Consider the following 115,343-nt stretch of genomic DNA (forward strand, 5'->3'; position numbering starts at 1 on the left):
GGCAAAATGATTCACAAACACAATATGGTTTGTATGCGAGCACGAATATGAGTCTGCCAACGCTATCTCAATATGATACGAATTTATCATTATCGGCGACTCGTACTGAACGTGATAATGGCGTCGCAGATGATGCTATCAACGTGTATTTTTCGGTGCCACTTTATACAGGCCATAGTGTAACTTTCTCTGAACTTTATTCTCGAGCATCTGGTCACCATCAATATAACCATAACATTGGTTATAGCGGTTATAACGCCACTGATAATTACAGTTTAAATATGGGATATAACCATGGTCAGAATATTGATAATCAAACCAGCCTGAGCGGTTTCTATTCACGAGACCTGTCACAAGCCAATATTTCTGCAAACGCGAGCTATGTACCTCATCAATATCGCAGTATTGGTGGCTCAATAAATAGTGGCGTGACAGTAACGGCGAAAGGCGCTGCATTACATCGGTCTGCTCACGGTGATACTCGATTAATGATCGACACGGCGGGAGCCAGTGGCGTGCCATTAGATAATGGCGTGATAAAAACGAATGGCTTTGGTCTGGCAGTTATCCCAAATGTGAATAGCTACCGTAAATCTACCGCATCAATTAATACCAGTAAGCTACCTGATAATTTAGAAACGATGGTATCGACGACAGATATTACGCTGACTAAAGGGGCCATTGGTTATCGTCATTTACCCGTGATGAAGGGAGAGAAATTATTTGCCATTTTATCGTTAGAAAATGGCCAAAGCCTCCCCTTTGGTGCCAGTGTGCGTAATGCGGATAACCAAGAATTAGGAATTGTTGGGGAAGACGGAGTCACTTGGCTAGTCGGTGTTTCTGCACAAGAAACACTGTTTGCTTACTGGAATAACCACAAACAGTGTGAGCTAAGGTTACCAGACAATTTCACGCAATCGTCCAACATGTTGCTGCTGCCGTGTATTCAGAGCGCCACTTCTTTACCAACCGCGTATTCAAAAGGTCATTAAATTAGGTTAATGGGGTCATTTATGTTGAATTTAAAGTTACATCATGGGCTATTATGGGGCTGTTTTTTGCTAACAATGTCAGTTGCGATGAGTGCATATAGCGCCATTACATTAGACCGAACAAGAATTATTTTTCCCGGAAGCGAACGTTCTATCAATATCCGGATCACGAATGATAATCCTGAAGAAGCTTATTTAGCACAAAGCTGGATTGAGGATTTACAGGGAAATAAATTAACCAAAGGGGCAATTTTATCAACGCCACCTTTGCAGAGAGTCGAAGCAAACAGTGATAGCTTAGTGAGATTGAGTGTAACGCCTTTGCTTGCGCAGTTACCTCAAGATAGAGAGTCGGTATTTTATTTCAATCTGCGGGAAGTTCCCCCAAAATCCACGGAAGGGAATACATTACAAATTGCGTTGCAGTCTCGTGTTAAGTTGTTTTATCGGCCTACCCGTATTTTAGCGGAATCAGAAACGCGATGGGCTCATAAGGTCACACTAACTCGAACGACAAAAGGCTATAAACTGCACAATCGGACCCCTTTTCATTTAACGGTGATTGGTTTAGGCGATAGCAAAACGCAATCAGAGAAAAGCCATTTTGATGTCGTGATGGTGCCACCAAGATCTACGCACGATATGGCATCCTCCAAATTAGCAACCCCCTATCTTACCTATATCAATGATTATGGTGGCAAACCTACACTGGCTTTTCAGTGTGTCAGTGATGTTTGCACAGTGACAAAAGAGCTGTAGTCACGCTTCTCAAACAAGATAGTCGAGGGGGAAGGCAATAATGAAACATCAAAGAAGATGGTTATTGTTGGTTATTCTGAGTTGTGTCGTGAGCAATTGGACTCAAGCTGCAACGCCTGTCGCTAATACACCCGCGGAAGAAACCTATTATGAACAGCCACGACAAGGGTGGATTAAGGTTAATGCAGCATTATTTAGTGCCCCTTGTAATTTAGCCATGAATACTGACGTTATTTTAACGGAATGTGGGGCTGGTGTTATTTTTCATAAAAATGATATTCCTGATAGTTCGGTTAAAACACCCGTTAAATTGCAATTTTATGATGTTTTGCAGGGGCAAAAATTTAAACGTTCAGCAGCGCAACTAACACATGGAAATAATAAAATACCACTGCCTATTCTCAATGAAAATCAGCATATATTGAGATTGGAGGTTAGCTATGAATAACGTGTTTATTGTTGTCATCATGTTAGTGCTAATGCCAAAAAACGCATTTTGTTATCCACAATTAGACGTGCAATTTCGCGGTGAACTGGTGCACAGCAAATGCCAAATTGCTACTGAATCCGTTAATAAGCAAATTAAGCTAGATAATTTACGTTGGCAATATATTAATGAGCATGGCGCCAGCGAAATACAACCTTTCTTTATTGCGATTAATAAATGCAGTCAATCTGATTTGAATAAAACGATTCGATTTACCTGGCAAAGCCAGCAACTAACCAATATTGGCGGTCATCATTATTTAATGACACAAGGTCAAAGTGGTGCGTTGCTTGGAATTACTGAAGCCAATAAAAATAATCAGCTTATTGTTTGGAATCAACCTATTGATATTGGTGTTGTTTCAGTGGTGAATGACCAGCAACAATTAACGTTTGGTGTCTTTGTACGCAAGCCTGCGACTGAAAAAATAAAGGTTGGTGATTTTAAGGGGACAGCGACATTTTCGGTGGAGTATGAGTAATGAAAAGAGACAGTACCATAATCGCCGTTTGCTTTTTAATGAGCACATTAGCTCAATCTGATGTGTTAGTTGAAGTTAATGCAACTATGGTGGCGCCTAGCTGTAATATTCATAGTGAACATAATGACTCACAACTGACGATAGATTTTGGAAGTATGAAGCCTGAAGCATTAGATAACACGCATATTAATAAAGATTTTCCGATTCATCTTTCAGGCTGTGATTTTAATAAAAACCTAGCGATTATTTTAAATCCTAAAGGTACTCATACATTACAACATCATGGACAGACATTGTTAGCGACCACAACGGCAGGGTTAGGGATCCTGTTTAATGAAATAACAGAGGGAGCAGTACATGTACTGGATATTAATAAGCTGCAACGAATTCATCCTAAAAAAATCAGCGCTACCGAATATAGAGCTGATTTACAAGCACGTTTAATCAGCACTATCCCTTCGGAGCGATTAGCTGTAGGTAAGTTTACCTCTGCTATGACTATTTTGGTGACCTATGACTAATGGGAATCGCGGTTATGTTTAAGTTTAAATCTTATGGCGGTATTCGTGTCAGAATTCGGCATGGTAAAGGAATAATCGCTTTATTATTCATCGCGATTAGCTTTGAGGCTATAGCTGACTATGCAGCACAAATCGTCGACCCGAATACAGGCTATGTGATCAAATTAGAACGTGATAGTGAATTAATACCGAAACCGATAGTCGGTTCTAATGGTAAAAATTATTACCGCATCGGTAATACCATGCTTATTGATAGCGCGAGTAAGGATGTCAGCGTTTCTGGGCAGGTTAGGTGCCACGGAAGGCAATGGGGGAAAAAAGAGACCAATATTCCGTCTGATAACGCATTCCACCGTTTATTTATGTATGCACCTATGGCGGGCACTCATATTGAAGGCAAACCGGCTTATCAAATCAATAGCAACTTAATTATGACCGTTGAAACAAACCTAATGAACTGGGTGAATATTGATGCGGCAGTGTGCTCCAATGGTTTTGGTGGTGATGTCTTTCCATCTGGCCAATTTTATAGCCAATTTCCTATTAAGCTAACATTCTATATTGGTGAAAGAATTATTGATGGGCAGTTAGTTATCAATGCAATGGATTTAGGGGGCTATGTGAGAGCGTTTACTGCTAATAGAACGGTACCTCCATATGATAGCTGGCCAATCAATGAAACGACGGTGCCTTTACGATTAGCAGCTTCCCAAATTCATATTGATTCTCTTTGCACGACGACGACAAGCACCGGTCAGGCAGAAACGGTGAGCCTACGCCATGGTAAATTAAATAGTGTGAATTACGATAGCACGGTGACAGAAAAAATTTTTTATAGCTGTAAGTTTAAGTCATCAACCAATATTCGCTTGCGTCTAGATTATACGAAAGACAGTGATCCGCAAAAACGCTTGCCATTGAAAAGCCATTTAAATAGCAATGATGTTATCTATAGCGAATTAACGTTAACGGATGAAGCAACAGGGCAGACAGGACAAAGTTTAACATTAGAAATTCATCAATTAGATACGATAAGAGTGACCAGCCGTATTCAAGGAAAAAATGCGGTAGCTGGGGATTATCAAGGTTCGGCATGGTTGATTGCGACCTATGATTGATGTTGGTTCAGAAATACAAGTATTTGGTTGAGCCGTAAGTATTGTGTGTCTTGAATCTAGACTGAGGTGATGTGACGGAGTCTATTCGATGATAAACAATCGTTTCGCTTATCATCCCCAAATTAGCGTTAACCTACGGCTCAACCAACCCGCGTGGATTTGCCTATATGTTGAATAAAATCTGAGGGCGTTTGCCCTAGCCATTTTTTAAACATGGCTGAAAAAGCCCCCGCACTGTTATAACCTAAGCCAAAAGCAACCTCGGTAATTGATTTACCGGCTGAAATATCAGTCATGGCTCTAAGCAAGCAAGCCTGTTGACGCCATTCAGAGAAAGAGAGACCCGTTTGAGCCACAAAAAAGCGACTAAATGAACGCTCACTTTTGTGTAATTGTTTTGCCCATTCATGAGGTAATGAGGTGATTTTCGGATCTTGTAGGAATGCTAGGCACAACTTTGCTAAATGGGGATCTTGAGGAACGGGTGCAAAAAAAGGTAAAGGCTCTGCACGTGAAATCTCATGTAAGATCAACTGGATCAAAATACCATCACGGCCATGGAGATCGTACTCAAGCGGGATGTCGACGGCTTCGAGTAATAGCTGACGTAATAAAGGAGAAACACGTAGTACTTCACATTTATGCGGTTGTCGTGGTGCCGCATGTGGTTCGATATAGAGACTGCGCGTACTCACATTTAGCATTCTCGTTTCATGTGGTGTGTTTTCAGGGATCCATACACCGCAGTCAGGAGGGATGACCCACTCACCATCACGGGTGCTAACCTCGATGAGACCTGTTGCACCGTATAAAAACTGCGCACGTCTATGAACATGTGAATTTAGCAGTACATTAGGTTGATAATCGGTACCAATAGCTAAAACATCACGCTGTATATGATCAATTCGATTAAGAAGAATATTTCGCATAATAGCTCGGGTTCGCCTGAGATTTAAATATCATTATCTATTTTTCACGCATTAGCTACTTTTGTTTGAACAGTCGTGAACGGAGAAAATAATAGCCTGTTTTAAGGTATAGAGAATAGTGATAAGAATGGGGAAATACCGACCATATAGTGATGGCCGGTATTTTAGATGAGGCAATGCGCATTTTTGAGAGAACTCGCGCGCTCAAAAGGGAGAAAAGTTAAAATGTGCGTGCTAATTAGAAAATCGTAAATGGCGCCATTACAATAAACTTAATATCCCTTTCATCTTGGAAGATGTTATTAAATCCACCTCCCCAGCTTGGAATATCACTATGATTATCAAAGCGGGTGTAATGTAATTTGAATGAGGTATCTTTCGCTTTCCCTGACTGAATGGTATAGCCTATATCAACATTCCATGCACTTTCTCTGATACGTTGGCTTTGATCATAAATTGGATTGCTACTTGGTTTTGCATCCCAAGCATGGATATAAGAGGTTCCAATTTTCCAACCTGCCAGATCCCAATTGGATAAATCATAGGTGACCCCCGCAAATAATGCTTTTTCATTATCAGCGTTAAAGTCTGAGCGGCCATCCCACCATATATCTAAACGACCATTCGATGAGCTATAGGCAGATGTCATGCGTGATAAAAAGTATCCTTGTCGGCCTGGTGAATGGACCATCGTTCCTTCTACCTTAAAGTCTAGAGAATCATAGGTATAGCCTAAGGTAAATGCCTGTAGCCATGCTAAACCGTCATAGACATCGTTAACCCCGCCACTATTATCTTTATCTTGTGCACCATAAAACTGATACGAAACTCTTAAATCACGTTCCGCAAGTGGGAATGCATAGGAGATTTTAGCGAAGTATTGATCCATATAGCCTTCTGACTGACCGAAAGCGCCCTCTAATACCAATTTATTTTTGGCATCATATTTGACGCCTAAGGAGTGTAAATAATCAATTGTCGTGGTTGCATCTGCTTCACGATAATCCGCCATCTCTCGATACCATGGCGCTTTATACTCATCTGTCCACATGTATGAAATATTAAATTTACCGCTAGCGTCAGTATCGAATTCAGCCCCAACTTCTAAGCCGCGATATGTTCCTGGTAAGAAACTCCAGTTCGGTGTTAATAAAGTTTGTCCACTCGGTTGTATATAACCTGCTTTAGCCCAAAACGGGCCCATTTTTAATTTAGTTGCTGCGGTTGTAAACGTAAACCCACTACGATCACCGGTCCATTTTTCATCCCAAACATTTTTAGCATCACTAAAACCAATTTCGTTAGGAGCGGCAGGGCCACCATCCGATAATTCAATAGCAGTAAATCCAGCAAAATCGAAACCAATAAAGTCGTTAAGATAACCAGAGGAAAAGTCCAATGCCGCATTTAATGAGGAGTGTCTTAGGTTATCAGTATACTCACCATATTTATCACTACTTGGATTTAACTCTTTTCTTGTTCTATCCCTTTGCCAATAATAGATTCCACCTTTTAATGTTGCATCGTCAAAAAGGGGAGACGCATTGATGGTAGGAATGTAACAGCTTGCAGTTAATATCGAAAATATCTCTAATGCCAACAGCTTTTTAGTATGTTTAATAATTGAATTAGCCATTCTTTATACCTCAATATTGATTGAGTAAATTAATTGATTTTTATTTTTTATAAATAATAAAAGGGCAAAAACGTAGTTCAGGACTAAGCCCATAATAGTTATATTTTGTGATAAATATTAAGCAATCTGAAAGTGGTGTATTTACGTATTTAAAGTGAGGTTATTTAAAATTAAACGGTTAAATAGTTATTGAGTTTGCTTTGATATTATTAATGTGGTTTTTTATATCGTCATTTTTTTAGTGCCTAGATAATATGGTTGTGAATTGTCATTGTATTTTGTTTTTTAAGCGAAAAAATATTTTTGGTGCGTTTTTTATTTTTAGTTAAACGCAGGGGTTAATATTTATGAAGTTTAATCTTATATAATTCATGGGGATATTAAAAGAGTGGCGTAATAAAACAAAAAGTTGTCATGTTTAGCTATTAAAAAAATTATTTATTTATATTTATATGATTGAAAATGGAAAATAAGAGAGGGTGATATGAGTGAATCTGTCGGTTCTATAAAGTCTCAAAAAATGCCATTATCAACATGGAAAATCTATCTTGCACCTATTATCGGCGGAATTTTTATTCCAATGATGTTTTTATGGGCTCCGTTAATTACGTTACAAATGGATAAGGAACTTGGTTTCTCCCCAGAAAAAGTTGGTTTTATCTATATGATAGAAATTTTAACTGGGATGTTAGCCAATGTGCTAGCCTTTTTTTGGTTAAAAACAAAGATAAATTGGTACCATATCTATATCGTCATGATTTTATTAGTTTCAGTATTGAATATTGCTTCAGGTTTTTTCATTAAAGATAATTTTAATCTCTATATCGGGATCAGAATTCTAGTCGCCATCTTTGGGTCGACAATATTTATCATTACTAACTCCTGTATGGCATTGTTACCAAACGCATATCGTGCATTCAGTATCTCTTTATTCAGCCAAATCGTCTTAGGCAGTTTAGGTCTTTTTATTCTTCCCATTTTTCTTGATACTTACGGAATAATATCGGCATATATTTTTATATCAATATTACTCGTCTGTGTGTTACCCCTGACAAAGGGGATAGATTCTATTTGGCGGATGAAAGAAGAAAAGATTTTTAAAGAGAAAACACAAGGTGTTGCCAGTAAAAGTGTTTTTAAAAGTGAAATGTATTTTTGTTTGTTTGCTATCTTTTTATTCAATGTTGTGATTGCAGGTGTTTGGACATTTATTGGTGGATATCTTAAAGCAATCAATGTGGAGCTATCAACAATCTACAATATCTTAGGTTCAGCTAGCATGATAGGGATATTAGGTGCAGGAACATCGATTCTATTCAGTAAAAAAGTCAATTTAGTTTTTGTCACCAGCTTTATTTTTCTCATCGCCGCAGTACTTGCAATGTATTTAAATGTTAATACGCTATTTGTCATTGTTAGTTGCTATGTTTTTAAATATATATGGGCGTTGATATTACCGTTCACGATGAGTATTGCCGCTGAATATGAAGTGGATGGTAATGTGATGAATCTTACGTCATTAACGTTAGGGTTAGGTATCGCTTTAGGTCCTATGATGAGTGGTATGCTTATTGAAAGGGTCAGCTTTTCTAGCATGTTCTTACTGAATTTAATATTACTGGTTATATCGATGGTAATTATTGTGAAGATAATTTTTAAAAATAATAAATATAAGGGATAACGATGGTAAATAGCTTAAATAATTATCATGTATATACGACATGGAGTGAAGTATTAAATGGCGTGTCACTTAAGGGTAAAAAATATTTAATTACAGGAGCAAACTCAGGTTTAGGTAAGGAGTCGGCTAAAGCAATATTAAGTCATGAAGGATATGTGGTTCTGACGGTAAGAACAGAAGAAAAAAGACAACAACTTATTGAAGAGCTTTCTTTGCAGTTTGATAAGACATTATTTGATATTAAGTTACTCGATTTATCATCTCTGAATGATGTTAGGCGTTTTACAAAAGCGTTTCTCTTAGAAGCATTAAAACTAGATGGGGTACTGGCTAATGCGGGCATAATGGCAACAGATTTTCAAACAACAGTTGATGGGTTTGAACAACAATTCGCGATTAATCATCTCGGGCATTTTTTGCTCATAAATAAACTAACACCATGTTTATTAAAGGGTGCAAGAGTTGTTGTCATGACATCGGGAGCTCACCGGTTAAGTAATGTGGATCTAAAGGATCCGAATTTTACTTATCGAGCTTATAGTCGTTGGACTGCATATGGCCAATCTAAATCAGCTAATGTGTTATTCGCACTCGAATTTGATAGGCGTTGGAAAAATTATAATGTTCGTGCTTTTGCGGTTGCTCCCGGTATTATTCTGGATACTCATCTTCATATGCATTTACAGCATGATGATTTTAATGAATTAGCCGAGAAGCAAGATACGAATAAAGTGCCTGTAAAATCACTCCAAGCGGGAGTTGCAACACAGATTATGGCGTTGTGTCATCCCGAATTTGCTAATAAAGGCGGGGTGTTTTTAGAACATTGCAACTATTCTCAAATCAATGACGATACTCGGCAGGGAACGGGTGTTATTCCATGGGTATTGGATGAGGAGTTTGCACAAAAATTATGGCAGCTTTCTGAAGAAATGGTGAATGAAACGTTCACCGAAGATGCCAAATTAAAATCAGAAGTTGTCTATAGTGAACTTGCCCATAATCGCTTGCCTCAAAGTCAAAAACTTGATTTGACTGGTATTGAATTCAAAACTGAGAATTCGATTATTGAGCTCTTTTTTGACCATAAAACATGCACTGTTGAAGGTTTTAAACATCAAGGCATTTTTATTCCTAGTGTCGCTAATTATGAAGTGGTTGAGGTTAGGAATGACCTGTACTTTATTGATTTATTATTCCCTGAAAACACTGAAATTACGTTATCTATTACGGTAGATTTTAAATCTAATAAAGCTTTATTTATTCTGACTCAGTATCAACCAACGAGTTTGCCTGATAAAAATAAGCCCATCGCCTTGAAATTAGCTTCTCACTACCATCAATATTTTACACCAGCAGTCGTGTTAACAGGAAATAATCAAATTGATCGTTGTGAGTATCCATTTGTCACTAGTGATTTGATTGGCACACGTGCGTTATATTGCTACTCGAACTCCTCACCGACGGTGTATGAGCATATTTATATTAACTCACATTGGTATTGTTATAATGTGATTAATGGAATAAGAAAGGGGGATGGTGGATGTGACCAAGCGAGCTATTATAAGTTTGATGACTCGACTTATATCGTGACTTGGCGAGAATTATTAATCGACCTATCATTTGTCTTTGTTTATGACTTGGATAATAAAACAACAACTGGGAAAGGTTGGGGAAATATATCTGATACAAATGTCATGATTAATATTCCGGCGGGAGCGAATATTATTTCCTTAAATGCATTAAATTATCCACTAAACTATATCCCTAGCTAAGGTGTTTATAATGAATCAAGAAGCAGATTTAGTCATTATTAACGCTAAAGTGGCTACGGTTGATAGCTTATTTTCATTTGCAGAAGCCATTGCTGTTTCACAAGGACGTATTATTGATGTTGGCAGCAACGATGATATTAGTCAGAAAATCGGTGTACAAACTCAGGTTATTGATGCAAACAAGAAACTTGTTTTACCTGCTGCAAATGATGCTCATATTCATGCCACACATACAGGCATGTTAATTTCAGGTGATTTTTTGGATTTATTTGAAAGCAAAGGGAAAAATGAATTTGATAGCAAACTAGATGCGCATGTGCTCATGAATAACAATAAGGAATGGATATACGGCATTGGATGCCCCTTTGAATTAATCGATGATAATCAAGACAACGTTATTGTGGATAGTCACTATTTAACAAAAAAAACGGAGGGGAAACTTGCTACGTTCAGTGACTTCAGTTTACATAACCTAATTGTCAATAAAAATGTTATCGACTTAGTGGGATTAGGGAAAGAGTTAATCGATTTACCTAAAGAGGTCGGTCGTATTGGTGTAGATAAAAAAGGTGAGCCGACAGGGATTATCTCCGAGTGGGGGGCGATGAATCTTGTTGGAAAATACTTACCTCAGCTATCGGATGAGGCTCTGAAAAACTACATTTTACTCATCCAGAGTCATTTATTAAAAAATGGAATAACCAGTTATACAGATATTCTAGGACCCGGTGGTGATAATTTATTTCATGGTGCATGGAGCTCGAGGATTATTCGGCTCTATAAAGAGCTTTATGATGAAAATAAATTATTGACACGCGTTAGTGTAAACCTATTTGCAGCTAAGGATGGGATTCACAGTTTTAAACATATTATCGCGGGTATCGAAGAGTTTGAATTACCAACGAATATTAATAAATCTTGGCTAAAAATAAATACTATAAAATTATTTGGTGATAGCTCTCCTTGTATTCGGAAAAGCCATAACCATTATCACGGTGAATTAACTTTTCAGGGTGATACCGTTGAAGAACAAATTACTGAGCTAAAAAGAACGATTGTTGAGTTACATCGTTTAGGTTGGCAGGTTGGTATTCATGCTATAGGTGGAAAAACTATTGATGCTGCAATAGAGGCCTTTGCTTATGCTGAAGAGATAATGCCGAATAGAGATTTACGGCACTTTATTATTCACGGTGATGATCTCACTATCGATAATGCGAAAACAATGGCAAAAAATAATATTTTATTATCTTGTCAACCTATTGCTGGGTATAGCATTATCGATAATATTAAGCAAATTATGCCTGATACATATAATTCTAATTTATTTAACTGGCAAGCTTACATTAATGAAGGCGTCGTCGTTGCAGCGGGTTCAGATGCATGTTGTTTTCCTTTCAATTGGTTAAAAGGTCTTGAATTTACACTTACAAGAAAAGCGAAAAATAACCAAATTTATCAGCCCGAATTAGCTTGTCATATTGAAGATGCTATTCGTATGTACACTATAAATGGTGCTAAACAGGAACACCTTGAACATGAACGAGGCTCTATAGAAATCGGAAAATGGGCAGATCTACAAATATTGAGTCACGATATATTTACTATTCCGAGTCATCAAATCGGAGAAACGAGTGTTATAGCAACTATTTGTCATGGAAAAATGGTCTATAAGCAATAAATAGAAATAAATCAGTTTGTTGCTATCACTGGCAATATCGAGTAATTAATTAAGGGGATAGTATGCATTGTAATATTAAAGACTCCACGATTAAAACAGGCTTTTTTTATCATGAATATTGTTTATGGGGGAAAAACCATAAAGCTCCCCCGTTAGCTTATAATCAGATGAATTGGATGCAACCTTTTGCGGTTAATGAATTTGGTGCCAGTTCTGCAAGTTGTATTCGTCGTTTTAAATCATTAATTGACGTTAGCGGAATAAATGAATTTTTATTTTCTTATAGCGCGCCCCCAATTACTTATCACGATGCTGCGCTTGTTCATACTAAGGAGTATTTAAATAACTTTATTGAGCTTAGTGAGAATGAAGGCGGGGAACTGGGATTACAAGCTCCATTTGGTCCCGGTAGTTACCAAATCGCACTACTGTCCGCAGGTCAAGCCAAGGCCGCTGTACATCATGTTATGGAGGGGTCTTTAAATAGGGCTTATGCAGCATGTGTACCCGCAGGGCATCATGCATTAGCGGATAGCGCGATGGGGGCGACTTATCTTGCAAACAGTAGTATTGCCGCTAAGTATGCACTAGAACATTGTTCAGCTAAAAAGGTGGCGATATTAGATTGGGATGTTCATCATGGAAACGGTACGCAGGCTATTTTTTATAACGATAATAGAGTCCTTACTATATCTCTGCATCAAGATAACTGCTTTCCTATTCACTCTGGTACGATAGAGGAGCAAGGAAGCCGCGAAGGGCTTGGCTTTAATATTAATATTCCATTATTACCGGGATGTGGGCATGATGAATATTTGTATGCATTAAGAACAATTGTGATCCCATCACTATTGATGTATAAGCCCGATGTCATTATTGTTGGCAGCGGATATGACGCGAATACCTTTGATCCTCTTGGACATATGCAGCTTCATAGTCAAAGTTATCGAGAAATGATGGAGTGTGTTGTTGCTTTAGCACAAGATATTTGTCATGGCAGAGTCGTGGCTATACATGAAGGTGGATATTCGGAACATTATGTCCCTTTTTGTGCGTTAGCAGCACTTGAAGGATTAAGTGGTATCACTACACAAGTGATAGATCCTTTTATTTCATTTATTCAGCAGCAAACCATTCCTAAAGAATTAAAAGAATTGCAAGAAAATTTGATAAATCATCAAGCCATTAAACTTGGTTTATAGTGTCAGCCGTTAAATAAGCCTTTTTTAATATTTCAATGATATTTTTAGCCCTAACTTAATTTATTAATCAGGTGGTCAAGAATGAATATATTAAAAACGAATGACTGCGTTATTATTGGGTGGCACTCATCCTGTTCTCAAGGTGACTTTGATACACAATTAAAAGAAATTATCATCGATGTGAATAATCAGCTATTTAAAATGGCTATTCATTATTCTGATATGTTAAAACATACTATTGCTATAAAAAGTGGTCAAGTGGACCCTATTTATGCAATTAATCAATTTCATAAAGTCAGTAAGGAAATATCTAAAGGATATGGGGATAAAAAGCCAGTCGGGACAATTATTAAATTACCTCACTTTAATCTTGATGATGTCTTAGTTTCAATTGAATTTGTTTTTTCATGCAAAAAAACACAGGTACGGTGTTTACCATTCTATAATATGGATATGGATGTGAGTCGTTCTTTAATTCATGAAGAACTACTTTATATTACTGGTACTGAAGCATTAGTTGTTTCTGACAATACGGTAACACCTTATTATATCTGTGATACCTTAGAGGAGCAGGTTAGTGTTATTATTAATAAAATTTATAATTCGATAGTTGAACTAGATTATTCAATAGATGATATTTTTTTATTAAATGTTTATCTCCGTAGTGATATTGCTTATCAGGATGCAATATCACTCATCAAAGATGAGTTAGCGAAGTATACTAACAGCCCATCTTCTATTAATTGCAATATTAATATCACATATTGTGATGGTATGGCAGTTGATAGCTTTTTAATTGAAATCGATGGCTTTGTGAAAAACCATCAATTAAACATTGACAATCCAATTGATTATCAATGCTTTCAATTCAATTTAGATTTATATGATAGTTTTACGAGTGCCAAAAAATACATTGATACAATATTAAAAGATAACAGTTCGCCAAGGATCAGAGTCACAACAAAATATGTCAAAAGTAAGAATAGTAGTGGGGTTTATATCGATATCATACATGATGAGCTAATGATGAAATTAGCGAGTGCGAATGTAAGTGATTATATTATAGAAACTTTACCGGTTAGAAAGCTGATGAATAACAAATCTTTTCTTGAAATAAACATTCATTCATTTTAATTCATACAATAGGTGATAATATGGCTGATCAGATAGTTTCAGATACATCATTTGATGCTTTCGCTAAAGAATTAAAAATAAATAGAATAAAGAGGAGTTATAAAATCATTAATGTTGAATTTAACTTGTGTTTAAATAATGAAAACTTCTATTTCCGTATTGATGAGCGTGATAGGATCATAACGAATAGTGTTTTTTTGAGTGATTATATCGATAGCAAAAACCAAAAGATTAGCGATTTGACTGAAGTCGCAGAGAACGTATTTTTAATTGAACTATCAAAAGGAAATATCGATTTTGCACATTCCATTTTAGTTTTAGACCTTAACAATAGTAATGTGATTTTATTGAGTTCTCAATATCAGCCAAGTAAAAAAATAACGCCTAGGTTTGAGCAAAACTATCATCTCGGAAAGATCATTGGCGATAATTTATATACTGCTGCACCGACAGAAACTCGTGATCTACTTGGTTTGCATATTCTTAATGAGTATAGTGATAGCACGGCAGTTGAGCATATTTATATTAATAGCCAATGGTACGCTTATCATATTTATGGGGGAGTCAGGCATGGTGAGTGTGATTGTGACCAAGCAACATATCTGAAAATTAAAGATGATGTTTATTTGCTTGGATTTAGAGAATTGGCTGTCGATGTTGCGATTATTTTAGTGTTAGATTTTAAATTAATGAGAAACACAGGGTTCGCCATTGGCTATACAGATGAACAATGGTTTAGCATCCCAATTGGTGCGCATATGAAAAAGATCAATAAAAGGCTTGATGACTATAATCATCATGCTTTGTGATTGTTATTCTTCTTAATGTATTGGAGTGGCGGGTAACCTGTCCATCGCTTGAATGCTTTTGAAAATGCAGCGCTATCGGTATAGCCTAGTAATTCTGCTAGGCTATCGATTCTAATATTTTCTTCAGTAAGTTTATCAATAGAGATATCACAGCGGATTTTGTCTAGGATATCAGAGTAATTGATACTTTCTTTAGCGAGTTTACGTTGTAATGTCCTAGGGGAGATATACAATTTTGAGGCCACCCATGACAATGAAAGATCTTTCTCCACCAAAATATATTGATAAATAATATTTTGAACTTTGATACTCATTGAATCAGGCATGCAACTTGAGTGTTTAAGTTTATCTAAGTGATTTTTCATGAAAAATATGAAAGTTTCATCTGGCGTTTTTTGGTTTAAATTATCATTTAGCCAATGTTCATCAAATGATATACCATTAAACCTAGCATTATCTTCATAACGAGTTGGGATAATTTTCTTTAGATTTTCCTTGTCTTTTTTACTTAAGCTATATTGAAAGTGGAACGAATCGGGTATCCAATTTTTTCCAAGTCGTTCCCTTAATTGGCTAACTAATCTAAATAAAGTATATTCGATGTCAAACTTATAGTAATCAGGTTTAAATATACTGACTTCATAGTTAACAAATACTTTTTTATTTTCAATAACAATACTGGTATGAGTCTTCCCTTGGAACAAATCAGTGTATTTATTAAGCTCAATTAAGGCTTCATGCAAAGTTTTAGCAGACATGAAAAGTTCACTTATTGGCGAATAGCAATCATGATTTCTTGAAATACCTGCCTTTGCACACCATTGCGGATCTTTAGTTTCATGGGCAATTAAGTGTAAAAATTCATTATAAACTTGAATAGGTGCAACTTCTGTTATTTTTAATAGCTTAAATTTATTAAATATTACTTTTGACCTATATGAAAAAGGGATGTTAATGGATTGCAAGTAACTCATAATTTTAGATAATTTTAATTGGTGTATATATGAATGAGAGAAGTGAGATGCATTATTTTTCATATTTATGCCTCGTATAAATGAGATGCGACCTTGATGATGGTTAATTAACATGCATATCCCTATTTAGATAATAAAATTACATGTTAATAATCAAATAGCAATAAAATTATATCACTGTAATATCTTATTGATAAATTAAATCATTCTGCTTTATATTGATAGAAAACGTAAATATAAATATTTATTAATAATAATAATCAGCCATGTTTAATAAAGGCATATTTTAGTATTAATAATAGGATGAGCTATCTCTTATTTTGACAATCCAAATAGGTCGTTCAAGTTTTAATTTAATAATAACGAGTAAAAACTATCACCTTGAATTTGTTTTAGTTATATCTAAATTAGTGGGAAATCTCCTTTCTTATACCCCGAAAGTATTAGTAACAATTTTGAATAAACACGATACTAATATAACAATTAAATATACAAGTCTTTTTTAATATTCGTTTTAAGTCGGTCATAGTCAGTCGTTATGATAAATATTATTACTTGAGGACGTGCAGATGATGGGGTTTATTAATCGCTTACTGGCACATGATGATGCTGGAAAATTATTATTGCGTATGACGATTGGTGGATTAATGCTATTTCACGGCATGAGTAAATTATTAACAGGGGCCAGTGGCATTAAGGTTATGCTTGCCTCATATGGCTTACCTGAGTACATTGCCTATGGCACTATTTTAGGTGAAGTTGTCGCACCTATTTTTATTATTTTAGGGATATTAACTCGTCCGTCAGCATTACTTGTTGCCTTTACAATGTTTATTGCTTGGTTAATGGTCGGTCTAGATAAGACATTCTTGCTGGATAGAACAGGTGCATGGGCAATTGAAAGTATTGTGTATTTCTTTGTGGGTTCGATTGCGCTTGCATTGATGGGAGCAGGAAAGTTTTCTATTATGAAAAATGCGAATTGGCGTTAAGTTTAATCGCCTATAAATATATGGCCATCTGTCAGGATGGCCAATGGTAGGTCATTTTATTGTGTCATTCTTTCGGCAAATTCTTGGTGAGATTTTAGCGTTTTTAAATAGTGCTCCATACTGTCAGTTAGCTCAATAATGCTCTGTTTTTGTAAGAATAATAGGAAAGACCCCACATATACATCGATGGCAGTTAATTGTTCTCCACAAATATAAGGGGACGCATCTGCAATTCCTGTAGCTAAACAGTCCATAACGCGTTTGAGTGAACCAAAACCTGACATTTTTTGCTGTTCTTCATCGAGTACTAATCCTGTCATATGGGCTGTAAATGCAGCTTCAATTGGCCCTGCTGTAAAAAAGAACCAGCGGTAATAAATGGCACGTTGTGGGGAATTCAATGCGGGAGCTAACCCTTTTTCGATAAACTTATCTGCCAAATAAACACAAATGGCCGCGGTTTCTGTAATAACATTGTCACCATCAACCAACGTAGGTACCTTTCCCATCGGATTAAGTGCAAGATATTCAGCCGTATGCATTTGTTCGCCATAATTAAGCTCAACTCGCTTATAAGGCACTGCTAATAATTTAAATAAAAGGTCGACAGTATTTCCGCGTGACATGGAGTTTGTGTACAGAGTTAGTGAGCTCATGAATTGTTCCTTATGATTAAGTAGAGATGCCATCATAAGGTAGGTTACTGTCAGATTTTGTCAGTAGTCATGCACAGCACTTCTTTTTTCCATTGTTCAAATAAATAATGTTTCGGGTAGGGATATTTATCATCAAGTGCGGTATAGGATTGGATCCTATCTAAACGAAAATGGCGATAGCTTTGCCTTAGTTCACACCAAGCAGCAAGCACTTGGGTTTCTTTCATATAGCCAATCGCGATCGGCCAGATAACCCTGTGACTTAACTGTCCACTTCCGTCTTGATATTCAATTTGCGCTTTTATTTCTTTTCGTAAGCTACGCCTTAGATTTTTTGCCATCACATTATCAATAGCCGTCACTTGGGTTGTTGGCGCAAATAAGGTTGTTTGATTGAGAATGCTTTTTGAATTCGGTTTAACTATTGAATTGATTTTATCAAGTGTGCGTATTGCCGATAATTTCAGTTCGTCATCGGCATTATTTTGTACCCAACGTAAACCGAGTGTCAGTGCTTCGAGTTCATTTTCATCGAACATTAAAGGAGGCAGTAATAACCCTGATTTTAATTGATAACCAATCCCTGTTTCGCCTGTTATTTCTGCACCTTGGCTGCGTAATTCATCAATATCACGGTATATCGACCTAATGCTAATTTGTAATTGGCAAGCCAGAGACTCCGCCGTAATTGGGTAGCGGCTTTCTTTTAATATTTGCAATAAAGTCAATAAGCGTTGTGTGCGGGTCATCTGTTACTCGATTTACTCATTGGGTGGGGAGATTATAACATTGATGGGCAGAGTGATAGGGGAAAAATAGCGGCAAGTTGATTTTGCCGCTATTTAAAAGGTTACCGCCATTTTATATCATTTGCTAAGATGGTTTTTTGTAAAAAATCATCCAATAAATGACTATCACGGTAATAAGGCTCAGGAAGATTGAGTTTTTCTGATTTTTCAATCGTTTCAGTTATCAATCTATCGATAGCTGGTCGATGTGGACCATATCGGCTTTCATCAGCATGTTGTTTCATTACCAATAACTGCTCAATTTCAGCTAGCACCGCATGGTCTGTCACCGTCGCTTGCACTAACTGTGAAAATGCCATGGGCGGCATCATTTTTGAGTGCTCAATCCAACGTAATGCCAGCACCGCTCTTAATATATAAAAGTATTTCTTTAGTCGTATTGTTTCCTCTTTAAAGTCTTCTCGCCAGTTACGTTTTGCGATAGATAAATAGTGGTAACGCGCTTTCAATGGCGAATAGAATTTTGAGGCTAATTGTTCACATTGCTGCATAAATAGCGCGTCTTTTTGGTAAACAATAGGCGAATGTAGCCATTCAATTAACGCAGGGTTAGAATTACGCATTAGTTTTAAGGCTTTTGATAATTCCCAACCGGCCACATCCAGTTCATCATCGATAGGTCTTTCAATCACGTCACGCTTTCTATCAAGTGTTAAATACCAATCTAATTGATGAACATAGATAAATCTGACATCATAATCGCTGTCGCGTGAGGCAAAGCCCCATCCGCGACTTCCTGATTCACAAGCGTAAAGTATTTTTATTCGTTGCGTTTTCTCTATCTGTGTTAATGTTTGTCGTATTCGATCCTGCATTAATGGCGTTATGCTGTCATGTTCCATTAAGCCTCCTATCCTTTAACACACACAACTTGGCGTAGTGTATGTACGATTTCTACTAATGAGGATTGCGCTGCCATCACAGCATCAATATCCTTGTATGCCATAGGAATTTCATCAATCACATCACTATCTTTTCGACATTCAACATGGGCAGTTGCTATTTTTTGGTCAGTCACGGAGTAACGCTTTTTGGCTTCAGTGCGGCTCATCACTCGGCCAGCACCGTGGCTACAAGAACAGAAACTTTCTTCATTACCTAATCCACGTACAATGAAGCTTTTCGCTCCCATTGATCCAGGAATAATCCCCATTTGCCCCTTTTGTGCGGACACTGCACCTTTACGTGTAACCAGAATTTCTTCACCAAAATGTTGTTCTTTCTGCACATAGTTATGGTGGCAGTTAACGGCTTCTTGTTGTGTCGTAAAAGGCTTCGTAATTTCTTTTGAAAGAGCTTCTAATACGCGGTGCATCATCACTTCGCGGTTATGACGAGCGAAATCTTGTGCCCAACCCACAGCGTTCATGTAATCATTAAAGTGTTGACTGCCTTCCTTAAAATAAGCCAAGTCACGATCTGGTAGATTGGCAATATGTTGCTGCATATCTTTTTGCGCTAACGAGATAAACAGGTTACCAATCGCATTACCCACTCCACGCGATCCGCTATGTAACATCACCCACACGCGATCTTGTTCATCCAAACACAGCTCAATAAAGTGATTACCCGTTCCCAATGTTCCTAAATGCTTGTAATGGTTAGTCGCACGTAGTTTGGGGTACTTATCACATAAATGTTTAAATTCTTCATCCAGATGCGCCCAATGTTGATCAACAATCTGAGGAACTTGATGCCATGCACCTTTATCACGACCGTGCCGCTGGGTGGTTCGCCCATGTGGTACCGCAGCTTCAATGGCAAAACGAATATTCTGTAAGTTATCGGGAAGGTCAGCAGCCGTTAGTGATGTACGTACCGCTATCATTCCGCAGCCAATATCGACACCCACGGCAGCAGGGATAATGGCCCCTTTCGTTGGGATAACACTACCGATAGTTGAACCTTTTCCAACATGTACATCCGGCATTACAGCTAAATGTTTAAAGATAAATGGCATTTTCGCCGTGTTTTGTAATTGTGTGATTGCTTTTGGGTCAACGGGGACTCCGTGAGTCCACATTTTGACAGGGGCACTGTTTTCCAAAATGATGTTGTTTACATGATTACTAACCATTATTTATTCCTTAATTTTTACCAGTCCGTTTAATACCTGATCTAATCCACCATAAACGGAAATCTGGTCGATACGGTGCGCGATGCTTTCTAATGTTTCGAGTTCTTTTAAACGCAATGCGATAGGATTATTTTCCATCACTTTTGCCGTATTAAGTAGTGAACGTGTTGCGGCCGTTTCTTCGCGGCGGCGGATCACGTTCGCTTGAGCCGCTTTTTCTGCTTCGACGACTTGCGATAAAATTGTTCGCATATCGCCCGGTAAAATGATGTCTTTTACCCCGATACTCTCGACGGTTAAGCCGAATTCCGTCACACAGTGTGTGATCTGCTGTAGCATCAATTCATCGATGAGTTGTTTGTTTTCCAGTAACTCATCTAATGAACGTGTACCAACGATTTCTCGTAGTGCAAATTGCAGTTCACGATATAAATAATCAACAGGCTGACTTAATTTTGCGTATGCGAGTAAAATATCGCTATAGCGCCAGTTGGCAGACAAATTGATACGCAACGTGACCTTATCTTTGGTCAGAATTTCTTGTCCGCTAACATCCAGTGCAAGTAAACGCGTATCAATCACTTCCACTTCTGGCGTGTGTTCAATACACCAATAGCCATATTTGCCAGGCGGTAAAAGTGTCTCCACGACACCATCAATTTTTAATACGCCTACATGCCATGCAGGAATCTGCACAAGTAAAGTAAGCTCTCTGCCTTGAATACGTTTTTTGGTATTTAAACGGTTCATTAGCATTTGTGGGATGACAATTTCTCCCGTTTGTTGAGTCTCGACACGCAAGGTGTCCGAGACTTTCCAATATAAACGGCGTGTTGCTGGCGCTAAAATTTCGCTCAGATTATTATGCAGATATAAAAAAGCGATTTCGTTGTCTAATAAATTAATATCTATGCAATATTCGGCAACCCATTCAGGGTGATACTGGCGTAAATGCTCCGCTAATTTTTCATCAATAGGCTCATGATTGAGTGTGTATAAGGTGACTGCCACTTTATTAAACCAGTCATGAATTTTATGTTCACCTGCCATCAAAATATGCTGAAAATTACCGTTTTTTTCGGTTAATGCGATTTGTCCTTGTGCCACTGTTATTTTTTTCATTATGTGTCCTTTTATGATTCAAATTAACCATCATCGGAGAGAGAGATGAAGTCACGGGGGGAAAGGTAGAGCACCACCAAAGGGTTGTCTAAATTTCTGCCCGTTACCCGATAAAACGCTCGGATGCTGGTGCTTGCTTAATTACAAAGATAACGTATGTCAGTATGTGTTCTTGGAAGGAACAGGTTTAACTATCATGAAGTTATTATCTTACTGGCGGCAGCATACAGACCATGTAGTGACATCATTGAGTCACCATGTCTGCACGGGTAGAACCGTAGTTCTGACAATTTCCGGCAGCGGATAGGGTTAATATTGCGATAAGCGTGCCAACTTTTTATTTTGATTGAAAAATATTTATATCATCATGATATATAAATGTTTTTATATTAAGTGTGAGGTTTGGATATTTTTTTAACACAAAATGACCTATGCTATTTATTATCTTTTTTTATCGTCTTTTATAAAATTATATAAATTATATGAGTGGAAAACGTAAAGTAGTTATTGGCGTGTTGGGTACCGTTCTTGACCGACGAGGCAAAAGAGCGAATCGCTGGACGAAGTGGCGACCAACAGTTGGGTTATGTCAGCAAGCGGATTTGAATATTCATCGTTTTGAGTTAATTCATCAGGTGAATGACTATACGATGGCACATCGTGTTAAAGAGGATATTGAGCAAGCATCGCCACAGACTGAAGTGATTTTGCGCGAAATTGATATTGCGGATCCGTGGGATTTCGAAGAAGTGTATACCTCACTCTTAGATTTTTCTGCAAACTACCATTTTAACACAGAGAAAGAAGAGTATTTGGTTCATATCACGACAGGTACTCACGTGGTACAGATTTGTTGGTTTCTGCTAACAGAAGCTCATTACCTACCCGCTAAATTATTACAAACCTCACCATCACAGGCGGGAGGAGAGAAAAATCCAGCGGGTATTTATACGATTATTGACCTTGACCTAAGCCGCTATACGGATATCACTAATCGATTTCAGAAAGAACAGCAAGCTCAGGTTTCTTTTTTGAAATCGGGTATCGCGACGCGTAATGCAAAATTTAATGCCATGATTGCACAAATCGAACGGGTGGCATTACGCTCTAAAGCCCCCATCTTATTGAATGGTCCAACGGGAGCAGGAAAGTCTTTTTTGGCTCGGCGTATTTACCAATTACGTGAAAGTCGTCATCACGTAAAAGGGCGTTTCGTTGAGGTCAACTGTGCGACTTTGCGTGGTGATAATGCGATGTCAACGTTATTTGGACATATCAAAGGCGCATTTACCGGTGCTATCAATCCCCGTCGCGGCTTACTCAAGGAAGCGGATGGCGGTATTTTGTTTTTAGATGAAATCGCCGAATTAGGGCTTGATGAACAAGCGATGTTATTGAAAGCGATCGAAGAGAAAAGTTTTTTTCCGTACGGTTCTGATGAGGAAGTTGAGAGTGATTTTCAGCTTATTGCGGGAACCCACCGCAACCTTGCACAATGGGTGGAAGAGGGGAAGTTTCGCGAAGATTTATTTGCGCGTATTAATATGTGGACTTTCACGTTACCAGGTTTAGCGGATCGTCGTGAAGATATTGAACCAAACATAGATTATGAATTGATAAAATTCAGTCGGGAAGCACAAAGCCAAATTCGTTTTGATCGTGAAGCTCGACAGTTGTATTTGAAATTTGCCAATTCCCCCTCGGCATTATGGCGAGGGAATTTCCGAGAATTGGGCGCCTCCATTAACCGTATGGCGACTTTCGCAGAGCGTGGGCGTATCACAAAAGAGGTTGTCGATGAAGAAATTATACGCTTGAAATCGCTATGGGGAACGAAAACAACGCATGCTCTCCCGCCGGAAATAGGTGAAATCGATCTGTTCGAGCAGCCGCAGTTAGCTACCGTGTTGGAGGTATGCTATCGCTCATCGAGTTTATCGGAGGCTGGCCGAATGTTGTTTTCTGTCTCGAGACTACAGAAAAAGCAACCAAATGATGCAGATAGGCTGCGTAAATATTTGGCTCGCTTCGGATTGGATTGGGATAAAGTGAAAAATCATTAAGAGAATCTGTTAACTTAATGAAATCGTTAGCGATATGTTTAGATATCATTTTTATAAAAATAATAAAGTCATTAAGTATAAGGAATTAAATTATGGAGTTAACTTTTCTTGGCACCAGTGCTGGAGTGCCGACAAAAGAGCGCAATGTCACCAGTATGCTATTAAATTTAACGGGTATTCGTAAGACATATTGGCTGTTTGATTGTGGTGAGGGTACCCAACACCGTATTCTTAATAGCGTATTTAAGGCGCCAAGAATTGAGAAAATTTTTATTACTCATCTGCATGGGGATCATATTTTCGGTTTGCCAGGGTTGTTATGCAGCCGTTCAATGGGAGGATCGACAGACTTGTTAACCTTATACGGTCCGAAAGGGTTAAAACAGTATGTTGAAACGGCGCTCACCATAAGTGGCTCGTATTTAACTTATCCGTTAGACATTGTTGAGATAGAGGCTGGACAACTGTTTGATGATGGCGAGTTGATTGTGACTGCATACGCGTTAAATCATCGTGTTGAATGTTATGGCTATCGTATTGAAGAACATGCGAAAAAAGGCGCATTGAATACAGAAAAACTCGCTCAAGATAACATTCCCCGCGGACCATGGATGCAAGCTTTGAAAGCTGGTGAAACGGTCCAATTAGAAGATGGGCGTACAATAAAGGGGGCTGACTATTTGGGGGAACCTAAACCCGGTAAGGTGATAGCGCTTTTTGGTGATACGGCGCCAACAGAGCAGGCGGTATTACTTGCAAAAGATGCCGATGTGATGGTGCATGAAACGACGTTAGAAAATGCGTACCAAGAAAAAGCCAATGAGCGCGGCCATTGTACGACAGGGCAAGCGGCATTGGTTGCGCAAGCGGCCAACGTAAAACGTTTTATTGCAACTCACATTAGTGGACGTTATAGCGCTGAAGATGTGCCGATGTTGTTGGCAGAATGTCAGGCTATTTTCCCTAATACAGAGATGGCATCGGATTATTTAACGATTAAAATTTAATGAGTAAGTCATCTACAAAATATCGATGATGTCGACTCGCGAAAATGGCGGGTCGACGACAGTCGCTAAAAGCGACATAAGCAATAGAGAGTCGCAAAGTTAGTAAATAACCTTCACAAATCCATTGCGGCAATAGGTTTCATACTCGTCAGAGAGTGGGCGATTCGTGATAATCACATCAAATTGCGAGAGATCGCCCATATTCGCCGTCGCTACCTCATCAAACAAGTTGTATGTTGCTAGTAAGATTTTACGGATCGATTTTTCCATCGCTTTTTTCTTCATGGGCAAATCATCTAAGTTATAGCACGTGACACCATAGGTACTGTGTATACCCGCCGCTGAGATAAACGCTTTTTTGGGGTTTATGGAATCAAGGATGGATGGCTGAGTAGGATTATAAAAGGAATCACTTTTTGGACGATATTCTCCGCCACATAGCAGAGCAGTCGCATTTTTTTTCTGACTTAATGCCAGAAAAACGTTATGAGAATAACAAATGCCTGTAAAGCTGATATCTTCAGGAATTAAGGAGATTAGTGTCGCCATTTCGATACCATTATCGAAAAAGATCACATCGTCTTCTGACACCATGCTAGCCGCTAAGTTAGGAATATACAGCTCTTCAGTTTGGTCGGGGGTAAAGATATCGGCTTGTGGATCTTTTGAGGTCAGTGAGGATGGCTGAGTAACAGAAACGATATAGCCGCCAAGTAACGACATCGGGATAGGGCCTTCGGTATCGGCATTAAGGTCACGGCGAATCGTCATTTCAGAGACTTCAAGTATTCTGGCCGCTTCTTTAAGGTGAATTCTACCTGAGCGTTTGATGCATTCACTCAAACGGCGGAGGCGTTCTTTTTGTTTTGTTTCTATCACCGAGCAATCCTTTTTTAATCGGCGCGGGCTTGCCGCGCCCCATCGTTTAGTACCCACTTGAGGTTACATTATCTCCCGAAACAATCGCGACACTGGCACTTGCGCCAACACGATTGGCTCCGGCTTTGATCATTTTTTCTGCGGTTTCTCGATCACGTACACCGCCAGATGCTTTTACACCAATTTCATCACCAACGACTTTACGCATTAATGCGACATGGTGTTCTGTGGCTCCCATTGTACTGAAACCTGTTGAGGTTTTCACAAAACCAACTTTCAATGTGCGGCAAATTTCACAAACTTGGATAATTTCTTCATCGGTTAACAAGCAAGTCTCTAAAATGACTTTCAATGTCGCATCACCACAAGCGGCTAACACAGCAGCAATATCTTGACGAACGAACTCAAGATCACCACTCTTTAGCATACCAACGTTGATCACCATATCAACTTCATTTGCTCCACGACGAACGGCTTCAGCCGCTTCGAAGGCTTTCGCTTCGGTTAAGCATGCACCCAGCGGAAAGCCTACCACACAACAAACCATAACATCGCTATTTTTTAGGCATTCGCTGGCTAAAGGCACATAGCCTGTATTCACACAAACAGAAGCAAAGTGATGTTCAGCAGCTTCAGCACAGAGCTGTTTGATATCACTAACAGTAGCGTTAGCCGCTAACAGTGTATGATCGATATATTGTGCTAAGTTTTTCATTTAAATGTTTCCTATTAAGAATAAATATGGAGTCAATAACAATGAATGAAAAAATGTGGCGGATATAACACTTGGTCATTCGTTATTCGAGATCTTAATCACAAATGATATTTATGCAACATGATAATGTTATTATCATATCATTATGTGATTTATTTAACACGAGGGACATTATGGATATAGCAGTTATAGGTTCAAATATGGTCGATCTGATCACTTACACTGATCAGATGCCAAAAGAGGGCGAAACCTTGGAAGCGCCTGCATTTAAAATTGGCTGTGGTGGTAAAGGTGCCAATCAGGCGGTTGCTGCTGCGAAACTTAATTCAAAAGTCATAATGTTAACAAAAGTAGGCGATGATATTTTTGCAGATAATACCATTCGCAATCTTGAGTCTTATGGCATAAATACACGCTATGTTGAAAAAGTGCCTTGCACTTCGAGTGGTGTGGCACCTATTTTCGTGAATCCAAATTCTGCGAATAGCATTCTTATTGTAAAAGGAGCAAATAAGTTTTTATCTCCAGAGGATATTGAGCGCGCCGCAGAAGATCTGAAAAAATGTAAGTTAATCGTATTGCAGCTTGAAGTGCAATTAGAAACGGTTTATCACGCGATCGCATTTGGTAATAAACATAATATACCGGTATTGCTAAATCCTGCACCAGCACAACGCACGTTAGATCTTGATTTTGCTTGTCGTTGTGACTTCTTTGTACCTAATGAAACTGAACTGGAAATTTTGACAAATATGCCTGTTGATACGATGGAAAATATTCGTCGTGCAGCGCAGTCTTTATTAGATAAAGGATTAAAAAATCTGATTGTCACATTGGGCGATAAAGGGGCGCTATGGATGACGCGTGACAATGAGTTATTGATCCCCGCGATTAAAGTCAATGCGGTGGATACCAGCGGAGCCGGTGATGCCTTTATTGGTTGTTTCTCTCACTACTATGTGCACACAGGTAATGTCGCCGAAGCATTAAAAAAAGCGGTGATGTTTTCTGCATTTAGTGTAACAGGTAAAGGTACCCAATCTTCTTACCCTAGCATTGAGCAATTTACAGAGTTTGTTCAACTTAATAGTTAATAGAAAACAATATCCCTCGATGTTAAATGCGGCCGTAGAGCCGCAATTCAGCGGATATTAATAATAAAAATAAGGGTTACTATGAACATCAAAAATATCACTCAGTTGCCTGATGGCTACCTGAGTCGGACTCCTATATTCCAATTTATCCTACTGTCCTGCCTTTTCCCGTTATGGGGGTGTGCAGCGGCACTTAATGATATTCTGATTACACAGTTTAAAAGCGTTTTTGAATTAAGTAACTTTGCCTCTGCCTTGGTACAAAGTGCTTTCTATGGTGGTTATTTTTTAATTGCCATTCCTGCTTCATTAGTAATTAAAAAAACCAGTTATAAATATGCCATTATGGTTGGTTTGATCTTATATATCGCTGGTTGCTCGATGTTCTTTCCTGCTTCACATATGGCAACTTATACCATGTTTTTAGCTGCAATCTTTGCAATAGCAATTGGTTTGAGTTTCTTAGAAACCGCAGCGAATACTTATAGTTCAATGATTGGTCCAAAACAGTATGCAACATTACGTTTAAATATCAGCCAAACTTTCTATCCGATTGGGGCTGCTGGCGGTATTTTATTAGGTAAGTATTTGGTGTTCTCTGAAGGGGAAAGCCTACAAAGCCAAATGGCCAATATGAATCCTGAACAAGTACATCAATTCCGTTTGGAAATGCTAGAAAATACACTAGAACCTTATCGTTATATGATTATGGTGCTAGTGATTGTGATGATTTTATTCCTGCTAACGAAATTCCCAAAATGTAAAGTGGCTGAGACTAAAGATCACAAACGACCTTCCGCATTAGAGACGTTGAAATATCTCGCTAAAAATAGCCGTTTCAGAAAAGGGATTATCGCACAGTTTTTATATGTTGGTATGCAAGTCGCTGTCTGGTCATTCACCATTCGTCTTGCGCTGGAAATGGGCGATATTAATGAACGTGATGCGTCTAACTTCATGGTTTACAGTTTTGCCTGCTTCTTTATCGGTAAATTTGTAGCAAATATCTTAATGACTCGGTTTAACGCTGAAAAAGTGTTGATTATTTATTCAGTCATTGGGGCTCTATTCCTAGCGTATGTGGCCTTTGTCCCAAGTTTCACCGCCGTGTACGCAGCGGTATTGGTGAGTATTCTCTTTGGACCTTGTTGGGCAACCATTTATGCGGGAACGTTAGATACCGTTGATAACGAGCATACTGAAATGGCGGGTGCTGTCATTGTTATGGCAATAGTCGGTGCTGCATTTGTACCTGCGGTTCAAGGCTATGTGGCGGATGTATTGCACTCATTACAACTCTCCTTCTTAGTTTCTATGTTGTGCTTTATCTATGTCGGTATCTATTTTGTGGGTGAACGCCGCTTTAAAGCAAAACAAGCTGAATAAGTTATTTTGAGGCAGGTTAAGCCTGCCTCATTCCTTTAATTTAACCGTGAGTATGAAAATGAACACAATTATTCCGCTTCACAAAAGCTTATTTACGGATAGAGCAAGTCTTATCATAAAAAATAATCAATTTACGGTCAGTGCATTTCGTTATGCATCGGGTGTTGAAGGGCTTCGAGTCGAGAATTCACAAGGATATCTAACAATTTTACCTTTCCTAGGTCAGATGATCTGGGATGCCGAATTTTGTGGACATAATCTGAAAATGGATAATATGTTTTCAGAGCCAAAACCAGTTAAAACCGTAGTAGAAACATATGGTTGCTTTGCTTTTCATTCAGGTTTAATTAGCAATGGCTGCCCATCTCCAGAAGATAATCATCCATTACATGGCGAAATGCCTTGTGCCGCAATGGATCGCGCTTGGTTATCGTTATCGCATGATAGTGTGCGGGTGTGTGGTGACTATGAATATGTTATGGGATTTGGTCATCATTATCTTGCTGAGCCTTCTGTGACTTTAAACGTAACAGTGCGTTATTTGAGATTAACATGTCGGTGACTAATTTGGCTTCAGTAGCGATGCCTCTACAATATATGTGTCATATGAACTATGCCTATGTGGATAACGCCCAACTGAGTCAAAATATTCCGGAAAGTGCGATGACGTTACGAGAATCAATTCCTGGGCATGTGAATCCAACACCGCAGTGGCTGGAATTTAATCAAGCTTTAAAATCGGGCGCGGTCACACTCAATCAGCTTGATCAACCGAATATGTGTGATCCTGAAATAGTCTTTTTTATGGATAACTTAGCGCAGTACACCTCACAACCAGAGTTCCGTATGACCTCGAAAGAGGGGGTGAGTTTTGTGACCCGCTTTCATTCTTCTGAGCTTAATTTTGCCACTCGCTGGATCCTTTACAATGGCGATCAGAAAGTTGGTGCCTTTGTGTTACCCGCGACTTGCCGGCCTGAAGGCTTTTTAGCGGCAAAGAATAATCACACGTTGATTTGGTTAGGTGCTGGTGAAAAACGACAATTTACGGTAACCACCGGTGTTGAGCAATAATCTTCATTACATGGCAGGCAGCTTAAAAACTGCCTGTTATTGAAGATTAAAGTGGGTGAGCTTTGATAAGGCCACTGATAATCAATCAATAAAAGTCAGATCGATAGTGGCAATAAAAGTGGCATGATCGTTATCATTCATATTGCTCACACTCTTCGATCAGATCTTGTAGCAGTGTTTTGGGTTCAGCGATGACATATGTTTTACATTGCGGATCCATCATGATCGCGACTGTCATATTCGCGCCATCCATATCCGGTAATATCTCTGTCATAAAATGTTCTAGTGATAGCCGCGTCGGGATGCAATTTGTCTTTTTGCCATCAAGATGACGCTGTGCATAAGCTTTAGCTGGCCAAACAGGGAGTAATAACCGTCCATTGTTATCGTGTATTGTCGTAATCTGATCATGCGCGAAAAGTACCCACACGGCCTCCCAATCGGCAATTTTTCCCACAAAGTAGCGATACTTTTGTTGTAAATTCAATGCAAGGACGTTATCGATCTCTTTTGAGTTTGGGCTAAACATAAGATATCTCTATATTAGAATTGGAAGCTCTAAAAAAGTAACTTGATAATTAATAGGAAAATAACGTTCAAAATTGTTATCTTAGTGAGGTTTTATTGCTGCGTTTTATCCACTCAGAGTTTATCTAAAATAGCGTAGTAGACAAACAAGGTATCATTAAAAAAGAATATAAAGCGATGCGGAGCGGTGAAATATGATTGATACATTACTCGAAAAGTATGCCATTGGCATTACCATCATTGCGGTATGTTTAGCCGTCACGGTTGTTTTCGAGATAATAAGCAAAAAACGTAAGCATAAGCATAAAAATAAAAGTATTTTTATTCATGTCATCCAGACAGCAGTGCTATGCAGTATGGTCATTGTCGCTGCCCAATATGTTGATATGGCGGCTACAGATTTTCATTTAAGCTTTATTTCAACCCCTCTGATTAATTTCATTACTATTGCGATTATTGCCATTATTTTAGTGCGCAAGCTGTTTCAATTGGTCAATAGGCTAGAAAAGACGCAAATTAAAAAAGGGAGCGACCCAACCTCAGCACGTATTATTGCCCGAGTATTTAAAACCACCATTTTTGTCGTGATGATTTTGTTATTTGGCGAACATTTTGGGATGAGTTTGTCGGGGTTGATGGCTTTTGGTGGTATTGGTGGCATTGCCATTGGTATGGCGGGTAAGGATATTCTAAGTAACTTTTTCTCTGGGATTATGCTTTACTTTGATCGGCCTTTTAATATTGGTGATTGGGTCAGCTCGCCAGACCGAAATATTGAAGGTACGGTTGTGGAGATTGGTTGGCGTATCACAAAAATTGTTACTTTCGATCATAGACCACTCTATATCCCTAACTCATTATTCTCATCAATCAGTGTTGAGAATCCAGGGCGTATGACTAACCGACGCATCAAAACCTCATTAGGTTTACGTTATGAGGATGCAGATAAAGTGAGCGTTATTGTCAGTGATATTCGTAGTATGTTGCAGCAAGATCCCAATATTGATACGGGGCAAACGTTATTGGTTTATTTTGATGAATTCGCGGATTCATCGCTCAACATTATGGTGTATTGCTTCACGAAAACGACGGTGTGGGCGGAATGGTTAGCTGCTCAGCAAGATGTGTATTTAAAGATCATTGAGATCGTTAAACGTCACGATGCAGACTTTGCCTATCCTACACAGACATTGTATATGGAAAAAAACAACTAACCTCCCAACTTGGATAAATCGGCCGACTAATATGTGGTTAAAATTAAAAATATTAGTCGGTTAGTTGATATTGTGGTTTTTCTATAGCGTTTAATGCCAGTGGCGCAAAAATAACCCTGAATAATTTTATGCTATTAACCAGTAGCTTATCAAAATTTATCTACTCCATAATATTTATGATTCTTCCCGCACGTTCTGACAATTCCAATCTGATTTTCTATCAAGTATATTGTCGGCCTCTTTTCCTCAGCTAACTAAGGGCCAGACTGTTATGAACAAAATCAATGTGGCATGTAGCCAGGGGGTCGCTATCTATTTTACTGGAGAATTCCAATGGGTAGATATTCGCGATGCACAGTTAAACAATATCGCTGCTGTTGTGCTATCTGAACAGGATGCCAATCAAGGGCTATGGAAAAGAGTTATTGACAGTAAGTTAAGTATTCCGCTGTTTATCATTAGTGATAAACAGCTTCCTGATAATATCGAGATGCCGTCATATATAACGGCAATACTGCCTCCTGCACCTGCTGAGCGTAACGAAAATAGCCGTCAATTACTCGATGCTGCGAATCGCTATCTTGAGCAGTTATTACCGCCATTTTTTGCTCGAATGATGGATTATGCTGCGGGTCATAATGTCACCTTCGCTTGCCCTGGACATCAAGGCGGGCAATTTTTCCGTCGCCATCCGACAGGGGAACAATTTTATCAGTTCTACGGTGAAAATCTTTTTCGTACCGACTTGTGCAATGCTGATGTAGCGATGGGGGATCTGCTGATCCATGAAGGGGCCGCAAAGGAAGCGCAAAAATTTGCGGCCACGGTTTTTAATGCCGATAAAACGTATTTTGTACTCAATGGCACATCATCATCAAATAAAGTGGTATTGAACGCGTTATTAACACCAGGAGACCTCGTGTTATTTGATCGCAATAACCATAAATCTAACCATCATGGTGCGTTAATTCAGGCAGGAGCAACGCCAATTTACCTTGAAACTGCACGTAATCCGTTTGGGTTTATTGGTGGGATTGATGCACATTGCTTTGAAGAAGATTATTTGCGTGAATTGATTACTGAAGTGATGCCCGAGAAACGCACGGCAGAACGACCATTTCGTTTGGCGGTTATTCAGTTAGGCACCTATGACGGCACGGTATATAACGCAAGGCAGGTTGTCGATAAGATTGGCCATTTATGTGAGTATATTCTGTTTGACTCTGCATGGGTGGGTTATGAACAATTCATTCCAATGATGCGTCAATGTTCGCCATTATTACTGGAATTAAATGAAAATGACCCAGGTATTATGGTGACACAATCCGTGCATAAACAATTAGCAGGCTTCTCACAAGCGTCGCAGATTCATAAAAAAGATAATCATATTAAAGGGCAAAACCGTTTTGTTTCTCATAAAAAGCTCAATAATGCTTTTATGATGCATGCATCGACCAGCCCGTTCTACCCGTTATTTGCTTCCTTAGATGTGAATGCGCGTATGCATCAAGGCGATGCGGGCGAAATGATGTGGATGGAGTGCGTTAAGCTCGGTATTGAAATTAGAAAATCCATCATCAAACATTGCCAATATTTCAGGCCGTTTGTGCCTGAATGGGTCGATGGTAAACCATGGCAGGATTATCCAACAGAGCAAATAGCTTCCGAGCAGCGTTTCTTTAATTTTATTCCAAATGAACGTTGGCATGCCTTTGAGGGTTATGCAAAAAACCAATATTTTGTTGATCCTTGCAAGTTAATGTTAACGACGCCGGGGATTGATGCTCAAAGTGGCGACTATGAATCCTTTGGGGTTCCAGCGACGATTTTGGCTCATTTTTTGCGCGAACATGGTGTGATCCCTGAAAAATGTGATCTGAATTCGATTCTCTTTTTGCTTACGCCAGCAGAGAGTAAAGAGAAGCTGGATTTGTTAGTCATGCATTTGGTGCGTTTTGAGCAGTTACTGGAAGAAGATGCATTATTAGAAGATGTGCTGCCATCCGTCTATCAGCGTTATCAAGAGCATTACCAAGGCTATACTTTGCGCCGTTTATGCCAAGAGATGCATCAATTAAGTGTGCAGTACAATATTAAGCAGTTACAGAAAGAGATGTTCCGTAGACAACATTTTCCTACGGTCAAAATGAACCCACAACAGGCTCACCTTGAATTTATTCGAGGCAATGTGGAATTACTTCCACTTAGTGAATTGGAAGGCCGAATTGCCGTTGAAGGCGCACTACCTTACCCACCGGGAGTGCTGTGTGTGGTGCCGGGTGAGGTTTGGGAAGGACCTGTATTACGTTATTTTCAAGCGCTCGAAGCTGGAATTAACTTACTGCCGGGGTTTGCGCCCGAGCTACAAGGTGTCTATATTCCGAAAACGGAAGATGGACAGAAACGTGTCTATGCGCATGTTTTAAAATAAAATGACCTTTATTTTGTAGCGGCTCATAGATTTTACTTGATGAGCTGGTTAGATTGGGAGCTGTTTAGCAAACAGCTCCTTTTTCATTCAATAAGGTAAGGTGTATGGCAAAGAAAATTATCCTAGATTGCGATCCGGGACATGACGATGCGATTGCGTTGTTATTGGCTTATGGTAATCCTGAAATAGATTTATTGGCTGTCACTACTGTCGCGGGTAATCAAACTCTTGAAAAAGTCACTCATAATGCGCTTGCTGTTGCGGAAATGGCAAAAATTCGGGGAATTCCGTTTGCGGCAGGTTCACCTCGGCCATTAGTACGTGAAGTGGAAATTGCTCCTGATATTCATGGAGATTCAGGGCTTGATGGTCCTCAATTACCAGAACCATCGCTAACATTAGAAAATAGTCATGCAGTAGAATTGATCATAAAATTGATCATGTCGCATCCTCCTAAAACCATCACTTTAGTGCCTACAGGGGCACTGACCAATATTGCATTAGCAGCAAGGCTTGAGCCGCGTATTGTGGAGCGGGTAAAGGAAGTTGTCTTAATGGGCGGCGGTTACCATGTTGGAAACTGGAGCCCTGTGGCTGAATTTAATATTAAAATTGATCCGGAAGCCGCACATATTGTTTTTAATGAAAAATGGCCACTCACCATGGTTGGCTTAGACCTCACTCACCAAGCACTTGCAACGCCGGATGTTATCGAAAACATCGCTAAAGTTGGCACACCTTGTTCGCAATTTGTTGTCGAATTACTCGATTTCTTTGGCAAAATGTATAAACAGGCGCAAGGTTTTGATGCCCCACCAGTGCATGACCCTTGTGCTGTTGCCTATGTTATCGACCCTTCCGTAATGACGACACAACGTGTTCCCGTGGATATTGAGCTAACAGGAACGTTAACTTTAGGGATGACCGTTGCTGATTTCCGCCATCCTGCCCCTGCTGATTGTCATACTCAAGTCGCGGTAAAATTAGATCATGCTAAATTCTGGCAACTGGTGGTGGATGCCTTAAAACATATTGGGTGATAAATAGCTATTAGGTCATGTTGAATCCCCATAGTTTAGCTGGCCTAATCTATCACTATGTAATGATTTTCTTTCTGTTATTAAGTTGTAATTTAGGAATGCTTATATGAATCAAGATGCTGAAAACTTACCTTATGACATATTGCTAGCCCGTAGCATGAACGCCTTGCAACATAAGAGTCAATTTCATTGTGATACTTGGAAACTTGATCAAGCGAGTTGGTCTGTTGATCAAGAAGAAGGCACTATCGTTTTTCAGGCGCCAGACGATATTGTGGCAGTTGCCCCCGTGCAAATTATCGGCACTTATGATCAAAACCAAGGAAATTGGCTGTGGGGATGGGCGAATAGCTCGATCGAAGAACCATTATTACAAGATGCTTTAGCCGTACAAGAATTTGCTGAACGCAAAGGCTATGATCAATTAACCGAAGCCATGTGTCAGATCGATGAAAGCGAAGCTTGGGAATTTGCCGCACTAGCTTGTGAGTTAAATGAACGCCAAGGAGTATACCGCGGTGCCGCAGGGAATACGTTAATTTTTATGTCGTTTGGTGAAGTTAAGCTCCATAAAAATAATGCATAATCATTGAGTAACAAAAAGCATGATTATCTCTCCCTAATTATTCTTAGAAGTTATAATGACGATCTGTCTTATGCTTTGGGAGGATAAACACGATGTTAGCAATAGCACTTGAAGCGGCGAAATCGGTCACAGCGATGACTGTGGAAGCATTTCAAGGCGCTGGACGATTTGATTACAAGCCGGATCGTTCAGTTGTCACCCAAACGGATTTGCGAGTTGAATCTAAATTGCGTGAATTATTCGCTCGACGCACCCCTAATATCCCCATTCTTGGCGAAGAATTTGGCCTTGAAGGCAGTAAATCATTCGATTCGGGCTGGGTTATTGACCCTATCGATGGTACTCGTGCTTTTATTTATGGTGTTCCGTTATTTAGCACCTTGATTGCTTATGTTGAGCATGGTGAGCCTATTGTCGGTGTCATTAGCTTTCCCGCTATTTCTACAATTATGTACGCTGCAAAAGGGGATGGCTGCTATTTAGACACAGGTAACAGCTCTAGACGGCTAGTCTTAGCAAAAGACGCACCAAAAGAGCTGGCGAATGCGGTGGTTTCAGCATCAGGTATTCATAGTAGCACTTACGATCCACGAGATGGAACAACGCTTTATCATCTCGATCGTGTTGTCGGAGCGGCGCGTGATTTTATTTTTGCTAATGATGCTTATCAACATGCAATGGTTGCATCAGGCCGTATACATGCCGCTATTGATTCGATCATGAAGCCTTGGGATAGTGCGGCGCTGATCCCCTGTATTCGCGAAGCTGGCGGAGAAGTCTGTACCTTAAGTGGTGAACGTGAAAAAGTGTTGTTTGGCGGCAGCTTACTCAGTGCTTCAACGCCGGAGCTTGCGGAGCACATTGTGAATTTGATGAATACACCGGTTTCTTAAGTGAATGCAGATGGTGATAAATGTTTATAGCCTATATTGCGGAATATCATATTGAACAATTCCCTCGTATTCGCGTATTTGGCAATTAATAAGAGAGATAAAAATTTATTTATATGAGTTTACAACATGTCACTAATAAAGTGACATGTTGTAATATGAACGTCTACTCTATTCTCTTCTACACTAAATAATCGAAAATTCATTATAATGAGTTTAATCTAAATGTAATCTTCAGTTTTAATTGGCTGAAAATCAATGATAAAGGAAGTTTATTTTAAAAATCATACATCATAATCGTCTCTTTTTTGCTTTTATATGCTTAGGTTTTAATAATAACAGGTTTTTATCTTTTTTATTTTATAATCTATCCGACAAATAAATTACTACTATAATTAATTTGTGTTTTTTCATCGGTGTTATATAAATAAATGAGGCTATTATGATTAAGTCTGGGTATATTGATGAAGTTTTAAAAGTTACTGAATCCACTAATTCAAATTCAGATAACTCAAGCGTGATTGTTAAATGTACTTTGGAAGAGAGTGATGAAATTATTGACCTTGTTTTTAGTAATGATGATAAATATATAGCCGAATTGTATGTGTCATTATTAGAATATGTTTCGCCAGATAGTTTCTTTAGCCTATATGTTGAGTTTTTTAGTTCCCCAAATCGGATAGAACAAAACCATCTTGTTAAGGGGTTTAAACTAGAGCTGCCAGCCTTCCTAGAACACATGGCGTTGTCAGACAGTGAGTCTGTTTTAAATAATAATCAGGACTCAGAAGACGATAACATTATGAAAGGCGAGATATATGGAGTAAACGAAATTAGTAAAGAATTAGATTCCGTGTACTATGAAGTGATTACAAGAGTAGAACGAGGAAACTATAAAATCGTATTATACTCTGAAAATATGAAGTCATTTTTCATTAACTATGCTGGGATGATCACTCGATATAATCTCTTACCTAGAAATACGATTAAGTTAGAGTATATCATGTATGTTGAGTTTTATGTTGCGAATAACAACAGCGAACTGCATTATTCGATACCACATGTTATGGAGGTTAATAAAGTCTAAATGAAAAAATAATCGACTAATATAAAAAGGGTGTGTGAATCTAAAATCTCACTGGGTTTTTATTGGTGGGATTTTTTATATTGCATTGTGATAATTTATTTCACTCTGTCTATGGCCTATTGATGAATTAGAATATTAAAAATATGTTTTATCGGGCCTATGGCTGCCATCGATAGAAGAGTATTAAACCGGTTGAATTTAATATGCGCACAGATTTTTAATAGCAAATAGTGTGTTTATACCTCATGGCATATTGAGTATCGATGCATGTAGCAGGGCTACCTTGTGTTTAAATACTTTTGCCGTCTTCTTGATAGCAACCGAACAGCGATATCGCACAGTACCATCTGCTCTCATTCTGAGGTCTATGTTATAATCGTCTATCTTATAGTATTTTCCATGGCAGATTTAGGTGTGGAGTTTCCCAAACAGGGGGCTTCAACGGGTGTTCTGGTAAAGCAAAAACACATTAAATAGGTCACAAAAGACATGGATACAAGACAGATACAACAATGACCGAAAATAAGGTTTTTCAAGGTATGACAGGTTACAAGAACATAAATAGATTTTCCGTTGCGCCGATGTTGGATTGGACTGACCGCCATTGCCGATACTTCCACCGTTTGTTGAGCAAAAATACGTTGCTCTATACTGAAATGGTCACCACAGGCGCTATTATTCACGGTAAAGGTGATTATTTAGCATTTAGTGAAGAAGAGCAACCTGTAGCACTACAGCTCGGCGGCAGTGACCCAGCGGCATTAGCACAATGTGCAAAGTTAGCACAAGCGCGTGGTTACGATGAAATTAATCTTAATGTCGGTTGTCCATCTGATCGTGTACAGAATGGCCGTTTTGGCGCTTGTTTAATGGCAGATGCTCAGCTTGTGGCTGATTGTGTCAAAGCGATGCAGGACGTGGTGTCGATCCCAGTGACGGTGAAAACGCGAATTGGTATCGATGAGCAGGACAGTTACCAATTTTTGTGTGACTTTATTGAGACCGTTTCAGCCAAAGGCGGCTGTGAAATGTTTATCATCCACGCTCGTAAAGCATGGTTATCTGGCCTTAGTCCAAAAGAAAATCGTGAAATCCCCCCCTTGGATTACCCGCGTGTTTATCAGCTAAAACGTGATTTTCCTCAGTTAACGATAGCAATTAATGGTGGAATAAAAACCCTAGAAGAAGCGAAAGAGCATTTACGCCACCTTGATGGTGTGATGGTAGGACGTGAAGCCTATCAAAATCCCGCTATTTTGACTGCGGTAGATAACCAATTATTCGATAGTCAATTGCCGGTGGTGAATGCTGTGGATGCTGTTCAGCAAATGTTTCCTTATATCGAAAAAGAGTTATCGCGAGGCACTTACTTGGGACATATTACCCGCCATATGCTAGGGATATTCCAAGGTATTCCAGGCGCTCGCCAATGGCGACGTTATTTGAGTGAGAATGCACATAAGAAAGGTGCAGATCTTGCTGTCGTCGAACAAGCCTTGGCATTAGTTACTCGAGATCAATAATTAGCGTTGGGATGGCAACCGCAGTTGGCATCCCAATCAAGCGAATTAAGGGATCAATAGGCTAGAACCTTGCGTTTTTCTCGACTCTAATGTGCGGTGTGCCGTTTGCACATCTTTTAAGGCAAAAATCTGTTGCTCTGGTACATCCACGTTCAGTTTGCCACTCAATATCATATCAAACAGCGCACGGCTGGCTTGATCTAGCTCGGCTCTATTAGTGACGTAGACCCCTAATGATGGGCGAGTGACATACAAACCGCCTTTTTGATTTAATATTCCTAGGTTGACACCTGTCACTGGACCAGATGCATTACCAAAACTCACCATTAAACCACGGCGTTTCAGTGAATCGAGTGAGGCAATCCAAGTTGACTGGCCGACAGAGTCATAAACGACATTCACTTTTTCACCGTTGGTGATTTCTTTAACGCGTGCAGCAATATCTTCAGTTTGGTAATTAATCACTTCCCACGCACCAGCTGCTTTGGCGCGTTCTGCTTTTTCCGCACTACCAACCGTACCAATCATTTTGGCACCCAGCGCTTTTGCCCATTGGCAAGCAATGAGTCCAACGCCGCCTGCTGCTGCATGGAATAAAAAGATTTCGTCGCGTTTGATTTGATAAGTTTGGTTCAGTAGGTAATAGACTGTCATACCTTTTAGGCCACATGCCGCGGCTTGATTAAAGGAAATATCATCGGGTAGATGGGCAACAGCCTGTTCTGGTACATTGTGAACTTCACTGTATGCGCCGAGAGGGCCTTGAGCATACATGACTCGGTCACCAGGGCGAAAACCTGTTACTTGGGAACCGGTTTTCACCACAATACCCGCAGCTTCTGTACCCAGGCCTGAGGGTAAATTGGCGACAGGGTATAAACCGCTACGTACATAGGTATCAATATAGTTGATACCTATGGCATGGTTTTCTATCTGAATTTCGTTATCGGCAGGGTCTTTTAGCTCAAAATCGGTATAATTCAGAACTTCGGGGCCACCATTTTGTACAAATTCAATGCGTTTTACCATGATCATCTCCGATAGTAACAGTATTGGACTCGTCGTCTTGCAAGTTATCTGTTGGTTGAGGTGTGTAGCGGACAAATTTTGTTCCTTAATCCCATCGTGAGCTAGTTTCACGGGAATCATTGGATTTGTTGGCTACAAATATTCGAATTATTTAGAAGCTGATTTGTCTACCATATCAATCACTCAATAATAACGCTATGGTTTCGTGGTATGAATTATAGGTTTATCACTCATCGGACAACGATAAAAATTCTGTTCAGGAAGTAAAGAAAGCGCCCTTCAATAACAAGTTTGGCGTATACTAATATGTTAGTAAATAATGGATGTGGATAAGAAAGTATGGCTAAGAAATACCCTTCAGAAAACAAAAACAGTGCGCCGCGCGACCAGCAGATGGAAGGCTTAAAACTTCCACCGCATTCTATCGAAGCGGAGCAATCTGTATTGGGAGGGTTAATGCTAGATAACGAACGTTGGGATACTGTTTCTGAGCGCGTTACCCATGCAGACTTTTATAGTCGTCCACACCGTACTATTTTTGCTCAAATGCAAACCTTGCTAGAACAAGGCAAACCGATTGATCTGATCACGCTATCAGAGTCCCTAGAGCAACAAGGTGAGCTGGATGTTGTTGGGGGATTTGCTTACCTTGCCGAATTGTCAAAAAACACACCAAGTGCGGCGAACATTAATGCTTATGCGGACATTGTTCGTGAACGTGCTGTTGTGCGAGATATGATCTCGGTAGCGAATGAAATCGCCGATGCAGGTTATGACCCACAAGGGCGTAGTAGTGAAGATTTATTGGACTTTGCAGAAACGAAAGTCTTCCAAATTGCTGAATCGCGGGCCAATAAAGATGAAGGCCCAAAGGATATTGAAGCGATTTTAGCGGAAACCATCGAAAAAATTGAAAAACTATACCAGCAGCCGCATGACGGTGTGACTGGGGTGTCAACAGGCTACCAAGATCTCGATAAAAAGACAGCCGGCCTACAGGGCTCCGATTTAATTATCGTCGCTGCCCGTCCATCAATGGGGAAAACGACCTTTGCGATGAACTTGTGTGAAAATGCGGCAATGACGGAAGAAAAACCGGTTTTGATTTTCAGCTTGGAGATGCCCGGCAACCAGATCATGATGCGTATGTTGGCCTCATTATCCCGTGTTGACCAAACGCGTATTCGTACTGGGCAGCTTGATGATGAGGATTGGGCACGAATTTCGAGCACGATGGGGATCTTGTCTGAAAAGCGTAATATGTATATCGATGACTCCTCGGGGTTAACGCCGACAGAGGTTCGCTCACGCGCTCGCCGTATTTATCGTGAACATGGCGGCTTGAGCCTAATCATGATCGACTACCTACAGTTGATGCGAGTTCCTGCGTTATCAGACAACCGAACGTTAGAGATCGCGGAGATCTCTCGCTCACTTAAAGCGTTAGCGAAAGAGCTTAATGTACCCGTTGTGGCGCTTTCACAGCTAAACCGAAGCCTTGAGCAACGTGCAGATAAACGCCCAGTCAACTCCGACTTACGTGAATCAGGCTCTATCGAGCAGGATGCTGACTTGATCATGTTTATTTATCGTGATGAAGTTTATCACGACAACAGCGACTTGAAAGGTGTTGCGGAAATTATTATAGGTAAACAGCGTAATGGGCCAATTGGTACGGTTAGATTGACGTTCAATGGCCAATGGTCTCGCTTCGATAACTATGCGGGACCGGCTTACGATGATGAATAAACACTCACCCGATTTCGAGATGTCATTGCGTTGACTCAGTTCACTCGTCTTAGCCGCATACTTTGGTATGCCCCTAAGGCGTTTTTTTGTGTCGTGTTATGACAACTGGAATGATTTCGTGTATTCACTAACGATAGTTTTAGTGATGAGAGCATAAAAATAAAAGAGGAAATAATGAAAGCGGCAACCGCATTAATTAACCGCCGCGCTCTGCGACACAATCTGCAACGCGTCAGAGAATTAGCACCACACAGTCGTCTCATTGCAATTGTTAAAGCAAACGCTTATGGCCATGGATTAACTGAAGTCAGTACCGGTATTGAAGATCTCGTTGATGGGTTTGGGGTTGCCCGTCTTAAGGAAGCTCTGGCATTAAGAGAAAAGGGAATAACAGCTCCCATCGTGTTACTTGAAGGTTTCTTTGAACATTCTGATCTGCCATTGTTAGTCACACACCGTATCGATACGGTTATCCATTGTATTGAACAACTTGAAATGTTGGAAAACGTTCAGTTAGCGATGCCTATCAAAGTTTGGATGAAACTTGATACGGGTATGCATCGCTTAGGTGTACTTCCTCAAGATGCGGAGGCGTTTTATCAGCGTTTACAAGCTTGTAAAAATGTCGAATTGCCTATCAATATTGTTAGCCATTTTTGTCAGGCTGATGAACCTGAATTACCTACAACCGCTAAACAAATCCATTGCTTCAAACAATTTATTGAGAATAAGGTCGGGGAAAAATCGATTGCGGCATCGGCAGGCATTCTATTATGGCCAGAAGCTCACTATGATTGGGTAAGACCGGGCATTATAATGTATGGCGCGTCTCCGCAAGAAGGAGTCCCCGCTAAATCCTTTGGTTTAGAAAGTGTGATGACACTTAAATCAACATTAATTGCCGTCAGAGAGCATGCTGCTGGGCAATGTGTCGGATATGGTGCAACATGGTGTAGTGACCGTGATACTCGACTTGGCGTCGTGGCAATTGGTTATGGTGACGGCTATCCTCGAAGTGCGCCATCGGGCACACCCGTTTTGGTTAATGGGCGAAAAGTGCCAATTGTAGGGCGCGTTTCTATGGATATGATCACCGTCGATTTAGGCCCAAATGCCAATGATAAAGTAGGTGATGAGGTGGTTTTATGGGGAAAAGCTCTGCCTGTTGAGGAAATTGCCAAACAAACAGGAATTATCAACTATGAACTACTGACAAAATTAACCTCAAGAGTTGTCATGGAATATGTAGACGAATAACTGACAAAGGGTTATTTTCAAAAGACGAGACGAAAAATAGAATATTATCTGATTATGGAGATGTCCTGTGTACCAACACGTTGATTCCTATCCTGGCGATCCCATCCTTTCGTTAATGGATGAATTTAATAAAGATACTCGTGAAAACAAAATCAATTTGAGTATTGGCCTGTATTATGATGGCGAAGGCAAAACACCAGAGCTAAAAACAGTGGGCCATGCAAAAGCGGCTTTAAATAAGCTGCCACCAAGTGCATCACTGTATTTGCCGATGGAAGGTTTAAAAGATTATCGATTGGAGATCCAACACCTGCTATTTGGTGCTGATTGCCCACTGATCGCTCAAGAGCGTATTGCAACAGTACAAACGATAGGGGGGTCTGGTGCGCTAAAACTGGGGGCTGATTTCCTTCACCATTATTTCCCTCAATCTGAGGTTTGGTGTAGTGATCCAACATGGGAAAACCATGCCTCTATTTTTTCTGGTGCCGGTACCAAAGTTCACTACTACCCTTATTTTGATGAAAAAACTAAAGGGGTTAAATTTGCTGAAATGCTCGCAACATTTAAGACGTTGCCAGCAAATAGCATCATTTTAATGCATCCGTGTTGCCATAACCCAACGGGGTCTGATTTGACACCTGAGCAGTGGGATGAAGTGACTAAAGTCGCAAAAGCACAAAAACTGATCCCATTCTTAGATATTGCTTACCAAGGTTTCGCTGAAGGTATTGATGAAGATGCTTATGCTATCAGAGCGATGGTCAAAGCAGGTTTACCGGTATTCGTCAGTAATTCATTCTCCAAAATCTTTGGTATCTATGGTGAACGTGCTGGTGGCCTATCTGTTATTTGTGAAAACCAAGAAGAACGCGACCGTGTTCTTGGTCAGCTAAAAGCAGGGGTTCGTCGCCTTTATTCTAGCCCTCCATCAAACGGAGCTAAGATTGTGGCGCAAGTGCTGACTGATAGCGAACAAAAAGCACAATGGTTGAAAGAAGTTGAAGAGATGCGAGTGCGTATTGTCGAAATGCGTACAGTCCTCGTGGACGAACTGAAAAAAGCTTTACCTGAAAAGAACTTTGACCATCTGTTAAAACAACGCGGTATGTTCAGCTATACAGGATTTACAAAAGAACAGGTTGCTCGTTTGAAAGATGAGTTTGCGGTCTATTTAGTCGGAACTGGGCGAGTTTGTATGGCTGGAGTTAACCGCCATAACGTGCATCGTATCGTTGAAGCTTTTGCTGCGGTTAGTCAGTAACCGTCGAGTGATATCGTAAAAAAACGCAGGTAAATCCTGCGTTTTTTATTACAGAGGCAGTGACACAACGCGGCGATCAAAAACCGCCATTGTTTGGGTCACCGTGATATTTAGTAGCCACGTGCCAAGATTGGTTTTAAGAAACGAGCAGTATGCGATTTTTCACATTCCGCCACCTCTTCTGGGGTACCTGAAATTAATATTTCACCACCACCGCTGCCCCCTTCAGGGCCTAAATCGACAATCCAGTCAGCCGTTTTGATAACATCTAAGTTATGCTCAATGACCACAATGGTGTTACCTTGATCGCGTAATTGATGCAATACCGTCAGCAGCTGTTGGATATCTGCAAAATGTAAGCCAGTCGTTGGTTCATCAAGGATATAAATGGTTTGCCCAGTACCACGTTTCGATAATTCACGTGCAAGCTTCACGCGTTGCGCTTCACCACCAGACAAAGTGGTGGCTGACTGGCCTAAACGAATGTAGGAAAGACCAACATCCATCAATGTTTGCAGTTTACGCGCAAGTGCAGGGACGGCATCAAAGAAATCACGAGCCTCCTCGATAGTCATATCAAGTACTTCGTGAATGCTTTTTCCTTTGTATTTAATCTCTAATGTCTCACGGTTATAACGCTTACCTTTACACTGGTCACAGGGTACATAAACATCAGGTAAGAAGTGCATTTCAACCTTGATCACACCGTCGCCTTGGCAGGCCTCGCAGCGACCACCTTTGACGTTGAAACTAAAGCGACCTGGATTATAGCCACGAGTTCGTGATTCAGGTACACCTGCAAATAGTTCACGAATAGGTGTAAAGACCCCCGTATAGGTGGCTGGGTTTGAACGAGGTGTACGGCCGATAGGGCTCTGGTCGATATCAATGACTTTATCGAAATGCTCAAGACCCTCAACATCTAAATAAGGGGCAGGTGTGATGGTCGTTGCACCATTTAATTGGCGCTGTGCGATAGGGAATAAAGTATCGTTGATCAGCGTGGACTTCCCTGAACCAGAAACGCCTGTAATACAAGTAAATAAGCCAACAGGGAGTTTAAGGGTGACATTTTTTAGGTTGTTCCCTTTAGCACCATGTAATTGGAGCATCTTGTCTTTATTCACGGGAACTCGTTTCTCGGGAATTTCGATTCGTCGTTCACCGCTTAAGAACTTACCCGTTAATGACTCTGGGTTGGCAATGATATCTTCTAATGTGCCTTGGGCAACAATTTGGCCGCCGTGCACACCGGCTCCAGGGCCAATATCAATAACGTGGTCTGCCGCACGGATTGCATCTTCATCGTGCTCAACCACAATCACGGTGTTACCTAAGTTACGTAGATGGATTAGCGTTTCTAACAGGCGGTCATTATCGCGTTGATGGAGTCCGATTGAAGGCTCATCAAGGACATACATAACTCCAACAAGCCCTGCACCGATTTGGCTGGCAAGACGAATACGCTGTGCCTCACCGCCGGATAAGGTATCCGCGGAGCGAGAAAGGGTTAGGTAATTAAGGCCTACGTTAACTAAGAATTTTAATCGATCACTGATTTCTTTTAGGACTTTTTCGGCAATTTTCGCCCTTTGTCCGCTGAGTTTTAGATTTTGGAAAAATGCCATAGCATGGCCAATGCTGTAATCGGCAATTTCAGGTAACGTGGTGTTTTCGACGAAAACAAAGCGTGCTTCTTTACGCAAGCGAGTTCCGTGACATGTCACACAAGGCCGGTTGCTGATATATTTCGCCAGTTCTTCACGTACCGCAGTAGATTCCGTTTCTTTATAGCGGCGCTCCATATTATTGAGCACCCCTTCGAATGGATGGCGGCGAACAGTGATATCACCTCGATCATTACGGTATTTGAACTCAATGGTCTCTTTCCCTGAGCCATATAAAATAATTTTTTGAATCGATGGGCTTAGGGATTCATAAGGAGCTTCAACATCAAATTTATAATGTTCCGCTAGGGATTGTAGCATTTGAAAATAGTAGAAGTTACGGCGATCCCAACCGCGGATAGCTCCTCCGGCTAAGGAAATCTCCGTACTTTGAATGACTCTTTCCGGATCAAAGAATTGTTGAACGCCAAGGCCATCACAACTTGGGCAAGCACCAGCCGGATTGTTAAAGGAAAAGAGACGTGGCTCTAATTCCATCATGCTGTAACCGCATACCGAGCAGGCAAAATTAGCGGAGAAAACGAGCTCTTCAGCTTGCGGGTCATCCATGTCGGCCACAATGGCTGTGCCACCCGACAATTCCAGTGCAGTTTCAAATGATTCAGCTAAACGTTGTGCAATATCATCACGGATCTTAAAACGATCAACGACCACCTCGATGGTGTGTTTCTTTTGTAATTCAAGGGGCGGTGGATCGGAGAGATCACAAACCTCACCATCAATACGCGCGCGGATGTAACCTTGAGAGGCTAAATTATCTAATAATTTGACATGCTCACCTTTACGATCTTTCACGACGGGGGCTAACAACATCATGCGGCGTTCAGAGGGCTGAGCCAAAACATTATCAACCATTTGGCTTACTGTTTGCGCTGCGAGTGGAATGTTATGGTCAGGGCAACGAGGTTCCCCAACACGAGCAAACAGCAAACGCAAGTAATCATGGATCTCAGTGATGGTACCGACTGTAGACCTCGGGTTATGAGAGGTGGATTTCTGTTCAATCGAAATAGCGGGTGATAGCCCTTCGATGTGGTCAACATCAGGTTTTTCCATCAGCGAGAGAAATTGCCTTGCATAAGCTGATAATGATTCAACATAGCGTCTTTGACCTTCCGCATAGAGCGTATCAAAGGCTAATGATGATTTCCCTGAACCGGACAATCCTGTAATAACTATCAGTTTGTCTCGGGGGATGATGAGATTGATGTTCTTAAGATTATGAGTGCGGGCACCGCGTACTTCGATATTATCCATTTACCACTTCCCGGATGATTTGATAGTGAACAATCATAAGTGGATCATTATCGCACAATTTAGACTGAATGAATATACAGTATTCTATTAAAAAAAAGATTATACATGTTATACTTCAAGCTCTCGCATTGCTGACGATACTGATTCGAACACATCATTATATCGATAATGATGCGGCTGACTGGTCGTCTGTTTGTTTATCAGTTGAATTCATTGAAGCCTATATTTTTTGTCTATCAACACTGATAATAATGATAGGGCTTAAATTTTCAAAGCGGTTCGCATTTTGATTGAACAGCGGGGATTTTCATCGGGAATGCGTATGCAATACTTGATTGGTCGTGTTAAACTTCATGACCAATACAGAGATTAAATCTAATGCATCAGGAGTGTTTAAATGGCCAGCAGAGGCGTAAATAAAGTAATTCTTATCGGTAACTTAGGGCAAGATCCTGAAATCCGTTACATGCCTAATGGCGGTGCCGTGGCAAACCTGACTCTGGCAACTTCTGAAAGCTGGCGTGATAAGCAAACCGGCGAAATGCGTGAGAAAACAGAATGGCACCGCGTGGTTATTTTCGGCAAATTAGCTGAAGTTGCGGGTGAATATCTGAAAAAAGGTTCTCAGGTATACATCGAAGGTTCTTTGCAAACGCGTAAATGGCAAGACCAAAGTGGTCAAGATCGTTATACCACAGAAGTCGTGGTTAACATTGGCGGGTCAATGCAAATGCTAGGCGGACGCGGCGGTGAATCTTCAGGCCAAAGCCAAGGTGGCCAAGGTGGTTGGGGGCAACCACAGCAACCAGCAGCGCAACAATTTAGTGGTGGTGGCGCACCAGCGCGTGCACCGTCATCGCCAGCTCCACAAAGCAGTGAGCCACCAATTGATTTTGATGACGATATTCCGTTCTAAGGCTCGCCTAAAAATAGAATGTTGAAGAATGATAAAATACCCTTATTTTAAGGGTATTTTTATTTGTTCAGGAGAGTCTTTGATACAATACTTATTATTCATATAGTTAACTAGGATGGCTAACTTTCTGTTCGCTTGATAAGCCTATTGTTTTATCGTTATGAGTATAAAAATTAATATCAAATCGTTCTTTAAAAAGAAAAACGATGATAGAAAAGAAGTGAATCACCCCCTGTTACTTATTTTATTATTTAAATTGAGTTATTGAACATTGATTTTAATGATGTGAATGAAATGGTGAGTTTGATTGAGCATCATTTTTAAACATAACAGAAAGGTATCGATAGATATTCCACGAAGGCGGCTTTTGTTTATTATTGATGTGTGTTTTGGGGATGCAATAACCTTATTATCATTCAATTATAGTTTTTTTATAAAGTTAAACCTTAAGGGTTTATTAAAATTTTATTAAGGTTTCTTTAAGTATTGTTTTAATGAATTATTAATGACTTCATTGATAAAAAAGCCCCTGAGAGTGATTACAAGGGGCTTTTTAGATAGTGATATCAGAAAGTTTTAAATATTGATGTTTTTTCATATGAAATAATTAAGCTACCTTTGGTTCCAGTAGTAGCGGATCATTATCATAATTATTTGCAAGTCGATATAAAGAAGGTGATGTACCTAAATACGCTTTAAATCTTTTTGCGAATGATTGTTGCGAGTCAAATTGATATTTAAGCGCAATATCAATAACTTGAAGTTTTGTTGTTTGTAAGTCTTTTGCTGCTTCACTGATCCTTCTGCGGCGGATATATTCACCAAGAGGCATACCGACTATTTTACGAAATACTCGCTGTAAGTGCCATTTGGTATATCCAGAACGTTGAGCAATATCATCGAGTAATAATCTTCTGGTTAGGTTTTCTTCTATCCAAACAAGAATTTCATTGACGACAGCAGATTGGAATTCAGTATATTTTTTACTGTATGAAATAGTTAATTTATTGTACATAATACACTTCCTAGTTATTAGGTATTAAGCATAGTATTCATCTTATGAATTTAAAATAAATAAAGCCTAAACAAACTAATAAGACAGAGAGTTTCATAATGATTAATAGTCATTGGGTTACTAAAGGTAAAATTAAATACTGTTGTTATGGTTTAGTTCATTGTGGAATATGTTTTTTTAATACGACATAGCTGCTCAAAATGAAAAGTGCAAAAATTATTGAGACTGTATTCATTAACTGCCAGCCTAATGAAAAGAACAGCACCCCTGCGCCAAGGCTACCTAATGCACCAAAGGAATAAATCAGGAAATCAGTCATACCTTGTACTTTCGCTCTCTCATGAGATTGATAACCGTACGGTAATAATTGGGTTGTACTGATTAAAAGTAAATTCCATGCCACTCCAACGGAAATCCCAGATAATAAGTAGTGGTAAAACTCAGTACCTAAAAGGTTAATAGTTGGAGAGAGTATGAGTAATAGAATACCGACAAAAATAATTTTTTTAGCTCCTAAGCGCTGAATCAAATGCCCAGTGAAAAATGAAGGGGCAAACATGCCAAGTACATGACATTGAAAGACGATAGCGATCAAAGGAAACGGGAAATGATTTTGTTTCATAGAGAGTGGAATAGACGCAAAAGTAAAAACAACCAATGCATAGCCAACGGCGCTCACTATCGCAATTAATTTTAATATGGGTTGTGAATATAACTGCTTGTAACTACGCTTCACCTCCATATGATTTTGTTTTTCTGGGGGAATTTTCTTTAATGGGATGTTTAATAGTAAGATAAAGGCGAGCACATAAATGCCCACTAAGGTACTAAAAGGGCCTGCAAATGGGTATTCAGTAAAAAATCGTTGTGTGACTACCGCGAGTGTAGGGCCGATTAAGGCGGCAGCGATTCCTCCACTCATGACTAATCCAATCGCTTTAGCATGCAAGAACTTAGGTGCCTCTTCTAATGCAGCGAAACGAAATTGTTGAGCCGTACCAATTGCAATGCCTGTAAAAAATAAGCCAAGCGAAAAGTAGGCTAAGTGATGATAAATAATGCCAATAATAGACAAGGTTGCGCCGATGATGCCCGCGATATTGCCCAAGATAAAACCTAATTTTCTGGAGTGTTTCTGCATTAAATATGCAATGGGAATGGTTGCGATAATCAGACCAATATATTGACTGAGTAATGGCAATGTGGAATAGGTGGGATCTTGGGAAAGACTTTCACCAATCACTACCGCGACCGACAGAACAATAGCATTACCTGTCGTAAACAATGCTAACGCAATAGTTAGCCACCAGACATTTTTTGGCATAATTCCCCCTCGATGCCGAAAGTTATAAACCTCAATAAAAATAAAGAGATATATTTAATTTTTATGGTTATTGCTATCTTGTAAGGAGGGGATTTTACGACTTAAAGTCAACTTTAAGTCAAGAGAAAATTGATAAGAAAATGAGACTTTTTTTCAATCTGTCTAGCTAGTGATAATGACTTTATTATCCTATTTTACTAGATAATTATCCTGTTGCTGTGTGTTGTGATATTGATCTCATTTTAAGTTTGCTGTGAATAAAAATCGAAAAAATGATTGTTATTATGAACAATATGTGTTTTCTTAAATGCACTTACACAAAATAATGATTAATAATCTAACCAATTAAAATCGACAGACAGGATTAACCCGTGAACATGACTCTTCATCATTCAAACCTACTACTTACCGCGCCATCAGCCGCGGTGGTCGTGCGTGTGGTGGTGGTCGTGGGCTTAGCGCCGTAACGGGTACAAATCAACGCAGATTTAGAACCCCGCCGGCGCAAACCGGACGGGGTTTTTTTATGACGCTCCGCCCGAATCCGCCGGCTAGTGTGAAGGATAAAATTATGAGCGAGTTGGGCACAACATCACCAGATAAAACCTGTTTTACAGGTGCAGAATTAATCGTCCACCTGTTAGAAAAACATGGGATTACCATTGTTTCAGGGATCCCAGGTGGCGCGGCACTCCCTTTTTATGATGCTTTAGGCAAAAGTAAGCAGATTCGCCATATTTTGGCGCGCCATGAGCAAGGCGCTGGCTTTATTGCACAAGGCATAGCACGTACCACTGGTAAAGCGGCAGTGTGTATTTCATCAAGTGGCCCAGGGGCAACGAATTTAGTGACGGCAATTGCCGATGCTAAGCTCGATTCTATTCCACTAGTTTGTATTACAGGGCAAGTTCCTTCATCAATGATTGGTACAGATGCATTCCAAGAAGTTGATACTTATGGAATTTCTATTCCGGTCACCAAACACAATTACTTGGTTCGTAATATCAATGAATTACCTCAAGTTATTTGTGATGCTTTTCGGATTGCAGAATCAGGACGTCCGGGACCTGTGTGGATTGATATCCCGAAGGATGTACAAACCGCGACTATCGAATTAGATTCATTACCTGAGATTCAGCCAAAAGATAAAGCCCCAAATTTTGATATGGAAAAGGTCATTCAGGCAGCTGAGATGATTAATCAGGCTAAGCGCCCAGTTCTTTATTTTGGTGGCGGGGTTATTAGTTCTGAATCGACGGAAACGGCGATTGCTTTTGCAGAGAAAGCAACACTGCCAACAACAATGACATTGATGGCGTTAGGCACTATTCCAATGCGTCATCCACTGTATTTAGGCATGTTGGGCATGCATGCAGCGCGTAGCACTAATATGGTTATGGAAGAAGCGGACCTGTTAATTGTTATTGGAGCACGCTTTGATGACCGTGCAATAGGTCGCGCAGAAAAATTTTGCCCGAATGCCAAAATTATTCATGTGGATATCGATAAAGCAGAGATCAGCAAAATTAAACGCCCTGATATTGCTATCAATGCTGATGCAGGGCAAATCCTAGAATTATTGCTGCCATTAGTTGAGCGAAATCAGCGTGAAGAATGGATGACAAGAGTTAATGAGTTAAAACAGAACTTTCCGCTGAATTTAAGTGAGGCTGATAATCCTTTAACACATTACGGGTTAGTGTTGGCGGCAGCAAGAGCAGCAGGAGAAGACGCGATCGTGACTACGGATGTGGGACAGCATCAAATGTGGGCGGCACAAGTTTATCCGTTATCACGTCCTCGCCAGTGGTTAACATCTGGCGGCTTGGGAACCATGGGATTTGGTTTGCCGGCCGCGATTGGTGCAGCTTTAGCGAATCCTGAGAAAACGATCGTTTGTTTTTCGGGGGATGGCAGCTTGATGATGAATATTCAAGAGTTGGCTACCGCAGTTGAACATCAACTTAATATCAAAATTGTTTTGATGAACAACCAGGCATTAGGGATGGTTTATCAGCAACAAGAGCTGTTTTTTGATAATCGTATTTATGCAGCCGCTTATCCATACCAAACCGATTTTATAAAAATTGCGGCAGGATTCGGCTTGCAGACCTGTGATTTAAATACAGAAGCAGATCCTGAGATGGCATTAGAAACGATTATGAATACAAAGGGTCCTTGCTTAATTCATGCCTTGATCGATGTGAACCAAAAGGTTTATCCAATGGTTCCACCGGGTGCTGCAAATATTGATATGATCGGAGCGTAATTATGGTTTTTGAACATCATCCTATCGCGTTAGAACTTATTGTCCGTAACCACCCTGGCGTCATGTCACATATTTGTGGTTTGTTTGCGCGCCGAGCATTTAATGTGGATGGCATCCTATGTATGCCAATAAAAGATAAAGATGAAAGCCGTATTTGGCTGTTAGTCCAAAAAGACGAACGCTTATCTCAAATGGTCAATCAAGTTGAAAAATTAGAAGACGTTCGTGAAGTTCGTTTTAGCGACGATTTAAGGTTATTTGAGACCATGCAAAATTATCTGCAATAACGCTTAATAACAACGGCATGTCTATTCAACCTACATCACGGTGTAGGTTGAATTTTTTATCTGGCTTATGGATACAATTTAAGTACATTTGTTTGTTTTAGTTGCCAGGTGTTTCTTAAAGTGAACAATGATGATATAACAATTTCAACATCACATCATAAAGCTGTTATCTATAAGTGGATTATTTTTATGCAAAACAATATTTATCTTACTGATACTTATCTCTATGAAATTAAAACCACTATTCTCGAGTCGGGTCATGATGACGACGGGCAATGGGCGGCATTGACGGAGAATATCTTTCATCCTCAAGGAGGAGGGCAGCCAGCAGATATTGGTTGGATGAATGATGAGCCTGTTCGTATTAAGAAACACTCGAATGGATTAATTATTGCTTATTTAAACTCAAACCAAGATTTGCAGAGTGGTGATACCGTTATTGCCCGTGTTGATAAGGCGCAGCGTCAACACCATGCCGCTTTACATACTACAGGACACTTGCTGAGTTGGGTTATGTCACGTTTTGGTTGGCAGGGACAAAAAGGGCATCACTTTCCTAATGAGTCACGGGTTGAATTCAGCGCCATCGGAGATAACGCCACACCTATCGAGCAACTTGATGATAAGCAAATAGAAATGCTAGTGAATCAATCTATCAGTGATGATTCACCTGTATTAATCGGGCAACGCGATACGTTACGGCTTTGTGGTGTTTCTGAAGGTGATGAAGTGCCATGCGGTGGTACGCATGTCGCATCACTTGGTAAAATTGAACAGTTTTCAATTAAATCAATGAAGTATAAAAAAGGCATACTGCGGATCAGTTACGACGCGAAGCATATCGAGCATTAAATACTGTCACTGAGGTGAGAGTAGGTCATGACGACGGTTGCATTTAATTCCCCTTCCATGCAGAGGTAGGAATGGGGAAAGTCACAGCTAAAAGCATAAAAATCGCCTTCTTCTAGTAGTACTGTCTGGTCGTTTTTTAAACGTAGCATCAATGACCCTGTATGCATCATGATGTGTTCATGGGTTCCACTCATGTGAGCTGGACTATTAATGATGGCGCCACGTTTCATTTTTAGCTGCCATATCTCAGAAATATTGCCCATATTGATCCGAAATTTAAAGAGCTGTGAATAATCGCCTTGTAGGGTGGAGGATTTGACGAAATAGGGGTAAGTTTCATGCTGTAATGCAAATAAGTCGCTCAGAGGGAAACGTAATGCAATGGCAATAGCTTCTAGCGTATCAACGCGAGGGTTGGAATCACCCGATTCTAATTTAGAGAGCGCGGCTTTTGAAATGCCTGATAGGCGCGCAAGTTCATTCAGGGATAAATTTCGTGCTTGCCTCAGATGGCGTACTTTTTGACCAATTTTAATATTGATTTTTTTATCCATATGCTGTCTTCCCTGAAAATTAATTTATGCTATTAATTCTAGCATCATAGCAACATTATGTCAGAAATGTACTGACGAAGGCATAATATTTTGGCAATAATCTCGAAGTGTGAAAATTAACGTGTTTGATAAATAAATAAGGTTGCACATTCTATCAAACAGGACTTTTTTATTTTTTCAGAAGAAATTATAGTGAACAAAATACCCTTGTAGAGATTCACTATGCCGTTTGATATTTTATCTCCAGAGATGGCAATCTGCTTTTTTACTTTACTGTGCGCTTATTTGGTCTTTGGGATGGCTGGTTTTGGTTCTGCGTTAGTCGCCACTCCAGTATTAGCGATGTATCTTCCTTTAAATATGATTGTGCCGACTCTTGCCCTTATTGACTTAACCGCGGCATTAATCAACCTTGTTAAAGATGGTAAAAACGCGGACTATCATGAAATTAAATGGATTATTCCATTGATGATCGTGGGGAGTTTAATTGGGGCTGCCATTCTATTGAAAACGCGTCCTGATATCCTGATTTTACTGTTGGGTATATTTGTTATTTTTTATGTACTGAATACGTTCTTTTCAAAGAAAGCCCAGCCACATTTGTCAAAAGCATTTGTTGTGCCTTTCAGCTTAATCGGTGGGGTTTTTAGTGCCTTATTTGGTAGTGGTGGTTTTATTTATGCTATGTATTTATCAAGCCGCATCACAGATAAACAGCGATTTCGCATCACCCAGATGACCTTAATCGGTTTTAGTACATTGACACGTGTTATTATATTTTTAGTGATGGGTGTTTATGTCAATATGGATATTATTTTGATGGCGCTAGCTTTTTCTCCCGCTATGCTAATAGGAATCTGGGTTGGGCGCCATATTACACTGAAAATATCCCGTGATACGTTCCTTAAAATTATTAATGTTATTATTTTAATTTCAGGTGTTGCTTTGTTATATCGTTATTTTTTCATTTTATAATCGGTGCCCAAAAATAAAAAACTATCAGTACAAAATATAGTTTATGATACGAGCGCCTTTTGTCATCTTTTGTTAGTTATGATGATGATGGGTTTTTATGTCAAAACTAACCCTAACTAATAGTGTTTAAAATGGATGCTTCATAACGGAAGCAATGAATATCAAAATGAGCTCTGATCATCAGCGTTTTCAATATCTTCGTCGTACCCCTTCATTTGCTATTTTTACGATCACGACCAGTATCGCAGTGATTGGTATTGTCATTGGACTCAGTATTCCAATGGTCGCACTGCGATTAAATAGCTATGGTGTTGGTGAGTTATATATCGGTATTATTTCTGCTGCACCTGCCTTAGGTATGTTTTTAATCGCACCGGTTGTTCAGCGTATTGTGCACTGGTGTGGAAAGCGGCAGGCGATGTTATTTGCCACGGTTGTTTCGGCTATGAGTTTATTGCCGTTGCTCAGCACGTTGCCATTGTGGTTACTTTTCCCATTACGCCTGATTACAGGACTTGCGAGTGGTGTACTTATCTGTTTAGGAGAAACGTGGATTAATGAGCTTTCTCCTGAAAATAAGCGGGGTCGAATATTGGCTATTTATACAACGGTATTTACTGTAAGCCAGCTACTTGGCCCTTCTTTTATTGCTTATTATGGGGTTGAAGATAAGTCACCTTTACTCATTTGTACTTTGCTCCATCTTATATCCATCGCACTATTTTTAGCGATGGAACAAAAGGTGGGAGACCATATTTCAGCCACGGCAAGTGAGTCTCGTTTTTCTATTATTCAATTTGTGAAATTTGCCCCCGGTATTTGTGCGGGCATCCTGTTTTTTGCCTTTTTTGATGGTACCATTTTGTCAATATTTCCTATCTATGGGATGGGGATGGGGCATACCGAAGCGATTGCAGCAATGATGATTAGTGCAATATTGGCGGGGGATGCGATTATGCAAATGCCGTTTGGTTGGCTCGCTGATCATATGAATCGTGAAAAATTATACCGAATTTGCGGCATTGTCACGTTTGGTGCAAGTTGCTTATTGCCATTACTGATTACTCATAACGTCTTAATTTGGTTACTGTTGTTTGTCTTAGGCGCAACGGCAGGGGCGATTTACACAATTGCTCTTGTGCAAATTGGACAATATTTTCGTGGCAATGACCTCATTATCGCCAATGCGGCAGCAGCAATGCTATGGGGAATTGGTAACCTTTCTGGACCATTATTAGCTGGCGTAGCAACATCGATTTCACCATCAGGGCTGCCCGTTCTCCTAATTCTTATTGCAGCGGCATTCCTCTGGTTTACCCGTGAGAAATATAGCGCACAGGCGACTCAGCGAGTCTAAACTGGCTTTCTGTGCCAGTTGTCTGAACTGGCACAGAAATGTGTCTTATCTATTCAACACTCTTATAAACGACTAAATTTTCGGTAAATTCATCGGGGCGATGATCTGTCCAAAATAATGTCATACCAGATGGTGCTGGTTTAACCTGTTTTGATAATACAATCAGCCAGCGGCAATGCGCTGGTTTTTCAAAGCGATCTTGTCGCTGATGCAGAATGTTGGTGTAGTAGTACAGCATAGGGGCTTCAGATTCGCCTATATTATCCGAGGCCATACAGTCATTATCATGATAATGATCATCTAGCTGTTGCGCTAAATCGACAAATACTTTTTCAAATCCTTTGGCATAGTCAATCCAACCTACAAATAAGGTGAACGTGACCCCCCAAACAATACACATGCCTAATGCCCAGTTCTGTATGGCTCGCAATGTTATTTGTTGGCTGAGGAAGGTACTACGTAAAAACCAAATAGCAGTGAGAAGCGTTGCAGCCACCAAAGTCAACGCTGAAAATGGCAGGTGGTAGCTCATGGGAAGCCATTGACTAAAAAACTGAAGCCAAGTTTCAGCATGGCCAGAAAGCGCGATAACGTAGCAAACCCAAAGAAAAATAATCAGTGCAGACCAGAATGTTGCCGCAAAATATGAAAAATAGCGTAATGCTCTCTCTGGAATAGAAAACAGTGTATTTGTACCTAAAATAGCCAATGGAGCGATAAAAGGTAATAAATAAAGTGCTCTACCTGTTGCTGACATCTGTAAAAATACAATTCCCAGTAATGGGAATATTGTAACTAAATACTCATTGTGATTGCGTAATCGTTTTAAAGGGTTCCTTAAAAAATAAAGGGTTGCCAGTATTCCAGAAGGAAAGGCAAATAAAAGGACAGATGCTGGCACGCGTGTTAAGTTAGCCTTAGCGCCTAATTTTTCAACGGAAAAACCTAAAAATCGTCCAATGTTATTTTCCCAAAACCAAGTGATAAAAAGATCTGGGTGTTGCAAATATAATAAGATAGGCCAAGGTAAAATAAAGATCAGTGAGCAAAGGCCCGCGATGATGGCGGGTAGCCAGAATGTTTTTTGCCGGCAATGCGGTAGGAAAATAGGCGTAAGTAGTAAGCTGATCCATAAGACACCAGGTACAAATACGCCTTTTGATAACAGGGTAATAGCCGTACCAGCCATAAGCCAACATGCGGATGCGACAACTTTTTCTTGGCGTATTAGCCCTAAAATGCCATATAAACCAATGGTTGCTCCTGTCACCAATGCAATATCCGTGAACATGTCATGGCTATGTCTTAAAATACCGGGAGCACAAACATAGAGTGCGAAAGCCACCCAAATACGTTTATCCCCAATGTCTGCTGCATGGAAAGCGCGACGTGCTAGCAAAATAAAAAATGAAAAATTAACCACTGAAAACAATAGAGTAGCACTACGGGCAGCATCGTGAAGCGGCATTAAGCCAGACAGCAAATGTGAAGTGAGCGTCGCGACCCAGTAGTACAGAGGGGGCTTTTCCATAAAAGGTTCGCCCGCATTGGTAGGCACTAACCAGTTATTGGTTTCGAACATGGTTTGGATGATACCAAAGCTATAGTTCTCATCTTGCTTCCATGGCGTATGCCCATAAATACCGGGCAAAAGATAAATAACCAGGAAGCCAATAAATAAAGTTAGTGATAATTGTTTAGGGGATAATTTTTTATACATTGTTTACAGTAAATATATTCCAATAATTAATAGCTCGGCGTAATGTTTAATTTTAACCTAATAAATAAAAATAAACTGTTATAAATGAATCTTGTTAACATTATGAAATAAAAGTTAATTTTTATTTACTTTTTGAAGGTGTGATTATATTTTTTGCAGCGTTACATTTTTGGTAATAAATGCGGTTAATGAAAATTAAAACCTCATTAATTGAAATTAATTTATCTTGTTATTATTAACAAAATAGAATTTAACTCTAACAAAGCATTTATTAACTACAGCTAAACGAGAGTAAAATCTATTAGTAGTTTATTGAATGGGGTCTATTTCTTAACGTTATTAAAGTCGGAAGAGGTCACGTAGCCATTGAATTTAGCTATCAATAATATCGAGGAAGAAAGAAAGACTAAAAATTTACGTTAAGTTTGCTTTGCTGCACGCTATCTGCTGCTTAAATTCGAAAACACTTGATCAGTACACCTGTTTAGATTGATAATTGCCCGCTTCAGAATCTGCCATTTCGACCATAAAGCCAAACGATTGCGTAAAATCACTCTTCATTAAGTGAATGACTTGGCTTATGAGTTTTTTTAAAAAAGTAATCGTTTTCGTGAGCGGAATTTGGCGCTTTTAGTTATGTTTAGCAGGAGTATCTCCATGTCTGGCCAACAGGCTTCAACCAATTGCAAATTGGATAAATTTTTTAAAATTTCCGCGCGTGGCTCTTCGGTTCGCCGTGAAATCATTGCTGGGTTAACGACGTTTTTAGCAATGGTTTACTCCGTTATTGTTGTGCCTGGCATGTTAGGGCAGGCAGGTTTCCCTCCTACCGCAGTGTTTATTGCGACCTGTTTAGTTGCTGGTTTTGGCTCATTATTAATGGGGCTATGGGCTAATCTCCCAATGGCAATCGGGTGTGCTATTTCACTAACCGCATTTACGGCATTTAGTTTGGTGTTGGGGCAAAATATTAGCATCCCTGTTGCGCTTGGTGCCGTATTCTTAATGGGGTGTTTATTCACCATTATTTCAGTGACAGGTATTCGCAGTTGGATCCTTCGTAATATGCCAATGGGCATTGCGCATGGGACAGGGATCGGTATCGGGCTATTTTTACTGCTGATTGCTGCCAATGGGGTAGGGCTGGTGATTAAAAATCCAAATGCAGGCCTACCTGTAGCACTGGGGGATTTCACCTCTTTTCCTGTTTTAATCTCATTAGCGGGCTTAGCCGTTATCTTTGGTCTGGAAAAGCGTCGTGTACCCGGTGGTGTTTTACTGGTCATTATCGCTATCTCTATTATTGGGTTGATCTTTGATCCCGCCGTTAAATATCAAGGTTTCTTTAAACTGCCTTCTTTCGGGGAGGATGGTTTATCACTGATATTTAATATGGATATTATGGGCGCATTACAGCCAATTGTGTTACCGAGTTTATTAGCTTTAGTGATGACTGCCGTCTTTGATGCAACGGGAACAATTCGCGCTGTTGCAGGTCAAGCGAATTTGCTTGATAAAGAGGGGCAAATTATTAATGGTGGTAAGGCATTAACAGCCGATTCGGTGAGCAGTATCTTTGCTGGTGCAATTGGTGCTTCTCCTGCTGCCGTTTATATTGAGTCAGCGGCAGGAACGGCAGCTGGTGGACGCACAGGTTTGACCGCTGTTGTCGTTGGTGTGTTATTCCTGTTCATTTTGTTTTTATCGCCACTGTCTTATTTAGTTCCCGCTTATGCGACGGCTCCCGCTTTAATGTACGTTGGCTTACTGATGCTCAGTAATGTGTCTAAACTCGACTTTGATGACTTTGTCGATTCGATGTCAGGCCTATTGTGTGCGGTATTTATTGTTCTGACATGTAATATTGTCACCGGTATTATGTTGGGCTTTGCAGCGCTGGTGATCGGCCGTATTTTTGCTGGCGAATGGCGTAAGCTAAATATCGGTACCGTCGTGATTGCCGTTCTTTTGGTAGCTTTTTATGCTGCTGATCTAGCTATTTAAGATTTGTTATTCTGTGGGGGAGGGCTCGTTAGCCGCCCCCTAATGTATTATCGCGATTAATCTTAAAGTTTGAATTATTTTCCCGCCGAGTAGTGAGTTAAGGATAGAATAGATAAAAGGCGGTAAATCATGTGAAACCCGCAGGTTTTCACGAGTTGCTGGCTTTACTGAAAAATTTTATGGCCTGACGAGCTACCTAATATTCTGCTACGACGGGTCATATTTGGGTCTTGGTTCGTTTAGTTAATCAGTAAGGGCAACATGGAAATTTTCTTTACTATCCTCATCTTAATTTTGGCTGTGTCTGTTTCAGGCGTGGTGACAAAAGTCATTCCTGTTCGTGTTCCATTACCCTTGATTCAAATTGCGATTGGTGCGTTATTGGCTTGGCCTCAGTTTGGCTTGCATGTCACGTTTGATCCTGAATTATTTATGGTGTTATTGATTCCACCATTGTTATTCGTTGATGGCTGGAAAACACCAACCCGTGAATTTTTCCAAAATGGACGCGAAATCTTCATTTTGGTATTAGTGCTGGTATTGGTGACCGTTGTTGGGATTGGTTATCTTATTTACTGGCTGATGCCTGGTATTCCATTAATTGCTGCATTTGCACTTGCCGCTGTTCTTTCACCAACGGATGCCGTCGCCCTCTCTTCCATTGTGGGTAAAGGCCGAATTCCAAAACGCATGATGAGTGTGTTGGAAGGTGAAGCTCTCATGAATGATGCTTCTGGCCTTGTTGCTTTAAAGTTTGCTGTGGCGATTGCCATGGGAACGATGGCATTCTCTGTTTCCGGTGTGACCATTGAGTTCTTTAAAGTTGCGATAGGTGGATTATTGTCCGGTATCGTCGTGACTTGGGTTTACAGTAAATCGCTTAGACTGATGAGCCGCTGGAGTGGGGATGATCCTGCAACGCAAATCGTGTTTATGCTCTTGCTGCCTTTTGCCTCCTACATGATTGCTGAGCATATTGGCTTTTCGGGCATTTTGGCAGCGGTTGCTGCGGGTATGACGATCACTAAATCTGGTGTGATCCGTAATGCTCCTCTGGCAATGCGACTACGTGCTGACAGCGTATGGTCGATGCTTGAGTTTGTATTTAACGGACTGGTGTTTATCATGCTCGGATTGCAATTGCCGGGAATATGGGAAACCTCTGTACTGCAAGCTGAATTAGACCCGAGTGTAGAAACTTGGATGTTATTCGCGGCTGTTGCGGTTATCTATTTTGCTTTGTTGATATTACGTTTTTGTTGGCTATGGCTAATGAAAAGATTTAGCCGACTGTTTTTGAAGAAAAGGCCATTACAGTTCGCCAACTATACAGTGCGTGAATTATGGTTAGCTTCATTTGCGGGCGTTCGTGGGGCAATTACCTTGGCGGGTGTGTTGTCAGTGCCGTTATTTTTAAGTGATGGCTCACCATTCCCTGCTCGTTATCAGCTGGTATTTATTGCTGCTGGGGTTATTTTATTCTCGATTTTTGCTGGTGTGATCGCGTTACCACTGTTATTGCGTAATTTTAAGGTGAGTGACAAGGAAGCGGATATCAACGAAATACGCATGGCAAAAGCGGCAATGGCTGAAGTGGCTATTGTCAGTTTGAACAAAATGGAAGAGCGTTTATCCGCGGATGTCGATGAAAAATTAGATCCGGAAGATATTAGTGAGGTCGCATCAAGGGTAACGGGGCATTTACGTCGCCGAACCGCGGGTCAGGATGAAATTGAGCATAATCTACAAATTGAGGATCTGGAACGCAGGTTTAGATTAACAGCACTACGTGCCGAACGAGGTGAGTTATATCACTTACGTGCAACACGTAAAATCAGTAATGAAACGTTGCAATCTTTACTGACTGACCTCGATTTATTAGAAGCCGTACTCATTGAAAAAGAGCATTAATTGAGAACAATACAATAATGTGGTTACTTGTTATAACGACGCTGCTTTGGGCAGCGTCTTTTAGTCTTATCGGTGAATATCTTGCTGGTCAAGTCGATAGCTGGTTATCTGTTTTAATTCGCGTATCTTTAGCGGCGTTGGTTTTTTTGCCTTTTTTACGTTGGCGTGGCTTAGGAAAAAAAGTGATTGCCCTCTATATGACGGTTGGCGCATGTCAGCTGGGGATCATGTACTTTTTTGTTTTCCAAGCATATCGGCACCTTACCGTCGCTGAATTTTTGCTATTTACGGTCATGACGCCACTGTATGTGACGCTAGTTTATGACCTATTGGAACGTCAAAAGTTACGCATAGGCTATCTCTTCAGTTCATTGCTGGCCGTGATCGGAGCTGCAATCATTCGTTATGATCACCTGAGTGAGTCATTTTGGGTTGGCTTGATCTATGTTCAACTTGCCAATATTTTCTTCGCGATAGGTCAGGTAGGTTATAAACGCTTGATGGAGGTCTATCCCATTCCTCAGCATCAGGCTTTTTCTTGGTTCTATCTCGGTGCAACGTTGGTGGCGCTAGTTGGTTGGCTCTTATTCGGTAATAAATCCATGGTTCCAACAACCCATGTGCAATGGGGCGTTCTGCTGTGGTTAGGTGTAGCAGCTTCTGGTATTGGCTATTTTATGTGGAACTATGGCGCGACCAAGGTAGACGCTGGAACCCTTGCTATCATGAATAACATGATGGTTCCAGCGGGGCTATTAGTGAATTTTGCTATCTGGCAACAACATCCGGATTGGCTGAGTTTTACCATTGGAGCGAGCCTAATTGTTGCTTCTCTGTGGGTACATAGGCGCTGGATACTTTCACCGGCTTAACATAAGACAAATTATCAACAGCGTGACTAGTCGCGGTTTTGGTAAAAGCTTCAATAGCAGGTTGGCGTTGCTCTCCTTCACGGCATGCAGCGTACAGCCTGCTCCATAATCCATTCCCTAGCGTTTTAATGCTAATCAAACCTTGTTTTTCAAAGGAATCGACAGCCCAATGTGGCAATGCTGCTATTCCCATTTTTGCCGCAACCATTTGAATCAATATCAGTGTGTTATCGACAGTTTTAACACTTGGTGAAACGCCCGCTGGTTGCAAGAAATGACGCCATACGTCAAAACGGTGACGTTGTACGGGGTAAATTAATAAAGTCTCATCGGCCAGATCATGCGGAGCAATTATTGGCTTTCTTGCCAGAGGATGATCATTAGCCACAATCAATTTCACTTCATAATCAAATAGTGGCGTGTAGTGAATTTCTTTATCCGCCAAGATATCAGACGTTAAGACGATATCCAGTTCCCGTGACAGTAATTCAGGTTGCGGGTCGAAAGTCACACCTGATTTAAAATCGACGGAAACTTGTGGCCATGTTTGCCTAAATTGTTGTAATGCAGGAGTGAGCCACTGAATACAACTATGGCATTCAATGGCGATACGTAGTGTTGAGACACCTGGCTCATTACAGACACGAATCGCATCCTTCACCATAGGCAATATTTGCTGGGCTAACTGTAATAGGACTTCCCCTTGTGGAGTAAAACGTAATGGTTGGCTTTTACGAACAAATAGCTTAAAGCCCAAACGGTGCTCTAAGTCACTAAACTGATGTGACAAAGCAGACTGAGTCTGATGCAAATAGGTTGCAGCTGCCGCCAATGAACCGTGCTGGCTGAGCGCATGCAATGTTTTTAGATGTTTTAGTTCAATCATGAGAAACCTTCAAGATGACAATGAATAATTTGCGCTTGTGCTTTATACAGTACCTGTTGATTATAGATGTGTAAACATCTAGACGGCTAAAAATTTTAAGGGGTCAATATGTCTGTTATAAATCATACACTTGGATTTCCTCGTGTCGGTCTGAAAAGAGAACTAAAACGTGCACAAGAAGATTATTGGGCAGGCAAGATTGATCAAGCCGCACTTTTAGAGACAGGACGTGAGTTACGGGCTCGTCACTGGCAACAACAAAAAGAGGCAGGAGTGAATTTATTACCTGTTGGTGATTTTGCTTGGTATGACCAAGTGCTGACAACCAGCCTATTGTTGGGCAACGTGCCACCACGTCATCAAAATGAAGATGGCTCAATTGATTTAGATACCCTGTTTAGAGTCGCACGAGGCCGTGCTCCAACAGGAAAACCAGCCGCAGCGGGAGAGATGACTAAGTGGTTTAATACCAACTATCACTACATTGTTCCCGAGTTCCAAAAAGGGCAAAAATTTAGCCTTTCATGGACGCAGCTATTTGATGAAGTTGATGAAGCATTGGCATTAGGTCATAACATTAAACCGGTTGTTATTGGCCCAATTACCTATCTATGGTTAGGTAAAGTGAAGGGTGAATCATTCGATCGTTTATCTTTGCTGAATGATTTATTGCCTGTCTATGAAGAAATTCTGACTCGTCTGGCGCAAAAAGGGATCGAGTGGGTTCAAATCGATGAGCCGGCCTTGGTTTTAGATTTACCGATAGAGTGGCAGCACGCGTATCAAACCGCCTATCAAGCCCTTACAGGTAAAACTAATTTACTGCTAACCACTTATTTTGATGGCATTAGTCATCATTTAGACCTGATTAAACAACTGCCGATTCAAGGTTTGCATGTTGATGTGGTGGCTGGACGTGATGATATTGAAAAACTGCATCAACAATTACCACGAAATTGGCTGCTATCTCTTGGGATTATCAATGGGCGCAACGTATGGAAGGCTGATTTAGGTGAAAAATTTGCACGGGTGAAACCGTTATTAGGTCAACGACCAATATGGATTGGTACATCCTGTTCATTGTTACATAGCCCAATCGATCTTAACGACGAGACTCGTTTGGACGATGAGGTGAAAAGCTGGTTTGCATTTGCCTTACAAAAATGCGGTGAATTAGCTTTATTAAGTAAAGCGTTAAATGAGCCAACAGAGGCCAATATTGCTGAGTTGGAGCAATACAGCGCCCCCATTCGTGCGCGTAAAACCTCAACACGCGTGAATAATGCAACGGTTGCACAGCGTTTGAAAGCGGTTAGGGAAGGGGATGTTGAGCGTAATAGCGCATATCCAATACGGGCACAGCGTCAGCGCACGCGTTTTAATCTACCATTGTGGCCAACAACAACGATTGGTTCGTTCCCACAAACCAGTGAAATTAGAACGCTACGCCTTGATTTCAAGAAAGGGAATGTTGACAAAACGCACTACCGTACCAATATCAGCGAGCACATTAAGCAAGCGATTAAAGAGCAAGAGCTGTTAGATATCGATGTGCTGGTGCACGGTGAAGCAGAACGTAATGACATGGTGGAATATTTCGGTGAGCATTTTGATGGTTATGTATTTACTCAAAATGGCTGGGTGCAAAGCTATGGTTCACGTTGCGTCAAACCACCAGTGATCATTGGTGATATTAGTCGTCCTGAAGCCATTACAGTTGAATGGGCGAAATATGCGCAATCCTTGACTGAAAAACCGGTCAAAGGGATGTTAACAGGGCCTGTCACGATACTGTGCTGGTCATTCCCACGTGAAGATGTGAGCCGTGAAACGATCGCGAAACAGATTGCGTTAGCGTTACGGGATGAAGTGGATGATTTACAAAAAGCAGGTATTGGCATTATTCAAATTGATGAACCTGCACTGCGTGAAGGATTACCACTGCGTAAGGATGAGTGGGCAGAGTACTTAAATTGGGCTGTTGATGCTTTCAAACTGAGTGCTGCAATAGCCGATGATGAGACACAGATCCACACTCATATGTGTTATTGCGAGTTCAATGACATCATGGAGTCGATAGCTGCACTGGATGCCGACGTTATTACGATAGAGACTTCACGTTCTGATATGGAGTTGTTAGACGCCTTTGAAGACTTTGACTACCCCAATGAAATTGGACCGGGTGTCTATGATATTCACTCACCCAACGTACCAAATGTCGATTGGATTGTGGCTCTGCTGAGAAAAGCAGCAAAACGTGTTCCGGTTGAACGTCTGTGGGTTAACCCTGACTGTGGCTTGAAAACAAGAGGCTGGCCAGAGACCCGTCAATCATTAGCTAACATGGTTGAAGCGGCGAAAAAACTGAGGAATGAATACCAAAGCTAAGGCTTTAACAATGACAAACGGTAGGTGAGACAGCGTATTCCCTACCGTTTTTCTATTTTTTGACAGTATTAACCAAACAGCTTTTCTTTTAGCATATTCATGCCGATTGCTGATAAATCAATATGTTCTGGTAAAACGCCTTCAGGAGTCGCTTGATTGACGAGTTTGGGGAGGTATTTTGCGATTAACTCGGTTGTTTCTTGTGAGTCGAAGCCTACTTGTTGAGCGAGCTGCTGGATATCTAAATTACCGAATACTTGGATTAATTGGTTGACACTAACAGGTAGGTTCTCACCATTACCGATCCATGATTGGACAATCTCACCTAAGCCTTGTTGGTTAAATTTATCGGCAACACCCGCTAACCCACCTTGTTTATCAATCCATTCAATAACAGATTGAAACTGGCTCATTTTATCACCGGCAACCATGGTGATCAGTTGATCGAACAAACCCATCTAATGCTCCTCATCGTTTATCAAGTTGTAGACTCCAACTGCCTATGGTTAGCTTTGGAATACCACTAAAAAATTAAGTCGTCGGCTATTTTGGTCAATTTCAGCAAAGCGTCAATCAAAAATGATGCGATATCTACTTAACTGAATGGAAAAGATGACAAATTTTCTTTTTTTATTCTTGAACTGTGTAAAACATACTCATATCACATTTTTTATCACATTATGCTGTGAATGGTTTTGTGAATTACCAAAAAATATAAAACATTAAAAATCAATTGCATAAAATTTATTTGTTGGTTTTTTATCTTGTTCGTAATGTGATGTTCATCATGTGTTTGTGAATTTTGTTATGTGAGAATTCACATCAATAACAAAGATTAACAACATCAGGGGTTGTTATGGGAAATATCGTTAAGAATGTCGGTGTTATTGGTCTCGGTTCTATGGGTATGGGGATCGCACAATCCCTTATAAAAAATAATATTCCTACCTATGGCTTTGACCTTAGCCCAAATGCATGCCAAACCTTAAAACAGGCTGGCGCTGTTGCGGTGGGGCAAAACGCTGCTGAATATGCTCAAGACTTACAGGCTTTACTTTTAGTGGTCGTTAATGGTCGCCAAGTTGAAGCTATTCTATTTGAAGGGGATAAACCTCTCGTAGAACAGTTACATCCAGGCACAATTATTGTGTTGCATAGTACGTTAGCGGCTGAGCAAACCAAGCGCATCGCTAAGCGTTTAGAACAATATCAATTACCACTAATGGATGCCCCTATTTCTGGGGGGGCGCTGAAAGCGGCGGAAGGTAAGTTAACGGTGATGGCGTCAGGCGCACCAGCATTATTTGAGCAACTTAACGCTATTTTTGCGGCGATATCTGAGCGCTTATACCGCGTTGGTGATGAAGTCGGTCTAGGGTCAACGGTGAAAACAATCCACCAACTGCTGGCTGGCGTACACATTGCTGTTGCTGCGGAAAGTATGGCGTTAGCCGCTAAAGCAGGTATCGATTTGAATATGATGTACGACATCGTCACCCATGCTGCGGGTAATTCTTGGATGTTTGAAAACCGTATGCAGCATGTTCTTGATGGTGATTATACGCCAAAATCGTCTGTGGATATTTTTGTTAAAGACTTAGGTTTAGTCATGGAAACGGGAAAAGCACTTAATTTCCCATTGCCTATTGCCGCAACTGCTCATCAGATGTTTATTTCTGCAAGTCATGAAGGCTTTGGCCATCAAGATGACAGTGCGGTGATCAAAACTTTCAAAGGAATTGCTTTACCGGAGAAAAAAGTATGACAGTGAAATTAGGTGTGATCGCCGATGATTTTACCGGTGCAACCGACATTGCAGGATTTATGGTACAGAACGGCTGGCGTGTCGTTCAACTATTGAATGAACCGGATGAAAATACGGCTGTGCCACAAGATGTTGATGCGATTGTTATCAGCCTAAAAAGCCGTTCTTGTCCTGTCGACACCGCAATCAATGCATCCTTAAATGCCTGCCGTTGGTTAAAGCAGCAAGCTCACTGCCAACAGATTTTCTTTAAATATTGCTCCACTTTTGATTCTACAGAAAAAGGCAATATTGGACCGGTTACTGACGCATTGATGCAACAGCTTGATACGCAAGTCGCATTGATTTGTCCTGCCTTGCCAATAAACGGCAGAACCGTTGTTCATGGTCATTTATTTGTAAATGGCCAATTACTCAATGAAAGTGGCATGCAGCATCACCCAGTGACACCAATGACAGATGCTAACTTGCTCAGAGTCATGGAAAAACAGTCTGAAGGTAAAGCCGGGTTAATTCCATTGCCTGATATTCAGCAAGGTGACGCGCTGATCAAGCAACGCCTAGCGACTTTAGCAGAGCAAGGGGCAAGCTATATCGTTGTTGATTCATTAACAATGAATGATTTATTGCCTATCGCAAAAGCCGTGAAAGAGATGCCTTTGCTAACGGGTGGCTCAGGTCTTGGCGCTGCGTTAGCAAATGTGGATACGGGTTGTGAATGGGGCGCGGGTGGCAGCCGTGGTGAAATACCTGCAAGCCAAGGCCGTAAAACCATTATTTTATCCGGTAGCTGCTCAGTGATGACGAATAAACAAGTTCAAAGCTACCAGCAAATCGCGCCTGCAAAAGTTGTTGATGTGGGCGAGTGTATTGCTAACCCAGAATATGCACAGCAATTAGCGAATTGGGTTCAAGAACAAAAAATCACTGGTTTAGCCCCTTTACTCTATGCGACTCAACCACCTGAAATTCTGAAAAAAATTCAGGAAAATTATGGGGCAGAAGTGGCGAGTAGTGCAGTCGAAAACGTGTTTGGTGAAGTGGTAAAACTTCTTCAAGCGCAAGGTTATAACACTTTTATTATTGCGGGTGGCGAAACATCCGGCAAGGTCGTTCAAAGCCTAGGAACAGAGCAGCTTAGCATTGGTGCGCCAATCGCACCTGGGGTTCCATGGGTTCAGGATTTAACAAGCGGACACTGGTTGGCACTCAAATCGGGTAATTTCGGCCAAGAGAATTTCTTCCAGTACGCACAGGAGATGTTTAATGAGTGAAGAACAGGCACTACGCCAAGAACTGGCTGATTGGGCTAAATCGATGTTTAACCGCGGCTATAGCAGTGGTGGAGCCGGAAACATCAGTGCCAAACTTCCCGATGGGAACATTATTGTTACCCCAACCAATTCAAGCTTTGGTGATTTAGATCCAGAAAGATTGAGTAAGTTGGATGCAGAAGGTAACTGGATCGATGGAGATAAGCCAACGAAAGAAGTTTCTATGCACATGGCGATGTATCGACAGCGTCCAGACTGCCAAGCCGTGGTGCACTTACATTCGCCTTGGCTAACAGCGTTATCGTGTTTAGCGGGACTTGATAGCAGCAACTGCTTACCCCCGATCACGCCTTATTATGTGATGCGAGTTGGCAAACTACCCTTGATTCAATATTTACCACCGGGGGATGACCGTATTGGTGAAGAGATTGAAAAGTTAGCACCAAACCACAATGCGGTATTGCTATCGAATCATGGGCCTGTTGTTGGCGGTAAAACATTAAGACAAGCCTTCTTCAATGCGGAAGAACTGGAAGATACGGCTCGTTTGTATATCACGCTACGTCAGCAAGGCTTTACAACACTCACTGAAGAGCAGGTTAACGAGCTAGAAAGCCGTTATCCAAAGAAATGAGGCACTAGACATGGCTAAATTTGCAGCAAATCTCAGTATGATGTTTAACGAGGTTCCTTTTATCCAACGTTTTGAGCGTGCCGCACAGGCAGGTTTTACTGGCGTTGAATATCTGTTTCCTTACGAAGAGCAGCCAGAAGCTATCGCGGAAGAGCTGAAGAAACATGGATTAACACAAGCACTGTTCAATATGCCTGCGGGGGATTGGGCTGCTGGTGAGCGCGGAATGGCATCGATACCAGGTCGTGAAGATGAATTTGCAAAAGGCGTTCATACGGCATTGCACTATGCTAAGGCATTAGGATGTCAACAAGTGCATGCGATGGCCGGCAAAGTCGATGCCCGCTTTACGCCTGAGCAACAGCGAGCCTGCTTTATCAAGAATATCCAATATGCAGCGGATGTGATGGCAGAACATGGTATTCGCGTCTTAATTGAACCGATTAATACGCGTGATATGCCTGGCTACTTCTTAACGACACAGAAGCAAGCTGAAGCCTTACTCCCTGAAATTGCTCGTGAAAACGTCTTTATTCAGTTGGATCTTTATCACTGCCAAATCATGGAAGGTGATTTATTGAAAACAATTGAGCGTTTATGGGGTAAATTTAGTCATATTCAGATAGCTTCAGTGCCTTATCGTCACGAACCTGATAGCGGTGAAGTCAACTACCCATGGATTTTCGAGCAACTCGACAAAATGGGTTATCAAGGTTGGCTGGGATGTGAATATCATCCTGCGGGCCGCACAGAAGACGGTTTAGGGTGGCTGAAACAAGCACAGTCATAAACAGGAGAACCTATGATCCCTTCAGAGCGTCGTGATTTTATTTACCGTTACGTTCATGAATACCAAACCGTTTCGATCAACGATTTGGTTGAACTGATGAATGTGTCACATATGACGGTAAGACGTGATATTCGCATGCTCGAAGAAGAAGGGAAGGTGGTCGCAATCAGCGGTGGTGTTCGTTTAAACGATGCGTTACGCCAAGAGTTACCTTGGAGTGAAAAAGCGCGTCTACACCATCGCAGTAAACGTGAGATAGGTAAATTTGCCTCATCGCTCGTTGAAGACGGGCAAGTGGTGTATCTCGATGCGGGAACGACCACATTTGAAATCGCTCGTGTGTTAGGTGAACGGTTTAATTTAACAATTGTGACTAACGATTTTTCGATCATGCAGTATTTGATGAATAAATCGCAACTCAATCTCTATCACACGGGAGGGCAAGTCGATAAACGCAATCATTCGTGTGTTGGTAATACCGCAGCGATGATGCTGAAAACGTTAAATGTTGATGTGGCATTTATTAGTACAAGCTCTTGGGATTTACTACATGGTGTCTCTACGCCCCATGAAGAAAAAGTGCAGATAAAACAAACACTACTAGATGTTGCTCGGCGCTGTGTGCTGGTTTCTGACAGTAGTAAATTTGGCAAATACGGTATGTTTCGTGTTTGTCCACTCAATCAATTGCATGACATCATTTGCGACGATCAACTACCAAACGATGCTGTGCAGCGGATAACAGAACAAAATATAAAACTTCATTTAATAAAGACATAAATAAATCTTACCTAATGATAAATAGCCAGAAATAGGCTATTTCAAGGAGAATAACAATGAAAGTTATCATCACTGGCGGCGCTGGCTTTTTAGGTCAGCAGCTAGCCGCTGCTTTACTTAAAAATAGCCAGGGTTTTCAATTTGACCAACTCGTTCTAGCGGACATTCAGTGCCCTACATCCCCAATTGAAGATGCTAGAGTGAGCTGTGTGGCAACGGATTTAACTCAAGCAGGTGCTGCTGATCAACTGATTGATGCACAAACCGATGTGGTTTACCACCTCGCTGCAATTGTGAGTAGCCATGCTGAAAGTGATTTCGATTTAGGCATGAAAGTGAATTTCGAAGCAACACGTCAGTTGTTAGAAGTGGCTCGTGCTAAAAATCCGGCCATGAAGTTTATCTTTACCAGTTCTTTAGCCGTATTTGGTGGTGAGCTGCCAGATGTGATCACCGACCTATGTGTTGTGAATCCGCAATCTTCATATGGCGCTCAAAAAGCCATGTGTGAGTTGATGGTTAACGACTACTCACGTAAAGGTTATGTTGACGGACGTGTGTTACGTCTACCGACCATCAGTGTTCGCCCAGGAGTGCCTAACAAGGCTGCTTCATCATTTGCCAGTGGGATCATTCGTGAGCCATTAAATGGTATTGAAAGTGTTTGCCCAGTTTCACCTGAACTTGCTTTGTGGCTGTCTAGCCCAGAAACCGTGGTGAGCAATTTCATCCATGCTGCAACTATTTCAGCAGAGAAATTTGGCCTTTCTCGTACCGTTAACTTACCGGGAATTACCGTAACGGTTCAAGGAATGATTGATGCGCTACGCGATGTCGCTGGTCAAGACGCTGTTGACCTTATTCGTTTCGAACCTGATGAAGCCATTAACCGTATCGTCGCGAGTTGGCCGGGCAAATTTGATATTAGCCGTGCGTTAGGCCTTGGCTTCCGTGCAGATGGTTCATTTGCTGATGCGATCCGTTCGTTCATCATTCACCACGGCTCACAGCAATAGGGGATAAGCGATGTCCTATATTCCTATTATTGGCCTCGCAGTGGCCATATTTGTCCTGATCTTCTTGGTATTACGAACGCGTATTCATGCGTTACTTGCCATGTTGATTGCGGCTGCAATCGCCGGTATTTCTGGTGGATTAACAGCGGCCGAAACAGTGACTGTCATTACAAAAGGTTTTGGTAGTACACTCGGTGGCATCGGTATTGTTATCGGTCTCGGGGTAATGATGGGAAGGGTGCTAGAAGTTTCTGGTGCTGCTGAACAGATAGCTTATAGTTTTATTCGTTGGTTAGGAAAAAAGCGTGAAGAATGGGCGCTGGCTATTACAGGTTATATCGTCAGTATCCCTATTTTTGTTGATTCGGCATTCGTTATTCTTTATCCGTTGGCGAAAGCGTTAGCAAAGAACGGTAAGCGCAGTTTGTTAACCCTAGGTGTTACATTAGCGGGTGGTCTGGTGGTCACACACCATACTGTACCGCCAACGCCAGGTCCTTTGGGGGTTGCAGGCATTTTTGGTGTTGATATTGGTGCCATGATATTAACGGGGATGACCCTTGCGGTGCCTTGCGTGATTGGTATTGTTTTTTACGCAAAATGGCTAGCGGTTAAATACCCTGAGTTCATGCCTGATGACAGCAACAATGCCGATTTAAAAGAAATCCACGATCGTTATATGGAAGAAAAGGCAAATAAACCGTTACCAAGCCTGTTCTTATCTGTATTGCCTATCGTCACGCCGATCTTGCTGATTTTTATTAACGCAGTTAATGGGTTATTGCTGAAAACTGACACTTTCCAAGGTATGGATGATAATTGGTACTTCCAAACCTTCCAATTCCTTGGGGCACCTATAATCGCTTTATCGATCAGTGTGTTAATCTCGGTTTATACATTGATGCCAAAAGCGACAAAGGAAGAAGTCATCGACCGTATGGAAGAAGGCTTACAGTCAGCGGGTATCATTTTATTGGTAACAGGTGCTGGCGGTGCATTAGGCGCAGTGCTACGTGATAGTGGGACGGGGAATATTTTAGCCGAGCATGTGGCGAGCTTACCGATCACGCCTGTGCTCATCCCATTTATTATCGCAACCTTAGTACGTTTAATTCAGGGCTCAGGCACCGTCGCGATGATCACGGCAGCTTCAATATCTGCGCCAATCATTAGCCAAATTCCGGATATTAATCTACTTGTCGCTGCTCAAGCAGCAACTATGGGGTCATTATTCTTCGGATATTTTAACGACAGCCTTTACTGGGTTGTGAATAGAATGATGGGTATTAAGGACGTTAAACAGCAGATGATGGTCTGGTCTATCCCAACAACGATAGCTTGGGCAATCGGTCTGGTGGGCGTTCTAATCCTTGATGTAGTTCTCTGATAGCCAACGCTCTTTTATTCTGCCAATAATTCAAAGCGCCATTCAAATCATGAATGGCGCTTTTTTATTCTCGAGCGGGGGCAATGAAGATATCTTGTGCTAAGGCATGTCCACCTTCAATATCAACCAAGGCGTCACGCAAAATATGCGATGAATCAGCCTTGGATTAGCATTTATAGGTATAAATAGGGGCTTTGCTGTATATCATTAACAACAATCAATACTTCTCATCATAGCTAATCAAATTTTATAAGTGTTGTTTCAGTGCTCCTCTCGGTATCGTCTATACTGATCGGATACTTAGGTCTACCCGCTTGTTTTGTGTGACTTGAATCACTTTATTTTGCAACATAAACATATCGATTTTCATTAAAGGTGATTAATGTCACTAAACTGTTTGGGGTTTACCGCTATATTACTCTTAACGTATAAATTCAATGATGCCATTGTGTAAAGGAGTTTGATATGTCTGACGTATTCCACTTAGGCTTAAAAAAGAGTGACTTGCAGGGTGCTACTGTTGCTATTGTTCCCGGTGACCCGAATCGCGTTGAGAAAATCGCACGTTTGATGGATAACCCAGTACATCTCGCTTCTCTGCGTGAGTTCACCTCTTGGCGTGGTGAGCTTGATGGTAAAGCCGTGATTGTGTGTTCTACAGGTATCGGTGGTCCTTCTACCTCGATTGCTGTAGAAGAATTAGCACAGTTAGGGATCCGTACTTTCTTACGTATTGGTACAACAGGTGCTATCCAAGAAAACATCAATGTAGGTGATGTTTTGGTGACGACAGGCGCGGTAAGACTGGATGGCGCGAGCCAGCACTTTGCACCTCTTGAATACCCTGCGGTTGCTGACTTTACATGTACAAATGCTCTCTATGATGCAGCAAAAGAAGCGGGGGCGACCGTCCATGTGGGGGTGACGGCTTCCTCTGATACCTTCTATCCAGGACAAGAACGCTACGATACCTATACAGGCCGTGTGATGCGCCATTTCAGAGGTTCAATGAAAGAATGGCAAGATATGGGTGTCATGAATTATGAAATGGAATCTGCAACATTATTGACTATGTGTTCAAGCCAAGGTTTACGGGCTGGTATGGTCGCTGGTGTGATTGTTAACCGTACCCAACAAGAAATCCCTAATGAAGCCTTGCTGAAGAAAACAGAAGGTAATGTGTTGAGTATTGTGGTTGAGGCTGCTCGTCGCCTACTTTAATTACGTCATTACTGGCTCGTTTACTTACGCTTTCACTCGGTTGTGAATAAACAGTAGACGAGCCCAGTTCACTTTCTCTCTTGGTTTATTTTCATCTTTATCGCTCATTTTATTAATGCCTGCTTAATTGCAGGTATTTTTTCTGATTTTTTTCGAGGCATAATCTGTTATGGTTTTGAGAACAATCAACATTATAGGTAAGAAGATGATGACCAAAACACCTTATTTGCACCCTTCAGTATTGCCTCTTAAAGGCGGCGTTAATTTCCGTGACCTTGGTGGGAAAAAATTAGCGAATGGTAATAAAATTAAGTCAGGTTTATTGTTTCGCTCAGGGGCTCTCAACCATTTAACTGAAGAGGATTTGATCATTTTACAAGATCAAAATCTCTATCAGATATTAGATTATCGCGATGTTGCTGAAATTAAATCAAAACCAGATATTGTTTGGGATGGCGCTCATTATGTTAATGCACCCGCAAACCCTATGGCTAAAGAGGTGAGTGCTGATCTTGATAAATTAACCCCTGAACTCCTTGAAAAATTTGATCCTAAAATTTTCATGAACCGTCTTTACGAACTGCTGCCGCTAAATAATCCAGCTTATCATCAACTGGTGAATATGCTAAAGCAGCCAGAAAAAGGCGGTATCGTTCAGCACTGTGCCGTTGGTAAAGATCGTACCGGCGTTGGTTCAGCTTTAGTACTATTTGCACTTGGCGCTGATTTAGACACCGTCATGGAAGATTACTTGCTAACAAACGAAACGTTGGCCCCATATCGCAAGCATTTACTGGAAGAACACGCCCAGAGAATGAGCGAAAGCGCAGTGAAGAAGTTTGAATATGTCTATTCAGTACGCGAAGAGTTTTTACTGACAGCGATAAATAGTATAAATAATCATTATGGCAGCATTGATAAGTGGTTAGAGACGGATTTTGGTTTGGATAAGTCTGGTCGCAGCGTGCTGCAAAGCTATTTTATCGAATAGTTAGTTTAATATTGGTTTATTACATATTCGTTAATGTACTCACCAAGTTATCATTAAGGGAGAAATGACGGTGACACTAAATGAAATAGTCCATGCGGTGACTGAGTTTACCCGTGAACATGAAATATGGGCACTACCAATCATTTTCTTTCTCGCTTTTGGTGAATCTTTAGCATTTTTATCCTTACTGTTACCTGCGACCGTCATTTTACTTGGCTTAGGGGCTTTAATCGGAGAAAGCGGTATCACATTTTGGCCTGTATGGCTTGCCGCGACATTAGGCGCGTTTTTTGGTGATTGGCTTTCTTACTGGTTTGGTTTTCACTACAAAGACAATGTTCGTAAAATGTGGCCTATTTCTCGTAAACCACAGATGATAGATCGCGGGCAGCACTTCTTTAATCGTTGGGGGATCTGGAGCGTATTTTTAGGACGTTTCTTTGGACCATTTAGAGCCGTAGTGCCTTTAGTTGCAGGCATTTGTAAAATGCCGAAACGTTACTTTCAGATCGCGAATATTGTTTCTGCGATGATATGGGCATTCGGTATATTAGCGCCAGGCGCTTTTGGCCTACGTTGGTTGGCTCATTGGATGGGATAAGCTGCGAAGCTGTTCGCAATTTATGGCTTACTTCAAATTACTTCTGGACAGATATACAGTATCCGATTACTTTACATTGGATCACGTAATGTAAGGATTTAACAGTGGATACCTCTCTACTATATGGGGTTATTGGTGCCCTCGGTGGTATTTTAATTGGCGGTTTGGCTGTCTGGTTTTCTATTGCACAAAAATTGAGCCAAAAAGAACAAGAACTCCAACAAGTTAACCGTCAGCTTGCGGCAAGCGATGAAAAAAACATCCATCTTTCTGAATGGAAAATGGAGTATGAGCGTCTTGATCAAGAGCTGCGTACATTGCGAGACATTAACCGTGAGCAGGAAGCTGAACTACGGGAAATCACCACACGTTTTGAACAAAATCAATTAGCTAACGAAGAAAAACAAAGGCTATTGCAAAATAGTGAGCAGCGGCTGACTACACAATTTGAAAATTTGGCAAACCGTATTTTCGAACAAAGTGAACGACGAGTGTCAGAGCAGCAACAGAAAAGCTTAATCGCCATGCTGTCACCATTTCGTGAGCAACTTGAAGGTTTCCGCCAGCAAGTTCAACAAAGTTTTGGGGAAGAGGCTAAAGAACGGCACACCTTGGCTTATGAAATTCGTCAATTACAACAGTTAAACAATCAAATGACGAAAGAAGCCGTTAATTTAACGCGTGCTCTCAAAGGTGATAATAAAATTCAAGGGAATTGGGGAGAAACGATTTTGACTCGTATCCTTGAAGCTTCTGGCTTACGTCAAGGTAGTGAGTTTGAGACACAGGTGAGTATAAACACAAGCTACAATAGCCGTTATCAACCCGATGTGATTATTCGCCTACCTGAAGGCAAGGACGTCATTGTTGATGCTAAAATGTCATTAGTCGCCTATGAAAACTATTTCAATAGTGAAGATCCTGAAGAACAAGCCTATGCACTCAAAAATCATGTCGCTTCAATTCGTAATCATATGCGTGGTTTAAGCCGTAAAGATTATCACCAATTACCAGGAATACGCTCCCTTGATTATGTCTTGATGTTCATTCCGATTGAACCTGCGTATTTGTTAGCTTTAAAAGAATCGCCTGAGTTACTTGATGAAGGGATAAAACAGAATATCATGTTAGTGTGTCCTTCTACCTTATTGGTTGCAGTGAGAACAATCAATAACTTATGGCGGTACGAACGACAAGGACAAAATGCGCAAGAAATTGCGACAAAAGCAGCGAAAATGTATGATAAGTTGCGCCTTTTTGTCGAGGATATGCAGCTTTTAGGCGCCAGCTTAGATAAAGCAGATCAGGCTTACCAATCAGCAATGAAAAGGCTAGCAGAAGGCCGAGGAAATTTGATTAGCCAAGCAGAAAGCTTTAAAGAAATGGGAGTAGAGGTAAAGCAGCCAATCTCCGCTCAATTAGTTGAAAAGTCAGATAAGCCATATTGTGCGGAATCTTAGACTTCTTGATAGGGTTTTACCTCAAAGGCTGTTACACTTCCTACAAAAGTTTGAATTATAAACAGGCATAATAGAAATGACAGAACCAACAAAAGAAACTATTGATTTTGGTTTCCGTACAGTAGGCAAAGAAGATAAAGTTGGCCTAGTAGCAAATGTTTTTCATTCTGTAGCATCAAAATATGATTTGATGAATGATTTAATGTCGTTTGGCATTCATCGTGTCTGGAAACGTTTTACGATAGAAGCCAGTGGTGTGCGTCGTAATCAACGCGTTCTAGATCTGGCGGGTGGAACCGGCGATTTAACCGCTAAATTTTCTCGCCTTGTCGGTGAAAAAGGCGAAGTGATTCTCGCTGATATCAATGATTCCATGTTAAAAATGGGGCGTGAAAAGTTACGTGACCTTGGTATCGTTGGTAATGTTAGCTATGTTCAAGCTAATGCTGAGGAGTTGCCGTTCCCAGATAATTATTTTGATTGTATCACTATCTCTTTTGGTCTGCGTAATGTTACAGACAAAGATAAAGCGTTGCGCTCAATGTTTCGAGTGTTAAAGCCAGGTGGACGTTTGCTTGTTCTTGAATTCTCTAAACCTGTTATTGAGCCACTGAATAAAGCTTATGATGCGTATTCATTCCATGTTTTGCCACGTATTGGGCAAGCAGTCGTTGGTGATCCTGAGAGCTACCGTTATCTCGCTGAATCTATTCGTATGCATCCTGACCAAGAAACACTGAAATCCATGATGGAAAATGCAGGTTTTGAACAGGTTACTTATACCAATATGACAGGTGGTATCGTCGCATTGCATAAAGGGTTTAAATTCTAAGATGGAAGCCACGTCAGCACAGTCAGAAAGCCAAAATACCGTATTATATTCTTTAATGACGGCATTCATGGAAACATGTATGAATCATATGTTATTTAAAGAATCGGTCTTAAAACCCGCTAGAGCACGCTTAGCGGGTAAAGTCATGTCGGTCGACTTAAAAGAGCTCAATCAAACGTTGACGCTGATTTTTACTGATAACCATGTTGATGTGTTAAGCCAATGGTGTGAACCTGCTGATTGTACAATCAAAACATCCCTGTTTACGTTGATTAAACTAAAGGATAAACAGCAATTATCACAGCTAATTAATAGTGGTGAAATTGTTATTGAAGGTGATATGCAGGTTGTTCAGCATTGGTCGTCGCTGTTAGATATGGCCATTTGGGACCCCGCCCATTATCTGTCACCTTATCTCGGCGATGTTGCCGCGCAAGGGATTAGCCAAATCGTTCAAAAGGGAAGTAAACTTGTTTCACATCTAGCATGTCGACAAAAAACGTACCTAAAAGATACATTGCTTGAAGAATGGAAAATGGCGCCAAATCCGCTAGAACTGGCTTATTTTAGTGATGAAGTTGAGCAGGTTGCTGAGTCCTTAAATCAGCTAGAAATGCGGTTACGCCAGCTGGAGGAGCATAATGACGCCCGGTGAAATAAAACGCCTTTACTTTATTATTCGGGTATTCCTCTCATATGGTTTAGATGAATTAATCCCAAAAGTTAAACTCACGTTACCCCTTCGGATTGGTCGCTTTGGTTTCTTTTGGATCAAGAATCAACATCCAGAAAAAGAAGTGGGTGAGCGATTACGTTTAGCGTTACAAGAGTTGGGGCCGGTATGGATTAAATTTGGTCAGATGTTATCGACTCGCCGAGACCTTTTCCCTCCAACAATTGCTGATCAACTCTCTTTACTACAAGATAAAGTCGCTAGTTTTGACGGTAAATTGGCGCGTCGCTACATTGAAGAATCATTAGGTGGGCCATTAGAACAATGGTTTGATGATTTTGATGAAAAAGCCCTCGCCTCAGCGTCAATCGCTCAAGTCCATACTGCCAAGCTGAAAGAAAATGGCAAAGAGGTTGTTTTAAAAGTCATTCGTCCTGATATCTTGCCAGTGATTAAAGCTGATGTGAAACTCATGTACCGCATCGCTAATTGGGTGCCTTTGTTACCAGACGGCCGTCGTTTACGCCCTAAAGAAGTCGTGCGTGAATACGAAAAAACGTTAATCGATGAGCTGAACCTTTTACGTGAATCAGCCAATGCTATCCAGCTGCGTCGTAACTTTGAAAATAGCTCTATGTTGTATGTGCCTGAAGTTTATGCGGATTATTGCCGTGAAAATGTGATGGTCATGGAGCGCATCTACGGAATCCCAGTGTCGGATATCTCGGCTTTAAAAGCTCAGGGAACGAATATGAAAATCTTGGCTGAAAGAGGCGTCAAAGTCTTCTTTACCCAAGTTTTTCGTGACAGTTTCTTCCATGCGGATATGCATCCAGGCAATATTTTTGTGAGTTATGAACACCCTGAAGATCCACTTTATATTGGCATTGATTGTGGTATTGTAGGGTCATTAAATAAAGAAGATAAGCGTTATTTAGCGGAAAACTTTATTGCGTTCTTTAACCGCGACTATCGTAAGGTGGCGGAGTTACATGTCGATTCAGGTTGGGTACCTGCTGATACCAACGTTGAGGATTTTGAGTTTGCTATCAGAACGGTGTGCGAACCAATCTTTGAAAAGCCACTGGCTGAAATTTCGTTTGGGCATGTCCTGCTGAATCTATTTAATACTGCTCGTCGCTTCAATATGGAAGTGCAACCACAGCTAGTATTGCTACAAAAAACCTTACTTTATGTTGAAGGTTTAGGTCGTCAGCTTTATCCCCAACTTGATTTGTGGAAGACGGCGAAGCCATTTTTAGAAGATTGGATACATAGCCAAGTTGGTATTCCAGCTATTACTCAAGCTTTAAAAGAAAAGGCACCTTATTGGGCAGAAAAAATGCCTGAAATTCCTGATTTAATTTATGGCGCTTTACGTCAACATAAATTCCTACAATCGAATATTGAACAACTTACTGATCAATTAAAGGAACAACGTAGCAAACAGCGTAAGTCTCAGTACCTATTAGGAATGGGGGCAACACTGATTCTTTGCGGTAGTTTATTCTTTATTTTTGAGTCAACCTCAATGGCGACAGCATTTATGACTATTGGTGCGTTGTCATGGGTTATAGGTTGGTATAAATCAGGAAAAAATTAAGTAAACCTTGTTTTGCGACAAGTTTATAAGCCTGTGAATATTTCCGTATTGAGAGCAGGTTGTATATAATGGGATAAATAACTATTGATCCCACTTTTACAGAGGTATAAACAATGGAATCAACTATTTCAATGGCCGCTTTTGGTAGCCCTTGGCAACTTATTATTATTGCTCTACTTATTATTTTAATTTTCGGAACCAAAAAGCTGCGCTCTCTGGGATCTGACTTAGGTGAATCATTGAAAGGCTTTAAAAAAGCAATGAACGATGATGAAGCTGCAAAGGCTGCAAAAGAAGAGCAAGAAAAACAAGATGCTGATTTTGCACCTAAAAATATTACAGAGCAACAGGCTGCTGAGAAGAAAGACAGCCCAGTTGAGAGCAAAAATAAAGAGCAGGGTTAAACCGTGTTTGACATAGGTTTCAGTGAACTGCTGCTTGTTGCAGTTATTGGTCTTGTCGTATTAGGCCCTGAGCGTCTACCAGTGGCAGTGAGAACTGTTGCTGGTTGGATCCGTGCTATGCGCTCTTTAGCCGCTAATGTGCAAAATGAATTGTCACAAGAACTCAAATTGCAAGAATTGCAAGAGACCTTGAAAAAAGTTGAGGAGAAAGCTGGTATGGAAACGCTTTCTCCTGAGCTAAAACAATCTATGGATGAGCTTCGCCAAGCAGCACAATCATTAAAATCAGGTTATCAAGCGACGACAGAGGGTGTTGAAAGCGAATTGCAAAAAGCGAAAGAATTAACTGACAACTATGATAGTGCAGTTAAAGATGCTCAAAACAATGCTTCAAAAACTCAAGAGTCAGACCCTGATCCTGAACATGCAGCAAAAATGGCAGAAGTGGTTGAAGAGCCAGTAACGTTATCAGCGCAAAGCGACGACGCTCAACAAACTGCATCGACAACGAAAAAAAATCCTAATCAGACTGAAAGCGAAAAATAGAACATGGCTGTAAATGATACACAACCACTTATTAGCCACCTCATTGAACTCAGGAAGCGGCTGCTAAACTGTTTGATTACGGTTTTGATTGTTTTCGCTGCTTTGGCTTACTTCTCAAATGACATTTATCGGTTAGTTGCCGCCCCTTTGATTGATAAGCTCCCTGTTGGTTCTCAAATGAGTGCGACAGATGTGGCATCTACATTCTTTACCCCAATTAAACTGACAATGATGGTATCGATATTTGTATCAATACCGGTCATTTTGTATCAAATTTGGGCGTTTATAGCACCTGCGTTATATAAGCACGAACGTAGATTAATGCTGCCTTTGTTGGTTTCGAGCAGCTTCCTTTTCTATTTAGGAATGGCATTTGCTTATTTTGTGGTTTTCCCATTAGCATTCGGCTTTTTTGTGAAAACGACACCCGATAGCGTTAATTTTATTCCGGATATTAGCAAATATCTCAGTTTTGTTATGACGCTATTTATGGCATTTGGTGCCGCATTTGAGGTACCTATAGCCATTATTCTCTTATGCTGGACGGGAGTGACAACACCGGAATCATTAAAACGTAAACGCCCATATATTTTAGTTGGTGCATTTATTGTTGGGATGTTCCTAACGCCACCAGACGTTCTCTCTCAGACTTTACTTGCCGTTCCGATGTACTTACTCTTTGAGTTGGGGGTACTTTTATCTAACTTTTATGTAGGTAAAGGTCGACGGAAGGCGGATGAAGAAGAAAACGAAGAAAACGAAGAGAAAGAAGATTCTTAGTTCATGACTATTGAATTAACAAAAAAGCCCACTCGATGTGGGCCTTTTTATTTCTATTGAGGTAATTTTTTAAATTGAGAGTTATCAAGCACTTTAGATACATTTTTATTTAAAATATTCAGCAATAAGATGGATCGCGACTCACCATTTGGCTCATCATAGATAGCTTGTATACCGGAAAAAATACCTTCTGTAATTAAAACATTATCACCATGCACTGGTGTTTCAGGGGCGACAAGATGAGACAGTGGAGCCTGTTGCAAGAGCTCTATAATTTCATCGGGTACAACGGCAGGTAGTTGCCCAAAACGCACAAAATGACTTACACCTCGTGTTGATTGGATTGTTGTCGTATGGATGTCATTATGATCAAATTTCACAAATAGGTAGTTAGGGAATAGAGCTTCTTGTACTGTCACCCGTTTTCCTCTAACCACTTTTTCTATCTCTGTCATCGGGGTCATGCAAATGACACTTTGCCTATTCAAGTGCTCTATGGCCCTATCAATTTGCCCTCGTTTACAATATAGCAAATACCACTTTTCCATTTCTCTAACCCACGCGACAAAATTATGCTCATCATAACAAATTAACACATAAAAATGTGACTAATCCATTAAGTAAGAATATCATTCAGAATCAGAAACATATATTAACTTAAACTTACTCAAGAGAGTTAACCATAGTATAACAACTCGTTATCTAGGAGACAGCATGGAAATATTTTTATTAAGTAATGGTAAGCTTCCTAATAATCCAGTATGGCTAAGCTACGCATTACCTCGTATTCACGAAATGATTGCCCGTAAAAATATTAAGTCAGCAGTATTAGTGCCTTATGCAATATTACGCGGTTCGCATGATGAACGTGCGGAACAGCTAAGTGAATCTTTAGGGATCAAAGTCACCTCGATAGAGCATTTCTCTAGTCCTGTAGAAGCAATTGAACAAGCGGAATGTATTCTTGTTAGCGGGGGTAATACTTGGTGGTTAAATAAATGTCTGCATGAAAATGGGCTTATTGTGGCTATTCAGCGTGCGGTGAGAGAACGTGATGTGCCATATATTGGTTGGAGTGCAGGTTGTAATGTCGCGACACCCAGTATTCGTACAACCAATGATATGCCAGTGAGTAATGCGGCAATTATGCCATCTTTGGGGCTCTTTCCATTGCAAATAAATCCTCATTATATTGATGCGCATATCTCTGGTCATATGGGGGAAACTCGCGATGAAAGATTGCAAGAATTTTGTGTGATCAACCCACATGAAGTCGTTGTTGCGCTAAGGGAAGGCAGTGGGTTACAAATTAAGGGGAATACACTGGAGTATTTCAGTGGAAAAGGTGATGGTTTTAAATTATTTAAGCACAATCAGGTATTTCCTGAACAGTTTGATACTTTATCATTAAAATCACTGGTTCCATTTGTTTGTCAGTAAAGTAATCAGTTTTTAGAGATAAACATATTGATTACAAATAGTTTTTATGGGTAACTTGTAACCTTTGCCGGACGTCTTATAATGAGACTCCCTCTGTAATAGTAAAAGATGACAATGAAATACCGTGACCTAAGAGACTTCATTGCCCAGCTTGAAAAGCAAGGCGAATTAAAACGTATTACGATGGAAGTCGATCCTTACCTCGAAATGACGGAAATAGCCGATCGCACGCTTAGAGCAGGGGGCCCGGCATTATTATTTGAAAACCCCAAAGGGTATAATATGCCTGTCTTATGCAATCTGTTTGGTACGACTAAACGCGTTGCCATGGGGATGGGGCAAGAAGATATCAAAGCCTTACATGATGTGGGTAAGTTGCTTGCTTTCCTGAAAGAGCCAGATCCCCCGAAGGGATTCCGTGATTTATTCGATAAATTACCTAAATTTAAACAAGTATTGAATATGCCGGCGAAACGGCTAAGCTCAGCACCTTGCCAAGAGCAAATTTGGACTGGTGATGATGTCGATCTGACTAAAATTCCTGTGATGCATTGTTGGCCTGAGGATGCCGCGCCACTCATTACGTGGGGATTAACCGTCACGAGAGGTCCGAATAAAGAACGCCAAAACTTAGGTATCTATCGCCAGCAAGTGTTAGGTAAAAATAAAGTCATTATGCGCTGGCTTTCACATCGTGGTGGCGCTCTTGATTACCAAGAGTGGTGCCAACAGCATCCGGGGGAAAAGTTCCCCGTGGCGGTTGCACTAGGAGCAGATCCTGCAACTATTTTGGGGGCAGTGACACCCGTTCCGGATACATTATCTGAATATGCCTTTGCAGGATTATTGCGCGGTAATAAAACAGAGGTTGTTAAATGTATTTCTAATGATCTTGAGGTGCCCGCTGGGGCTGAGATTATCTTAGAAGGGTATATTGAGCCGGGAGAGCTTGCCCCCGAAGGACCTTATGGGGATCACACCGGTTATTATAATGAAATCGATAGTTTCCCTGTATTTACAGTGACTCATATTACACAGCGTCACAATGCCATTTATCATTCCACCTATACAGGCAGACCACCTGATGAGCCAGCCGTACTTGGTGAAGCACTAAATGAAGTTTTAGTGCCTATTTTGCAAAAGCAATTCCCAGAAATTGTTGATTTTTATTTGCCTCCTGAAGGTTGCTCGTATCGCCTCGCGGTTGTCACCATGAAGAAACAATACGCAGGTCATGCAAAACGCGTCATGATGGGGGTTTGGTCTTATCTTCGCCAATTTATGTACACAAAATTTGTCATTGTTTGTGATGATGATATCAATGCGCGTGACTGGAAAGATGTGATCTGGGCGATAACCACGCGTATGGATCCTGCCCGTGATACTGTTATGATGGAAAATACACCGATTGACTATCTTGATTTTGCTTCACCAGTGTCAGGTTTAGGCTCGAAAATGGGGCTAGATGCCACCAATAAATGGCCTGGGGAAACAAACAGGGAGTGGGGCAGACCAATAGTAATGGATGAAAAAGTGAAGTCGCGTATAGATGATATTTGGGAACAATTGAATATTTTTGAAAAATAAGAGGGGATCCATGGCAACTTTGAGCTGCAAAGTCACATCTGTTGAGTCCATAACTGATACTGTATATCGGGTTATTTTGTTGCCGGATGGTCCTTTTCATTTTAAAGCGGGCCAGTATCTTATGGTGGTAATGGACGAACGTGATAAGCGCCCATTTTCCATGGCTTCTACACCCGCGAATAACGAAACAATTGAACTTCATATTGGGGCTTCGGAGATTAATCTTTATGCCATGGCGGTGATGGATAGAATTTTAGACCAACGCCGCATTGATATTGATATCCCACACGGTAAAGCTTGGTTTAGAGAAAATAGCCAAAACCCCATGATTTTAGTCGCGGGGGGAACCGGTTTCTCATACACGCATTCAATATTACTGGCTGCGTTGATGGAGAACCCTTCTCGAGACATTACTTTCTATTGGGGAGGGCGCCAATTAGAACATCTTTATGATTTAGGTGAGCTTCAGGCGCTGAGTGAACGTTACTCGAATTTAAAAATTGTGCCCATCGTAGAACAGCCTGATGAGTTATGGCGAGGACGATCAGGAACGGTATTAAGCGCGGTCTTAGAAGACTTTGGCGATTTGTCTTCTTATGACATCTATATCGCAGGGCGTTTTGAAATGGCAAAAATCGCTAGAGAACGCTTTTGTGCCGAGCGTAATGCAAAACCTGAGCAACTGTTCGGTGATGCTTACGAGTTTATTTAAAACACGCAATGGCTTCGTTTCGAATATATTGAGACTGAATGTGGCGTCTATTGAAATTTATTATGCCACTGAGGCTTTTTCATTGTGTTTATTAATGATTTTTATTCTACGATGCTCTTTTCGCAATGGTTGTAGTGACAGCGGAACAATATCATTGATTGGCTAATTATCTTTAGCGTATTGCTTCACAAAATAAAAAGCCCGCCCCTGACTAGGCGGGAATGTTGACAACATACAACAACACGGCGGCAACTAGCGGTATACCCTTGATACTTCAATTGGTATATGCCTTGGCAATGTGGCTCAGAATACGTAATAAAATAAATTTTCTGAGCGCACTTTTATTATTGGCAAACTACCATTCAAACTATTTTGGGTATAAACGTTATATACGCTCTATGATGGTTGCGATTCCCTGACCAAAGCCTATACACATTGTTGCTAGACCAAATTGTTTGTCTTTTTGCTCTAATTGATTGAGTAATGCGGTTGTTATCCTTGCTCCTGAGCATCCTAAAGGATGGCCTAGTGCAATAGCACCTCCATTAAGGTTAACTTTTTCATCAATTTGATTTTCAGGTAGTTTCAGCCCTTTTAGGCAGGCAATTGATTGAGCTGCAAACGCTTCATTTAACTCAATCACATCCATATCGGCTAGTGATAATCCAGCCCGCTTAAGCGCTAATTCTGTTGCAGGAACAGGCCCAAAGCCCATGATAGATGGATCACAGCCGACTACAGCCATGGCGCGAACTCTAGCTCTCGGCTTCAGCCCTTGTTTATGCGCGTAACTTTCGCTAGTGATTAACATCGCTGATGCACCATCCGAAAGTGCCGACGAGTTACCCGCAGTTACAGTACCGCTGACAGGATCAAAGACGGGACGTAATGACGCTAAGCTTTCAAGATTGGCATCAAAACGAATGACCTCGTCGTAATTCACGGCAAAGAGATTGCCATTGCTATCATGCCCAGCAATAGGGGCTATTTCTTGCTTAAACTGCCCGTTTCTCGTTGCTTCTGTTGCCCGTTGATGTGACCTGAGCGCAAATGCATCTTGTTCTTCGCGACTAATTTTATACATTTTTGCCAGCATTTCTGCGGTTAAACCCATAGCGCCTGCTGCTTTTGCGACTCGTAGTGTTAATTTAGGGTTGAAATCAATACCATGTGTCATTGGAACATGGCCCATATGTTCAACACCGCCGATTAATACCGAGTGCGCATCACCCGTCATTATCAATCGGCTTGCATCATGCAAAGCTTGCATGGATGAACCACATAAACGGTTGACAGTGACCGCTGGAACGGTGTGTGGAATATCAGTCAGTAACGCAGCATTTTTCGCAATATTAAAACCTTGTTCAAGGGTTTGCTGTACGCATCCCCAAATAATGTCATCGAGGTCTTTCTTGCTTGCGTTAGGATTGCGTTCAAAAATTACATTCATTAAATGTGCTGAGAGGTCTTCCGCTCGGACATGGCGAAATACACCGCCTTTTGAACGCCCCATAGGTGTACGTATTCCATCGATAATAACGACATTTTCCATACTATTAGCCTCTCGCAACTTTTTTAACATCAATTGCCACTACAGGTGGCAGCGCATAATAACTGGAATTGGTCTGTGATTTTTCTTTGAGACCCTCAGGAATTTGATACAGTGGGCTTAATTGAGCATATGTTTCAGCTGTTTTAGCATAGGATTGTGTACCCACTGTATCTAAATAGCGGAATGCGCCTCCACGGAAAGGAGGGAAACCAAGACCATAAACGAGTGCAATGTCAGCATCCGCTGGGCTTTGAATAATACCTTCTTCTAGGCAACGAACGACTTCATTGATCATTGGGATCATCATACGTGCGATGATCTCTTCTTTAGTAAATGAACGTTTTCCTTTACTAATTGACGCTAATAACGCATCAGTCGCTGGGTCATCGACCTTTTTCGGTTTTCCTTTTTTATCTTTTTCGTATTGATAAAAACCTTTGCCATTTTTTTGCCCAAAGCGTTGTGCTTCAAACATCACATCGATGGCATTCTTATTGGTCTTGCTCATACGCTCAGGGAAACCTAAAGCCATTACCTGTTCTGCGTGAAAAGCGGTATCGATCCCAACAACATCAAGTAGATAAGCGGGGCCCATAGGCCAGCCAAATTCTTTTTCCATGACTTTATCGATTTCTCTGAAGTCGGCACCATCCTGTAATAGCAAGTTAAAACCTGCAAAATAAGGAAAAAGAACCCTATTGACAAAGAACCCTGGGCAATCATTAACGACGATGGGGGTTTTACCCATTTTATTTGCGTAGGCAACAACTTTAGCGATGGTCTCATCGGTCGTTTTTTCACCGCGAATAATTTCAACCAATGGCATGCGGTGCACAGGGTTAAAGAAGTGCATTCCACAGAAATTTTCAGGTTTCTTCAGTGATTTGGCTAGTTCAGTAATCGGAATAGTAGAGGTATTGGATGCTAAGATTGTTTCAGGGCTAACTAATGCCTCAACTTCAGAGAGAACAGCCGCTTTAATTTTAGGATTCTCAATAACCGCTTCGACGACCACTTGTGCATTTTCAATGCCCGAGTAGGAGAGAGAAGGGTGAATGGATGCGAGAGTTTTCGCCATTTTTGAAGCGTTGATTTTGCCTCTTTCAAACTGAGCATTTAATAATTTATGGGCTTCTTCAATGCCTAAATCTAACGATTTTTCATTAATATCTTTCATCAGCACAGATACACCTTTGCTGGCTGATTGGTAGGCGATCCCGCCACCCATAATACCCGCGCCGAGTACGGCTGCATGTTTAGGGGCTTCTACATGGCGAGAAAGTCGTTTGCTAGTAGACTTAACTTGTTGGTCATTTAAGAAAATACTGACTAATGAACGAGCGACGTCACTGTGTGCAAGGGGAACAAAAGCGGCCATTTCATGTTTTAGCGCTTCATCACGAGAACAATTAGCGGCTTTTTCAATAGTATTGACTGCTGCCATTGGGGCTGGGTAATGTTTTCCCGCAACTTTATAAACCATTCCTTTCGCAACATTAAAGCTCATTGTTTGCTCAATAGGACTAAGTTGCAATGGTTGTAATTTCGGTTGACGTCGTTGCTGCCAATTAATCGCCCCAGAAATAGCTGACTCAATCAATTCTAATGCAGCTTGAGGGAGTTTTTCTGTTTCAACAACCGCATCCACTAATCCCATTTTTAACGCTTCGGCTGCACTGACATCTTTACCTGCGGTAATAATTTCGAGAGCGCTATCTAAGCCAATGAGTCTAGGCAAACGGACTGACCCACCAAAGCCAGGCATAATACCTAACTTAGTTTCAGGTAAACCTACGCGAGCATCTGGAGAGGCAATTCGTAAGTCGGTGGAAAGAATACATTCACAGCCGCCACCTAACGCGTAGCCATTAATGGCACTCACAGTAGGAACAGGCAAATCTTCTATACGATTAAAAATGCGATTTGCGTAGCTTAGCCATTCACTTAACATTTCTGCTGGTGCTTCAAAAAGAGAAAGAAATTCTTTGATATCAGCACCAACGATAAAAGCCGGTTTGTCAGATCTTAAAATAACACCCAAGAGTTCTGTTTGCTGTTCAAGAGTAGCAACTGCTTCATCAAGTGAAGCAACGGTATGAGTATCTAACTTATTTATTGGCTCGGCTGAGTTAAAAACGAGTTCTGCAATACCTGTTTTCAACCATTGAACATAGATTGTTTCACTTTGATAAAGCATGCCGCTCTCCTTATGATGATTTTATCATCTGGTACGACCAGATAGAATTGAGTGTGACTAGAATGTTAATAAAATGCAAATAATCAATAACAAAAGTGGAATGTTGATCACAGCAAACAGTAGGAATACAGGTTGATGAAAATAGTATTTTATTTACCAATCAATTAATTAAAGGGTTTTCTGTTTAGACTGCATACCAGTAAATTAAAGAACGTGCTAAGCTTTCATTTTCTAAATAAAGCTGAAAGGTTGAATGAAATGGAAAAACTGACTGCACTCTACGCTGAACATATTAAAACTTTGCAAACAACAACTCAGCAAGTCTTACAGCGCAGCAAGCTAGACGCCATACTGATTCATTCTGGTGAACCTCTACGTATCTTCCTTGATGACAGTGATTACCCCTTTAAAGTCAATCCTCACTTTAAAGCATGGGTACCTGTAACGGATGTCCCACATTCGTGGTTATTAGTTGATGGCGTAAATAAACCTAAATTATGGTTTTATTCACCTGTTGATTATTGGCACAGTGTTGAACCGCTACCGAATAGTTTCTGGACAAAAGAAGTTGAACTTATTCATTTAAAAAATGCTGACGATATTAGCCAATTTTTAGCGAATCTTTCTAAGGATAATATGGCATATATTGGTTCTGCTAAAGAAAGAGCAGAATCATTAGGTATTCGCTTACAAAACATTAACCCAAAACCTGTTATTGATTTTTACCATTTTCACCGCTCATATAAAACGGATTATGAGATGTACTGCATGCGTGAAGCTCAGAAAATGGCGGTAAACGGCCATTTATCGGCATTTGAAGCTTTTCAAGCGGGTATGAGTGAGTTTGATATCAATATTAGCTACTTACAGGCGACAGGCCATCGTGATACCGATGTTCCTTACGGTAATATTGTTGCGCTGAATGAAAATGCGGCTGTATTGCATTACACCAAATTACAGCAACAAGCGCCGAGTGAGATTAGAAGCTTTTTGATCGACGCGGGTGCAGAATATAATGGCTATGCCGCAGATATCACACGCACTTATGCAGCAAAAGGCAAAAGTGACTTCGCTGCACTCGTTGCTGATTTAAATAAAGAGCAGTTATCACTCATCGACACGATTAAAGCGGGTGTTCGTTATACGGATTATCATGTCGATATGCATCATAGAATTGCCAAGTTATTGAAAAAACACTCAATAATTAAAGGGGTAAGTGAAGAAGTTATGGTGGAAAAAGGGCTCACTACGCCATTTTTACCTCATGGCTTAGGTCATCCTTTAGGGCTACAAGTCCATGATGCTGCTGGCTTTATGCAAGATGAAGAGGGAACATTACTTGCCGCACCGAAAATGTACCCATTCTTGCGTTGCACTCGTGTACTTGAACCGAGAATGGTCGTAACCATTGAGCCAGGCTTATATTTTATTGAATCCTTGTTATCATCTTGGCGTTCTAGCGAGTTTAATCAATATTTTAATTGGGAAAAGATTGAACAATTCAAGCCATATGGTGGTATTCGTATTGAAGACAACATTATCATTCACCATAATCGAGTTGAAAATATGACGCGAGATTTGCAATTACCGTAATGAAAGCTTATTTAATACCGGCTGAATCTATTTCTTATACAGAAGAAATTAAGAAAAGCCGTTTTATTACCTATCTTGCACATACCGATGGTATTGATGCTGCAAAAGATTATATTCAATCGATTAAAGCACAATACCCAGATGCTCGGCACCATTGCTGGGCATTTGTTGCTGGGCGTCCCGATGACTCCCAGCAGCTTGGTTTTTCTGACGATGGCGAGCCGACTGGTACGGCAGGAAAGCCAATAATGGCACAATTACTTGGAAGTCATTTAGGTGAGGTTACTTGCGTCGTTGTGCGTTATTTTGGTGGGATTAAGTTAGGCACAGGGGGGTTAGTTAAAGCTTACGGTAACGGAGCTCAACAGGCACTTAAGTTATTACCAACACAGACGAAAGTACCCCAAAAATTTTTTCATCTCGTTTGTGATTATTCATTTATTAATACGGTCGAGCAGTTGGTTGCGCAAGTGAATGGTATGATTGTGCATAGCGAATACAATGAAACAGTTTTCTTGCGAATTGCAATTCCTGCTACCTTAGAACACGAAGTCAATGATAAATTACGCGATATGAGTCGCGGAGCTTTAGAGCTTATACCGGAATCTGAATCGTTAATTGGTTAGCAAGGAACCTGCCGAATGCATTTTCGTGCAATAACCCGTATTGTCGGGCTACTCGTCATTATTTTCTCTTTTACCATGGCTGTTCCTGGTATTGTTGCGTTAATTTATCGTGATGGCGCTGGACGAGCATTTAGTCAAACTTTTGTTGCGGCTTTAGTGATCGGTCTGCTTTTGTGGATCCCTACCCGTAATAGCAAACATGAACTTAAAGCAAAAGAAGGTTTCTTAATCGTAGTATTATTTTGGACAGTTCTTGGTAGCGTAGGGGCATTACCCTTTATTTTCTCTGAGAAGCCAAATCTCTCAATAACGGATGCTTTCTTTGAGTCTTTTTCTGGATTAACGACAACGGGTGCAACAACGTTAACAGGCTTAGATACGCTGCCTAAAGCGATTTTATTTTATCGACAAATGTTACAATGGCTTGGCGGCATGGGGATCATTGTACTCGCTGTGGCTATTCTCCCATTATTGGGGGTTGGGGGAATGCAGCTTTATCGAGCTGAAATGCCGGGGCCACTGAAAGATAATAAGATGCGTCCTCGTATTGCGGAAACCGCGAAAACACTTTGGCTGATTTATGTCTTACTGACCATTATTTGTGCTATCGCACTGTGGATCGCTGGAATGGATGTTTTTGATGCGATTTCCCATAGTTTTTCAACAATAGCGATTGGCGGCTTCTCAACTCATGATGCAAGTGTCGGCTATTTTAATAGTCCTGCTATCAATACCATTATTGCAATTTTCTTGCTGATATCGGGTTGTAATTTCGGTTTACATTTTGCGGTATTAACTGGACGTAGCTTAGGGATCTATTGGCGTGATCCTGAATTTAAAACATTTATTAGCTTTCAGTTAGTGCTCGTTATTATTTGTACATTGGTTTTACTCTATCATTCAGTCTATGGTTCTTTCGGACAGACACTTGATCAAGCTTTTTTCCAAGTCGTCTCAATGGCTACAACGGCAGGCTTTACAACTGATAGCTTTGCAGGATGGCCTTTATTTTTACCCATGCTTCTATTATGTGCGGCATTTGTGGGTGGCTGTGCTGGATCGACGGGGGGTGGGTTAAAAGTTATCCGTATTTTATTACTGTTTTTGCAAGGTTCCCGAGAGTTAAAAAGGTTGGTCCATCCTAATGCGGTTTATACCATAAAATTAGGCCAAAGAGCATTACCTGAGAGGATCATTGAAGCTGTTTGGGGATTCTTTTCTGCTTATGCATTGGTATTTGTAGTGAGTCTACTTCTGTTAATCGCGACGGGTGTTGATGAGTTTTCTGCTTTTTCTGCTATAGCAACAACGTTAAATAACTTAGGGCCCGGACTTGGAACCGTTGCAGATAACTTTACCTCAATGAACCCCACTGGGAAGTGGATACTAGTTGTGACCATGTTATTTGGTCGTCTTGAAGTCTTTACATTATTAGTGTTATTCACACCAACATTTTGGCGTGATTAGCCATATTAGGATTAAGAATGAGTTATTTACTTTTGCATTCAAGTACTGATGGGCAAACGAAAAAAATTGTTTTAAAAATAGCTGAACAATTAAGAAGCTTAGGGCATCAATGTGATATTCGTGATTTAAATACTGAAAAGAATATCAATATAGCGTCCTATGAGAAGGTGTTGGTTGGGGCATCTATTCGCTATGGCCATTTTAACAAATCACTTGTACGGTTTGTTAATATGCATCAACAGCAATTGAATGTGATGAAAACGGCTTTCTTTGGTGTAAACCTCACCGCAAGAAAAGAAGGAAAAGATACCCCAGAGACAAATGCCTATACGCGTAAGTTTTTAGAGAAAAGTCTTTGGAAGCCGACATTAAAATCTGTATTTGCTGGCGCTTTGATGTATCCCAAGTATGGCTGGTTTGATAAGACAATGATTCGCTTTATTATGAAGATGACCGATGGCCCTACTGACCCCAATACAGAGATCGAATACACAGATTGGGAAAAGGTCAGTCAATTTACTCAAGAATTTGAACGCTTGTAGTACATATTTTTAGCAATAAGTGATGATTTTAAGCGATTTGTCTAATGTTTCATCGGTTGAAATAAAAAGTTTAAAAAACACTTGCTAGAATTTTCTGACTCCCTATAATGCGCATCCGTTGTCACGAAAAACCGCTTCGGTGGTCAGGTTGAAAAAGAAACCCTCGTGATGACTGAGGTGAAAAAGAGAGAAAAAGTTGAAAATAATCACTTGACTTTTTGACAGAAAAACGTAGTATACGACACCTCGCGACAACAACCTAAACGGTTAATATCGAAAGATAAAGTCGCAACGCTCTTTAACAATTTATCAGACAATCTGTGTGGGCGCTCACAGGACACTATCAAAAAAATATTTGATTTTAAGTCTTGAAGAGTGACTAACACGTTAATTCATATATGAACTAACAATGTGCAATTCGATTGTGGAAGGATAACACGAAGGCGAGTGAGCATTTCCGAGACAGTACTGAGGTACGGCGAGGAAAGCGGAGCGAAGCCGACAATGTTAGCCGAACAGAAGCGAATTGATAAACAGTTTAATTCTTTGAGCATCAGACTACTTTTAATTGAAGAGTTTGATCATGGCTCAGATTGAACGCTGGCGGCAGGCCTAACACATGCAAGTCGAGCGGTAACAGGGGAAGCTTGCTTCCCGCTGACGAGCGGCGGACGGGTGAGTAATGTATGGGGATCTGCCCGATAGAGGGGGATAACTACTGGAAACGGTGGCTAATACCGCATAATCTCTAAGGAGCAAAGCAGGGGACCTTCGGGCCTTGCGCTATCGGATGAACCCATATGGGATTAGCTAGTAGGTGGGGTAATGGCTCACCTAGGCGACGATCCCTAGCTGGTCTGAGAGGATGATCAGCCACACTGGGACTGAGACACGGCCCAGACTCCTACGGGAGGCAGCAGTGGGGAATATTGCACAATGGGCGCAAGCCTGATGCAGCCATGCCGCGTGTATGAAGAAGGCCCTAGGGTTGTAAAGTACTTTCAGTCGGGAGGAAGGCGTTGATGCTAATATCATCAACGATTGACGTTACCGACAGAAGAAGCACCGGCTAACTCCGTGCCAGCAGCCGCGGTAATACGGAGGGTGCAAGCGTTAATCGGAATTACTGGGCGTAAAGCGCACGCAGGCGGTTGATTAAGTTAGATGTGAAATCCCCGGGCTTAACCTGGGAATGGCATCTAAGACTGGTCAGCTAGAGTCTTGTAGAGGGGGGTAGAATTCCATGTGTAGCGGTGAAATGCGTAGAGATGTGGAGGAATACCGGTGGCGAAGGCGGCCCCCTGGACAAAGACTGACGCTCAGGTGCGAAAGCGTGGGGAGCAAACAGGATTAGATACCCTGGTAGTCCACGCTGTAAACGATGTCGATTTGGAGGTTGTGCCCTTGAGGTGTGGCTTCCGGAGCTAACGCGTTAAATCGACCGCCTGGGGAGTACGGCCGCAAGGTTAAAACTCAAATGAATTGACGGGGGCCCGCACAAGCGGTGGAGCATGTGGTTTAATTCGATGCAACGCGAAGAACCTTACCTACTCTTGACATCCAGAGAACTTAGCAGAGATGCTTTGGTGCCTTCGGGAACTCTGAGACAGGTGCTGCATGGCTGTCGTCAGCTCGTGTTGTGAAATGTTGGGTTAAGTCCCGCAACGAGCGCAACCCTTATCCTTTGTTGCCAGCGATTCGGTCGGGAACTCAAAGGAGACTGCCGGTGATAAACCGGAGGAAGGTGGGGATGACGTCAAGTCATCATGGCCCTTACGAGTAGGGCTACACACGTGCTACAATGGCGTATACAAAGAGAAGCGACCTCGCGAGAGCAAGCGGAACTCATAAAGTACGTCGTAGTCCGGATTGGAGTCTGCAACTCGACTCCATGAAGTCGGAATCGCTAGTAATCGTAGATCAGAATGCTACGGTGAATACGTTCCCGGGCCTTGTACACACCGCCCGTCACACCATGGGAGTGGGTTGCAAAAGAAGTAGGTAGCTTAACCTTCGGGAGGGCGCTTACCACTTTGTGATCCATGACTGGGGTGAAGTCGTAACAAGGTAACCGTAGGGGAACCTGCGGTTGGATCACCTCCTTACCATTGAAGTGTTCTTGTGAAGTGTTCACACAGATTGTCTGATGAAATAGAGTCAACGGTATCAATAGGCTTGTAGCTCAGGTGGTTAGAGCGCACCCCTGATAAGGGTGAGGTCGGTGGTTCAAGTCCACTCAGGCCTACCACTTTTTGCTTATGCTGCGTTGTAGCTTAGCTCGTTTACCTGCGTAAACGTCGCCAAGACTACGCCTTGCCTAAGAAAAAAGACCTTCCGAAGACGCGAACCGCGTAAAGAAGAAGATAATTGGTACTGTCAAACCTGTTATGGGGCTATAGCTCAGCTGGGAGAGCGCCTGCCTTGCACGCAGGAGGTCAGCGGTTCGATCCCGCTTAGCTCCACCATAATACTTTTGAATTATTCAGAATAGATTAGTTATAGTCTATTGCGAATAATTATGCTCTTTAACAATCTGGAACAAGCTGAAAATTGAAACAACGCACATTGTTTATCGCTTAAACAATGTGAGAGTCTCTCAAAAATCTCAACGCGAATGCTGTTTTGTCATGATGGCAACTGTAATGAGCGAGCAGTGTGAAATTCAAGGCGGACAGCGCACAGCAAGCGCAGCGTACATTGGTACGTGAGCATTGCGAGCACTGCCCAACGCAGAAGTTCACCACGCGCAGCCATTACCGGTCAGAACGACACGAAAAGACACCTTCGGGTTGTGAGGTTAAGCGACTAAGCGTACACGGTGGATGCCTAGGCAATCAGAGGCGATGAAGGACGTGCTAATCTGCGAAAAGCGTCGGTAAGGTGATATGAACCGCTATAGCCGACGATGTCCGAATGGGGAAACCCAGTGCAATTCGTTGCACTATCGTTTGATGAATCCATAGTCAAACGAGGCGAACCGAGGGAACTGAAACATCTCAGTACCTCGAGGAAAAGAAATCAACCGAGATTCCCCTAGTAGCGGCGAGCGAACGGGGAGCAGCCCAGAGTCTTAATCAGCATCAGCATCAGGAGAACGGTCTGGAAAGTCCGGCAGTAAAGGGTGATAGCCCCGTATCCGAAGGTGTTGGTGTTGTGAACTCGACGAGTAGGGCGGGACACGTGTTATCCTGTCTGAATATGGGGGGACCATCCTCCAAGGCTAAATACTCCTGATTGACCGATAGTGAACCAGTACCGTGAGGGAAAGGCGAAAAGAACCCCGGCGAGGGGAGTGAAATAGAACCTGAAACCGTGTACGTACAAGCAGTGGGAGCCCCATCACTCAAGTGCCTCGGCAATTGAGTGAGGGTTTAAACAACCACCACAAGAACAGCGCAGGATTTGCAAACAAGATTGGCTGATTTTTTCAAGCCGCAGCGCAGTGTACATAGAAGTACACGAGCAGCGGAAGTTAAAAAATCGGGCAAGATTGGCCGCAAAGACAAGCGGGACATTTGAGGATGGGGTGACTGCGTACCTTTTGTATAATGGGTCAGCGACTTATATTCTGTAGCAAGGTTAACCGTATAGGGGAGCCGTAGGGAAACCGAGTCTTAACTGGGCGAATAAGTTGCAGGGTATAGACCCGAAACCCGGTGATCTAGCCATGGGCAGGTTGAAGGTTGGGTAACACTAACTGGAGGACCGAACCGACTAATGTTGAAAAATTAGCGGATGACTTGTGGCTGGGGGTGAAAGGCCAATCAAACCGGGAGATAGCTGGTTCTCCCCGAAAGCTATTTAGGTAGCGCCTCGTGAACTCATCTTCGGGGGTAGAGCACTGTTTCGGCTAGGGGGTCATCCCGACTTACCAACCCGATGCAAACTACGAATACCGAAGAATGTTATCACGGGAGACACACGGCGGGTGCTAACGTTCGTCGTGAAGAGGGAAACAACCCAGACCGCCAGCTAAGGTCCCAAAGTCATGGTTAAGTGGGAAACGAAGTGGGAAGGCTCAGACAGCCAGGATGTTGGCTTAGAAGCAGCCATCATTTAAAGAAAGCGTAATAGCTCACTGGTCGAGTCGGCCTGCGCGGAAGATGTAACGGGGCTAAACCATGCACCGAAGCTGCGGCAGCGACATGTAAATGTTGTTGGGTAGGGGAGCGTTCTGTAAGCCTGTGAAGGTGTGCTGTGAGGCATGCTGGAGGTATCAGAAGTGCGAATGCTGACATAAGTAACGATAATGCGGGTGAAAAACCCGCACGCCGGAAGACCAAGGGTTCCTGTCCAACGTTAATCGGGGCAGGGTGAGTCGACCCCTAAGGCGAGGCAGAAATGCGTAGTCGATGGGAAACAGGTTAATATTCCTGTACTGGTGATAATTGCGATGGGGGGACGGAGAAGGCTAGGCTGGCCGGGCGACGGTTGTCCCGGTTTAAGGATGTAGGCAGGTGAATTAGGCAAATCCGGTTCACTACATGCTGAGGTCTGATGACGAGTCACTACGGTGGCGAAGTAGCTCATGCCCCGCTTCCAGGAAAAGCCTCTAAGCTCTAGATTATCATTAATCGTACCCCAAACCGACACAGGTGGTCAGGTAGAGAATACTCAGGCGCTTGAGAGAACTCGGGTGAAGGAACTAGGCAAAATGGTGCCGTAACTTCGGGAGAAGGCACGCTGGCGCTAGGTGAAGTCCCTCGCGGATGGAGCTGAAGCCAGTCGCAGATACCAGCTGGCTGCAACTGTTTATTAAAAACACAGCACTGTGCAAACACGAAAGTGGACGTATACGGTGTGACGCCTGCCCGGTGCTGGAAGGTTAATTGATGGGGTTATCCGTAAGGAGAAGCTCTTGATCGAAGCCCCAGTAAACGGCGGCCGTAACTATAACGGTCCTAAGGTAGCGAAATTCCTTGTCGGGTAAGTTCCGACCTGCACGAATGGCGTAATGATGGCCAGGCTGTCTCCACCCGAGACTCAGTGAAATTGAACTCGCTGTGAAGATGCAGTGTACCCGCGGCAAGACGGAAAGACCCCGTGAACCTTTACTATAGCTTGACACTGAACATTGAGCCTTGATGTGTAGGATAGGTGGGAGGCTTTGAAGTGTGGACGCCAGTCTGCATGGAGCCAACCTTGAAATACCACCCTTTAATGTTTGATGTTCTAACGTGGCCCCATAATCTGGGGTGCGGACAGTGTCTGGTGGGTAGTTTGACTGGGGCGGTCTCCTCCCAAAGAGTAACGGAGGAGCACGAAGGTTGGCTAAGCATGGTCGGACATCATGCGGTTAGTGCAAAGGCATAAGCCAGCTTGACTGCGAGAGTGACGGCTCGAGCAGGTACGAAAGTAGGTCTTAGTGATCCGGTGGTTCTGAATGGAAGGGCCATCGCTCAACGGATAAAAGGTACTCCGGGGATAACAGGCTGATACCGCCCAAGAGTTCATATCGACGGCGGTGTTTGGCACCTCGATGTCGGCTCATCACATCCTGGGGCTGAAGTAGGTCCCAAGGGTATGGCTGTTCGCCATTTAAAGTGGTACGCGAGCTGGGTTTAGAACGTCGTGAGACAGTTCGGTCCCTATCTGCCGTGGGCGTTGGAAGATTGAAAGGGGCTGCTCCTAGTACGAGAGGACCGGAGTGGACGCACCACTGGTGTTCGGGTTGTCATGCCAATGGCACTGCCCGGTAGCTAAGTGCGGAAGAGATAACCGCTGAAAGCATCTAAGCGGGAAACTTGCCTTGAGATGAGTCTTCCCTGACTCTTTAAGGGTCCTAAAGGAACGTTTAAGACTAAGACGTTGATAGGCTGGGTGTGTAAGCGTAGCGATACGTTGAGCTAACCAGTACTAATGAACCGTGAGGCTTAACCTGACAACACCGAAGGTGTTTTAGAGAGAACGTTGTGAAGCGCACGCAGAGTGTGAGAAATTAGCTTGTTCAAGATTGCTGTTCTGGTTGGTGGAAGCCAACGGGAACAAAAACCGAATTTGTCTGGCGGTAATAGCGCGGTGGTCCCACCTGACCCCATGCCGAACTCAGCAGTGAAACGCCGTAGCGCCGATGGTAGTGTGGGGTCTCCCCATGTGAGAGTAGGGAACTGCCAGACATTAAATTAGTGAGAAAGCCACCCGATGGGTGGCTTTTTTGCGTTTGGGGATGTGATACCGTTTTATCATCCTTCTGCCTTACTGTCACCACCAAACATCAACCCCATCCACGGCGCTTCCTTGCCAATCCTGCACTAGCGAACCGCATATTGATAGCCAATACATTAAGTAGAGATAAAGGGATGGCTCACTATTCGACTTATTTTCATGGTTGAGACCATTTTATAGGATGACTGGTGTTTATTTTTATGAATCGCAATCGGTATCGAAATAACATCATGGTTTAGATTGCTTTATCATACTGAGTACTCGATATCCATCTCATCAACTTATAGGTAAATAACTCGCTAGCTTATAAGCTCTGGCCTCAGAGGCTGTTAGGGGAGAGTCAAATAGCGGTAGAGGTCATTGACGATCTTTAGCTCATTCTTGTTAAGGATGGTTTTTTATTATTCTGACCATAATAGAAGGAGACGAATATTTATTGAGTAAAGCATGAATCAGTCGTTTAAACTGTTTTTTTCTGCATCTTTTATTAAAATACGACAACTAATAATATCAATAAAATCAACTCATAAAGTAAAAGTCATTCAGTTTATTGATCTTATGCCATTCCTGCTTGCTATATCGGTTAGCGATAAACGAGTCACGCATCCTTTATGAGGGCTAGTTCGCATACGAGATATAGGTGTAGAGTTGCATGAGTGATGATTGGCCGCTTACATTTTACTGCTATTGAATTGCTATTTATCATTCGCTACAGCATCGAGTCTCACTCCTTCCTGCCATCTTTCTATCCAGTCATTCGCTCATGCTAAATATTCCTTCGTCGTTTATAGGCATTAGCTTACGAGATTGTCAGGGGAGAAGTAGAGGCTATTCAACACAACTGCTCACTAATAATGTAAAACATTCTGTATTTGAGGCGTAATGAATATTGGCTAAGCTATGGCAAAAATGGAACGGGTCAACAATGGCGTAGAACGACTTGGTATTGTGATTCGGTGGGTTGTACAAGTGAGTTGGTAAGGGCTAACGGTAATACTGATATTATGAATGAGCCGTAGTGAAAAGGCGTAAACCACAGCTTACTCATCCTAGAATGAGATGTTAATTTCATGAGAAAACAGAATGACTCATTATGAATTGATGACTTGTCAGTTATTATTGATTGAAATGGTATATCTGACGCTAGCGATGGATTAACTAAATTTAAGCAATGGATATTGATTGATAATCAATTTAAACCATGGAGTGAAATGCTCTGGGTTAGTTTTTATCTCTTGTTGTAAGTCAGAAGGTAAGATCCAGCGGATCGCAGAAACTTCATTTGGGTTAGGTTTAACAATGCCGTCATATTGACCAACGAATAGGTGGTCATACTCATGTTCAATTAAATCGCCAGTGACTTGGGCATGGTAAATAAAATGTCCAACCGGAGAAATATCTGTGGTAAATCCAAGTTCTTCCATTAATCGACGTTTCGCTGCTGCCAGTGTTTCTTCTTTTGGATGAGGGTGACTACAACAACTATTTGCCCACTGTCCTGCTGAATGGTATTTATGAGCGGCACGTTGCTGAATGAGTAGTTCACCTTTAGCATTGAAAATAAAAACTGAAAATGCGCGGTGTAATTTACCCAGTTGATGCGCTAATAACTTCGGCATACTGCCTATAGGGGTATCTTGCTCATCAACAAGAATGATATTTTCTTCCATTAGTTAGTCTTAGATATTGAGTAAATTGTGGGACTGATGATCATATTATAGTTTAATGCGTATGGCTTGTAGATTTGAGCCTTTTAATTGATTGATAGAATCCTAGTCGCATAGTTGTTATATGCGTCTAGGAATTCCTGTGAAATTAAATATGCAGTGTTTGGTTGTTGTGTGTTGATACTCACTATTTTTGCTGAAGTACCCATACCGCAGCCTCAACACGTGATTTGAGATTTAATTTTTTGAGTAAATGTTTTACGTGAACTTTGACAGTACTTTCAGCAATATCGAGTTTACGTGCGATCATTTTGTTTGAGAGGCCTTGTGAAATAAGGTCTAGTATATTCGTTTCTCGGGGGGTTAACGACAGTAGATTATTTTCAGTTTGTGGACGATTATCTCTGAGGGATTCTGCTAATACAGATGTTAATGCAGGGCTCACTACCATTTTACCACTCGCGGCTTCTTTAAGCGCCACGATTAACTCTTCGGGTTCCATATCTTTTAGCAGGTAGCCATCTGCACCGTGTTTTAAGGCACTTACGAGGTCTTCACCATAATTAGATACAGTAAAAAGAATAATTCTACCTGATAATTCGCGTTTTCTCAGCTCATCAAGGGTTTCAAATCCATTCATGCCTGGCATATTTAAGTCGAGAAGAATAAGGTCTGGATCTTGTTCTTCAGCGATTTTTATTCCTGTGGCTCCATCACCTGCCTCACCAACTACACATAATGAGGGTTCTAGGCTAATTAATTGTTTGACGCCATTTCTTAACATCGGGTGGTCATCAATGAGTAAAATCGTTGATTTTTCGCTTGTTGTGTTTGTATTTTCCATGAATTGCGTTACTCCAAAATAATTAAGCTACAGGTAAAGAGAATGTGACTTTAACGATTGTTCCACCTTGTGCTCTCGGAATTATGTCACATTTACCATTAAGGCTAAGTGCCCTCTCTCTCATAATAATTAAACCGTAATGGTTTTGTTTATCGGGTGTAGGGCCTATTCCTTCACCATTATCTTCGATTGAAATCGTGACAATTCCCGAATCTTGTTGAAGGGTGACTTGTGCCCAGTTTGCATGAGCGTGCTTAAGAATATTACTCAGTGCTTCTCGGATTATCTGTATAATATGAATAGATTGGTGTGGTGAAATACTCTTCGCTGGCAGGTGGTAATTTAATAAAACAGGGAAGCCCATTTTTTGGCTAAATTCATTGATGGTATTTTCTAATGATGGGAGTAGCCCAGGTTCAGTGAGCTTTAATCGGAATGTCGTTAATAATTCTCTAAGCTGGCTGTATGCGGTATTAATTTCATTTCGCATTTCACTCAGCAATTGTTGATGTTTTTCAGGTAGCGACTCTGGCTGCATTTGTAGATAGCTAATTTGCATTTTTAGACAAGAAAGTGATTGCGCTATCGAATCATGTAGTTCTCTTGCAATAGCAGAGCGTTCATCCATTATTAATAGCTGCTGCTGTTGTTCAATTTGATGTTCCATCGCTAGCATGCCTGATATTTGTTTTACGAGCATGAGAACTAAATTATTCTGTTCGTCAGAAAGCGCCTCATTTGCTTCAATTTCGGCCACGATGACACCATAGCGGTGAATATTATCAGAGAGCTCCCATGATAACGTCTTAGGATGATAGAGGTTATCTTTTGGATTAGACAATGTATCTTCAGAGTGAGCGCTGTTTGATGAGCTGCAAATTTCATGAAAATAGGTTTCATTGCTATCTTCATAGAGCCTTAAACTCAAATTTTTTAATATTGTGATATCTTTAAGTTCACTGAGTACTCTGCCTAGTCGAATGTCGAGAGGTTCTGCGGAATGAAGTATTTGGTTTGATTGGTAAAGGTAAGACAGTACTTGGTTTTTATTACGTAAGTCTGCTGTTTTTTCGGTAACTCTCTGTTCAAGTTGATGATAGCTTTGTGCTAATTCATCTGACATTTGGTTTAATGTCAGCCCTAATGCATTCAATTCATCTTGTTTATTGTTATTTGGATAGCGTTGGCTAAAATCTTTTTGTCCAATCGCATTCGCCATTGTGAGTAGCTTCATCCATGGATAATAAATTTTGCGTCTCAAGTGCCAAATAGTGGCCATTAATAATAAAAAGACTAAGCCAATAAAGATCATTTGTGTCATCGCCACATAAGCGATTTTTCTTTCTGTTTTTTCATCGATATTATGAACAAGCTCATCAAGCATATTAACAAAGGCAATGACCTCATATCGAGCATCATTGGGAGTGAGCGCTTTATTTAGGGCGGGACGCAAAGTGTGTAGCCAAAAGTCATATAATTCTGAAAACTGAGTGGTTAAATCTTCAGATTTGATGACTTGTGTTAATTCTGGGCTAGATAAATCATTTTCTAGAGCGTTAAGGTATTCTTCAGAGTGATTATTTAAGGGAATTAAAGAGAGTAAGCGGTAACTTTGCATGCGAAGCGAACCTGATTTATTAATCGCATGCGCATTGCCTTGTACACTAATAATCATACGATTTGAAATCGTCATGCCAATAATACCCAGCACGGCAATAAGTAGCATCAGCCCAATAACTTGGTTGATGATCGAAAATCGACGATGAAATGCCGGCATATTCACTTCCTTCAAAATAACCTCGCAATCTACTTTTCATAATGATTATATTGTTCAGAGATTGCGTCAATTTACATATACCACTTCAGGGTTAACTCTAAATTTCCTTTCTATAGAATAACGCAAATATCTGGATAAAAGTAATTTATATAAATCTATTTTTATCTTTAATATTGATAGAGTTAACTAAATATACCTCTAATACCTCTCTAGGGGGGTGTTTATATAGTGTGCAAAATTTAACTTGAGTGTCTCTTGATTTAGATCAGTCTGATGGATGCTAAATGGACACAAACTGACCTCAGAAATGCGATTTATTGGGGTGAGTTATGTCTCAACAAGAAAATGTTAATACACAGACAAAACAGTCAGGTGCAATTATTCAGGATTGGCATCCTGAAGATACTCAGTTTTGGCAGAAAACAGGACAGCGAATTGCCAATCGAAATTTATGGATTTCGATTCCTTGTTTATTACTCGCTTTTTGCGTATGGATGTTATTTAGTGCAGTTGCCGTTAATCTAAATAAAGTCGGTTTTAATTTCACTACAGACCAATTATTTTTATTAACAGCGCTTCCTTCCGTTTCCGGTGCTCTTTTACGTGTGCCTTATTCATTTGTAATACCTATTTTTGGTGGTCGTCGTTGGACTGCAATCAGTACTATTTTTCTTGTTATTCCTTGTATTTGGTTAGGATTTGCGGTTCAAAATCCGGCTACACCTTATAGCGTTTTCGTCATTATTTCACTGCTATGTGGTTTTGCTGGGGCAAATTTTGCTTCTAGCATGGCAAATATTAGCTTTTTCTTTCCTAAAGCCCGCCAAGGTGGCGCTCTTGGACTTAATGGTGGCCTCGGTAATTTAGGGGTTAGTGTCATGCAGCTAGTGGCTCCTTTTATTGTTGGGATCGGCGTGTTCTCCTTTATGGGGGGAACAGGTACACCACAGGCAGATGGCTCGGTATTATGGTTAGAAAATGCAGCATGGATCTGGGTGCCTTTTCTGCTGTTTTTCACCGTCATGGCTTGGTTTGGCATGAACGACTTAGCCGCGAACCGCGCATCGTTAAAGGCTCAGCTTCCTGTATTAAAACGTTGCCATCTCTGGATACTCAGTTTTCTCTATCTCGCAACCTTTGGTTCTTTTATCGGTTTTTCAGCCGGTTTTGCGATGCTTTCTAAGACGCAATTCCCTGATGTCGTCATCTTACAATTTGCTTTCTTTGGCCCTTTACTTGGTGCGCTTGCTCGTCCAGCGGGGGGCATGTTGTCCGATCGTTTCGGTGGCGTAAAAGTCACTATTATCAACTTTATTATAATGGCGATTTTTTCGGGATTGCTGTTTTTCACCTTGCCTGAACAAGGCCAAGGTGGGTCGTTTATCGCATTTTATGCTGTGTTTATGGTGCTGTTTTTGACGGCAGGGTTGGGTAGCGGTTCGACTTTTCAAATGATCGCGGTTGTGTTTCGTAAATTAACCATTGACCGCGCATACGCGCTAGGAGCAACAGAAGAAGAGGCTCAAAAACAAGCCGTGACAGAAAGTGCTGCTGCATTAGGTTTCATTTCAGCCATTGGCGCGATTGGTGGCTTTTTTATTCCTAAGGCTTTTGGGACTTCTTTAACACTGACGGGTTCACCTGCCGGTGCGATGAAAGTTTTCTTCGTGTTTTATGTCTCCTGTGTGTTCATCACATGGTTAGTTTATGGACGTAAACACAAATAATAACAATCAATAAAGACGATTTTAGCAATGTACGGCGCCTGCCGGCGTCTCTTTGGAGGCAATCCGAATGAGCAAATTTTTAGACCGATTTCGTTATTTTAAGCAACTTGGCGAAACATTTTCAGGTGATCATGGACAAGAGCTGAATGTTAACCGCGATTGGGAAAATGGTTACCGTAGCCGTTGGCAGCACGATAAAGTCGTGCGTTCCACGCATGGTGTTAACTGTACAGGGTCATGCAGTTGGAAGATATATGTTAAAAATGGCTTGGTAACATGGGAAACTCAACAGACAGATTACCCGCGTACACGACCTGATTTGCCTGATCATGAGCCAAGAGGGTGCCCTCGTGGGGCAAGTTACTCATGGTATCTGTATAGTGCTAATCGTGTGAAATACCCGATGGTGCGCAAACGTCTATTAAAGTTATGGCGTGAAGCGAAAGCGGAACATCAGGATCCAGTCGCGGCTTGGTCTTCTATTATTAATGATCCGCAAAAAGCTAAAAGCTATAAGCAAGCGCGCGGACGTGGTGGTTTTGTTCGTTCAAGCTGGCAAGAGGTGAATGAACTGATTGCCGCCGCTAATGTAACCACGATTAAGGAGTTTGGCCCCGACCGTATTATTGGTTTTTCACCTATACCAGCGATGTCGATGGTTTCTTATGCATCAGGGGCGAGGTATTTATCGTTAATTGGTGGTGCTTGCCTGAGTTTTTATGACTGGTATTGTGATTTACCTCCAGCGTCTCCGATGACTTGGGGTGAACAGACCGATGTTCCAGAGTCAGCAGATTGGTATAACTCCTCTTACATCATTGCATGGGGTTCTAACGTACCTCAAACACGGACACCAGACGCCCATTTCTTTGCTGAAGTGCGCTATAAGGGCACAAAAACTGTCGCCGTTACCCCAGACTATGCTGAGATCGCTAAATTATGTGACCACTGGTTGAACCCTAAACAGGGTACTGACAGTGCAATGGCGATGGCGATGGGCCATGTCATCCTGAAAGAATTCCATGTGGACCGTCAAGCTGAATACTTCCGTGAATATGTCCGAACTTACACCGATATGCCAATGTTAGTGATGTTGGATGAGCGTGAAGATGGGAGCTATGCTGGTGGTAGAATGTTGCGTGCAGCGGATTTAGTGGGGTCTTTAGGCGAAGAAAAAAACGCTGAGTGGAAAACGATCGCGATTGATGAAGCAACAGGAAAACTGTGCGTACCACAAGGTTCGATGGGCTTTCGTTGGGATGAAAGTCGCAAATGGAATCTTGAACCTCGTAATGCGAAGGATGGGGCTGAGTTTAAAATGCAACTGAGCCTTTCTGAGACCTATGACGAGATAGTTGAGGTTGGTTTTCCGTACTTTGGTGGCTTAGAAAGCGAATATTTTCAACATGTTGAACTGAAAGACATCCTGCTGCATAAATTGCCTGCCAAACGTATTCAACTTGCGGATGGTAAAGAAGTATTGGTCACCAGCGTTTATGATTTACTGCTTGCTAACTATGGTATTGACCGTGGCTTTGGTGATGAAAATTGTGCAGTCGATTACGATGATATGAAAGCATATTCACCTGCTTGGGCGGAGAAGGTGACAGGCGTGAGTCGCCAAAATATCATCCGTATAGCGCGTGAATTTGCAGAAACAGCCGAAAAAACCCATGGCCGTTCAATGGTGATTGTTGGAGCGGGTATCAATCACTGGTATCACATGGATATGACCTATCGAGCGATTATCAACATGTTGGTATTTTGTGGTTGTATTGGGCAAAGCGGCGGTGGTTGGTCTCATTATGTCGGCCAAGAAAAATTACGCCCACAAACAGGTTGGTTACCTCTTGCCTTTGGTTTAGATTGGCAGCGCCCACCTCGCCATATGAATAGTACCTCATTTTTCTACAATCACTCTAGCCAATGGCGTTATGAAACGGTTAGTACCGAAGAGCTATTATCACCACTCGCGGATAAAAAAGCGTTTAGTGGCAGCCTGATTGATTTGAATGTGCGTGCGGAGCGTATGGGATGGTTACCCTCTGCCCCACAATTAGGTATTAACCCGATCACTATCGCGAAAAAAGCTGAACAAGAGGGATTGTCGGCGGTGGATTATACCGTGAAGCAGCTTAAAGCAGGGAACATTCGTTTTGCTGCCGAGCAGCCTGATAATCCACAAAACTTCCCGCGTAACTTATTTATTTGGCGCTCTAATCTTTTAGGCTCTGCCGGTAAAGGGCATGAATATTTATTGAAATATTTATTAGGTACTGAAAATGGTATTCAAGGGCTTGATTTAGGGCAGCAAGGTGGCGTGAAGCCAGAAGAAGTTGAATGGGTTGATCAAGCAGCGGAAGGGAAAGTCGACTTAGTGGTCACGCTAGATTTTAGAATGTCTAGTACCTGTTTATTCTCGGATGTCGTGTTACCAACAGCTACGTGGTATGAAAAAGATGATATGAATACCTCGGATATGCATCCTTTTATTCATCCATTATCCGCAGCAGTTGATCCCGCTTGGGAATCTAAGAGTGACTGGGAGATCTATAAAGGGATTGCTAAAGCATTCTCTGAGGTGTGTGTTGGTCATTTAGGCAAAGAAACCGATATTGTGACATTGCCTATTCAACACGATAGCGCCGCTGAAATGGGACAACCTTTTGATGTGCGTGACTGGAAAAAAGGTCAATGTGAGTTGATCCCAGGAAAAACCGCGCCGCATCTTATGATGGTCGAACGTGATTATCCATCTATTTATGCACGTTACACATCATTAGGCCCCCTAATGGATAAACTGGGTAATGGTGGTAAAGGGATCAATTGGAATACACAAGATGAAGTCGATTTCCTGAAAAAACTGAATAAAACTCAACCAAGCGGGGCTAATCAAGGGCGGCCGAAGATCGACACGGCAATTGATGCCGCTGAAGTGATCCTAACTTTAGCACCAGAAACGAATGGTCAGGTTGCCGTTAAAGCATGGGATGCGTTAGGAAAAGTGACTGGACGTGACCATACTCACTTAGCCCGCTATAAAGAAGATGAAAAAATCCGTTTCCGCGATATTGTCGCACAGCCACGTAAGATCATTTCTAGTCCAACATGGTCTGGTTTGGAAGATGAGCATGTGTCTTACAATGCGTGTTATACCAACGTTCACGAAATGATCCCTTGGCGTACTTTAAGTGGCCGTCAGCAATTGTATCAAGACCATGAATGGATGAGAGCCTTTGGTGAAAGTCTTGTGGTCTATCGTCCACCGATTGATACGCGAGCAGCTCAACCTCTAATGGGAAAAAAACCGAATGGTTTCCCAGAAAAAGCGCTGAACTTTTTAACACCGCACCAAAAATGGGGGATCCATTCAACTTATAGCGATAATTTGTTGATGTTAACGCTGGGTCGAGGTGGACCTATTGTGTGGCTAAGTGAGGAAGATGCTCGTCAATTAGGGATTAAAGACAATGATTGGGTTGAAGCTTTCAACAGTAATGGTGCGTTAACCGCTAAAGCTGTTGTCAGTCAGCGTATTCCTGATGGCATGATCATGATGTACCACGCTCAAGAGAGACTGATCAATCTACCTGGATCAGAAATCACTGCGCAACGCGGGGGGATCCATAATTCTGTAACCCGTGTCTGCCCTAAACCGACTCATATGATTGGTGGGTATGGGCATCTGGCCTATAGCTTTAATTATTACGGTACTGTGGGTTCTAACCGTGATGAGTTCGTGGTAGTGCGCAAAATGAAGCAGGTTGACTGGCTTGATGGTGAGCAAGATGGCTATCAGCAGACACTGAGCGGAAAGGAGAAAGCATAATGAAAATTCGTTCTCAAGTCGGCATGGTATTGAATCTCGACAAATGTATTGGCTGCCATACTTGTTCAGTGACCTGTAAAAATGTGTGGACTAGCCGTGAAGGTGTTGAATATGCTTGGTTTAATAACGTTGAAACTAAGCCAGGTATCGGTTACCCCCATAATTGGGAAGATCAGGATAAATGGAAAGGGGGCTGGATCCGTAATATCAAAGGCAAATTAATTCCTCGAATGGGGAATCGAGTCGGGGTGCTCTCTAAGATTTTTGCAAACCCAGATGTACCTGCTCTTGATGATTATTATGAGCCGTTCGATTATGACTATAGCCATCTAAAAAATGCCAAAGAGGGTCAACATATCCCCACGGCTCGTCCGCGCTCATTAATTACTGGGCAGCGTATGAGCAATGTGAATATGGGGCCAAACTGGGAAGATGATCTTGGTGGTGAGTTTAGTCAACGTGCGCATGACAAGAACTTCGACAATATACAAAAAGAGATGTACGGGCAATTTGAAAATACCTTCATGATGTATTTGCCTCGTTTATGTGAACACTGTTTGAATCCAGCCTGTGTTGCAACCTGCCCGAGTGGGGCTATTTATAAACGCTCAGAAGACGGCATTGTTTTGATCGACCAAGACAAATGTCGTGGCTGGCGGATGTGTTTAACGGGCTGTCCATATAAGAAAATCTATTTCAACTGGAAGAGTGGTAAGTCAGAAAAATGTATTTTCTGTTATCCACGTATCGAATCAGGTATGCCAACAGTGTGTTCTGAAACTTGCGTTGGACGTATCCGCTATTTAGGCGTGCTGCTTTATGATGCGGATAAAATTGAAGCTGCGGCAAGTACAGAAAAAGAAACGGATTTGTATCAAAGTCAACGGGATATTTTCCTTAATCCACATGATCCGATGGTGATTGAAGAAGCGCAAAAGCAAGGGATCCCTTTGAGTGTGATCGATGCCGCTCAGAAATCTCCCGTGTATAAAATGGCTATGGAATGGAAACTTGCTTTGCCATTACATCCTGAGTACCGAACTTTACCAATGGTATGGTATGTGCCGCCTTTATCACCCATTCAATCCGTTGCAGATGCCGGTATGTTAGCGAGCAATGGCGTATTGCCAGATGTTGAAAGCTTACGTATCCCAGTTCAGTACCTTGCCAATTTGTTAACGGCGGGGGATGTTGAGCCTGTTTTATTGGCGCTTAAACGTATGTTGGCGATGCGACATTACAAACGAGCCGAAACGGTCGAAAATCAGTGTGATACCAGTGCGTTAGAACAAGTTGGATTAACGGAAGCACAGGCACAAGAAATGTATCGTTATTTGGCGATAGCGAACTATGAAGATCGCTTTGTGATCCCATCGAGTCACCGTGAGTTAGCACGTGAAGCGTTCCCTGAAGCAAAAGCATGCGGCTTTAGCTTCGGTGACGGTTGTCATGGTAGTGATAATAAAGTGAATTTGTTCAACAGCCGCCGAATTGATGCGATAGATGTGACACCAAAAACACCGCAGGAGAAGACACTATGATCTCATTAAAAGTGATTTCTCGATTACTTGATTATCCAACTGAGGTGTTATGGCAACATCGTGACGAACTGATTGAAGCGTTAGAACAGGCAAATGAATTACCGTTTACGCAGGCTATACAATTGATGATGTTTGTTCGTGAATATCTCAATGAAGATCTTTTAGATATGCAAGCACAGTACTGTGAATTGTTTGATAGGGGGCGAGCCACATCCTTACTGTTGTTTGAACATGTGCATGGCGAGTCACGTGATAGAGGCCAAGCCATGGTTGACTTGATGGCGCAGTATCAGCAACAAGGTCTAGCGCTAAATAGTCGTGAGTTGCCTGACTACTTACCCATTTATTTAGAATACCTGACGATCTTAGTACCAGAGCAAACACGTGAAGGTTTGCAAGATATAGCCCCGATTCTGGCGTTATTAGGGGAAAGATTGAAACAGCGACAAAGCCGATTTGGTCTGTTGTTTGACTTATTGCTCTCCCTTTCGGATAGCACGATAGAGACGAGTCAATTACATGGTCAAGTAGCAGCGGAAGCACGTGATGATACACCTGAGGCACTCGATGCTGTTTGGGAAGAGGAGCAAGTGACATTCTTTGCTAATGAAAAAAGCTGTAATAGTGAAGTGACGGCTCATCAGCAACGTTTTGCGAATGCAGTGGTTCCTCAATATTTGAATCTTGATGCAGGCCATAATGCGGGAGTTCAAAAATGAATTTTATCAATCAATTCTTCTTCGATATTTATCCCTATATCGCCGGTACTGTGTTTATTGTTGGTAGTTGGTTACGTTATGACTATGGACAATATAGTTGGCGAGCGGGTTCTAGCCAGATGCTCGACAAGAAGAATATGCGTTTAGCATCGAATCTGTTTCATATAGGGATTATTGGTGTGTTTGTGGGGCACTTTTTCGGTATGTTAACGCCCCATTGGATGTATGAATCCTTCTTACCAATGCATATTAAACAGTTAATGGCAATGGTGGGTGGTGGGATATGTGGCGTCATGGTACTCGTGGGCGGAGCGATGCTCTTGAAGCGTCGCTTAACTAACCCTCGTGTCAGAGCGACATCGTCTTTTGGCGACATTATGATCTTAACTTTATTGGTTGTACAAGTTTGTTTGGGTCTGTTAACCATTCCATTCTCTGCTCAACATATGGACGGGAGTGAAATGTTGAAGCTAGTTGGCTGGGCACAATCCGTGGTGACTTTCCATTGGGGCGCTTCACAATACCTTGACGGTGTTGGAATTGTCTTTAAATTACACCTTGTTTTAGGGATGACACTGTTCTTATTGTTCCCATTCTGCCGATTGGTTCATATTTGGAGCGCGCCGATAGAATATATTTCGCGTCGTTACCAAATAGTAAGAAATCGCCATTAAAAATAGGCAGATAGATAACTGAAAGCCCCCTTTCATGTTCTTGTGTAGGCAACAAATATTGCTAATATAGCGACCCTATATCAAAGATATAGGGTTTTTTTTACTTTTAAGCGGTTAAACGATTTTTAGCTTGTTTAATTAACGTGATGAGTAAGACGAGGACAATACCCACGAGCAAGCCGAAAATAAGGTTTGCAACAGGCGGCGTGATGAACTGCATGATTGAACCTATGGTTGGAGTGAGTGAGGCTGCTAAGGCTAACTCTTCAATCCAATTATAGATAATGCTAATACCATGAGTCAGAATTCCACCGCCAACCATAAACATCGCTGCGGTACCTACAATGGATAAGGTCTTCATCAAATAAGGCGTCGCATAAATCAAGCCTTTACCTAGCTGACTTAATAATTTTGCTCTTTTTTTCTGCAAGTAGAATCCGAGGTCATCAAGTTTTACGATACCCGCAACTAGCCCATACACGCCTACCGTCATAACAATCGCAATGATGGATAGAACAATAACTTGATTCATAAATGTTGTGGCGGAAACAATACCCAGTGTGATGGCTATAATCTCAGCAGACAGTACGAAGTCAGTGCGTACCGCACCTTTGATTTTACTCTTTTCAAATGCGGCAAGCTCTTCGGGTGACATTGTGGCTTGTTGTTCTCTTTTTTCGCTTCTGTCTTGGTTTGAATGCAGATACTTATGCATCAGTTTCTCTGCGCCTTCAAAGCACAGATAAGCCCCACCTATCATAAGGAGTGGTGTGACTGCCCAAGGAATAAATGCACTAATCAGTAAGGCAAGCGGAACTAATATCAATTTATTGATAAATGAACCTTTAGCCACGGCCCATACAACAGGGATTTCTCGTTCGGCTCGTACCCCCGTCACTTGTTGGGCATTTAACGCGAGATCGTCACCTAACACGCCAGAGGTTTTTTTCGCGGCCATTTTTGTCATGACGGAGACATCATCTAATACAGCTGCAATG

93 protein-coding genes, 2 tRNA genes, 3 rRNA genes and 1 pseudogene (2 of these 99 only partly in view) are annotated in these 115,343 nt (G+C 41.4%); 73 read left to right on the forward strand and 26 right to left on the reverse strand.

Translation table 11 applies throughout. The features are described 5' to 3' along the window. The 6 genes in view from P2E05_RS02205 to P2E05_RS02230 are tightly spaced (at most 40 nt apart) and all read left to right on the forward strand, a layout consistent with a single transcriptional unit that may run on beyond the window. Nucleotides 1-995, forward strand: the 3' end of a protein-coding gene (locus tag P2E05_RS02205; RefSeq protein ID WP_276122995.1) for a fimbria/pilus outer membrane usher protein. 1,552 nt of this gene lie to the left of the window's left edge; only the last 995 of its 2,547 coding nucleotides appear in the window; its start codon lies beyond the left edge, outside the window; its stop codon occupies nt 993-995. 21 nt (nt 996-1,016) lie between these two features. Continuing rightward, nucleotides 1,017-1,754, forward strand: coding sequence for a fimbrial biogenesis chaperone (locus P2E05_RS02210; protein WP_154623375.1), 738 nt, complete (start codon nt 1,017-1,019; stop codon nt 1,752-1,754). A 40-nt stretch (nt 1,755-1,794) separates the two neighbouring features. Then, the gene (locus P2E05_RS02215; protein ID WP_272690387.1) at nt 1,795-2,202 is read left to right on the forward strand and encodes a fimbrial protein; all 408 of its coding nucleotides are present in this window, start codon (nt 1,795-1,797) and stop codon (nt 2,200-2,202) included. After that, on the forward strand, nt 2,195-2,722 hold the full coding sequence (locus P2E05_RS02220; RefSeq protein ID WP_163860608.1) for a fimbrial protein: 528 nt from the start codon (nt 2,195-2,197) through the stop codon (nt 2,720-2,722). The genes P2E05_RS02215 and P2E05_RS02220 overlap by 8 nt, the downstream gene beginning before the upstream one ends. Then, nucleotides 2,722-3,243: a fimbrial protein gene (locus tag P2E05_RS02225; protein ID WP_163860609.1), complete on the forward strand. Its 522-nt coding sequence runs from the start codon at nt 2,722-2,724 to the stop codon at nt 3,241-3,243. The genes P2E05_RS02220 and P2E05_RS02225 overlap by 1 nt, the downstream gene beginning before the upstream one ends. Before the next feature lie 14 nt (nt 3,244-3,257). Continuing rightward, the gene (locus P2E05_RS02230) at nt 3,258-4,361 is read left to right on the forward strand and encodes an adhesin (RefSeq protein WP_230085835.1); all 1,104 of its coding nucleotides are present in this window, start codon (nt 3,258-3,260) and stop codon (nt 4,359-4,361) included. 140 nt (nt 4,362-4,501) lie between these two features. On the opposite strand, the gene P2E05_RS02235 is transcribed toward P2E05_RS02230, so the two are convergent. Both P2E05_RS02235 and chiP read right to left on the reverse strand, forming a co-directional pair. Next, the gene (locus P2E05_RS02235; RefSeq protein ID WP_154623379.1) at nt 4,502-5,290 is read right to left on the reverse strand and encodes an AraC family transcriptional regulator; all 789 of its coding nucleotides are present in this window, start codon (nt 5,288-5,290) and stop codon (nt 4,502-4,504) included. A gap of 238 nt (nt 5,291-5,528) precedes the next feature. Further along, the gene (gene chiP, locus P2E05_RS02240; protein ID WP_154623380.1) at nt 5,529-6,926 is read right to left on the reverse strand and encodes a chitoporin ChiP; all 1,398 of its coding nucleotides are present in this window, start codon (nt 6,924-6,926) and stop codon (nt 5,529-5,531) included. A 484-nt stretch (nt 6,927-7,410) separates the two neighbouring features. On the opposite strand from chiP, the gene P2E05_RS02245 reads away from it, so the two are divergent. The 6 genes from P2E05_RS02245 (at nt 7,411) to P2E05_RS02270 (ending at nt 15,208) form a co-directional block, all read left to right on the forward strand. After that, nucleotides 7,411-8,607 (forward strand): MFS transporter, encoded by a 1,197-nt coding sequence (locus tag P2E05_RS02245; RefSeq protein WP_276122996.1) that lies wholly within the window; start codon nt 7,411-7,413, stop codon nt 8,605-8,607. Nucleotides 8,608-8,609: 2 nt separating this feature from the next. Beyond that, complete coding sequence (locus P2E05_RS02250; RefSeq protein ID WP_154624237.1) at nt 8,610-10,382, forward strand: SDR family NAD(P)-dependent oxidoreductase; 1,773 nt, start codon at nt 8,610-8,612, stop codon at nt 10,380-10,382. A gap of 10 nt (nt 10,383-10,392) precedes the next feature. Next, nucleotides 10,393-12,063: an amidohydrolase gene (locus tag P2E05_RS02255; protein ID WP_163860612.1), complete on the forward strand. Its 1,671-nt coding sequence runs from the start codon at nt 10,393-10,395 to the stop codon at nt 12,061-12,063. A 62-nt stretch (nt 12,064-12,125) separates the two neighbouring features. Then, on the forward strand, nt 12,126-13,265 hold the full coding sequence (locus tag P2E05_RS02260) for a class II histone deacetylase (protein ID WP_154624238.1): 1,140 nt from the start codon (nt 12,126-12,128) through the stop codon (nt 13,263-13,265). A gap of 81 nt (nt 13,266-13,346) precedes the next feature. Further along, on the forward strand, nt 13,347-14,399 hold the full coding sequence (locus tag P2E05_RS02265) for a RidA family protein (RefSeq protein ID WP_276122997.1): 1,053 nt from the start codon (nt 13,347-13,349) through the stop codon (nt 14,397-14,399). A 20-nt stretch (nt 14,400-14,419) separates the two neighbouring features. Then, nucleotides 14,420-15,208 carry a MoaF C-terminal domain-containing protein gene (locus P2E05_RS02270; RefSeq protein WP_276122998.1) on the forward strand — a complete coding sequence of 263 codons (789 nt, stop codon included), beginning with the start codon at nt 14,420-14,422 and terminating at the stop codon, nt 15,206-15,208. Here the strand turns inward: P2E05_RS02270 and P2E05_RS02275 are convergent. Next, a complete protein-coding gene (locus tag P2E05_RS02275) occupies nt 15,196-16,245 on the reverse strand; it encodes an AraC family transcriptional regulator (RefSeq protein WP_163860615.1) in 1,050 nt (349 codons plus the stop codon). The two genes, P2E05_RS02270 and P2E05_RS02275, sit on opposite strands and share 13 nt — an antisense overlap. 506 nt (nt 16,246-16,751) lie before the next feature. Between P2E05_RS02275 and P2E05_RS02280 the strand changes: the two genes are divergently transcribed. After that, a complete protein-coding gene (locus P2E05_RS02280) occupies nt 16,752-17,174 on the forward strand; it encodes a DoxX family protein (protein WP_154622989.1) in 423 nt (140 codons plus the stop codon). Nucleotides 17,175-17,230: 56 nt separating this feature from the next. On the opposite strand, the gene P2E05_RS02285 is transcribed toward P2E05_RS02280, so the two are convergent. From P2E05_RS02285 to P2E05_RS02305, 5 genes are all read right to left on the reverse strand, one after another. Continuing rightward, on the reverse strand, nt 17,231-17,830 hold the full coding sequence (locus P2E05_RS02285) for a glutathione S-transferase family protein (RefSeq protein ID WP_163860616.1): 600 nt from the start codon (nt 17,828-17,830) through the stop codon (nt 17,231-17,233). Between the two features lie 50 nt (nt 17,831-17,880). Further along, complete coding sequence (locus P2E05_RS02290) at nt 17,881-18,579, reverse strand: helix-turn-helix transcriptional regulator (RefSeq protein WP_154622991.1); 699 nt, start codon at nt 18,577-18,579, stop codon at nt 17,881-17,883. 101 nt (nt 18,580-18,680) lie between these two features. Next, nucleotides 18,681-19,481: a nucleotidyltransferase domain-containing protein gene (locus P2E05_RS02295; protein WP_154622992.1), complete on the reverse strand. Its 801-nt coding sequence runs from the start codon at nt 19,479-19,481 to the stop codon at nt 18,681-18,683. 8 nt (nt 19,482-19,489) lie between these two features. Further along, nucleotides 19,490-20,716 (reverse strand): RtcB family protein, encoded by a 1,227-nt coding sequence (locus P2E05_RS02300; RefSeq protein WP_247047263.1) that lies wholly within the window; start codon nt 20,714-20,716, stop codon nt 19,490-19,492. Nucleotides 20,717-20,719: 3 nt separating this feature from the next. Then, nucleotides 20,720-21,838, reverse strand: coding sequence for a slipin family protein (locus P2E05_RS02305; protein WP_276122999.1), 1,119 nt, complete (start codon nt 21,836-21,838; stop codon nt 20,720-20,722). 482 nt (nt 21,839-22,320) lie between these two features. On the opposite strand from P2E05_RS02305, the gene rtcR reads away from it, so the two are divergent. Together rtcR and rnz are read left to right on the forward strand one after the other, a co-directional pair. Continuing rightward, nucleotides 22,321-23,901, forward strand: a complete 1,581-nt coding sequence (rtcR, locus tag P2E05_RS02310) for an RNA repair transcriptional activator RtcR (RefSeq protein ID WP_276145368.1) — start codon at nt 22,321-22,323, stop codon at nt 23,899-23,901. A 92-nt stretch (nt 23,902-23,993) separates the two neighbouring features. Beyond that, nucleotides 23,994-24,908, forward strand: a complete 915-nt coding sequence (gene rnz, locus P2E05_RS02315) for a ribonuclease Z (RefSeq protein ID WP_154623535.1) — start codon at nt 23,994-23,996, stop codon at nt 24,906-24,908. Between the two features lie 99 nt (nt 24,909-25,007). Here rnz and deoR read toward each other — a convergent pair whose 3' ends face one another. Further along, on the reverse strand, nt 25,008-25,787 hold the full coding sequence (gene deoR / locus P2E05_RS02320) for a DNA-binding transcriptional repressor DeoR (protein WP_163860620.1): 780 nt from the start codon (nt 25,785-25,787) through the stop codon (nt 25,008-25,010). Nucleotides 25,788-25,833: 46 nt separating this feature from the next. Beyond that, complete coding sequence (gene deoC, locus P2E05_RS02325) at nt 25,834-26,502, reverse strand: deoxyribose-phosphate aldolase (RefSeq protein WP_163860621.1); 669 nt, start codon at nt 26,500-26,502, stop codon at nt 25,834-25,836. A 173-nt stretch (nt 26,503-26,675) separates the two neighbouring features. Between deoC and rbsK the strand changes: the two genes are divergently transcribed. From rbsK to P2E05_RS02340, 3 genes and pseudogenes are all read left to right on the forward strand, one after another. Next, entirely contained in the window at nt 26,676-27,596 is a 921-nt protein-coding gene (rbsK, locus tag P2E05_RS02330) for a ribokinase (protein WP_154623537.1), read from the forward strand. 81 nt (nt 27,597-27,677) lie between these two features. Continuing rightward, the gene (fucP, locus tag P2E05_RS02335) at nt 27,678-28,982 is read left to right on the forward strand and encodes an L-fucose:H+ symporter permease (RefSeq protein ID WP_154623538.1); all 1,305 of its coding nucleotides are present in this window, start codon (nt 27,678-27,680) and stop codon (nt 28,980-28,982) included. A gap of 58 nt (nt 28,983-29,040) precedes the next feature. After that, nucleotides 29,041-30,056, forward strand: a pseudogene (locus P2E05_RS02340) (aldose 1-epimerase family protein). A gap of 133 nt (nt 30,057-30,189) precedes the next feature. Here P2E05_RS02340 and P2E05_RS02345 read toward each other — a convergent pair. Then, nucleotides 30,190-30,585, reverse strand: a complete 396-nt coding sequence (locus tag P2E05_RS02345; RefSeq protein ID WP_163860623.1) for a DUF2750 domain-containing protein — start codon at nt 30,583-30,585, stop codon at nt 30,190-30,192. A gap of 193 nt (nt 30,586-30,778) precedes the next feature. Here P2E05_RS02345 and P2E05_RS02350 point away from each other — a divergent pair, with 193 nt between their 5' ends. The 7 genes from P2E05_RS02350 to dusA all read left to right on the forward strand — a co-directional run bounded on the left by P2E05_RS02350 (nt 30,779) and on the right by dusA (nt 39,355). Continuing rightward, entirely contained in the window at nt 30,779-31,798 is a 1,020-nt protein-coding gene (locus P2E05_RS02350; protein ID WP_247047267.1) for a mechanosensitive ion channel family protein, read from the forward strand. A 271-nt stretch (nt 31,799-32,069) separates the two neighbouring features. Then, nucleotides 32,070-34,229 (forward strand): ornithine decarboxylase, encoded by a 2,160-nt coding sequence (locus tag P2E05_RS02355; protein WP_272677652.1) that lies wholly within the window; start codon nt 32,070-32,072, stop codon nt 34,227-34,229. Nucleotides 34,230-34,333: 104 nt separating this feature from the next. Beyond that, nucleotides 34,334-35,269, forward strand: coding sequence for a nucleoside hydrolase (locus P2E05_RS02360; RefSeq protein WP_154623543.1), 936 nt, complete (start codon nt 34,334-34,336; stop codon nt 35,267-35,269). 106 nt (nt 35,270-35,375) lie between these two features. Then, nucleotides 35,376-35,855, forward strand: a complete 480-nt coding sequence (locus P2E05_RS02365; protein WP_154623544.1) for a DUF6882 domain-containing protein — start codon at nt 35,376-35,378, stop codon at nt 35,853-35,855. A gap of 92 nt (nt 35,856-35,947) precedes the next feature. Then, on the forward strand, nt 35,948-36,748 hold the full coding sequence (locus P2E05_RS02370; protein ID WP_247047271.1) for an inositol monophosphatase family protein: 801 nt from the start codon (nt 35,948-35,950) through the stop codon (nt 36,746-36,748). A gap of 439 nt (nt 36,749-37,187) precedes the next feature. Further along, nucleotides 37,188-37,832 (forward strand): hypothetical protein, encoded by a 645-nt coding sequence (locus P2E05_RS02375; protein WP_154623824.1) that lies wholly within the window; start codon nt 37,188-37,190, stop codon nt 37,830-37,832. A gap of 512 nt (nt 37,833-38,344) precedes the next feature. Continuing rightward, nucleotides 38,345-39,355, forward strand: a complete 1,011-nt coding sequence (dusA, locus tag P2E05_RS02380; RefSeq protein ID WP_249999786.1) for a tRNA dihydrouridine(20/20a) synthase DusA — start codon at nt 38,345-38,347, stop codon at nt 39,353-39,355. Nucleotides 39,356-39,400: 45 nt separating this feature from the next. On the opposite strand, the gene P2E05_RS02385 is transcribed toward dusA, so the two are convergent. Then, nucleotides 39,401-40,384, reverse strand: a complete 984-nt coding sequence (locus P2E05_RS02385; protein ID WP_163860628.1) for an NADPH:quinone reductase — start codon at nt 40,382-40,384, stop codon at nt 39,401-39,403. Between the two features lie 339 nt (nt 40,385-40,723). On the opposite strand from P2E05_RS02385, the gene dnaB reads away from it, so the two are divergent. The 3 genes from dnaB to P2E05_RS02400 all read left to right on the forward strand — a co-directional run bounded on the left by dnaB (nt 40,724) and on the right by P2E05_RS02400 (nt 44,654). Then, the gene (gene dnaB, locus P2E05_RS02390; RefSeq protein ID WP_154623822.1) at nt 40,724-42,133 is read left to right on the forward strand and encodes a replicative DNA helicase; all 1,410 of its coding nucleotides are present in this window, start codon (nt 40,724-40,726) and stop codon (nt 42,131-42,133) included. A gap of 174 nt (nt 42,134-42,307) precedes the next feature. Next, a complete protein-coding gene (gene alr / locus P2E05_RS02395) occupies nt 42,308-43,390 on the forward strand; it encodes an alanine racemase (protein ID WP_154623821.1) in 1,083 nt (360 codons plus the stop codon). A 67-nt stretch (nt 43,391-43,457) separates the two neighbouring features. Then, nucleotides 43,458-44,654 (forward strand): aromatic amino acid transaminase, encoded by a 1,197-nt coding sequence (locus P2E05_RS02400; RefSeq protein WP_196714001.1) that lies wholly within the window; start codon nt 43,458-43,460, stop codon nt 44,652-44,654. Between the two features lie 110 nt (nt 44,655-44,764). Here the strand turns inward: P2E05_RS02400 and uvrA are convergent, their stop codons facing one another. Next, nucleotides 44,765-47,599, reverse strand: coding sequence for an excinuclease ABC subunit UvrA (gene uvrA, locus P2E05_RS02405; protein ID WP_154623820.1), 2,835 nt, complete (start codon nt 47,597-47,599; stop codon nt 44,765-44,767). A 397-nt stretch (nt 47,600-47,996) separates the two neighbouring features. Here uvrA and P2E05_RS02410 point away from each other — a divergent pair, with 397 nt between their 5' ends. After that, entirely contained in the window at nt 47,997-48,515 is a 519-nt protein-coding gene (locus P2E05_RS02410; RefSeq protein ID WP_154623819.1) for a single-stranded DNA-binding protein, read from the forward strand. 607 nt (nt 48,516-49,122) lie between these two features. Here the strand turns inward: P2E05_RS02410 and aarP are convergent. Together aarP and P2E05_RS02420 are read right to left on the reverse strand one after the other, a co-directional pair. Then, nucleotides 49,123-49,530: an HTH-type transcriptional activator AarP gene (gene aarP, locus P2E05_RS02415; RefSeq protein WP_154623204.1), complete on the reverse strand. Its 408-nt coding sequence runs from the start codon at nt 49,528-49,530 to the stop codon at nt 49,123-49,125. A gap of 157 nt (nt 49,531-49,687) precedes the next feature. Continuing rightward, entirely contained in the window at nt 49,688-50,854 is a 1,167-nt protein-coding gene (locus P2E05_RS02420) for an MFS transporter (RefSeq protein ID WP_272657866.1), read from the reverse strand. A 377-nt stretch (nt 50,855-51,231) separates the two neighbouring features. On the opposite strand from P2E05_RS02420, the gene ivbL reads away from it, so the two are divergent. From ivbL to P2E05_RS02440, 4 genes are all read left to right on the forward strand, one after another. Beyond that, a complete protein-coding gene (ivbL, locus tag P2E05_RS02425; protein WP_154621822.1) occupies nt 51,232-51,321 on the forward strand; it encodes an ilvB operon leader peptide IvbL in 90 nt (29 codons plus the stop codon). 104 nt (nt 51,322-51,425) lie between these two features. Continuing rightward, nucleotides 51,426-53,123 (forward strand): acetolactate synthase large subunit, encoded by a 1,698-nt coding sequence (ilvB, locus tag P2E05_RS02430; protein WP_251465023.1) that lies wholly within the window; start codon nt 51,426-51,428, stop codon nt 53,121-53,123. A gap of 2 nt (nt 53,124-53,125) precedes the next feature. Further along, a complete protein-coding gene (gene ilvN / locus P2E05_RS02435; RefSeq protein WP_004924476.1) occupies nt 53,126-53,410 on the forward strand; it encodes an acetolactate synthase small subunit in 285 nt (94 codons plus the stop codon). A gap of 189 nt (nt 53,411-53,599) precedes the next feature. Further along, nucleotides 53,600-54,262 (forward strand): hypothetical protein, encoded by a 663-nt coding sequence (locus P2E05_RS02440; protein WP_272657865.1) that lies wholly within the window; start codon nt 53,600-53,602, stop codon nt 54,260-54,262. Here P2E05_RS02440 and P2E05_RS02445 read toward each other — a convergent pair. Beyond that, nucleotides 54,259-54,816 carry a helix-turn-helix domain-containing protein gene (locus P2E05_RS02445; protein WP_154621819.1) on the reverse strand — a complete coding sequence of 186 codons (558 nt, stop codon included), beginning with the start codon at nt 54,814-54,816 and terminating at the stop codon, nt 54,259-54,261. The genes P2E05_RS02440 and P2E05_RS02445 overlap by 4 nt on opposite strands. 222 nt (nt 54,817-55,038) lie before the next feature. On the opposite strand from P2E05_RS02445, the gene P2E05_RS02450 reads away from it, so the two are divergent. Continuing rightward, the gene (locus P2E05_RS02450) at nt 55,039-55,791 is read left to right on the forward strand and encodes a sulfite exporter TauE/SafE family protein (RefSeq protein WP_154621818.1); all 753 of its coding nucleotides are present in this window, start codon (nt 55,039-55,041) and stop codon (nt 55,789-55,791) included. Between the two features lie 166 nt (nt 55,792-55,957). Continuing rightward, a complete protein-coding gene (locus tag P2E05_RS02455) occupies nt 55,958-57,148 on the forward strand; it encodes an MFS transporter (protein ID WP_154621817.1) in 1,191 nt (396 codons plus the stop codon). A 49-nt stretch (nt 57,149-57,197) separates the two neighbouring features. Here P2E05_RS02455 and P2E05_RS02460 read toward each other — a convergent pair whose 3' ends face one another. After that, a complete protein-coding gene (locus P2E05_RS02460) occupies nt 57,198-58,868 on the reverse strand; it encodes an ArnT family glycosyltransferase (RefSeq protein ID WP_154635703.1) in 1,671 nt (556 codons plus the stop codon). 657 nt (nt 58,869-59,525) lie between these two features. On the opposite strand from P2E05_RS02460, the gene P2E05_RS02465 reads away from it, so the two are divergent. The 3 genes from P2E05_RS02465 to P2E05_RS02475 all read left to right on the forward strand — a co-directional run bounded on the left by P2E05_RS02465 (nt 59,526) and on the right by P2E05_RS02475 (nt 63,655). After that, a complete protein-coding gene (locus tag P2E05_RS02465; RefSeq protein WP_154624652.1) occupies nt 59,526-60,872 on the forward strand; it encodes an NCS2 family permease in 1,347 nt (448 codons plus the stop codon). Nucleotides 60,873-61,133: 261 nt separating this feature from the next. Continuing rightward, a complete protein-coding gene (locus tag P2E05_RS02470; protein ID WP_154624653.1) occupies nt 61,134-62,783 on the forward strand; it encodes a Na+/H+ antiporter in 1,650 nt (549 codons plus the stop codon). A 17-nt stretch (nt 62,784-62,800) separates the two neighbouring features. Further along, nucleotides 62,801-63,655 carry a carboxylate/amino acid/amine transporter gene (locus P2E05_RS02475; protein WP_154624654.1) on the forward strand — a complete coding sequence of 285 codons (855 nt, stop codon included), beginning with the start codon at nt 62,801-62,803 and terminating at the stop codon, nt 63,653-63,655. On the opposite strand, the gene metR is transcribed toward P2E05_RS02475, so the two are convergent. After that, nucleotides 63,585-64,541 carry an HTH-type transcriptional regulator MetR gene (metR, locus tag P2E05_RS02480; protein WP_154624655.1) on the reverse strand — a complete coding sequence of 319 codons (957 nt, stop codon included), beginning with the start codon at nt 64,539-64,541 and terminating at the stop codon, nt 63,585-63,587. The genes P2E05_RS02475 and metR overlap by 71 nt on opposite strands. 108 nt (nt 64,542-64,649) lie before the next feature. Between metR and metE the strand changes: the two genes are divergently transcribed. Further along, nucleotides 64,650-66,929 carry a 5-methyltetrahydropteroyltriglutamate--homocysteine S-methyltransferase gene (metE, locus tag P2E05_RS02485; protein ID WP_154624656.1) on the forward strand — a complete coding sequence of 760 codons (2,280 nt, stop codon included), beginning with the start codon at nt 64,650-64,652 and terminating at the stop codon, nt 66,927-66,929. A gap of 68 nt (nt 66,930-66,997) precedes the next feature. Here the strand turns inward: metE and P2E05_RS02490 are convergent, their stop codons facing one another. Then, a complete protein-coding gene (locus P2E05_RS02490) occupies nt 66,998-67,387 on the reverse strand; it encodes a YidB family protein (RefSeq protein WP_163860638.1) in 390 nt (129 codons plus the stop codon). Between the two features lie 398 nt (nt 67,388-67,785). Between P2E05_RS02490 and ltnD the strand changes: the two genes are divergently transcribed. The 17 genes from ltnD to tatC all read left to right on the forward strand — a co-directional run bounded on the left by ltnD (nt 67,786) and on the right by tatC (nt 83,686). Continuing rightward, nucleotides 67,786-68,694, forward strand: a complete 909-nt coding sequence (gene ltnD, locus P2E05_RS02495) for an L-threonate dehydrogenase (RefSeq protein ID WP_154624658.1) — start codon at nt 67,786-67,788, stop codon at nt 68,692-68,694. Further along, nucleotides 68,691-69,968 carry a 3-oxo-tetronate kinase gene (otnK, locus tag P2E05_RS02500; protein WP_251465029.1) on the forward strand — a complete coding sequence of 426 codons (1,278 nt, stop codon included), beginning with the start codon at nt 68,691-68,693 and terminating at the stop codon, nt 69,966-69,968. The genes ltnD and otnK overlap by 4 nt, the downstream gene beginning before the upstream one ends. Then, nucleotides 69,961-70,602, forward strand: a complete 642-nt coding sequence (locus P2E05_RS02505; protein WP_154624660.1) for an aldolase — start codon at nt 69,961-69,963, stop codon at nt 70,600-70,602. The genes otnK and P2E05_RS02505 overlap by 8 nt, the downstream gene beginning before the upstream one ends. A gap of 10 nt (nt 70,603-70,612) precedes the next feature. After that, complete coding sequence (gene otnI, locus P2E05_RS02510) at nt 70,613-71,392, forward strand: 2-oxo-tetronate isomerase (RefSeq protein ID WP_163860640.1); 780 nt, start codon at nt 70,613-70,615, stop codon at nt 71,390-71,392. A 12-nt stretch (nt 71,393-71,404) separates the two neighbouring features. Then, nucleotides 71,405-72,172 carry a DeoR/GlpR family DNA-binding transcription regulator gene (locus P2E05_RS02515; protein WP_004924695.1) on the forward strand — a complete coding sequence of 256 codons (768 nt, stop codon included), beginning with the start codon at nt 71,405-71,407 and terminating at the stop codon, nt 72,170-72,172. Between the two features lie 56 nt (nt 72,173-72,228). Then, on the forward strand, nt 72,229-73,188 hold the full coding sequence (gene denD / locus P2E05_RS02520; RefSeq protein WP_276123000.1) for a D-erythronate dehydrogenase: 960 nt from the start codon (nt 72,229-72,231) through the stop codon (nt 73,186-73,188). Between the two features lie 10 nt (nt 73,189-73,198). Beyond that, nucleotides 73,199-74,575: a GntP family permease gene (locus P2E05_RS02525; protein WP_276123001.1), complete on the forward strand. Its 1,377-nt coding sequence runs from the start codon at nt 73,199-73,201 to the stop codon at nt 74,573-74,575. Between the two features lie 465 nt (nt 74,576-75,040). Further along, nucleotides 75,041-75,796 (forward strand): uridine phosphorylase, encoded by a 756-nt coding sequence (gene udp / locus P2E05_RS02530; protein WP_163860643.1) that lies wholly within the window; start codon nt 75,041-75,043, stop codon nt 75,794-75,796. Between the two features lie 208 nt (nt 75,797-76,004). Next, a complete protein-coding gene (locus P2E05_RS02535; RefSeq protein WP_154624681.1) occupies nt 76,005-76,787 on the forward strand; it encodes a tyrosine-protein phosphatase in 783 nt (260 codons plus the stop codon). Between the two features lie 70 nt (nt 76,788-76,857). Next, on the forward strand, nt 76,858-77,388 hold the full coding sequence (locus tag P2E05_RS02540; protein WP_272687557.1) for a DedA family protein: 531 nt from the start codon (nt 76,858-76,860) through the stop codon (nt 77,386-77,388). Nucleotides 77,389-77,492: 104 nt separating this feature from the next. Further along, nucleotides 77,493-78,848 carry a DNA recombination protein RmuC gene (gene rmuC / locus P2E05_RS02545; RefSeq protein WP_163860645.1) on the forward strand — a complete coding sequence of 452 codons (1,356 nt, stop codon included), beginning with the start codon at nt 77,493-77,495 and terminating at the stop codon, nt 78,846-78,848. Nucleotides 78,849-78,924: 76 nt separating this feature from the next. Next, nucleotides 78,925-79,680 carry a bifunctional demethylmenaquinone methyltransferase/2-methoxy-6-polyprenyl-1,4-benzoquinol methylase UbiE gene (gene ubiE / locus P2E05_RS02550; protein WP_154624666.1) on the forward strand — a complete coding sequence of 252 codons (756 nt, stop codon included), beginning with the start codon at nt 78,925-78,927 and terminating at the stop codon, nt 79,678-79,680. Nucleotide 79,681: 1 nt separating this feature from the next. After that, nucleotides 79,682-80,335: a ubiquinone biosynthesis accessory factor UbiJ gene (locus P2E05_RS02555; protein WP_154624667.1), complete on the forward strand. Its 654-nt coding sequence runs from the start codon at nt 79,682-79,684 to the stop codon at nt 80,333-80,335. Continuing rightward, complete coding sequence (gene ubiB / locus P2E05_RS02560) at nt 80,322-81,956, forward strand: ubiquinone biosynthesis regulatory protein kinase UbiB (protein ID WP_154624668.1); 1,635 nt, start codon at nt 80,322-80,324, stop codon at nt 81,954-81,956. The genes P2E05_RS02555 and ubiB overlap by 14 nt, the downstream gene beginning before the upstream one ends. A 113-nt stretch (nt 81,957-82,069) precedes the next feature. Then, complete coding sequence (gene tatA / locus P2E05_RS02565; RefSeq protein ID WP_154624669.1) at nt 82,070-82,360, forward strand: twin-arginine translocase TatA/TatE family subunit; 291 nt, start codon at nt 82,070-82,072, stop codon at nt 82,358-82,360. 3 nt (nt 82,361-82,363) lie between these two features. Further along, a complete protein-coding gene (tatB, locus tag P2E05_RS02570) occupies nt 82,364-82,906 on the forward strand; it encodes a Sec-independent protein translocase protein TatB (RefSeq protein WP_163860646.1) in 543 nt (180 codons plus the stop codon). Between the two features lie 3 nt (nt 82,907-82,909). Then, complete coding sequence (gene tatC / locus P2E05_RS02575) at nt 82,910-83,686, forward strand: Sec-independent protein translocase subunit TatC (RefSeq protein WP_163860647.1); 777 nt, start codon at nt 82,910-82,912, stop codon at nt 83,684-83,686. A gap of 53 nt (nt 83,687-83,739) precedes the next feature. Here tatC and rfaH read toward each other — a convergent pair whose 3' ends face one another. Further along, on the reverse strand, nt 83,740-84,234 hold the full coding sequence (gene rfaH / locus P2E05_RS02580) for a transcription/translation regulatory transformer protein RfaH (RefSeq protein ID WP_154624671.1): 495 nt from the start codon (nt 84,232-84,234) through the stop codon (nt 83,740-83,742). 166 nt (nt 84,235-84,400) lie between these two features. Here rfaH and pepE point away from each other — a divergent pair, with 166 nt between their 5' ends. The 3 genes from pepE (at nt 84,401) to fre (ending at nt 87,425) form a co-directional block, all read left to right on the forward strand. Further along, nucleotides 84,401-85,126, forward strand: coding sequence for a dipeptidase PepE (pepE, locus tag P2E05_RS02585; protein WP_154624672.1), 726 nt, complete (start codon nt 84,401-84,403; stop codon nt 85,124-85,126). A 114-nt stretch (nt 85,127-85,240) separates the two neighbouring features. Further along, the gene (ubiD, locus tag P2E05_RS02590; RefSeq protein WP_251465034.1) at nt 85,241-86,713 is read left to right on the forward strand and encodes a 4-hydroxy-3-polyprenylbenzoate decarboxylase; all 1,473 of its coding nucleotides are present in this window, start codon (nt 85,241-85,243) and stop codon (nt 86,711-86,713) included. A gap of 10 nt (nt 86,714-86,723) precedes the next feature. Next, entirely contained in the window at nt 86,724-87,425 is a 702-nt protein-coding gene (fre, locus tag P2E05_RS02595; RefSeq protein ID WP_154624674.1) for an NAD(P)H-flavin reductase, read from the forward strand. A gap of 385 nt (nt 87,426-87,810) precedes the next feature. Here fre and fadA read toward each other — a convergent pair whose 3' ends face one another. Continuing rightward, on the reverse strand, nt 87,811-88,977 hold the full coding sequence (gene fadA / locus P2E05_RS02600; protein WP_154624675.1) for an acetyl-CoA C-acyltransferase FadA: 1,167 nt from the start codon (nt 88,975-88,977) through the stop codon (nt 87,811-87,813). Between the two features lie 4 nt (nt 88,978-88,981). After that, nucleotides 88,982-91,174 (reverse strand): fatty acid oxidation complex subunit alpha FadB, encoded by a 2,193-nt coding sequence (gene fadB / locus P2E05_RS02605; RefSeq protein WP_154624676.1) that lies wholly within the window; start codon nt 91,172-91,174, stop codon nt 88,982-88,984. A gap of 258 nt (nt 91,175-91,432) precedes the next feature. Between fadB and pepQ the strand changes: the two genes are divergently transcribed. The 9 genes from pepQ to rrf all read left to right on the forward strand — a co-directional run bounded on the left by pepQ (nt 91,433) and on the right by rrf (nt 101,518). Beyond that, nucleotides 91,433-92,767, forward strand: coding sequence for a Xaa-Pro dipeptidase (pepQ, locus tag P2E05_RS02610; RefSeq protein ID WP_163860649.1), 1,335 nt, complete (start codon nt 91,433-91,435; stop codon nt 92,765-92,767). Continuing rightward, a complete protein-coding gene (locus P2E05_RS02615) occupies nt 92,767-93,393 on the forward strand; it encodes an IMPACT family protein (protein ID WP_154624678.1) in 627 nt (208 codons plus the stop codon). The genes pepQ and P2E05_RS02615 overlap by 1 nt, the downstream gene beginning before the upstream one ends. Nucleotides 93,394-93,408: 15 nt before the next feature. Then, nucleotides 93,409-94,860, forward strand: coding sequence for a Trk system potassium transporter TrkH (trkH, locus tag P2E05_RS02620; RefSeq protein WP_272578444.1), 1,452 nt, complete (start codon nt 93,409-93,411; stop codon nt 94,858-94,860). Nucleotides 94,861-94,877: 17 nt separating this feature from the next. Beyond that, nucleotides 94,878-95,402, forward strand: coding sequence for a menaquinone-dependent protoporphyrinogen IX dehydrogenase (hemG, locus tag P2E05_RS02625; protein WP_154624680.1), 525 nt, complete (start codon nt 94,878-94,880; stop codon nt 95,400-95,402). A 565-nt stretch (nt 95,403-95,967) separates the two neighbouring features. Then, nucleotides 95,968-97,507 (forward strand): 16S ribosomal RNA (locus P2E05_RS02630). Between the two features lie 66 nt (nt 97,508-97,573). Continuing rightward, nucleotides 97,574-97,650: transfer RNA gene (locus P2E05_RS02635), tRNA-Ile, on the forward strand. A gap of 141 nt (nt 97,651-97,791) precedes the next feature. Further along, nucleotides 97,792-97,867, forward strand: a tRNA-Ala gene (locus tag P2E05_RS02640). 330 nt (nt 97,868-98,197) lie between these two features. Beyond that, nucleotides 98,198-101,283: ribosomal RNA gene (locus P2E05_RS02645) — 23S ribosomal RNA — on the forward strand. Between the two features lie 119 nt (nt 101,284-101,402). Further along, nucleotides 101,403-101,518: ribosomal RNA gene (gene rrf, locus P2E05_RS02650) — 5S ribosomal RNA — on the forward strand. Together the 16S, 23S and 5S rRNA genes with 2 tRNA genes alongside form the textbook arrangement of a ribosomal RNA operon. 1,203 nt (nt 101,519-102,721) lie before the next feature. Here rrf and idi read toward each other — a convergent pair. The 3 genes from idi to narX form a co-directional block, all read right to left on the reverse strand. After that, entirely contained in the window at nt 102,722-103,237 is a 516-nt protein-coding gene (gene idi / locus P2E05_RS02655) for an isopentenyl-diphosphate Delta-isomerase (protein ID WP_247048010.1), read from the reverse strand. A 184-nt stretch (nt 103,238-103,421) separates the two neighbouring features. Beyond that, on the reverse strand, nt 103,422-104,078 hold the full coding sequence (gene narL / locus P2E05_RS02660; protein WP_272657691.1) for a two-component system response regulator NarL: 657 nt from the start codon (nt 104,076-104,078) through the stop codon (nt 103,422-103,424). A 22-nt stretch (nt 104,079-104,100) separates the two neighbouring features. Beyond that, on the reverse strand, nt 104,101-105,855 hold the full coding sequence (gene narX / locus P2E05_RS02665) for a nitrate/nitrite two-component system sensor histidine kinase NarX (RefSeq protein ID WP_249999799.1): 1,755 nt from the start codon (nt 105,853-105,855) through the stop codon (nt 104,101-104,103). A gap of 329 nt (nt 105,856-106,184) precedes the next feature. Here narX and P2E05_RS02670 point away from each other — a divergent pair, with 329 nt between their 5' ends. From P2E05_RS02670 to narI, 5 genes are all read left to right on the forward strand, one after another. After that, nucleotides 106,185-107,582, forward strand: a complete 1,398-nt coding sequence (locus P2E05_RS02670) for a NarK family nitrate/nitrite MFS transporter (RefSeq protein WP_154624930.1) — start codon at nt 106,185-106,187, stop codon at nt 107,580-107,582. Nucleotides 107,583-107,649: 67 nt separating this feature from the next. After that, a complete protein-coding gene (locus P2E05_RS02675; protein ID WP_272657690.1) occupies nt 107,650-111,411 on the forward strand; it encodes a nitrate reductase subunit alpha in 3,762 nt (1,253 codons plus the stop codon). Next, a complete protein-coding gene (gene narH / locus P2E05_RS02680; RefSeq protein ID WP_163860654.1) occupies nt 111,411-112,952 on the forward strand; it encodes a nitrate reductase subunit beta in 1,542 nt (513 codons plus the stop codon). Before P2E05_RS02675 ends, narH begins: the two co-directional genes overlap by 1 nt. Continuing rightward, the gene (narJ, locus tag P2E05_RS02685; protein WP_154624927.1) at nt 112,949-113,671 is read left to right on the forward strand and encodes a nitrate reductase molybdenum cofactor assembly chaperone; all 723 of its coding nucleotides are present in this window, start codon (nt 112,949-112,951) and stop codon (nt 113,669-113,671) included. Before narH ends, narJ begins: the two co-directional genes overlap by 4 nt. Continuing rightward, nucleotides 113,668-114,345: a respiratory nitrate reductase subunit gamma gene (narI, locus tag P2E05_RS02690; RefSeq protein WP_154624926.1), complete on the forward strand. Its 678-nt coding sequence runs from the start codon at nt 113,668-113,670 to the stop codon at nt 114,343-114,345. The genes narJ and narI overlap by 4 nt, the downstream gene beginning before the upstream one ends. Before the next feature lie 106 nt (nt 114,346-114,451). Here narI and P2E05_RS02695 read toward each other — a convergent pair whose 3' ends face one another. Then, nucleotides 114,452-115,343: the 3' portion of a DUF808 domain-containing protein gene (locus tag P2E05_RS02695; RefSeq protein WP_163860656.1), read on the reverse strand. The gene runs 35 nt beyond the window's last position; only the last 892 of its 927 coding nucleotides appear in the window; its start codon lies beyond the right edge, outside the window — the gene reads right to left on this strand; its stop codon occupies nt 114,452-114,454.

Source organism: Providencia stuartii, from assembly GCF_029277985.1.
Taxonomy (GTDB): domain Bacteria; phylum Pseudomonadota; class Gammaproteobacteria; order Enterobacterales; family Enterobacteriaceae; genus Providencia; species Providencia zhejiangensis.

Excerpts from the sequence above, each read along its gene's own strand:
- P2E05_RS02210 (WP_154623375.1), top strand. The coding sequence starts at position 1,017 with ATGTTGAATTTAAAGTTACATCATGGGCTATTATGGGGCTGTTTTTTG.
- P2E05_RS02215 (WP_272690387.1), top strand. The coding sequence starts at position 1,795 with ATGAAACATCAAAGAAGATGGTTATTGTTGGTTATTCTGAGTTGTGTC.
- P2E05_RS02220 (WP_163860608.1), top strand. The coding sequence starts at position 2,195 with ATGAATAACGTGTTTATTGTTGTCATCATGTTAGTGCTAATGCCAAAA.
- P2E05_RS02225 (WP_163860609.1), top strand. The coding sequence starts at position 2,722 with ATGAAAAGAGACAGTACCATAATCGCCGTTTGCTTTTTAATGAGCACA.
- P2E05_RS02230 (WP_230085835.1), top strand. The coding sequence starts at position 3,258 with ATGTTTAAGTTTAAATCTTATGGCGGTATTCGTGTCAGAATTCGGCAT.
- P2E05_RS02235 (WP_154623379.1), bottom strand. The coding sequence starts at position 5,290 with ATGCGAAATATTCTTCTTAATCGAATTGATCATATACAGCGTGATGTT.
- chiP (WP_154623380.1), bottom strand. The coding sequence starts at position 6,926 with ATGGCTAATTCAATTATTAAACATACTAAAAAGCTGTTGGCATTAGAG.
- P2E05_RS02245 (WP_276122996.1), top strand. The coding sequence starts at position 7,411 with ATGAGTGAATCTGTCGGTTCTATAAAGTCTCAAAAAATGCCATTATCA.
- P2E05_RS02250 (WP_154624237.1), top strand. The coding sequence starts at position 8,610 with ATGGTAAATAGCTTAAATAATTATCATGTATATACGACATGGAGTGAA.
- P2E05_RS02255 (WP_163860612.1), top strand. The coding sequence starts at position 10,393 with ATGAATCAAGAAGCAGATTTAGTCATTATTAACGCTAAAGTGGCTACG.
- P2E05_RS02260 (WP_154624238.1), top strand. The coding sequence starts at position 12,126 with ATGCATTGTAATATTAAAGACTCCACGATTAAAACAGGCTTTTTTTAT.
- P2E05_RS02265 (WP_276122997.1), top strand. The coding sequence starts at position 13,347 with ATGAATATATTAAAAACGAATGACTGCGTTATTATTGGGTGGCACTCA.
- P2E05_RS02270 (WP_276122998.1), top strand. The coding sequence starts at position 14,420 with ATGGCTGATCAGATAGTTTCAGATACATCATTTGATGCTTTCGCTAAA.
- P2E05_RS02275 (WP_163860615.1), bottom strand. The coding sequence starts at position 16,245 with ATGAAAAATAATGCATCTCACTTCTCTCATTCATATATACACCAATTA.
- P2E05_RS02280 (WP_154622989.1), top strand. The coding sequence starts at position 16,752 with ATGATGGGGTTTATTAATCGCTTACTGGCACATGATGATGCTGGAAAA.
- P2E05_RS02285 (WP_163860616.1), bottom strand. The coding sequence starts at position 17,830 with ATGAGCTCACTAACTCTGTACACAAACTCCATGTCACGCGGAAATACT.
- P2E05_RS02290 (WP_154622991.1), bottom strand. The coding sequence starts at position 18,579 with ATGACCCGCACACAACGCTTATTGACTTTATTGCAAATATTAAAAGAA.
- P2E05_RS02295 (WP_154622992.1), bottom strand. The coding sequence starts at position 19,481 with ATGGAACATGACAGCATAACGCCATTAATGCAGGATCGAATACGACAA.
- P2E05_RS02300 (WP_247047263.1), bottom strand. The coding sequence starts at position 20,716 with ATGGTTAGTAATCATGTAAACAACATCATTTTGGAAAACAGTGCCCCT.
- P2E05_RS02305 (WP_276122999.1), bottom strand. The coding sequence starts at position 21,838 with ATGAAAAAAATAACAGTGGCACAAGGACAAATCGCATTAACCGAAAAA.
- rtcR (WP_276145368.1), top strand. The coding sequence starts at position 22,321 with ATGAGTGGAAAACGTAAAGTAGTTATTGGCGTGTTGGGTACCGTTCTT.
- rnz (WP_154623535.1), top strand. The coding sequence starts at position 23,994 with ATGGAGTTAACTTTTCTTGGCACCAGTGCTGGAGTGCCGACAAAAGAG.
- deoC (WP_163860621.1), bottom strand. The coding sequence starts at position 26,502 with ATGAAAAACTTAGCACAATATATCGATCATACACTGTTAGCGGCTAAC.
- rbsK (WP_154623537.1), top strand. The coding sequence starts at position 26,676 with ATGGATATAGCAGTTATAGGTTCAAATATGGTCGATCTGATCACTTAC.
- fucP (WP_154623538.1), top strand. The coding sequence starts at position 27,678 with ATGAACATCAAAAATATCACTCAGTTGCCTGATGGCTACCTGAGTCGG.
- P2E05_RS02345 (WP_163860623.1), bottom strand. The coding sequence starts at position 30,585 with ATGTTTAGCCCAAACTCAAAAGAGATCGATAACGTCCTTGCATTGAAT.
- P2E05_RS02350 (WP_247047267.1), top strand. The coding sequence starts at position 30,779 with ATGATTGATACATTACTCGAAAAGTATGCCATTGGCATTACCATCATT.
- P2E05_RS02355 (WP_272677652.1), top strand. The coding sequence starts at position 32,070 with ATGAACAAAATCAATGTGGCATGTAGCCAGGGGGTCGCTATCTATTTT.
- P2E05_RS02360 (WP_154623543.1), top strand. The coding sequence starts at position 34,334 with ATGGCAAAGAAAATTATCCTAGATTGCGATCCGGGACATGACGATGCG.
- P2E05_RS02365 (WP_154623544.1), top strand. The coding sequence starts at position 35,376 with ATGAATCAAGATGCTGAAAACTTACCTTATGACATATTGCTAGCCCGT.
- P2E05_RS02370 (WP_247047271.1), top strand. The coding sequence starts at position 35,948 with ATGTTAGCAATAGCACTTGAAGCGGCGAAATCGGTCACAGCGATGACT.
- P2E05_RS02375 (WP_154623824.1), top strand. The coding sequence starts at position 37,188 with ATGATTAAGTCTGGGTATATTGATGAAGTTTTAAAAGTTACTGAATCC.
- dusA (WP_249999786.1), top strand. The coding sequence starts at position 38,345 with ATGACCGAAAATAAGGTTTTTCAAGGTATGACAGGTTACAAGAACATA.
- P2E05_RS02385 (WP_163860628.1), bottom strand. The coding sequence starts at position 40,384 with ATGGTAAAACGCATTGAATTTGTACAAAATGGTGGCCCCGAAGTTCTG.
- dnaB (WP_154623822.1), top strand. The coding sequence starts at position 40,724 with ATGGCTAAGAAATACCCTTCAGAAAACAAAAACAGTGCGCCGCGCGAC.
- alr (WP_154623821.1), top strand. The coding sequence starts at position 42,308 with ATGAAAGCGGCAACCGCATTAATTAACCGCCGCGCTCTGCGACACAAT.
- uvrA (WP_154623820.1), bottom strand. The coding sequence starts at position 47,599 with ATGGATAATATCGAAGTACGCGGTGCCCGCACTCATAATCTTAAGAAC.
- P2E05_RS02410 (WP_154623819.1), top strand. The coding sequence starts at position 47,997 with ATGGCCAGCAGAGGCGTAAATAAAGTAATTCTTATCGGTAACTTAGGG.
- aarP (WP_154623204.1), bottom strand. The coding sequence starts at position 49,530 with ATGTACAATAAATTAACTATTTCATACAGTAAAAAATATACTGAATTC.
- P2E05_RS02420 (WP_272657866.1), bottom strand. The coding sequence starts at position 50,854 with ATGCCAAAAAATGTCTGGTGGCTAACTATTGCGTTAGCATTGTTTACG.
- ivbL (WP_154621822.1), top strand. The coding sequence starts at position 51,232 with ATGACTCTTCATCATTCAAACCTACTACTTACCGCGCCATCAGCCGCG.
- ilvB (WP_251465023.1), top strand. The coding sequence starts at position 51,426 with ATGAGCGAGTTGGGCACAACATCACCAGATAAAACCTGTTTTACAGGT.
- ilvN (WP_004924476.1), top strand. The coding sequence starts at position 53,126 with ATGGTTTTTGAACATCATCCTATCGCGTTAGAACTTATTGTCCGTAAC.
- P2E05_RS02440 (WP_272657865.1), top strand. The coding sequence starts at position 53,600 with ATGCAAAACAATATTTATCTTACTGATACTTATCTCTATGAAATTAAA.
- P2E05_RS02445 (WP_154621819.1), bottom strand. The coding sequence starts at position 54,816 with ATGGATAAAAAAATCAATATTAAAATTGGTCAAAAAGTACGCCATCTG.
- P2E05_RS02450 (WP_154621818.1), top strand. The coding sequence starts at position 55,039 with ATGCCGTTTGATATTTTATCTCCAGAGATGGCAATCTGCTTTTTTACT.
- P2E05_RS02455 (WP_154621817.1), top strand. The coding sequence starts at position 55,958 with ATGAGCTCTGATCATCAGCGTTTTCAATATCTTCGTCGTACCCCTTCA.
- P2E05_RS02460 (WP_154635703.1), bottom strand. The coding sequence starts at position 58,868 with ATGTATAAAAAATTATCCCCTAAACAATTATCACTAACTTTATTTATT.
- P2E05_RS02465 (WP_154624652.1), top strand. The coding sequence starts at position 59,526 with ATGTCTGGCCAACAGGCTTCAACCAATTGCAAATTGGATAAATTTTTT.
- P2E05_RS02470 (WP_154624653.1), top strand. The coding sequence starts at position 61,134 with ATGGAAATTTTCTTTACTATCCTCATCTTAATTTTGGCTGTGTCTGTT.
- P2E05_RS02475 (WP_154624654.1), top strand. The coding sequence starts at position 62,801 with ATGTGGTTACTTGTTATAACGACGCTGCTTTGGGCAGCGTCTTTTAGT.
- metR (WP_154624655.1), bottom strand. The coding sequence starts at position 64,541 with ATGATTGAACTAAAACATCTAAAAACATTGCATGCGCTCAGCCAGCAC.
- metE (WP_154624656.1), top strand. The coding sequence starts at position 64,650 with ATGTCTGTTATAAATCATACACTTGGATTTCCTCGTGTCGGTCTGAAA.
- P2E05_RS02490 (WP_163860638.1), bottom strand. The coding sequence starts at position 67,387 with ATGGGTTTGTTCGATCAACTGATCACCATGGTTGCCGGTGATAAAATG.
- ltnD (WP_154624658.1), top strand. The coding sequence starts at position 67,786 with ATGGGAAATATCGTTAAGAATGTCGGTGTTATTGGTCTCGGTTCTATG.
- otnK (WP_251465029.1), top strand. The coding sequence starts at position 68,691 with ATGACAGTGAAATTAGGTGTGATCGCCGATGATTTTACCGGTGCAACC.
- P2E05_RS02505 (WP_154624660.1), top strand. The coding sequence starts at position 69,961 with ATGAGTGAAGAACAGGCACTACGCCAAGAACTGGCTGATTGGGCTAAA.
- otnI (WP_163860640.1), top strand. The coding sequence starts at position 70,613 with ATGGCTAAATTTGCAGCAAATCTCAGTATGATGTTTAACGAGGTTCCT.
- P2E05_RS02515 (WP_004924695.1), top strand. The coding sequence starts at position 71,405 with ATGATCCCTTCAGAGCGTCGTGATTTTATTTACCGTTACGTTCATGAA.
- denD (WP_276123000.1), top strand. The coding sequence starts at position 72,229 with ATGAAAGTTATCATCACTGGCGGCGCTGGCTTTTTAGGTCAGCAGCTA.
- P2E05_RS02525 (WP_276123001.1), top strand. The coding sequence starts at position 73,199 with ATGTCCTATATTCCTATTATTGGCCTCGCAGTGGCCATATTTGTCCTG.
- udp (WP_163860643.1), top strand. The coding sequence starts at position 75,041 with ATGTCTGACGTATTCCACTTAGGCTTAAAAAAGAGTGACTTGCAGGGT.
- P2E05_RS02535 (WP_154624681.1), top strand. The coding sequence starts at position 76,005 with ATGACCAAAACACCTTATTTGCACCCTTCAGTATTGCCTCTTAAAGGC.
- ubiE (WP_154624666.1), top strand. The coding sequence starts at position 78,925 with ATGACAGAACCAACAAAAGAAACTATTGATTTTGGTTTCCGTACAGTA.
- P2E05_RS02555 (WP_154624667.1), top strand. The coding sequence starts at position 79,682 with ATGGAAGCCACGTCAGCACAGTCAGAAAGCCAAAATACCGTATTATAT.
- ubiB (WP_154624668.1), top strand. The coding sequence starts at position 80,322 with ATGACGCCCGGTGAAATAAAACGCCTTTACTTTATTATTCGGGTATTC.
- tatA (WP_154624669.1), top strand. The coding sequence starts at position 82,070 with ATGGAATCAACTATTTCAATGGCCGCTTTTGGTAGCCCTTGGCAACTT.
- tatC (WP_163860647.1), top strand. The coding sequence starts at position 82,910 with ATGGCTGTAAATGATACACAACCACTTATTAGCCACCTCATTGAACTC.
- rfaH (WP_154624671.1), bottom strand. The coding sequence starts at position 84,234 with ATGGAAAAGTGGTATTTGCTATATTGTAAACGAGGGCAAATTGATAGG.
- pepE (WP_154624672.1), top strand. The coding sequence starts at position 84,401 with ATGGAAATATTTTTATTAAGTAATGGTAAGCTTCCTAATAATCCAGTA.
- ubiD (WP_251465034.1), top strand. The coding sequence starts at position 85,241 with ATGAAATACCGTGACCTAAGAGACTTCATTGCCCAGCTTGAAAAGCAA.
- fre (WP_154624674.1), top strand. The coding sequence starts at position 86,724 with ATGGCAACTTTGAGCTGCAAAGTCACATCTGTTGAGTCCATAACTGAT.
- fadA (WP_154624675.1), bottom strand. The coding sequence starts at position 88,977 with ATGGAAAATGTCGTTATTATCGATGGAATACGTACACCTATGGGGCGT.
- fadB (WP_154624676.1), bottom strand. The coding sequence starts at position 91,174 with ATGCTTTATCAAAGTGAAACAATCTATGTTCAATGGTTGAAAACAGGT.
- pepQ (WP_163860649.1), top strand. The coding sequence starts at position 91,433 with ATGGAAAAACTGACTGCACTCTACGCTGAACATATTAAAACTTTGCAA.
- P2E05_RS02615 (WP_154624678.1), top strand. The coding sequence starts at position 92,767 with ATGAAAGCTTATTTAATACCGGCTGAATCTATTTCTTATACAGAAGAA.
- trkH (WP_272578444.1), top strand. The coding sequence starts at position 93,409 with ATGCATTTTCGTGCAATAACCCGTATTGTCGGGCTACTCGTCATTATT.
- hemG (WP_154624680.1), top strand. The coding sequence starts at position 94,878 with ATGAGTTATTTACTTTTGCATTCAAGTACTGATGGGCAAACGAAAAAA.
- idi (WP_247048010.1), bottom strand. The coding sequence starts at position 103,237 with ATGGAAGAAAATATCATTCTTGTTGATGAGCAAGATACCCCTATAGGC.
- narL (WP_272657691.1), bottom strand. The coding sequence starts at position 104,078 with ATGGAAAATACAAACACAACAAGCGAAAAATCAACGATTTTACTCATT.
- narX (WP_249999799.1), bottom strand. The coding sequence starts at position 105,855 with ATGCCGGCATTTCATCGTCGATTTTCGATCATCAACCAAGTTATTGGG.
- P2E05_RS02670 (WP_154624930.1), top strand. The coding sequence starts at position 106,185 with ATGTCTCAACAAGAAAATGTTAATACACAGACAAAACAGTCAGGTGCA.
- P2E05_RS02675 (WP_272657690.1), top strand. The coding sequence starts at position 107,650 with ATGAGCAAATTTTTAGACCGATTTCGTTATTTTAAGCAACTTGGCGAA.
- narH (WP_163860654.1), top strand. The coding sequence starts at position 111,411 with ATGAAAATTCGTTCTCAAGTCGGCATGGTATTGAATCTCGACAAATGT.
- narJ (WP_154624927.1), top strand. The coding sequence starts at position 112,949 with ATGATCTCATTAAAAGTGATTTCTCGATTACTTGATTATCCAACTGAG.
- narI (WP_154624926.1), top strand. The coding sequence starts at position 113,668 with ATGAATTTTATCAATCAATTCTTCTTCGATATTTATCCCTATATCGCC.